This window comes from Paractinoplanes ovalisporus, assembly GCF_016834655.1.
Taxonomy (GTDB): domain Bacteria; phylum Actinomycetota; class Actinomycetes; order Mycobacteriales; family Micromonosporaceae; genus Actinoplanes; species Actinoplanes ovalisporus.
Genome location: NZ_JAENHP010000009.1, coordinates 226354 through 341696, shown reverse-complemented (window position 1 = coordinate 341696; position 115343 = coordinate 226354). Strand labels below are relative to the sequence as shown.

Below are 115343 nucleotides of genomic sequence, written 5' to 3'. Positions count from 1 at the left end.
GGCGTTCCTGACCACGATCGTGCCCGGCAAGGAACCCGTGGCGATGGTCGAGAAGACGCTGCGCGCGGCCCGCAACGTGCGCTACGGCGGCACGTACGACGTGTGGCTGCTCGACGAGGGCGACGACCCCGAGGTGCGGGCCATGTGCGAGCGGCTGGGCGTCCGCCATTTCAGCCGCAAGGGCCGGGCCGAGTTCAACACCGAATCGGGCGCGTTCAAGGCGAAGACCAAGCACGGCAACTACAACTCGTGGGTCGAGGTGAACGGCGACGACTACGACGTGTTCGTGTCGGTCGACCCCGATCACGTGCCGCTGCCCAACTTCTGCGAGCGGCTGCTGGGCTACTTCCGCGATCCCGAGGTCGGGTTCGTGGTCGGGCCGCAGATCTATGGCAACTACGACAACCTGGTGACGCGCTGGGCCGAGTCGCAGCAGTACCTGTTCCACTCGCTGCTGCAGCGGGCCGGCAACCGGCGCGGGATCGCCATGCTGGTCGGGACCAACAACGCCGTACGGATCAAGGCTCTGAGATCGATCGGCGGGTTGCAGGACTCGATCACCGAGGACATGGCAACCAGCCTGGCCCTGCACGCGGCGAAGTGGCGGTCCGTCTACACGCCGGACGTGCTGGCCGTGGGTGAGGGCCCATCGGCCTGGACGGACTACTTCACCCAGCAGCACCGCTGGTCGCGCGGCACCGACGAGGTCGTCATGCGCAAGTTCGCGCGGCTGGCGTTCAAGCTCGGCCCGGGCCGCGCGCTGCACTACACGCTGCTGATGTCGTACTACCCGCTGACCGCGCTGGCCTGGCTGCTCGGCGCCGTCAACGCGTTCTGCTACCTGGCCCTCGGCGCCCAGGGCGTCTACGTCCCGCAGGAGGTGTGGCTGATGCTCTACATCGACGCCGCGCTGTTCCAGGTCGGGCTGTACGTGTTCAACCGCCGGCACAACACCAGCCCGCACGAGGAGGCGGGTTCGTCGGGCCTGACCGGCATGGTCGCGTCCACATTGTCCACACCGATCTACGTGTCGTCGTTCGTCGGCGCGCTGCTGCGCCGCAAGGCCGGGTTCGTGGTCACGCCCAAGGGCGACTCGGCCAGCCCGGACCGGCTCGCCACGTTCGCGCCCGGCCTGCGCTGGGCCGCGTTCTTCGTGGTGCTGCTGATCGTCGCCGAGATCACCGGTCACGTGGACAACGCGATGTTCGTCTGGCCCGCGCTCAACCTGCTCATCTGCCTGACCCCGCCGGCGATCTGGATCGTCCAGCGCCGCCGAAAAACCAAGGAGCCCGCTGTATGAAGCCCCGCCCCCGCCCCAGTCTCGCGCGCCGGATGGCCAGCGGAACAGTCGCGGTGGTGGTGCTCGCCGTGGTCGCGTTCGCGAACCGCCCGGTCCTCGCGGCCGGCACCGAGGCGCTGCACAACTACAACATCAACCGGCAGTCCTACAAGCAGAAGTACGGGCACTGGGCCAAGCTGCCCGTGCCCCAGGGCTTCCGGGTCAACGCGATCCACGCCGCCCTGCTCAGCACCGGCAAGGTGCTGATCGTGGCCGGCAGCGGCAACAACCGTGAGCAGTTCGAGGCGGGCACGTTCCGGACGGTCCTCTACGACCCCCGCACCGACGAGTTCAGCGAGGTCGACACCCCGACCGACGTGTTCTGCGCCGGGCACAGCTTCCTGCCCAACGGCAACCTGCTCATCGCGGGCGGCACCAAGTCGTACGAGGTGCTCGAGAAGGACGTGAAGCGGGCCGGCGGGGTCATGAAGATCAAGAACGAGTCGCCCGACCACGGCGCGCGCAAGTTCGTGAAGGGCACGACGTTCCGCTCGGCGGCCGGGCACGAGTACAAGAGCCGGCAGACGGTCACCGTCCCGGCCGCCCGCAAGGTGGTGCACGGGCCGCACGTCGCGATCACGGCGGGCGAGGTCGAGGTCTTCGTCGACGCCGTCCGCGCGGGAGACGCTTCCGTCGTACGGGACGGCGCGCAGTACCGGATCGAGGGGCTGACCGGCTCGGACGCCACCAACCTGTACGGCGTGTCCGACAAGATCACGCGGGAGAAGCAGGAGTACGGGGGTGACAAGACCTCGTACGAGTTCGACCCGCGCACCGAGCGCTACCAGCGCACCGGCGACATGGTCGAGCACCGCTGGTACCCGACCCTGGTCACGATGACCGACGGCGACGTGCTGGCGGTCTCGGGCCTGGACCAGTTCGGGCGCATCCTGCCCGGGCGCAACGAGGTCTACGACGCGAGCAAGCGCACGTGGTCGGAGTCGAAGAAGCACGAGCGCTACTTCCCGACCTATCCGAGCCTGCACCAGATGGCCGACGGCCGGATCTTCTACTCGGGCGCGAACAGCGGCTACGGTTCCGACCAGGAAGGGCGTACGCCGGGAATCTGGAGTCTGGACGACAACCGCTTCCAGCCCGTGCCCGGCCTGCGACAGCCCGAGCTCAACGAGACCGCCACCTCGGTGCTGCTGCCGCCGGCCCAGGAGCAGCAGGTGATGATCTTCGGTGGGGGCGGGGTCGGTGACTCGCCGATCTCGACCGCCCGTACGGACATCGTCGATCTCAAGGCCAGGAAGCCCGTCTACCGTCCCGGCCCCGACCTGCCCAAGCCGGCGCGCTACCTCTCGACCGTGGTGCTGCCCGACGACACCGTCTTCACCAGCGGCGGCTCGTCCGGTTACCGCGGCGGGCCGTACCGGGGTCAGACGCGCAGCGACCTGTTCAACGCGCAGTTCTACGTGCCTTCGACCAATTCCTTCCGTACGGCCGCCGAGTCGACGGTCGGGCGCAACTACCACTCCGAGGCGATCCTGCTGCCCGACGGCCGGCTCATCACGTTGGGCAGTGACCCGCTCTACGACCGCTCGGGCGAGGCGCCGGGCACGTTCGAGCAGCGGATCGAGGTCTACAGCCCGCCGTATCTGTTCAAGGGCGAGCGCCCGGTCATCGCGGACGCACCCGGCGAGGTCACCCGGGGCGGCGCCTTCACCGTGGCCACGCCGCAGGCGGACCGGATCCGGTCGGCCCGGCTGCTGCGGCCCAGCTCGGTCACCCACGGCACCGACACCGACCAGCGCTCGGTCGCGCTCGGTCTGAAGCGGTCGGCCGGCGGCCGTCTGGAGCTGCGGGTGCCCCGCGAGGCCGGGATCGCGTCGTCCGGCTGGCACATGCTCTTCCTCGTCGACGACCAGGGGCGGCCGTCGGTCGCCCGCTGGCTCAAGGTGCGGTGATGGCCGTCCGGGCCCGTCTGCCCCTGATCCTCGCGGCCTCGCTCGTCGGCCTCGGCACCCTCGCGGTCGCCGCCGGGGCCCGCGAGCGCGACCCCGAGGTAAGAATCCCGCACCCCCCGCACTCGGTGAGCCCGCACCTCTACGTCGACCCGACGGGTGCGGCCGTCTCCGCCGTGCGCTGGCTCGACCAGGCCGGCCGGACGTCGGACGCGGCCGTCGTGCGCCGGATCGCCGACCAGCCGACCTCGGTCTGGTTCACCGACGACTCCCCGGGCTACGTCGAGCGGGCGCGGCGGCTGGTCACCGCGGCCGCCGCCGCCCGGCGCACCCCGGTGCTGACGCTCTACAACATTCCGCACCGGGACTGCTCGGGGCATTCGGGGGGCGGGGCGTCCGACGCCGCGGCCTACCGGAGGTGGGTGACCGCGCTGGCCGGGGCCCTGCGCGGTCACCGCGCCATCGTGGTGCTGGAGCCGGACGCGGTGGCCCAGGCCGTCCGCGGCTGCCTCTCCCCGGCGCGGGTGGCCGAGCGCTACGGGCTGCTGCGGCACGCGGTGGCGGCGCTGCGGGCGAACCTGGCCGTGCACGTCTATGTCGACGCCGGGAACCCGACGTGGATCCCGGCCGGGCAGATCGGGCCCGCCCTGCGCCAGTCGGGGATCGGCACGGCGAGCGGGTTCGCGCTGAACGTGGCGAATTTCGAGACCACGGCGGACAACGTGGCGTACGGGAAAGTGGTCTCGGGTCTGCTCGGCGGCAAGCACTTCGTGGTCGACACCAGCCGCAACGGCAACGGGCCGGCCCAGCGCGGCGCCGGGGACCGCCACTGGTGCAACCCGGCCGGGCGCCGGCTCGGGCCCGCGCCCACGCTGCGGACGGGGCACACGCTGGTCGATGCGTACCTTTGGGTGAAACGTCCTGGGGAGTCCGATGGCGCCTGCGGGCCGGGTCAACCCCCGGCCGGCCAGTGGTTTCCCGCCTACGCGTACGCCCTGGCCCGGTGAATTCATTCCAGGGTCGTTACGTGAGACTTACCTCAATCAGCCCCCACATGGGGTACCGCCGATACGATCGGCGGAGTCGGGACAGCGCTGTCCTGGAGCACCTTTGAGGCGAAGGAGCGCCCCCGATGACTGACCAGCACGGCCACCTCGACCCTGACGGCCCCGACGCCGCCCTGCGCGCGGACATCCGCCGCATCGGCACGCTGCTCGGCCAGACCCTGGCCCGGCAAGAAGGCCGTCCGCTGCTCGACCTGGTCGAGGAGATCCGCGCGCTGGTCCGCCAGGACCCGCAGGCCGCGGCCGACCGGCTCGCCGCCATGGACGTCACGACCGGCACCAAGCTGGCCCGCGCGTTCTCGACCTACTTCCACCTGGCCAACATCACCGAGCAGGTGCACCGCTCGCGTGACCTGCGCCGGCGGCGCGCCCACGACGGCGGCTGGCTCGACCAGGCGGCCAAGCTGATCGCCGAGAAGGGTGTGCCGGCCGACGAGATCGCCGCGGCCGCCCGCCGGCTGGCCGTCCGCCCGGTCTTCACCGCGCACCCGACCGAGGCCGCGCGCCGCTCGATCCTGTCGAAGCTGCGGCAGCTGGCCGACGCGCTGGACGCCGAGGCTGCGGCCGCGGTGCTCTACGGCCAGACCGACACCACGGCCTCGACCCGCAAGTTCGCCGAGCTCATCGACCTGCTGTGGCAGACCGACGAGCTGCGCCTGGACCGGCCCGACCCGACCGACGAGGCCCGCAACGCGGTCTACTACCTCAAGGACCTCTATGCCGAGGCGGCCCCGCAGGTGCTGGCCGACCTGGCCGAGACGCTGCGCCAGCTCGGGGTCGAGACCGCGCCGACGGCCCGGCCGCTGACCTTCGGCTCGTGGATCGGCGGCGACCGCGACGGCAACCCGTTCGTCACGCCGGCCGTCACCCGCGACGTGCTGATGATCCAGCACGAGCACGGCATCCAGGCCACCGAGGCCGCGATGGACCAGCTCATCGACGTGCTCTCGGTGTCGCGGCGGCTGCGCGGGGTCTCGCTCGACCTGTCCGCGTCGCTCGCCAAGGACCTCGACAACCTGCCCGAGGTGGCGCCGCGTTTCCGCCGTACGAACGCCGAGGAGCCCTACCGCCTCAAGGTGCGCGCGATCAAGGCGAAGCTGGCGAACACCCGCACCCGGCTGCGCAACGGCACCGCCCACGTGCCCGGCCGCGACTACCTGGGCAGCGACGAGCTGATCGCCGACCTCGAGCTGATCCGGGCCTCGCTGGCCCGCAACTCCGGCCAGCTCACCGCGGTCGGGGTGGTCGCCACCGCGATCCGTACCGTCTCGGCCTTCGGCCTGCAGCTGGCCACGCTCGACGTCCGCGAGCACGCCGAGAAGCACCACGAGGTGCTGCAGCAGATGTACACGCAGGTCGGCGAGGTCGACGACTACGCCGCCCTCGACCGCAGCGACCGCACCAAGCTGCTCGCGGCCGAGCTGACCGGCCGGCGCCCGCTGTCCAGCGCCGAGACGCCGCTCACCGACTCCGCCCGCAAGACGTTCGACGTGTTCAACACGATCCGCGACGTGCAGGACCGCTTCGGCGCCGACGTCATCGAGACATACATCATCTCGATGACCCTGGGTGTGGACGACGTGCTGGCGGCGGCCGTGCTGGCCCGCGAGGCCGGCCTGGTCGACATCCACACCGGCCGGGCCCGGGTCAACATCGTGCCGCTGCTGGAGACCCCGGCCGAGCTCGACGCCGGTGGCGACCTGCTCGACGAGATGCTGTCGCTGCCGGCCTACCGCGCGATCGTGCGGGCGCGCGGCGACGTGCAGGAGGTCATGCTCGGCTACTCCGACTCGAACAAGGAAGGCGGCATCACCACCAGCCAGTGGGGCATCCACAAGGCGCAGCGCTCGCTGCGTGACGTGGCGGCCCGGCACGGCGTGCGGCTGCGACTGTTCCACGGCCGGGGCGGCACTGTCGGCCGCGGTGGTGGCCCGACCCACGAGGCGATCCTGGCCCAGCCCTACGGCACGCTGGACGGCGCGATCAAGGTGACCGAGCAGGGCGAGGTCATCAGCGACAAGTACACGCTGCCCGCCCTGGCCCGCGAGAACCTGGAACTGACGGTGGCCGCGGTGCTGCAGGCGACGCTGCTGCACACCTCGCCCTCGGTCGACCTCGAACGGCTGGCCCGCTGGGACGCCACGATGGACACCGCGTCGGACGCGGCGTTCGCGCAGTACCGCTCGCTGGTCGAGAACCCGGACCTGCCGGCCTACTTCTGGGCGGCCACGCCGACCGAGTTGCTGGGCGCGCTGAACATCGGCTCCCGTCCGGCCAAGCGGCCCAACACCGACGCCGGCCTGGGCGGTCTGCGGGCGATCCCGTGGGTGTTCGGCTGGACCCAGACGCGGCAGATCGTGCCCGGCTGGTTCGGCGTCGGCACCGGCCTCAAGGCGGCCCGCGAGGCCGGCCACACCGAGGTCCTGCAGGAGATGTACGGCAACTGGCAGTTCTTCAAGACGTTCCTGTCGAACGTCGAGATGATGCTGAACAAGACCGACCTGACGATCGCCCGGCGCTACGTCGAGACCCTGGTGCCCGAACACCTCCGCCCGATCTTCGACAAGATCAAGGAGGAGTACGAGCTGACCGTGCGCGAGGTGCTGGCCATCACCGGCACCACCGAGCTGCTGGAGAACCAGCCCGAGCTCAAGCGCACGCTGGACGTCCGCGACACGTACCTCGAGCCGCTGCACCACCTGCAGGTCGCGCTGCTGCGTCAATACCGCGACGCCGGTGAGGCCGACCGCCAGACCGTGGTGGCGCCGGGCTCACGCCGGGTGCCGTCCGACTCGACGGCCCTGGAGCGGGCGCTGCTGACCTCGGTCAACGGCATCGCCGCCGGCATGCGCAACACCGGCTGACCGCTGCTGCTCGACGCCGGCGCGGCCTTCGGGTCGCGCCGGCGTTCTGTTTTCCGGCCCGCGCCCGTATGCGCTTCACACCGTGCCGGTTTCGCTTCACATTCACGCCGCGCCGGTTTCGCTTCACACCGCTGGTAGGAACACCAGGTGCTGGTCGCGTTCCGGAATGTCGGTGACCTCGCAGGTGTGCGGCTGCGCCCCGATCCGCACCTCGGTGACGTCGAGCATGGTGGCCCGCAGAAAACCGACCGGCTCCTCGGCCCAGACCCGGGCGAACTCGGGGCTGTGCACGCGCAACTCGTCGACCAGATCACGCGTGACCGGGTCGTGCGGATAGCGTGCGCTCGCACTCCGGAGCCGGGCCGCCGCGAAACGGGACAGCGCGTCCAGCCCGGCCGCACCCCACACGTCGCCGGGCACCTCGGGACGGAAGCGGCGACGCGCGAGGTTGCGACGGTCCGGCGTGGTGGCGGCGAAATCCTCCAGCAGATCAGCGGCGGCCCGGTTCTGCCCGATGACGTCGAGGCGGGCGCTGAGGACCAGCACCGGGACCGGGTCGAGGCTCTGGATCAGCCGGCGGGTCCGCTCGCCGAGCCGCATGTCGGGTTCGGCCGGGCGGGGCGGGGCCTGGGCGGCCAGGTCGAACAGGTGCTGCGTCTCGCCGGCGTCCAGGTGCAGGGCGCGGGCGATGGCGGCCAGCACGTCGGCCGAGGGCTGGGTGCCGCGGGCCTGTTCGATGTTGGCGTAGTGGATCTCGGAGATGTGGGCCCGCTCGGCGACCTCGGAGCGTCGCAGCCCCGGCGTACGCCGTCGTCCCGGATCGCTCGGCCGGGTGCGTTCACGACGCGTACGCAGAAATTCTCCGAGGGCCGCGCGGTTCATGTCCCCAGCTTGTCACCCGGCCCCGCCCGGCCCGCCGGTTCCGTCGATCACGCGGGGCGGCGGGCAGAGTGGCGGGGCCGGGCGGCGGTTCAGCTCAGCGGATGCACGATCAGCTCGCGGATGTGGACGTTGCGCGAGCGGGCCGTCGCGTCCGCGATCGCGTCGGCGATGTCGGCGGCGGAGAGCGCGTTCATCTGCGCCTTGTGCTCGGCCAGCATAGTGCGCCATTCGTCGTGCAGAATCCGGTCGCCCAGCTCACTGTCGGTGACTCCCGGCTCGACGTTGGTCACCCGCAGACCGCGGTCGGCGAACTCGGCCCGCAGACTCGCCGCCAGCGCGCTCACCCCGGCCTTGGTCACCGAGTAGACGCCGAATCCGGGCGAGAACTGCCGGGCGCCGAGCGACGAGACGATCACCAGGTCGGCGTTGCCACCCGCGTCGGCGGCGGTCAGCAGCTGCGGCAGAAAGACACGGGCCGTGTCGAGCACGCCCATCACGTTGAGCGAGAGCATGGTCGCCCACTCGTCGCGGCGCCCCTCGGCGAACGGCGCGACGAGCATGACACCCGCATTGGCGACCACGAGGTCGGCCGGCCCGAACTCGGCTTCGACGGTCTTCGCGGCGGCGTCCAACGCGGACGGATCGGTGACGTCGACGGTCAGCGGCAGGGCGGCGTCGCCGATGGTGGCGGCCACCTCGGCGAGGCGGTCGGCCCGGCGGGCCAGCAGGGCGACCCGGGCGCCGTCGGCGGCCAGGCGGACGGCCGTGGCGGCGCCGATCCCGGAGGAGGCGCCGGTGACGACGGCGACGCGGCCGTCCAGAGGTTTCGATGAAGACATGCGACCGATCGTGGCCGCGGTCCGCGGGGGCAACCAGGTACAGGGAGTATGTGGATCGTTTGCGACATCGACGGGGTTGAGGTTATGGTCCGTGGGAGCGCTCCCAGATCCCCCGTCCCCTCCCCGATGGAGCATCGATCCCCCATGCGCAGATGGAGAATCCTCGCCGGCGTCGCCGTCGTGGCCGCCGCCGCAACGGTGGCCACGGTCGTCGCCCTGCCGGCCAGCGCCGAGACCGCCGCCTTCACCGTCACCAACTCGTGGAGCACCGGCTATCAGGCCCAGGTCGAGGTGAAGAACACCAGCTCGTCCCCCATCACCACCTGGCGGGTGCAGCTCACCCTGCCCGCCGGCACCACGGTCGTCAACTCCTGGAACACCACCCAGTCGGCGTCGGGCTCGACGTACACGTTCACGCCGGCCGGCTGGAACGGCACGCTGGCGGCCGGGGCGTCGACCTCGTTCGGGTTCGTCGCCAACGGCACCGGCCGCCCCACGTCGTGCCAGGTCAACGGCGCTTCCTGTGACGGTTCGTCCACACCGACCACTCCCCCGACGACGACGCCCACCACACCTCCCACGACCCCTCCGACCACCACTCCGCCGACCGGCACCACCCCGGTGGCGATCAACGGGCAGCTCCGCGTCTGCGGCACCAAGCTGTGCAACCAGAACGGCAAGGCCATCCAGCTGCGCGGCATGAGCACGCACGGCCTGCAGTGGTTCGGCAAGTGCTACAACAAGAACTCGCTGGACGCGCTGGCCAACGACTGGAAGGCCGACCTGCTGCGCATCTCGATGTACGTGCAGGAGGGTGGCTACGAGACCAACCCGGCCGGCTTCACCTCGCAGGTCAACGGCCTGGTCGACGAGGCCGGGGCGCGCGGGCTGTACGCCCTGGTCGACTTCCACACGCTGACGCCGGGCGACCCGAACTACAACCTGGCCCGGGCCAAGACGTTCTTCAACGAGGTCTCGGCCCGCAACGCGAACAAGAAGAACATCATCTACGAGATCACCAACGAGCCCAACGGCGTGAGCTGGGCCGGCATCAAGAGCTACGCCGAGCAGGTCATCCCCGTGATCCGGGCCAACGACCCGGACGCCGTGATCGTCGTCGGCACCCGCGGCTGGTCGTCGCTGGGCGTCTCGGAGGGCGCCAACTCCGGCGAGATCACCGCGAACCCGGTCAACGCGAGCAACATCATGTATGCGTTCCACTTCTACGCGGCGTCCCACCTGGACAACTACCGCGCCGAGGTGCAGCGCGCGGCCGCGTCGCTCCCGCTGTTCGTCACCGAGTTCGGCACGGTGACCTACACCGGCGGCGGCCAGGTCGACCTGGCCAGCACCGGCACGTGGCTCGACCTGCTCGACCGGCTGCAGATCAGCTACGCCAACTGGACATACTCGGACGCCGACGAGAGCAGTGCCGCTTTCCGCTCCGGCACCTGCAACGGTTCCGACTACGGCAGCGGCGTCCTGAGCCAGTCGGGCACCTACCTGAAGAGCCGCATCAGCACGCCGGACAACTTCTGACCGGCTGAGATCCACGTGTGCCCCCGGGTTCCCACCAGCCCGGGGGCACACGTGTCACTGCTTGACGGTCAGACGTTCGGCGATGATCAGGGACGGGCGCGTCCAGGCCGCGAGCAGCGCGTCGAGGTCGGGGGTCTCGGCCAGGAACCAGCCCGAGTGGAACGTGCCGGTCGGCCAGCGCAGCGTCTGTGAGAGCCGGTTCACCTGGGTCAGACGGGGGTCCAGGGCGAGCCGCTTCGAGACGAAGACGTCGGTGCCGAGCTGGCGGCCGACGGAGAGGGCGGCCGGGGTCGGGGTCGAGCCCTCGGAGTGCAGGACGGCGTAGGCCGGGTCGAGGGCCGTGCAGCACGCCTCCAGATAGCGCAACACCACCGCCTGCCGGGCCTCGGCGGCCGCGCGCTCGTCGTCGTCCCACAGCGGCCGCGGCACGGCGAACGCGCCGGCTTCCACCGTCACCTCGACCGGATGCCGTTCGGCCGGGGAGTCCTCGCCGGGGGTGGCCTCGAACGAGATCGCCGCCGGGCCGGCGCCGGGCAGGTTCATCGCCACCCGGTAGCCGCCGCCGTCGCGCAGGCAGCGCCGCACCTCGCGGGCCGACCGGACACCGGCGTAGTCGATCCCGGCCGCGCCCGGCACCCGCGAGAACTCCAGCCCGGGCGGACCGTGGAACATCGCCCCGCTGTAGGTGGCGCCGTTCTGTTCCAGGACGTCGCCGACCGCGGCCAGCGCGGGCTCGTCCATCGGGCGGTCGAACCAGAGGCCGAACGACAGGAAGACCCCACCCGGCCACATTGACGTGAGTCCCATGTCCTTCAGAACGCTCCGACCCCGTCACAGGTAATTCTGTGAAGGAGCTGAGAGACCCCCTACGGTCTCTCAGGGTTTAACCGGATCCGGGCAGGTGCGGCCAGTTCTTAGGCTGAGCCTGTGACCATCATCGCGACACAGTCGCTCACGAAGACGTACGGGGGCGGGGTCACCGCCCTCAGCGAACTCACCGTCGGCGTCGAGGCGGGCGTGATCGGGCTCGTCGGCGCGAACGGTGCCGGCAAGAGCACCTTTATCAAGATCATGCTCGGTCTCACCGAGCCCACCAGCGGCGACGTACGGGTGTTCGGTCTCGATCCGGTGACCGAGACCGACCAGGTGCGGGCCCGCGTCGGCTACATGCCGGAGAACGACTGCCTGCCTCCCGACGTCTCGGCCGCCGAGTTCGTCACCCATCTGGGCCGGCTCAGCGGGCTGCCGAAGACGGCCGCACGCGAGCGGGCCTCCGAGGCGCTGCGGCACGTCGGCCTCTACGAGGAGCGGTACCGCCAGATCGGCGGCTACTCGACCGGCATGAAGCAGCGGGTCAAGCTGGCCCAGGCCCTGGTCCACGACCCCGACCTGCTGCTGCTCGACGAGCCGACCAACGGCCTCGACCCGGCCGGCCGCGACGCCATGCTCAACCTGGTGCACCGCATCGGCAACGAGTTCGGCATCTCGGTCGTCGTCTGCTCACACCTGCTGGGCGAGGTCGAGCGCATCTGTGACTCGCTGATCGCGATCGAGGGCGGGCGCCTGCTGCGGGCCGACCGCATCTCGGCGATGACGGCCGCCTCCGACATCCTGGCCGTCGAGGTCAGCGAGGGCACCGACGAGCTGGCCGCGGCCCTGACCCGGCTCGAGCTGCAGGTGACGCGCGAGGGGCGGCTGCTGCTCGTGCCGCTCAGCTCGGAGAAGGCGTACGACGAGATCCTGCGCGCCGTGGCCGAGCTCGACCTGCCGCTGCACCGCCTGGACCAGCGACGCCACCGGGTGGCCGAGCTCTTCACCACGAAGGAGACCGCCGATGTCTGATGCGGGCGTCATCCACGACATCGGATACCAGCGGTACGAGGGCCCGCGCCTGGGCCGCTCCGCGGTGTTCGCCTCGATCTACCAGCACGGCCTGCGGGCCTCGTTCGGGTTGGGCCGCTCGGCCAAGGCGAAGATCTTCCCGTGGCTGGTGGCCGGCATCGTGCTGCTGGTCGCGGTGATCAACGCGGCCGTCAAGGCCCAGGCCAACATCATCCTGTTCGACTACTTCTCGTTCGACGACACGATGAGCTGGCTGGTCATCTTCTTCGTCGCGATCGTCGCCCCCGAGCTGGTCTCGCGCGACATGCGTTCGGGCGTGCTACCGCTCTACTTCAGCCGGCCGCTGCGCGCCTTCGACTACATCGGGGCCAAGTTCGCCGCGCTCGCCACGGCGGTGTTCATGCTGCTCGGCGTGCCCCAGCTGATCATGTTCCTGGGCGGGGCGTTCACCACCGACGACGGCGCCAAGGGCGTCTGGAACGAGTTCCTCGACCTGCTCCCGGGCTGGGGTTACAGCCTGCTCTGGGCGCTGCTGTTCGCGTCGATCAGCCTGCTGGTCGCCTCGATCACCGGCAAGCGCGCGTTCGCGGCGGGCGGCATCGTGGCCGTCTTCCTGATGACCGCACCGGTCGTCGGCGTGCTGAGCATCCTGCCGTCGCAGACCGCGCAGCACCTGGCCGGCCTGGCCAGCCCGATGTCGCTGCTCACCGGCGTGCAGTCGTGGCTGCGCGGCAAGAACGACCTCGGCATCGACATCGGCGACTTCGGCGTGATCTATGGCATCGAGCTGTTCTGCCTGGTCACGGCCGCCCTCCTGCTGTTGCTGGCCCGCTACCGGAAGGTGGCCTCGCTGTGAGCACCGTGGAACTGCAGAACGTCTCCCGCTGGTACGGCAACGTGGTCGCCGTCAACGACATCAGCATGACCCTGCAGCCGGGCGTGACCGGCCTGCTGGGCCCGAACGGCGCCGGCAAGACCACGGTGCTGCACATGATGGCCGGCTTCCTCGCCCCGTCGAAGGGCACGGTCACCATCGACGGCTCGCCGACCTGGCGCAACCCGGGCATCTATCGCGAGCTGGGCCTGGTGGCCGAGCGCGAGGCGGTGCACGGCTTCCTCACCGCCTACGAGTTCGTGCTGGCCTGCGCCAAGATGCAGAAGCTGCCCGACCCGGCCGCCGCCACCCGGCGCGCGCTCGAGCTGGTCGAGATGACCCCGGCTCAGGACCGGCGGATCGACACCTTCTCCAAGGGCATGCGGCAGCGCACCCGGGTCGCCGCCTCGCTGGTGCACGAGCCGCGGGTGCTGCTGCTCGACGAGCCGTTCAACGGCATGGACCCGCGCCAGCGCATGCACATGATGGAGCTGCTGCACCGGCTGGGCGACCAGGGCCACACGATCCTGTTCAGCTCGCACATCCTGGAGGAGGTCGAGCAGCTCTCCGGCCTGGTCCAGGTGATCGTGGCCGGCCGGCTCGCGGCCTCGGGCGACTACCGCCGCATCCGCCGCCTGATGACCAACCGGCCGCACGTCTTCGCCGTGCAGAGCTCGGACGACCGCAAACTCGCGGTGGCGCTGATCGGCGAGAAGTCGGTGAGCGGCATCGAGATCGAGGCGACCGGATTGACCGTACGGGCATCCGACTACGGCAGCTTCACCCGCGCCCTCCCGCGCATCGCCCTCGGCGAGGGCATCCGGCTGCGCAAACTGCTGCCGTCCGACGAGTCGCTGGAGAGCGTCTTCTCCTACCTGCTGGAGGCATGATGTCCACGGTCGCCTACATCACCGCACGCGGTCTGTTCGGCCGCCGGCGCGTGCTTCTGCTGCTCCCGCTGCCCCTGTTGCTGGTCGGTCTGGCGCTGATCTGCCGGGCCTACGACGTCGACCCCGACCAGTGGGGTCAGGCGGTTGTCGTCGGGCTCGGCCTGGCCGTGGTCCTGCCGGTCATCTCGCTGATCGTCGGCACCGGCGTGCTCGGCTCCGAGGTCGACGACGGCACGATCGTGCACATCCTGACCAAGCCGCTGGCCCGCCGCGACATCATCCTGGCCAAGCTGATGGTGGCGGCCGGGGTGAGCGCGCTGACCTCGGCGATCCCGCTCTTCGTGGCCGGGGTGCTGGCCGATTCCGTACGGTTCGGTCTCGCGCTCGTGGTGGGCGCGGTGGCCGGCGCGATCGCCTATTCGGCGCTGTTCCTGCTGCTGAGCCTGCTGACCCGGCGGCCCGTGCTGCTGGGCCTGGCCTACATCCTGGTGTGGGAGGGGCTGCTCGGCCGGTTCGTCAGCGGCACCCGGGTGCTCTCGATCGAGCAGTACGTCATCACGATCGCCGACAAGATCGCCCCGACCGGCATGCTCGACGGCAAGGTCTCGGTGCCGGTGGCCATCGTGATGAGCGTCCTCTTCGCCATCGGCGGGACGATCTATGCGGTCAACCGCCTCGGATCGTTCAGCGTGGCCGGCGAGACGAGCTGACCCGCGACGGCGAGGCAGGCCGGCGAGACGAGCTGACCCGCGACGGCGAGGCAGGCCGGCGAGACGAGCTGACCCGCGACGGCGAGGCAGGCCGGCAAGGCAAGCTGGCCCGGACGGAAAGGCGGGCCGGCGAGACGGCCCGGGGTGGAGAGACGAGCCCGGAGGCTGGCGCCAAGTGATCGGCTTGTAACCGATCTTTAAGCGTTTGACGGTAGCGGTGGTGGTTGGATGCACCGCATGACCGAGGCAGCGACCGCGCCGACCGCGGAGAAGCCGACCGCAGCACGGCCCCGCCGGTGGCCGTGGGCGGTCGGCGTCCTCGTTCTCCTGCTGGCCGCGACCGGCGTCTGGTTCTTCGTCCTGCGGGACGACGGCTCGACCGGCGAAACCGTGATCACCAGTGGCGGCGGCCTCGACCGCGCGACCCCGGACGGCTCGCTCATCTTCACCGTCAACACGGTGCGCTGCGGGCTCAAGGAGGTCGGCGACGATCTGACGAGCGTCGCCGCCAAGGGCACGTTCTGCCTCGTCGACCTGATGGTGATGAACGCCGGGAGCGAACCCGCCCTGTTCGCCAGCGCGTCGCAGAAGGCGTACGACGCCGGCGGCGGTGAGTACTCGACCGACGCCCAGGCCGAGGTGATCATGAACCCGGACCTGCCGAACTTTCTCAGCGAGATCAGCCCGAGCGGCCAGACCCACGGAACGCTCGTGTTCGATGTCCCGGACGGGATCGAGCTCTCGTTCCTGCTGCTCCACGGGTCGTACTCGTCGCCTGGGGCCCCGATCGCGCTGCGATAAAGGTCCAGACGCTTCTGACCGATCGGCCCGCTGCGCACCGTGACGGGCCTGGTTTGGATGAGTGGATGACCGACCCCGCGCCCGCCGAGGCCGTGGACGAGGACGAGTTCGACGACGAGAACGCCGGCCCTCCGCGGCCCCTGTGGCCGTGGGTGGCCGGCGTTCTCGTTCTCGCCGTCGTCGCCGCGCTCAGCTGGTTTTTCGTGCTGCGCGACGAGAACGGCGGCCGGGAAGTGCTGAGCACGGCCGGCGGCGAGATCAACAAGCCGGTCCGGGACGGCAAGTTCGTCTTCACCGTCACCGCCGTCCGCTGCGGTGTCGCCAAGGTCGGCGACGAGTTCGTCAACCTCGAGCCCAAGGGCTCCTACTGCCTGATCGACCTGCTGGTGAAGAACGGCGCGAAGACCGCCGAATACCTCGACAGCACCTCACAGAAGGCGTACGACGCGTCCGGGGCCGAGTTCGCCACCGACATGCAGGCCGAGGTGTTCGTCAACGGTCAGCCCAAAGGCCTGCTCGACGAGATCGCCGGGGGCGCCCAGGTCAAGGGCACCCTCGTCTTCGACGTGCCGCCCGAAACGGCCCTCGCCTCGGTGGTGCTGCACGACGCCTTCTCCTCCCCCGGCGCCCGGATCGCCCTGAAATGAGACCCGACAACGTCCGGAACAGCCCGGAGTGAGGCTCACCGGCGCGGCGTGACCGCGACCTGGAACAGCGGCAGTTTGCCCAGCTTGCGGTAGGCGTTGAGCGCGGCCGGCGTGCTGTCCACCGAGGAGTCCTGGCCCTTCTGGTTGCTCGGCGTCTCGAACTGCACCATCGCCTTGATCCGCGGGAACTTGCGGATCTCGCTGCCCAGCCGGCGATAGAAGTCGGCCTTGTACTGCGGGTTCCGCTTCGACGACCAGACGCCCCACTCGGCGATCATGAGCGGTTTGCTGCGGTGCCGGGTGACGGCCCACGTATAGAAGCCGGGCCAGGCCTTCTTGCCCTCGAGCCGCCGGTTGAAGACCTCGGCGAACTGGCCGTGGCCATAGCCGGGGTCGCTGTAGGCGTAGGTGTCGAGGCCGATCCAGTCGACCACGTCGTCGCCCGGGTACATCGAGTTGAACCAGCTCTTCTGCGCGTGCGGCACGTACGCCATGTGCACCAGAACGCTGACGATGTTGTCGGCGCCCTTGGCCCGCAGCCGCTTGATGACGTGCCGGTACATCGCCGCGTAGTCGCGCGCGGTGTAGCCGGAGCCGGCCTTCTCACGCACGTCGTTCTCGCCCTCGTGGTGCACGGCGAAGAAGAACTGTTCGGGGAAGTTCTTCTTGATGTGGACCGCGAGCCGGTCGAGGAACGCGTCGGTCCTCCGGTCCCCCTTGGCGATCTTGGCCCAGGAGGCGGACTCGGGCTTCCAGTTGAGGAACAGGATGCGCCGCTGGCCGGGCTGGTGCGCGATCGCGATCTCCTGCTCGGTCGGGAACAGCTGCCGCGTCCCGCCGTGGTAGGCGTGGTAGATCGCCTGGTGCCGGCCGGTCTTGCGCTCGAAGCGGGCCAGCGCCGAGGCGCCCCGGCTCTCGGTGTGCGCACCCGGCGCCACGCCCCAGAGCACACCGCAGGTGGGCACCAGGTTGTGTCCGGTGTAGCAGTGCCCCCCGCGGCGCTGCTGGTCGCCGGTGACCACGTCGGCCTGGGCCATGCGGCCCTGGGGCGCGAGGGTCGCGGGCAGGGCGGACGTCGAGCTGGCAGCGGCCGCGGCGGAGGACGCGGCCGCCGATGCGGATGCGGACGCCGACGCCGCGGCGGCCGACGAGGGCCGGCGAGCCGGGGCGAGGGCGTCCGGGATTCCCGGCTGCTGCGCCGTGGGCGAGAGCACGGGGACCGAGACGGTGGGATCGCCGAGCGTTCCCACCGGAAGTCCGATCTGGTCGACCCCACCGGTCCAGGCCCACGCGAGCGTGGTGGCGACGGAAAGGACGAAGGCCGTGGGAACGGCGGCTATCTGTACGAGCCGGAAACGGCGCGGGCGACGATTCACGATCAGCCAGTATTGTGACTTAAGTCCGTTTTGTCTATTACCCGACGGGAAAGTAAAGGGAAGAGTGCAAGGGGTATACCCGTCTCGACCGCGATCACCGGGGCTGAGAAACTGTCCCCTAATCGGCCGCAGGGGGATACGGAAGTGAATGGTTCGGTGCTGCCCGAGGACGTGCTGCGCGACGCCCCGTCGTACACCCCGCACCCGCATGAGCTCGCGGATCTGGAGTTGCTGCTCTCCGGCGCCTACGCGCCGCTGACCGGCTTTCTGGGGCGCGACGACCTGGACGCGCTGCGCCGGCGCGGCCGGCTCGCGGACGGGACATCGTGGCCGGTGGCGGTCACATTGGAGATTCCGCCCGAACTGGCCGAGCGGCTGGCGGTCGACGACCCGATGCGCCGCACGATCATCCTCACCGACCCCGAGGGCGCCCCGGTGGCCGCGCTCGAGGTCGACGACGTCTGGGCGACCGGTGAGCGCAGCTACGGCGCCGGCGGCACGGTGCGGCGGATGGGCGACGGCGGGCACGGCCCGTTCCAGCGGCTCAAGCGCACCCCCGAGGAGGTGCGGGCCCTGCTGCCACCCGGGCGGGTGCTCGGCGTGATCGCCGACCGGCCCCTGCACCGGCCCCAGCTGGCCCAGATCGCGCACGCCGCCCGCACCCTGGGCGCCCATCTGCTGATCATGATTCCGGTCAGCGGCCCCGGCCCCGACGGCCTGCCGCCCGAGGCGCTGGTCCGGGCCGTCTTCGCCGCCCGCGACCGGATGCCCCCGGCCACCATCGTCGCCGTCCCGCTGCTCACCCGGGGCGACGAGATGCGCGACGCCCTGCTGCGGGCCCGTGTCCTGGGTTCGTACGGGGTCACCCACGCGCTCTCCACCGGCGAGATGCTCTCGGGCGGCAACCTGCGGGTGCTGGTCCCGCGCGAGCTGGCCTACGACAACCGGGACGGCCAGTGGCGCTGGCGCGACGACATCCCGCTGCGCAACCGGCGCCTCGCGATGACCCCGGCCGAGGTCGACGACCTGCTCGACCGCGGCTTCCCGCTGCCCGAGTGGCACACTCCCCCGGCCGTGGCCAAGGAGCTCGTCCGGGCCCGTCCGCCGCGCCGCCACCGTGGCCTGGTCGTCTTCTTCACCGGCTTCTCGGGCTCGGGCAAGTCGACGATCGCGCGCGGCCTGGCCGACTCGCTGCGCGAGGGCGGCGAACGCACGATCACGCTGCTCGACGGGGACGTGGTGCGCCGCGAGCTCTCGGCCGGGCTGGGCTTCAGCAAGGCCGACCGCGACGCCAACGTGCGACGGATCGGCTGGGTGGCGGCCGAGGTCGGGCGGCACCGGGGCATGGCGGTCGCCTGCCCCATCGCGCCCTACGAGAAGGCCCGGGCCGCCGTCCGCGCGATGGCCGTCGAGGCAGGCGCCGGCTTCGTGCTCGTGCACGTCAACACCCCGCTCGAGGTGTGCGAGCAGCGCGACCGCAAGGGTCTCTACGCCCGCGCCCGGGCCGGCCAGCTGCGCGGTATGACCGGCATCGACGACCCGTACGAGGAACCGGCCGACGCCGAGCTCAGCATCGATACCACAACCATCACGGTCGGTGCGGCGATCGAGCTCGTAGTCGCCTATCTCGTGGAGAACGGCTGGGTGGAGCCGAAAATGCAGTAGAGCCATCACGAAGGCGGGAGTGAGACGTTTACCCCTCCGGGGGCGAATCGCCCGATTGCCAACACTTCTCACTCCACCCCCGAAAGGGCCGCCAACCGATGGAAGCGTCACGCCCGGCCGATGTCTCGCACTATCTCGGAGTGTTCCGCCGGCACTGGTGGATCGCACTGATCGCGACGGGGGCCGGTCTGGGCGCGGGTGCGGCCCTGACCTCGACGATGCCGAAGGTCTACCAGTCCTCCACGGCCGTGCTGGTGCAGGCCGTCGACCAGGACACCAACGCCCAGGGCGGCCGGACCAAGGGCATGGTCAACCTCGACACCGAGGCCCAGCTGGTCGGCTCCGGCGCCGTCGCCGCCAAGGCGGCCGCCCTGCTGCGCAGCCCCCGCTCGCCGATCGAGCTGGCCCGCGACGTCTCGGTCGAGGTGCCGGCGAACACCACCGTCCTGATGGTCACGTTCCAGGCGGGCACGCCGCAGGAGGCGCAGTCCGGCTCGCACGCGTTCGCCGAGGCCTATCTGCGCAACCGCGAGGAGACCGCCCAGAACGGCCTCAACCAGCAGATCAAGACGCTGACCGCGAAGATCAAGCAGCTCACCACCACGCTCGCCGGCATCAACGCCCGGCTGTCGCGGGCCGCCAAGGGCAGCTCGGACGAGAGCAACCTGCTGAGCCTGCGCTCCAACTCGCAGAACCAGCTCAACGGCATGACCGGCAAGCTGAACGAGCTCACCACGACCACGATCGGCGCGGGCAGCATCATCAGCGACGCCCGCCTGCCGGAGACGCCGGTCAGCCCCAACGCGATGATCAACATCGCCACCGGTGGCATGCTCGGCCTGCTGCTCGGCCTGGGTCTCGGGTTCGTGCGGGAGCGCTACGACCGCCGGCTGCGCTCGGCCTCCGACGTGCGGGACCGGGGCCGGATGCACGTGCTGGCCGCCCTCGACGAGCGCACCACCCCGCACTTCGACGACGTGCTGCAGCCGTACGGCGCCGGCGGCCGGGTCTTCAACCGGCTGCGCAACGAGGTGCTGGCCACCATGCCCCAGGGCGACCAGATCATCGTGGTCACCGGGGCCAGCCGCGGCTCGGCCAGCACCCTGGTCGCCGCCAACCTGGCCGCGGCCCTGGCCCGTACGGGCAGTGATGTCGTTCTGATCGGCGCGCACCTGCCGGACAGCGTGGTCGACGCCGCCCCGATCGCCCGCATGCTCGGTGTCTCGTCCGTGCCCGGTCTCTCCGACCTGCTCGCGGGCCGGGTCGGGCTGGCCCGCGCGCTGCAGCGCACCCCGCGCATCCCGTCGCTGCGGGTCATCACCACCGGCGGCGCCGCCACCGCGGCCGGGCTGATGCAGTCGCAGCGGCTCAAGGACACCCTGGAGACGCTGCGCCGCCAGGGCGGCTACATCGTGATCGAGGCTCCCTCGACGGCCAGCAGCGCCGACGCGCAGAGCCTGGCCAGCCTGGCCGACGCCGCGATCCTCGCCGTCGAGCTGCGCCGGGCCCGCCGCCCCGCCCTGCTCGACGCGGCCGAGCAGCTGCGCCGGGTGGGCACGCCGCTGCTGGGCGCCGTCGTGCTGCCTCGGCTGTCGAACCTGCGGGGACCCGAGCCGACCGGTCCGGCCGTCACGCTGACCCCGCCGGTGGCGAACACCGGTGGCCCCCGGCCGGACGAGACCGCCGTACTCGACCGTGACCTGATGCAGCCCCAGCGCTTTCCGACCAACACCGTGTCGGCCGCCGAGAAGGCCGCCGCCCAGCAGCAGGTGCGGCAGCGGGTCGCGGACAGCGCCGAGGAGATCACCGCGGTGATCGACATGTCCGGCACCGACCTCACCGGCGCGGACAGCTCCAAGGCGAAGGACGGCGACCAGAAGTGACGCCGGTGTCCCAGGCCCCGGCGCGTGCTGCCGGCGGCCCGGCACACGGCGCGATCAAGAACCGGACGCTGCCGGCCTGGCCGGTGGCGAGCATCCTGGCGTTCTATCCGATCTGGTGGGCGCTCGGCCTCGGCGTTCTGATCTTCGCGCTGATGGCCGTGCCGATGCTGTTCCTGTTGATCCGCCGGCGCGCGGCCGGGCGTCCGCTGCGGCTGCCGCCGGGCTTCGCGTGGTGGGCCATCTTCCTGATCGCGGTCGTGGTCAGCCTGGGCGCGCTCGGGGCCGACCCGGTGGGCACGGTGGCCGGGCACGCGACGGGCCGGCTGCCCGCGGCGGGTTACAAGGCGCTGATGTACGCCGCCCTGACCGTCCTGCTGGTCTACGCGGGCAACCTGACCGAGGACGAACTGCCCCGCCGGCGCCTGGTGAAGCTGCTCGGCTGGCTGTTCGTCGTGACCGTCCTCGGTGGCCTCCTGGGCATGGTGGCCGGCACCTTCGAGTTCACCTCGCCGGTGGAGTGGCTGCTGCCGTCCGGGGTGCGCAACAAGGGCTTCGTGCAGTCGCTCGTGCACCCGTACGCGGCCCAGATCATGGACATCGTCGGCGAGGGCCAGCCCCGCCCGGCCGCGCCGTGGGGTTACACGAACACCTGGGGGAACAACTTCTGCCTGCTGGCCGGCTGGCTTGTGGTGGCCGCCTGGCAGAGCAGGAGCGGCAAGGCGAAGTTCTGGGCCGTCGTGTGCCTGGTCGTCTCGGTCGTCCCGGCCGTCGTGTCGCTCAACCGTGGCCTGTGGATCGGCGCGGGCGTGCTGGTCCTCTACGTCGCCGTCCGCTACGTGCTGGCCGGCAAGCTGTGGATCATCGGCGCCGTCGCCATAGCGGCCGCCCTGCTCGGGGTCGCGCTGGTCGCCACCCCGCTCGGCACGGTGGTCGGCGCCCGGCTCGACAACGGCAAGTCCAACGGCGTGCGCTCGTTCCTCATCGACCGGGCGATCGACGGCTTCCAGGGCTCGCCGATCGTCGGCTACGGGGGCACCCGCAACACCGTCGGCGGCCGCAACTCGATCACGGTCGGCGAGAGCGCCGGCTGTGAGCGCTGCGGCAACTTCACCGTCGGCGGCAACGGGCAGCTGTGGCAGCTGCTGTTCGCCCACGGCGCGGTCGGCACGGCCGGTTACCTCGGCTTTTTCGCGTACGGCCTGTGGCGGTTCCGCCGCGATCGAAGCGCCATCGGGGTGGCGGGGAGCGCCGCGATCGTGACGTCGTTCTCCGCGATGCTCTGGTACAACTCGCTGGTCACCCCCCTGGCCTTCATGGTTCTGGCGTTCGCGCTGCTCTGGCGCAATTCGATCGAGGGGGAAACGACATGAGTCCGGTGAAGACCGCGCCCGCCGAGCTGACCGCGGGGGACGCGGAGCTGCGCACGCGTTACCTGGCCGAGGTGCTCGACCTCCTCTACCCCCACCCGTGCCGCACCGACGGCTCCCCCGGCACCCCGATCGCCGAATACCTCGTGGTGCCGGACGCGCGCCGCCCCAAGCTGCTGGTGCCCGCGGGCTCGCGCCGGGTGGCCGCGGCGGCCGTGCGCCGTTACGCCGAGCCGCAGTCGCGGTCGGCCAAACTCAAGCGTGAGGCCGTCGTCGCCGCCGTCCGCACCGGCGCCTCCAGCGTGCTGCTGCGTGACCGGATCCGGGTGACCGGGCCGTTCTCGCAGAGCATCGACGGGCACCTGAGCGAGGCGCTGGGCCGCGAACTGGCGGTGAGTGTCCACATCGGCCCGGCCCGGGCCAACCGCAAGCCGGTGCTGCAGCTGATCGGGCCCGACGGCGACACGTTCGGTTTCGGCAAGCTCGGCACCGGGCCGCTCACCACCCAGCTCGTGCGGGCCGAGACCGCCGCCCTGACCTCGCTGTCCAACAGCGGCCTGACCAAGCTGACCGTGCCCCGGGTGCTGCACGCCGGGCAGTGGCGGGGGCTCGAGGTGCTGGTGCAGTCGGCGCTGCCGGTGTGGCTGCCCCGGGCGCCGCTGAGCAAGCGCCGGCTGGTCGCCGCCATGCTCGACATCGCCGGCTGCTGCGGCTACACGACGGGGGCGCTGTTCGGCAGCGCGTACTGGCACGAGCTGCGGGCCCGGCTGGCCGCCGTGAGCGACCGGCCCGAGGGCGTGGGCCTGGCCTCCGCGGCCGAGCTGCTGGTGCAGCGGGCCGGCGACATCGTCTTCCGGTACGGCGCGTGGCACGGCGACTGGGCCCCCTGGAACATGGCCAACATCGACGACGCGCTGCTGGTCTGGGACTGGGAACGGTTCGCGTCGGGGGTCCCGCTGGGCTTCGACGCCGTGCACCACGAGCTGCAGAGCCGCATCCAGTCGACCGGCGACGCCAAGGCCGCCGTCGAGGCGACCGTCCGGCTCGCCACCGAGCTGCTGGCGCCGTTCGGCGTCCCGGTGGCCGGCCGCGAGGTGACCGCCCTGCTCTACCTGGTCGATCTGGCCACCCGATACCTGACCGACCGCCAGGCCGAGGCCGGCGCCCGCCTGGGCGTCCTCGGCACGTGGCTGCTGCCCGTGCTGATCCGCCGGGTCGAGGAGCTCTGAGGGAGCCAACCATGGACGTACGCAAAATTCCGGCGCCGATGAAACGCGTCGTGCACCTCGGTTCCCGCTCCTACGGCCGGCTGACCTCGCCGGGCCGGATGACCCCCACGTTCCTGATCTGCGGCGGGCAGCGCTGCGGCACGACGTCGCTCTACCGGGCGCTGGCCGGGCATCCCGTGGTGCTCAAGGCCGTGCTGCACAAGGGCGTGCACTACTTCGACACCTCGTACGACCGAGGGATGGCCTGGTACAAGGCGCACTTCCCGCTGGTGCGCAGCGGCGAGAAGATCAGTGAGCGGTACGGGGTGCCGGCGCAGACGTTCGAGTCGAGCCCGTACTACATGTACCACCCGCAGGCGGCCGCCCGGATCGCCCGCGACCTGCCCCACACCCGGCTGCTCGTGCTGGTCCGCGACCCGGTCGAGCGGGCCTATTCGCAGCACCACCACGAGGTGGCCCGCGGGTTCGAGCCCGAGCGTGACTTCGGCGCCGCCCTCGCCCTCGAACCGGCCCGGCTCCACAAGCAGGAGGAGCGGCTGGCCGAGGACCCGGAGTTCTACAGCTTCAGCCACCAGCACCACGCCTACCGGGCCCGCGGCGAGTACGCCCGCTACCTGAGCGTGATGGCGCAGCACGTGGGCCGCGAGCGGATCCACGTGATGGAGAGCGAGCGGTTCTTCAGCGCCCCCGAGGACGTCTACGACGAGGTGTGCGAGTTCCTGGGGCTGCCCAGCTATCTGGAGCGGCCACCGTTCGAGCGGCACAACGCCCGGCCCCGCGAGAGCGACATGGACCCGGGCCTGCGCCGCGAGCTCACCGACTACTACCTGCCTCACGACGAGGCGCTCGCGCGCTGGCTGGGGCGCATGCCGGTATGGCGGTCCTAGACAAACCGGCTGCGGGCGCGCGGGGTGCGGCCCGGGGCGGGCTGGCCAACATGGCCGGTTCGGCGCTGGCCGGCGGCACCGGGGTCGTCGTCACCTGGGTGGTGGCCCGCTCGCTGGGCGCCGAGCAGGCGGGCGCGTTCTTCGCCGCCACCGCCGCCTTCGTGCTGGCCGGTGGGCTGGCCAAGCTGGGCACCCAGACCGGGCTGGTCTATTGGCCGGCCCGGTTGCGGGCCACCGGCCGGGCCCACCTGCTGGGCGCGTGCCTGCGCACCGGGTTGACCCCGGTCGCGGTGCTGTCGGTCGTGCTGGCGGTCGCGATGTGGCTGGCCGCCCCGGCGATCGCCCGGGTGACCGCGCACGAGGCCGGGCACGTGGTCGACGCGCACACCGCGGGTCTGCGGATGCTGGCTGTCTTCCTGCCGTTGCAGGCGCTGACCGACGCGCTGCTCACGGCCACCCGCGGTTACCGCGCGATGCGGCCGACCGTGATGCTCGACCGGGTGCTGCGCAGCGGCACCCAGCTGCTGTTCGTCGGCGCGGCCGGCATCGCGGCACTGTGGACGGCCGGTTCGCTGCCCGGTTTCGCGCTGGCCTGGGCCGCGCCCTATCTGCCGGTGACAATCCTTTCCGCGTACGCGCTGAGAAGGCTCTACCGCGAGGGAAAGCCGCCCGGCGTGACCACTCGGCGGGTCGAACGGGCCGGGCTGCGTCGCGAGTTCTGGCGGTTCACCGGGCCGCGCGCCGTGGCCAGCGTGGCCCAGCTGGCCCTGCAACGGGTCGACGTGCTGCTCGTGGCGGCGCTGGGCGGTCTGGTCCCGGCCGCCGTCTACGCCGTGGCCGGGCGGTTCGTCGTGCTGATCCAGTTCGCCAACCAGGGCATCTCGCAGTCCGTGCAGCCGCGGCTGGCCGAGGCCCTCGCGGTCGGCGACCGGCGCACCGCCAACGACCTCTACCAGACCGCGACGGGTTGGCTCGTGCTCGTCACCTGGCCGGTGAACCTGCTGGTCATCTTCTTCGCGCCGGTGTGGCTGCGGCTGTTCGGCGTGCGCTACGCCGACGAGGGGACCACGGTCGTCGCCGTGCTGGCGGCCGCGATGCTGATCGCCACCGGGTGCGGGATGGTCGACATGGTGCTGGCGATGGCCGGGCGTACGTCCTGGAACCTCGTCAACGTGCTGGTCGCGCTGGCCGTCACGGTCGTGCTCGACGTGCTGCTCATCCCCCGGTTCGGCGCCCTCGGCGCGGCGGTCGGGCTGGCCTGCTCGATGGTCGTCAACAACCTGATGCCGCTGATCCAGGTCGGGCGGTCCTCGGGGCTGCACCCGTTCGGCCGCGGCACCCGGGCCGCCGCGCTGCTCTCGGTCACCTGCTTCGGCGGGATCCCGTGGGCCGTCGTCGCCGTGACCGGCACCGGCCCCACCGGCCGCACCCTCGCCATGCTCGCCGCCGTGCCCGCGTTCCTGGCCGGCACCTGGCTCCTGCGCGTTCCTCTCGCACTGGACGCGTTCAAACCCATGAGGAGGACGAGTTGACCACCGACTACACCAAGGTGTTCCAGGACACCGGCGCCGTCGAGAAGTACGAGAACATCACGTACGCGCCGGACAGCTACGCCTCGCAGATCAACGAACGGCAGCAGGACTACCTCCGTACGCTGGTCAAGCGCGAGTTCGGTGATCTCGCACCGGTGCAGCACGACTTCGCCTGCGGCACCGGCCGGGCCATCCGCACCCTGCACGGCCTGGTCCGCGAGGCGCACGGCTACGACACGTCGGCCGAGATGATGGCCAAGGCGGCCGAGGTCGGGTCGCGGGCCAGCTGGCACCAGGTGGCCGAGGACGGGCCGGTGCCGCATCCGGTGCCGGCCGGTTTCCCGGCCATCGTGACGATGTTCCGGCTTCTGCTCAACGTGGACGAAGCCGTACGGGACCGGGCCCTGGCCTTTGCCGCCAAGGCGTTGCCCAGCGCCGACTCGGGCGTCCTGGTCGTCGAGAACCACGGCAACGCCGGCTCAGTGCGGCACCTGCGGGCCCGTCGCCACAAGAACGAGCGCTGGTTCGCCGAGCTATCCCACGAGCAGGTCGCGACGCTGCTCGACAAGCACGGCTTCGTCATCGTGGAGCGCCGCGGCTTCTCGATGATCACGCCTTCGCTGCACGGCAACCCGATGGCCCGCGCGGCGGACGCGGCCGTGCGCCGGCTTCCGGGCAGCGACGCGTACGCGGTCAACGTCCTCTACACCGCCCGGCGCATCCATGCGTAAAGGTCTCGCCCTGGTTCTGCTCCTGACGCTGCTGGTCGGTGGCTGTTCCTTCGGTAAGGACGACAAGCCGCCGGCACCACCCGCACCCGACCTGACCAGCGCGCCGGCCGGGGTCGCGGTGAACAAGGGCCCGTTCGAGTCGGGGCCGGTCAAGGCGCCCGCGCGCGGGGCCCTGTTCGGGGCCTGGATCAAGCCGGACGCGCTGACCCACGTGGGCCGGCTGGCCGCGGTCGACAGCCTCCAGTCCGACCTGGGCCGCCCGCTGCGGATCGTGAACACGTACCGGCGCTTCGAGCAGATGGTGGGCACGCCGTCGGACAAGGAGTTCCTGGCCCGGGGCGCGACGCTGATGGTCAGCTGGGCCACCGGCGACAACCGGTCCATCCTGGACGGTGAGCACGACGACCTGATCCGCAAGCAGGCCCAGGCCGTACGGAAGATCAAGGTTCCGGTGCTGCTGAGGATGCGCTGGGAGATGGACCGCCCGAACCTGCGGGCGACCATGTGGTCGGGCCCCGACTACATCGCGGCCTGGAAGTACGTCCGCGCGATCTTCAAGGAGGAGGGCGCGGACAACGTGTCGTGGGTGTGGTGCCCGACCGCCGAGGGCTTCATGCGCGGCGACGCCCCCGGTTTCTATCCCGGCGACGACCAGGTCGACTGGACGTGCGTGGACGTCTATGCCGGGGAACGGTTCGAGCCGATCGGCGACCTGATGGGCCCGTTCCTGACGTGGGCCGCCCAGCACCCCAAGCCGATCGTGATCGGCGAGTTCGGCGTGGCCAAGGCGTGGGGCTCGGCCGGGCGGGCGGCCTGGCTCAAGGACGCGCGGCGCACCTTCAAGGCGAATCCGCAGATCAAGGCGATCGCCTACTTCGAGTCCGACCCCGAGGGCAACGGGCCCAACAAACAGTTCCAGCTGACCGGCGACCCGGCGGCGTTCCGGGAGTTCCACCAGATGGCGAAGGACCCGTACTTCACGAAGTGATCGCCTCGAGGAACTCCAGGCGGTTGCCGTGGTCGTCGTTCGAGTAGAACCGCCGGTGGCCCGGGAAGTGGGGATCCCACTGCACCGGGCGACCGGCGGTTCGCAATCTCCGCTCGAGGGCGTCGAGGTCGTCAACGAGCACGCCGGGATGGGCCTTCAGTTGCGGCGTGAAGCCGGGCACGGGGCTGACGTGGATCTCCCAGCCGCCGGACCGGAACCAGCACCCGCCGCGGGCGGCCAGCACCGGCGGCTTCGCCAGCTCGGTCATCCCGAGCACGCCGGCGTAGAAGGCGCGGGCGGACTCCTCGCCACCGGGCGGGCAGAGGACCTGGACGTGGTGCAGTCGCTCGAACATGCGGCCAATTAAACCGTACGTACGTCTTGGTTTCCATCCGCCGACGTCCCCGATCGGAGACGCCGGCGGCCGGGGCGCTATCCCCGTACGCGCTGGGCCGGGGCCTGCGCGAGCAGGCGCAACGCGTACGGGGCGTCGTGGCGCAGATAGCGACCGGCCAGGCGGCGGGGCTCGGTACCGAGGCGGTGGGCCCACTCCAGGCCGGTGCGCTGCATCCAGCGGGGCGCGCGCTCGATGTCACCGGCCACGAAGTTGACCGCGGCGCCGCAGCCCAGGAACCAGGTGTGCGGCAGCTCGGTGCGCAGCCGCGAGATGAAACGCTCCTGCTTGGGATAGCCCAGGCCGACGAAGACCAGGTCGGGGCGGGCGTCGACCACCTTGGCGCAGAAGTCGCCGTACGTGAGCGGGTCGTTGTCGAAGCCGAAGGGCGGGCAGGCCGTTCCGGCCACGCGCAGGCCGGGGCAATCGGCGGCAAGCCGGTCGGCGGCCCGGGTGGCGCCGTCGGCGGTCGCGTCGTCGGGGGCGGGCGTGCCGCCGAGCACGAAGATCGAGCGGTTGTCGAGCCCCAGGCCGGCCGAGAGCGACCAGATCAGGCTGCTGCCGGCGACCCGCTCGGGCAGCGGCGAGCCGCTGAGCTTGCTGGCCCAGATCAGCGGCATGCCGTCGGCCACGATCAGGTCGGCGTCGGCCAGGTGGCGCCGGCACTCGTCGTCGCGCTGGGCCCGGCGCAGGATGTCGATGTTCGGGGTGAGGATCCGTCCGCCGCGGCCGTGCGTGAGCGCGTCCCGCACCACGGCCACGACCTCCGCCTCGGTGATCCGATCGATGCCGGTTCCGTCCAGCTCGACCCGGTCGAAAGCCTCGACTGACACGCAACGCCTCCTTCACGGTTGTTGGCTCGTTATAGGAGCGAAACGAGCGAAGGTGGGCCAAAGTGGCACGGGTGCTATTTCTGGGTGGATTAGGGCGAAGTGGGACAACACTCGTCGAACGCCTGCTAGGCGAGCTGCCCGGAGTCTGCGCACTGGGCGAGGTCGTGCACCTCTGGCAGCGCGACATCCGCGACGACGAGCGGTGCGGCTGCGGCGCCCGGTTCTCCGCCTGCTCGTTCTGGAAGCGGGTCGGGCAGCAGGCGTTCGGCGGCTGGCACAACGTCGACGTCGACCGGGTGCACGCGCTGCGCGACGCCGTCGAACGCACCCGGCACATCCCGCGCCTGGCCACCGCCGTCGAGGCGCCGGACGAGGTGCACGAGTACGCCCACTTCTATGCACGGATCTACAAGGCGGCGGCCGAGGTGGGCGGCGCGCGGGTCGTCGTCGACTCCTCGAAGCACTCCGCGCTCGCCCACGTGCTGCGCTGGGCTCCCGAGATCGACCTGCGGGTGGTGCATGTCGTGCGGGACGCGCGCGGGGTCGCGTACTCCTGGACCAAGAAGGTGTCCCGCCCCGAGACCGACGGCGCCGACGAGATGACGCGCTACTCCCCCGGACGCTCGGCGCTGCTGTGGAACGCTCACAACGCCGCCTTCGGACTCCTCGCCCGGCGAGGTGTGTCCACGCACCGGCTGCGCTACGAGGAATTCCTGGCCGACCCCCGCTCCGCCCTGCTGTCGATCGGCGACTTCGCCGGGCTGCGGCTGATGCCCGAGGACCTCGGCTTCCTCGGCGACGGCTACGCCGACCTGCGGGTCGGGCACAGCGCCGCCGGCAACCCGATGCGCTTCACCGTCGGCCGGCTGCCGCTGCGCCACGACGACGCCTGGAAGCAGTCGCTGCCCAGCAACCAGCGACGTCTGGTCGGAACGGTGTGCGCGCCACTGCTGCGGGCGTACGGATATCCGCTGTCCGTCCCGTCCTGAACCCGTCTGTGAAAGAGGAACCGATGAACTGGCCCTCCGTCGGCGTCGTCATCCCCACCCGCAACCGCCCCGAACTGGTGCGCAAGGCGATCGCCTCGGTCCGCGAGCAGCAGTACGCGGGCGAGATCAAGGTGCTGGTGGTCTATGACCAGACCGAGCCCGACTATCTGCTCGCCTCGACCGAGGGCGTCCAGGTGCTGGTGCTCACCAACTGGCGCACGTCGGGCCTGGCCGGGGCCCGCAACACCGGCATCCTGGCGCTCGACACCGAGTTCGTGGCGTTCTGCGACGACGACGACGTGTGGCAGCCGGACAAGCTGCGGCGGCAGGTGGCGGCCGTGCTGGCCGAGCCGGAGGCCGAGTTCGCCACGTGTGCGATCGAGGTCGAGTACGAGGGCAAGTGCACACCGCGCCTGGCCGGGCGCAGCCGGGTGACGGTCGACGAGCTGGCCCGGTCCCGGATGGCGATGCTGCACTCGTCGTCGTTCCTGATCCGCCGCTCGGCCCTCGTGCCGGAGGCGATCGGCCTGGTCGCCGAGGACGCGCCGGGCAGCCAGAACGAGGACTGGGACCTGCTGCTGCGGGCCGCCCGCCGGACTCCCATCGTGCATCTCGACGAGCCGCTCGTCCGGGTCCTGTGGGGTCGCACCTCGCACTACGCCTACGAGTACGCCACCAAGATCAGCTCACTGCGCTGGATGATGCAACGGCACCCGGAGATCAGCGGTTGCCGGCCCGGGGCGGCTCGGGTCTACGGCCAGCTGGCCTGCTGGTCGGCGGCGACCGGCAATCGCAGTCAGGCCTGGCAGTTCAGCAAGGAAGCCGTACGGGCGAACTGGAAGGAACCCCGCACGGCGATCGCCCTTGCGGCGATGACCGGCGCGGTGAAGGTTGAGAACGTTCTCTCCGCGTTGCACAAACGGGGGCGAGGTATCTAGCACACCTGCAGACTCACCCTTTCGCTCACGCCCATACGCCAGGTAGTGTTCGGGCGTGTTCGATTTAGTGCGGTTCCCGGCGGAGGTCCGCTGATGCTTGCCCAGCAGCGACAGGCAGCCATTCTCGACCGGGTCCGGGCCGCCGGCGGCGTCCGGGTCAGCGAGCTCGCCTCGGAATACGGCGTCTCCGACATGACGATCCGCCGTGACCTCGAGTCGCTGGCCGACCGTGGTCTGCTGGCGAAGGTACACGGCGGAGCGACGACGGTCAGCCCGGGCTCGGCCCACGAGCCCGGTTTCGCGGCCAAGAGCGTCCGGCAGCGTACGGAGAAAGCGGCCATGGCCATGCGGGCGGCCGCGCTGGTCTCCCCCGGCGACGCGATCGCGCTCTCCGCGGGCACCACCACCGCCGGCCTCGCCCAGCGCCTGGTCGACGTCCCCTCGCTGACCGTGGTGACGAACTCGATCCCGGTCGCCGACATCTTCTACCGGGCCGGCCGTCCCGACCAGACCGTGGTGCTGACCGGCGGGACCCGTACGCCCTCGGACGCCCTCGTCGGCCCGGTGGCGGTGGCCGCGATCGGCACGCTGCACCTCGACATGCTCTTCCTGGGCGTGCACGGGATGAGCGAGCGGGCCGGCTACACGACGCCGAACCTCATGGAGGCCGACGTCAACCGCGCCCTGGTCGAGGCGGCCGAACGCCTCGTCGTGCTCGCCGACCACACCAAGTGGGGCACGGTGGGCATCTCCTCGATCGTGCCGCTCGAACGCGCCGACGTGCTGATCACCGATGACGGGCTGGACGAAGCCGCCCGCACCCTGCTGTCCGAAACGGTCCCAGACCTCGTGGTTGTGAGCGCCCAGTGACATTCAAGAGCCGTACGGCCATCCGTCTCTCCGACGGACGCGAGCTGATCTATTTCAACGAGGAGGCACAGACCCACCGGGCCGACTACCCCGACACCCGGCAGCTGCCGCCCCCGCCGCCCACTTCGCAGCTGCGGTACGACCCGCTGGTCGACGAATGGGTGGCGGTCGCCGCGCACCGGCAGACCCGCACGTTCCTGCCGCCGAGCGACGCGTGCCCGCTGTGCCCGACCAAGCCGACGTTCGCCAGCGAGATCCCGGCCCCCGACTACGACGTGGTCGTCTTCGAGAACCAGTTCCCGTCGTTCAGCGACCGCGTTCCGGAGAACGAGATCACCGAGGTCACCGGCATGGTTCCGGTGCGTCCCGGCATCGGGCGGTGCGAGGTGGTGTGCTTCACCAGCGACCACAACAGCTCGTTCGGCGCGCTGACCCCGTCCCGCGTACGCACGGTGGTCGACGCCCTGGCCGACCGGACCGCCGAGATGTCCACGTTGGACGGGGTGGCCCAGGTCTTCCCGTTCGAGAACCGGGGCGTCGAGATCGGCGTGACGCTGCACCACCCGCACGGCCAGATCTACGCCTACCCGACCGTCCCGCCGCGTACCAAGGCCATGCTGGCCGCCGCGCGCGCATACCTGGACCGTACGGGAAATGACCTCTACACCGACGTGCTGGCGGCCGAACGAGCCGATGGCACCCGCGTGGTGGCCTCGAACGAGCACTGGACGGCGTACGTGCCGGCGGCCGCGCGCTGGCCGTTCGAGGTGCAGCTGGCCCCGCACCGCAAGGTTCCCGACATCCCCGCACTGTCCGATGCGGAGCGTGACGCGTTCGGGCCGCTCTACCTCGACGTGCTGCGCCGCTTCGACGGCCTGTTCGGCAAGCCGATGCCCTACATCTCGGCCTGGCACCAGGCGGTGGTTGGCGAGGGGCGCGAACTGGGCTACCTGCACCTGCAGCTGTTCAGCATCCGCCGGGCCGCCGACAAGCTGAAGTATCTGGCCGGGTCGGAGTCGGCGATGGGCTTCTTCGTCAACGACATCGTCCCCGAGAAGGCCGCCCAGCTCCTGCGCGACGCCTAGCCCCGGTCGGAACGGGCCGGTCCGGCGGCCCGTTCCGCATCTAGGGCCTGTCCTGCCGATCACGCGGGAGTGAGACGAGGTCCAGGTGGTGGCTGGCGTCGGCCGCGAAGCGGCCGCATACCGGTGTTGTATGTGGTCGTTTCGCGGACGCCGTCAGGCGCCGCCTGGGCCACGTCGCAGCCCCTCGTGATCGGCAGGACAGGCCCTAGGCTGGATGAACCATGGAAAGTCACCGCGCTGCCCTCGAACGCCTGCGCGCTCAGGCCGAGGGCGAGATCGCCGCGCTGGAGGGTGACCTGCACGCCCTGTTCGAGGCCTCCCGCGACGACAACGCCGACGACGAGCACGACCCCGAGGGCGCCACCATCGCCTACGAGCGGGCCCAGCTCACCGCCGTGCTGACCGCCGCCCGCAACCAGCGCGCCGCGGTCGAGGCCGCCCTGAACCGACTGGATGCCGGCACCTACGGCCGCTGCGATGCGTGCGGCAAGCCGATCGCAGCTGAGCGACTGGAAATTCGCCCCTTCGCCACCACCTGCGTGAGCTGCGCCGGCTAGCGCTGCCCGCAGCAGGCGGCGATGCGGAGGCTCACGCCGCGGTCGAGGAACCCGGGCCGGCGAGCGGGTGCTCCTCGAGAAGCCCGGCGTCGGCCTGCGCGATGCTGTTGAGCAGGCGACGAGCCTTCTCCGGCGTACCCAGCAGGTACGGGGAGGACGTGCTCACGAGTTATCCACAGGGCTGTGGATAGAGGGGCGGGGGGCCCGGGACAGGACCCCCCGCAGGGAAGGGACGGCAGGCGCGTGCGGCACCTACGCCGGACGCGGGGTGTCGAGGGAACCGGTCGGCGCCCGGGACAAGGCGGCCGGACCAGTGGGCGACCCCTCGGCATCGCGTCCGTCATCCGTTCTGCATGAAGAACGAGGCGTATAACCACCGGTTACGGAATCAAACATGCGTTTTCCCGCATGACGTCAGCCGGCCATCACCATCGCCCGGTTGGCCTCGAGGAACGCCACGGCGGCGGCCGGCGCGGTGCCGGGCGAGCCCGCGGCGAACGGCGGCTGCGGATCGTATTCGAGCGCCAGCTGGACGGTCTGCGCGAACTCGGCCCCGGCCAGCCGCTCGGTCAGGGTGAGCGCCAGGTCGATGCCCGCGGAGACGCCGGCGGCCGTGGCGTACTTGCCGTCGATCACGACCCGGGACGGGGTGGGGACGGCGCCGCTCGGGGCCAGCCGGTCCATCGCCAGCCAGTGTGTCGTGGCGCGGCGGCCCTCCAGCAACCCGGCCGCGGCCAGCACGAGAGAGCCGGTGCAGACGCTGGTGGTCCAGGTCGAGCGGGTGTCGGCGGCCCGCACCCAGTCCAGCACGCGCCTATCGATGAGGGGCGGGGCGTAACCGCCGGGAACGAGCACGATGTCGGCCGGCGGGGCGTCCTCCAGGGAGGCGTCCGCCATCAGGGCGAGGCTTCCCGTGTCGGCGCGCACGGGGCCCGGCTCAGCGGCCACGAACAGGACCGAGGCGCCCGGGAGGCGGCTGAGAACCTCGTACGGGCCGACCACGTCGAGGGCGGTCATCCGGTCGTACAGGAGGAAATTGATCTGCATCGGGACTCCTCAGAAGCGACGTCGGTAGTCGGCGGGGGCCACGCCCAAGGTCTGCAGGAAGGCGCGGCGCATGGTCTCGGGGTTGCCGTAGCCGGCGGCCCGGGCCACCTCGGCCACGCCGTCGGTGGTGTCTTCGAGCAGGCGTCGCGCGGTCTCCAGCCGTACGCGGTCGACGTAGCGCCCGGGCGAGGTGCCGGTCTCCTCGGCGAACGCGCGCGTGAACTGCCGCGGCGACAGGTTGGCGCGGGCCGCGAGCGCCGGAACAGACAGGTCTGTCTCGGGATGGTCGACGATGTGCCGCTGCACCTCCCGCAACGGCTCGCGGTGCGCCAGCTGGGCCGACAGCGGCGCGCTGAACTGGGCCTGCCCGCCCGGCCGGCGCAGGAACATCACCAGGGCCCGGGCGATGGCCAGCGCGGCGTCCCGCCCGTGATCCTCCTCGACCAGCGCCAGCGCGAGGTCGATCCCGGCGGTCACTCCGGCCGAGGTGTAGACGGACTCGTCCCGTACGAAAATGGGGTCGGGCTCGACCGCGACCTGGGGATGGCGCCGGGCCAGGGTCGCGCAGAACTGCCAGTGGGTGGTCGCCCGACGACCGTCGAGCAGACCGGCCGACGCCAGCAGGAACGCCCCGGTGCAGACCGACATGATCCGACCGGCCGCCGGAGCGTGATCACGCAGCCACGACACCACGGCGGGCGGCGGCTCGCGCGTTCCGGCGCCACCGGGAACGACGAGGGTGTCCGGCGCGGCGTCACCCAGAGCCTCATCCGGTACGAGGGTCAGGCCGCTCGACGTACGGACCGGCGCCCCCGACGGCGAGGCGGTGGTGACGCGGTAGCTCCCGGCGGTGGCGAAGACTTCGAGCGGGCCGGTGACGTCGAGGCTGTGGACACCGTCGAAGAGCACGATCAGCACGTGATGCACTCGTCGATCGTCGCGGTGGCCGGGTGGGGGCGGCAACGCCGAATGTCCCACCTTTTACGCCACAGGGCCGCCGGCAAGACTGCACCGGCGGCCCTGTGGACTCAGAATCAGGCGCCGAGCTTGCGGGCCAGGTTCTCGTCGAGCGCGTTCATGAACTCGTCGGTCGACAGCCACGGGGCGTCCCGCGCGATGAGCAGCGCGAGGTCCTTGGTCATCTGACCGCCCTCGACGGTCTCGACGCAGACCTTCTCGAGCGTCTCGGCGAACTCGGTCACCGCGGGGGTGCCGTCGAGCACGCCGCGGTGCTTGAGACCGCCGGTCCAGGCGAAGATCGACGCGATCGGGTTGGTCGACGTCTTCTCGCCCTTCTGCCACTGGCGGTAGTGGCGGGTGACCGTGCCGTGCGCGGCCTCGGCCTCGACGGTCTTGCCGTCGGGCGTCATCAGCACGGAGGTCATCAGGCCGAGCGAGCCGAAGCCCTGGGCCACGGTGTCGGACTGCACGTCACCGTCGTAGTTCTTGCAGGCCCAGACGTAGCCGCCCTCCCACTTCATCGCGGCCGCGACCATGTCGTCGATCAGCCGGTGCTCGTAGGTGAGGCCGGCCGCCTTGAACTCCTCGGCGAACTCGCTCTCGAAGACCTCGGCGAACAGATCCTTGAAGCGTCCGTCGTACGCCTTGAGGATCGTGTTCTTGGTCGAAAGGTAGACCGGGTAGTTGCGGGCCAGGCCGTACCGGAACGAGGCGCGCGCGAAGTCGCGGATCGACTCGTCGTAGTTGTACATCGCCATCGCGACGCCGCCGCCCGGGTAGTCGGCGACGTGGAACTCCATCGGCGCCGAGCCGTCCTCGGGGGTGAACGTGACGGTCAGCTTGCCCGCGCTGGGCACCACGAAGTCGGTGGCCTTGTACTGGTCGCCGTGGGCGTGACGGCCGATGATGATCGGCTTGGTCCAGCCCGGCACCAGCCGCGGCACGTTCTGCATGATGATCGGCTCGCGGAAGACGACGCCGCCGAGGATGTTGCGGATGGTGCCGTTGGGCGACCGCCACATCTTCTTGAGGCCGAACTCCTCGACGCGGGCCTCGTCGGGGGTGATGGTCGCGCACTTGACGCCGACGCCGTGCTGCTTGATGGCGTTGGCCGCGTCGATCGTCACCTGGTCGTCGGTCTCGTCGCGGTACTGGATCGACAGGTCGTAGTACTCGAGCGGGACGTCCAGGTAGGGCAGGATCAGCTGCTCCCGGATCTGCTTCCAGATGATCCGGGTCATCTCGTCGCCGTCGAGCTCCACGACCGGGTTTGTGACCTTGATTTTCGCCATGCGGCCGGCGCTCCTCTCCCGAAAACCGTGCTTAGCAGTACGAGCGTACTGCAGGACTCCTCGTGTTCGCCGGGCGACCCCGGGCCCGCACTTCTTGCCTGGAAAGCTCTTTTTGTAGCCAACCGTCGCATTCGTTGGCCGGATCGCCAGTCCCAGTTTGGCCGCTCGTCGGCGCGCTGTGACCGAAACGCGGTCGCATCGAAGAATGTCATTGCTTGGACGAGAGGGACTCAGCCGGCGGACACTCCTGGCCGGAGATGCCGCCGCCGTCGGCGCCCCCATGCTGCTCGCGGGACCCCAACCTGCAGACGCCTTCGGCTTTTCGCGCTCGGCGCATCGCGGCGTTCCAGGCGTACTACGAGCACATGCCGCTGCGCCGCTCGTCGCTGCCGCGCGGCCTCGACATGCAGCTCTACCGCCGGTTCCGGTTCGGGTCGCCGGCCAGCGTGCACGTGCTCGACACCCGGCAGTACCGCAGCGACCAGCCGGCCACCCTGACCGACGCGCAGAACCCGGCCCTGACCATGACCGGCCCCGCGCAGGAAAAATGGCTGGTCGACGGCCTGCGGCGCTCCGGGTCGAGTTGGAACCTGCTGGCCAACCAGGTGATGTGGGCGCAGAACGACCGTACGGCGGGCCCGGCGCAGACGTTCGACTTCGACAACTGGGACGGCTACCGGGTGCAGCGCAGACGGCTGCTCGAACACTTCGGCAGCGGCCGCGTCGACAACCCGGTGGTGCTCACGGGCGACCGCCACTGCACGTGGGTGAGCGACCTGCGCCCCGACTTCGACGACCCGTCCACCCCGATCGTCGGCGCCGAGATCACCGGCACGTCGATCACGTCGGGCGGCAACCCGAACACGGCGTCGTTCCATGCCACGTACGACCCGATCATGGCGGAGAGCCCACACTGGCGGTACATCGACAACCAGCGGGGTTATGTGGTCTGCGACGTGACCCGTTCCGAGATGACCGGTGCGCGCGTTTGCCGGTCCTGTCGCGTTTCCGGCCTGCCCCGTTTGTGGTCCCGGCCGTTTGCGGTCTGCGCTTTGTAGACAGTTCTCCCCCACAGGCCCGCCCTTCCGGGGGCCACCACCCTAACCCCATTGTTTCGTGGAATGGCGATCTCTGCGGGGCGCTCTGTGGATAACCCTCGACTGTGGATAACCCGCCGGCCGGCCCGCGGCTTGGCAGAATGGCGGCATGTCGATTCACGAGGTCGGAACCATCTCGGTGATCGCCGTCGAGGACGCGGCCGGGCCGTTCTTCGCGCCACGGTCCGAGGCGTTTCCGACGGCCACGGCCGAGCAATGGGCCGCCGCCGACGCGCTCGATCCCGCCGCCCGCACGGCCGACGGTGAGTGGCTGCTGAGGTTCCGGAGCTATGCCGTACGCGTCGGGCCGGCCCGGTCATCCTGGTCGACGCGGGCATCGGGCCGGCCGGGTCGCTCGCGGCCGACTGGGCACCGGTTCCGGGGCGGCTGCCCGAGGCGCTGGCCGAGGCGGGCATCGCGCCCACCGACGTGTCGGCCATCGTGCTGACCCATCTGCACAACGACCACATGGGGTGGGCGGTGCCGCGCGACTCGCCGTTCACCGAGGCCCGCGTGGTGATGCAACAGGCCGACATCGACGCGTACGCCGCCAACCGTGAGCACGCGGGGCAGTACGACCTGCTCGTCGAGCCGTTGCGGGCGGCCGGGCGGTTGGAGGCGCTCGACGGGGAGCGGCAGCTGGCGCCGGGCGTACGGGTGGTGCCGACCCCGGGTCACACCCCGGGCCACCAGTCGGTGTGGGTCGAGTCGGGCCGCGACAGCCTGCTCGTCACCGGCGACCTGCTCGTGCACGCCATCCAACTGCTCGACCCCGACCTCCCGTACGCCGGCGACACGGACCCGGAGCTCGCACGAAAGAGCCGAGGAGCGGCGCTCAGCGAGGCCCGCGGCCGGGGAGCCACGCTCGCCGTCTCCCACTTGGGCAACGCGTTCAGCGCCCCGGCGACCTAATAAGGGCCGCCCGCCGGAAGCCGGGACGCGCTTCGGGCTCTTGCGATCTCATGAGCGTGAGGGAAAGGGACGAGTCGCCGGGAACGGCCCCGGCTGCGTCTGTCCGGCGGCCACGCTGCGTACGAGAAAAGGCCGGAACCAAAAGTCCCGGCCTTCCCAAGTTTCGCGCGGCACACCACGCGGCATCGATCAGAGGTTGGCGACGTCCGCCTGCTTGGCGCGGACGGCCTCGGCGGCCTCCTTGAGACCGGCCAGCTCGGTGTCGGTGAGCTTGTCCTCGACGACCTTCTTGATGCCCTCGGCGCCGATCTGGGCCTCGACGCCCAGGTAGACGCCGGAGATGCCGTACTCGCCGTCGACCCACGCGCAGACCGGCAGGACGGCGCCCGAGTCCTCGACGACGGCCTTGGCCATGCGGGCGGCCGCGGCCGACGGGGCGTAGTAGGCCGAACCGGTCTTGAGCAGGGCCACGACCTCGGCCCCGCCGTTGCGGGTGCGGACGACCAGCTCCTCGATCTTGTCGGCGGGCAGCAGGTCGGACAGCGGCTTGCCGTCGACGGTGCAGCGCGACGGGACCGGCACCATGGTGTCGCCGTGCGAGCCCAGCGTGAGGGCCTTGACACTCTTCACCGGCACCGCGAGGGTCTCGGCGATCGAGTTCGTGAAGCGGGCCGTGTCGAGCACGCCGGCCTGGCCGAACACCCGGTTCTTGGGGAACTGGGTGGCGAGCTGGGCGAGGGCGGTCATCTCGTCGACCGGGTTCGACACGACGATGACGACGGCGTTGGGGGCGTACTTGGCGATGTTCTCGGCGACCTGGCGCACGATCTTCGCGTTGACCTCGAGCAGGTCCATGCGGCTCATGCCGGGCTTGCGGGGCAGGCCGGCGGTGACGACCACGACGTCGGAGCCCTCGATGGCCTCGTAGCCCTCGCCGTTGGGGCCGGTGGTGGCGCCGACGATCTTGGTCTCGAAGCCCTCGATCGGCCGGGACTGGTTCATGTCGAGCGCGAGACCGGCCGGCTTGCCGTCGATGATGTCGGTGAGCACAACGGTTTCGAAGATGTCGTACTCGGCCAGGCGCTGCGCGGTCGTCGAGCCGTAGAAACCGGCACCTACGACGGTTACCTTCTTACCCATTGCTCATCCACTCCCAGTCTAGGGACGATTTTTCCGGACCGTATCAGTCGGTTAACGCCGTATTACCGGCCGGTCGCCTCAACGCGAGTTAAGCCACTGTCGCACCGTGAGCGGTGGCGAACTGCACCGCCTGTTCCAGGTCGATCGTGGCTCCGGTGAGGTCGACACCGCGCAACTCGACCCCGTCGAGGTCGGCACCGCGCAGGTCGGCCCCCTTGAGGACGACGTCGGTGAGCCGCGCGGAGGACAGGTCGGCATCGCGCAGGTCGGCCCGCGAGAGGTCGGCGCCCATCAGGTCGGCCTCCCGCAACCGTAGTCCGCCCAGCCCGACGCCGGTCAGGTTCTGCCCGCGCAGCGACACGAAACCCCAGTCGCCGCCCGCGATCTTGAGGGGCCGCAGCCCGCAGTCGACGAACTGGGTGCCGGTCAGTTTGCAGTCGGTCAGCGTGGCGTCGAAGAACGAGCAGCGCTGCAGCGTCGACTGCATGATGGCCACCCGTTCCAGGACGGCCGCGTTGAACCGTACGTTGCCGAAGGTGCAGTTGGTGAAGACGCACCCGACCAGGTGCGCCTCCGACCAGTCGACGTCGTGGAACGCGCAGTCCTCGTACCGGACACCGGCGACCTCCTCCAGCGCCCAGTCACGGCCGCGGAAGGTGGTGTCCTGCACGAGGTCTTCCATGGCGGGTCAGCCGTGGAAGAAGTGACGGGTGCCGGTGAGATAGACGGTGACGCCGGCCTGGGCCGCGGCCGCGATCACCTGGTCGTCACGGATCGAGCCGCCCGGCTGCACGATCGCCTTGATGCCGGCCGCGACCAGCACCTCGAGCCCGTCGGGGAACGGGAAGAACGCGTCGGAGGCGGCCACGCTGCCCTTGGCCCGGTCGGCGCCGGCCCGGTTGACCGCGAGGTGCGCGGCGTCGACCCGGTTGACCTGGCCCATGCCGACACCGACGGTCGCGCCGTCGTGGGCCAGCAGGATCGCGTTGCTCTTCACGCTGCGGATGGCCCGCCACGCGAACGCCAGGTCGGCCAGGTCGTCGGCCGAGGCGGCCTCGCCGGTCGCCAGCGTCCAGTTGGCCGGGTCGTCGCCGGGCGCGTCGATGCGGTCGGACAGCTGCACCAGCGCGCCCCCGCCGACCTGCTTGACCTCGGCCCGCGGCGGATTCCACTCGGGCGCGATGAGCACCCGCAGCTTCTTCTTGGCGCGGAAGACGTCCAGGGCGGCTTCCTCGTACGCGGGAGCGACGATCACCTCGGTGAAGATGCCGTCGAGCTGCTTGGCCATGGCCTCGGTGACCACGCGGTTGGCCGCGATGACGCCGCCGAACGCCGAGACCGGGTCGCAGTCGTTGGCCTTGCGGTGCGCGTCGGCGATGTCGGCGCCGACCGCGATGCCGCAGGGGTTGGCGTGCTTGATGATGGCCACGCAGGGCTCGTCGAAGTCGTTGGCGCTGCGCCAGGCCGCGTCGGCGTCGACGTAGTTGTTGAACGACAGCTCACCGCCGTGCACCAGCTCGGCCTGGGCCAGACCGGCGGGCGCGCCCGGGTCGGCGTAGAGCGCGGCCTGCTGGTGCGGGTTCTCGCCGTAACGCAGGGTGTTCTGCTTGACCAGGGCCAGGCCGGCGAACGCGGGGAAGCCGGCCTCCTCGACCAGGGTGCTCGCCGTCCAGTTGGCCACGGCCACGTCGTACTCGGCGATGTCGGCGAAGGCCCGGGCCGCGAGCGCCTTGCGCTGAGGAAGCGTGAAGCCACCGTTTTCCAGAGCGTCCGAGATCAGCCCGTACGCCTCGGGGGTCGTCACCACGGCGACCGAGGGGTGGTTCTTCGCGGCCGCGCGCACCATGGCCGGACCGCCGATGTCGATCTGTTCGACGCACTCGTCGACGCCCGCGCCCGACGCCACGGTCTGGGTGAACGGGTAGAGGTTGCTGACCAGCAGCTCGAACGGGGCGATCTCGAGCTCGGCCAGCTGGGCCGCGTGGCTCTCCAGCCGCAGGTCGGCCAGCAGGCCGGCGTGCACGCGGGGGTGCAGCGTCTTGACCCGGCCGTCGAGGGTCTCGGGGAAGCCGGTGAGCTGTTCGACCCGGGTGACGGGGACACCGGCCGCCTCGACGGTGGAGGCGGTCGAACCGGTGGAGACGATCTCGACACCGGCCGCGGAGAGCGCCTGGGCGAGCTCGACGAGGCCGGTCTTGTCGTAAACGCTCAGCAGTGCCCGCTTGATCGGGCGGCGGCCCTCGTCGGAGCTGCTCATGGAATGCGTACCTTCCTGTTCTGAATGGTCCAGCCCTCGCGCACCAGGCGGCCGACGTGCTCGACCAGCTGGGCCCGCTCGGCCACCTTGATCCGCTCGGTCAGCGTGTCTTCCGTGTCGTCGTCGAGCACGGGGACCGCGACCTGGGCGATGATCGGGCCGGTGTCGACGCCGGCGTCGACGAAGAAGAGGGTCGCCCCGGCGATCTTGACGCCGTAGGCGAGGGCGTCGCGCGGGCCGTGGATGCCGGGGAACGACGGCAGCAGCGCGTTGTGGGTGTTGATGTAACGGTCGCCGAACGCGGCCAGGAACTGCGGCCCGACCAGCTTGAGGAAGCCGGCCGAGACGATCAGGTCGGGCTTGAACTCGGCGACGTGGGCGGCGAGGGCGGCGTCCCAGTCGTCTCGCGTCTCGTAGGCCTTCACCGGGTCGACGAAGGTGGGCACACCCGCGGCGGCGGCCCGGTCGAGACCGGCGATGCCGTCGCGGTCGGCGCCCACGGCCACGACCTGCGCGCCGTAGGCGGGGTCGGCCGAGGCGTCGAGCAGAGCCTGAAGGTTGCTGCCCGAACCGGAGACGAGGACGACCAGGCGGGCGGGCGCGGGGTCGGTCACCCGAGCACCCTATCTCCGCACAGCGGGACGACCGACAACGGGTATGGGCTCAGGGCAGGCGAAACAGCTGATCTTCAGATACGCTGCCGGTCCTCAGAGATTCGGATTTCTCACTGCTCACGAGCCATATGCACTCACTGCTCGAGGGCTATATGCACAGGAGGAACTGCGCGTGACTACCCCACCCCCGTACTACGGTCCCCCGGGCGGCGAGCCGGGCGGTGTGCCGGCGGCTCCGGAGAACACCCAGGGTCTTGTCGGCATGATCCTCGGAATCGTGTCGATTCCGCTGGTCTGCTGCTTCTACCTGGGCATTCCGCTGGGCATCGCGGCCGCGGTCGTCAGCTACCTCGGCCTGCAGAAGGCCAACGCGGGCCGGGCCACCAACCGCAGCCAGGCCATGGCCGGCCTGATCACCGGCGCGGTCGGTGCGGTGCTCGGCATCGCCCTGCTGATCTGGGCGATCACCGCGGGCAGCAGCATCAACTGGGAAGACTTCACGAACAACAGCAGCAACTGACGTTCGCGGGAAAAAGGGGGCGCCGGTCGGCGCCCCCTTTTTTCATGCCTTGGGGGCCGGGCGGAGAATCTTGGCCGCGGCCGCGCCAAGGGCCGCCGAGACGCCGAGCACGGCGGTGGCGACCAGACCGACCGTCCACGGGTCGGGGCCGATCGTCGCCAGCCGGCCGTCGCCCAGCGGGCCGCCGGAGAACTCCGCCAGCAGGCCGAGCACCACCCCCGCGACCGGACCGGCGAGTAGACCGCTGCCGAGCACGGCCGGCCACGACGTCTCACGCGGCAGGCGCAGCATGAGCAGCCAGCCCACGGCCAGGCCGGCCGCCACGGGCAGGGCCAGCAACAGGGTTCCGGCCGCGCCCATCGGGCCGTTCGGCAGACCGGCCAGCAGGGGCAGGGTGGGCAGCGGGCCGACGGTCACCTCGGTGAGGCGGATCACCGAGCCGGTGCCGAGCGCGAAGCCGGGGCCGAGCAGGTAGGCCGCCGCCCAGATCACGCCGTTGACGCCGTACGCGAGGCTGACCAGGGTGATGCCCGCCTGGCCGGCCACGCCGGTGCGGTAGGCCGAGATCATGTCGGCCGCCTGGCCGCCGCCGATCGCGATCGAGAGACCGGTGACCCCGGCGCCGGCCGCGAGGACAAAAAGTGCGGCCATGACTCCCGTACGCATCCCGTGGCGCACCGGGCCGGGCAGGCGCTCGGCCCAGACGCGCAGGGCGTCGGTGCCGCGCAAGGAACCGACCAGCGCCGCCCCGCCGCCGATCACGAAGAAGTTGAGCGCGGCCCGGCCCGCGGTGATCTCGGTGCCGCGGCCGTCGACGAGCAGCGCACAGACCGAGCCGAGCAGCGAATAGGTCAGGGCGATGGCGAACGCCACCGACACCGCGCGCAGGGTGGAGCCCGAGCGGCGGGCGCCGACGGCCCGGGTGACGTGCAGGCCGGCCCGGCTCAGCCGCCAGACCACCAGCATGCTGAGCAGCAGCGGGGTGAGGCCGAGAGAACCGATCGAGGTGCCGATAGGAACGCCGTGGCCGAGCAGCCACCCGGCCAGACCGGCGTGGGCGGCGCCCAGCAGGCCCCCGCTGCCCTCGAGGGTGCGGGCAAGGCCGATGACCGCGGCGACCGGCAGATAGGAGAGCAGGGCCGCCCAGAGCGTGGCGAAGGCGGCCGCCACCGGCAGCGGGGCCCGCTTCGCCGGGCGCTGCGGCGGGCGGCGCTGGGTGGGCAGCTTGACCGTCTCGCGGTTGGCCTGGACCTTGTCGTCGACCAGGACCGTGCGCTGCTCCCGGGCGACATCGACGGCTTCGGTCGACCGTTGGACGGCTTCGGTGTCGCGCTGGATCGCCTCGGTGTCGCGCTGGATGTCGACCGGCACGGTCTCGTGGGCGACCTCCGCTGCCTCGGCGACCGCGAAGGGGTCGTCCGAGTCTTCGGTCCGGTCGGGTGTGGTCGGCATCGCGGCCTACTTTTCCACGCCGTGGCCGGGCAGGCGATGCAGAAACGACGGCGCGCCGCCGATCGGATCGCCCGGACCCGTTCGGCGGCGCGCCGGCCGCATGGAGTGCGTGGTCAGCTCATGACCTCGCGCATGAGCCGGGCGGTCTCGCTCGGCGTCTTGCCGACCTTGACGCCCGCGGCCTCGAGGGCCTCCTTCTTGGCGTCCGCGGTGCCCGCGGAGCCCGAGATGATCGCGCCGGCGTGACCCATGGTCTTGCCGGGCGGGGCGGTGAAGCCGGCGATGTAGCCGACGACCGGCTTGGTGACGTTGGCCTTGATGAACTCGGCCGCCCGCTCCTCGGCGTCGCCGCCGATCTCACCGATCATGACGATCGCGTCGGTGTCGGGGTCGTCCTGGAACGCCTTGAGCGCGTCGATGTGCGTGGTGCCGATGACCGGGTCGCCACCGATGCCGACGGCGGTCGAGAAACCGAAGTCGCGCAGCTCGTACATGAGCTGGTAGGTCAGCGTGCCGCTCTTGCTGACCAGGCCGATGCGGCCACCCGGGGTGATGTCGGCCGGGATGATGCCGGCGTTGCTGGCGCCCGGCGAGGCGATGCCCGGGCAGTTCGGGCCGATGATCCGGGTCTTCTGACCGCGGTCCACGTTGTAGGCCCAGGCGGCCGCGCTGTCCTGCACCGGCACGCCCTCGGTGATCACGACGGCGAGCGGGATCTCGGCGTCGATCGCCTCGACGATCGCGGCCTTGGTGAACGCCGGCGGCACGAAGATGACCGACACGTCGGCGCCGGTCTCCTTCATCGCCTCGGCGACGCTCGCGAACACCGGAAGCTCGGTGCCGTCGAAGTCCACCGTCGTGCCGGCCTTGCGCGGGTTCACGCCGCCGACCACGTTGGTGCCCGCGGCCAGCATGCGCCGCGTGTGCTTCGAGCCTTCGGAGCCGGTCATGCCCTGGACGATGACCTTGGATTCCTTGGTGAGCCAGATTGCCATGTCGTCACTTCCCCGCAGCCGCGAGCTCGGCGGCCCGTGCGGCCGCTCCATCCATCGTGTCCACTCGCTCGACCAGCGGGTTGTTCGCGCCGTCGAGGATCGCCCGGCCGGCCTCGGCGTTGTTGCCGTCGAGACGCACGACCAGCGGCTTGGTGACCTGCTCGCCGCGCTCACCGAGCAGGGCGAGAGCCTGGATGATGCCGTTGGCGACCTCGTCGCAGGCGGTGATGCCGCCGAAGACGTTGACGAAGACCGACTTCACGGCCGGGTCGCCGAGGACGATCTCGAGGCCGTTCGCCATCACCTGGGCGCTGGCGCCACCACCGATGTCGAGGAAGTTGGCCGGCTTGACGTTGCCGTGCTGCTCGCCGGCGTAGGCCACCACGTCGAGGGTGGACATGACCAGGCCGGCGCCGTTGCCGATGATGCCGACCTCGCCGTCCAGCTTGACGTAGTTGAGGTTCTTGGCCTTGGCCGCCTGCTCCAGCGGGTCGACCGCGGACTGGTCGACCAGCGCCTCGTGGTCGGGGTGCCGGAACGACGCGTTCTCGTCCAGGGTGACCTTGGCGTCGAGCGCGAGCACGCGGCCGTCGCCGACCTTGGCCAGCGGGTTGACCTCGACCAGGGTGGCGTCCTCGGCGACGAACGCCTGCCACAGCTTGACCGCGATGTCGACGACCTGGTCGGCGACCTCGGCCGGGAACTGGGCCTGGGTGACGATCTCGCGGGCCTTGGCCTCGTCGACGCCCTTGCTGGCGTCGATGGCGACCTTGGCGACGCGGTCGGGGTCCTCCTCGGCGACCTGCTCGATCTCCATGCCGCCGGCGACGCTGGCGATGCAGAGGAAGGTACGGTTGGCGCGGTCGAGCAGGTAGGAGAAGTAGTACTCCTCCTTGATGTCGGCCGTCTCGGCCAGCATCACCTTGTGAACCGTGTGGCCCTTGATGTCCATGCCCAGGATGTCGGTCGCGCGGGCCTCGGCCTCGTCCGGGCCGTCGGCCAGCTTGACGCCGCCCGCCTTGCCACGGCCACCGACCTTGACCTGCGCCTTGACGACAACCTTGCCGCCGAGCCGCTCGGCGATCGCCCGGGCCTCCTGCGGGGTCTCGGCGACGCCACCGCCCAGCACGGGCAGGCCGTGCCGTTCGAAGAGGTCGCGCCCCTGATACTCGAACAGGTCCACGTGTCTCCTTTCGCTCGCGACGGCAAGCAAGCGCCGGCAAGCCACACCGCCCGCGTCCCGACCTGATGTGCGCGGCGGCCTGGGAACAGCGTCGCCGGCGTGAAGAATGTCCGGCCCGTCGGGCCTTCATTCGCAGACTAGCGACCTGAGTACCCGGTCCGTAGGCGCGGGTGCGCGGTGTGCAAGACCACACACCAGAGGTACGTGGGACGGCTGTGCCCGGTGTTCCGGAACTTCCCCGCCGGACGTGCGTAACCACCCACTCCGGGCGTCGTTGAGTGTGGTGTCGGACCGCTACGGCGCGCCCGGCGCGAAGGCGGCCGATGCCCTGTCGGTCGAGGGGTGGCGGCGGGGCATCGTGCATAGAGAGGCCGGACGTGTGAGGGGTGCGTCCGGCCTCTCCCCTTGCCTCCGGCCCATCCGCTTCTCCCTCGGGCTTTCACCGCGGGGTTGAGGCTGGTCGGGCCACCGGCTTTCACGACGGGGTTGAGGCTGGTCGGGTCACCGGCTTTCACCGCGGGGTTGAGGCTGGTCAAGCCACCGGCGAACGGACATTGGCGCGTACCCATTCGATGATGGACGCGGTAGTGGCGCCGGGAGTGAATATGTGGGCGACGCCGAGCTTTTCCAATTCGGCGATGTCGTCGGCCGGAATGATGCCTCCGCCGAATACGACGATGTCGCCGGCGTCACGCTCCGCCAATAGCTCGATCACACGGCGGAACAATGTCATGTGCGCCCCGGACAGAACGGACAAACCGATCGCGTCGGCGTCCTCCTGAATCGAGGTCTCGACGATCTGCTCCGGCGTCTGGTGCAGGCCGGTGTAGACGACCTCCATACCGGCGTCGCGCAGCGCCCTGGCCACGACTTTCGCGCCGCGATCGTGCCCGTCCAGCCCCGGCTTCGCGACGACCACCCTGATCCGTGCCTGCATCCCGACCCTCCGAGCCCGCTGACCGCGTTGTCACCTGAACGAACGGTAACCTGCGGGGCGGGTCCGGGGTAGCCATCGGCGCCAACACGTGATCACCTGCGGTGACGAAAAATGTATTCTGCGTCACCTCACTATCTGTTTTTCATGCCATTACTCCGCGTGCGCGAACAACTGCACGAGGAAAGGTGACCAATTCGGACATTCGCTGCGCAATGCGGACCAGGAAGTGTCAGCGATTTGGCGCTGCGACTTGTGGCCCCGGGGCCATTTCGTTACCGTGGCTCCCGGCTGTCAACCAGTTAACGCTGATCTGACAGCTCGGAACGGTCTCGGATCCCCGGAATTTCGCCCCGTGACCACCGCCGATTTGCCACCGACGGAGGGTTGTTCGTGCGCCAGCGCTTGTCGTCTGAGCCCGATCGTTATCGCGGCCGCCGCCGCGTACCCACCCCTCCGCGCAGCCGTTACGCCGTCGCCGTCACCGCGGCCTTCGCCGGAGCCGGCGTTGTCGCCCTCGGCGCCGCGAACCTTCCGGACCAGAAGCAGATCGACCCACAGGCGCTCACCGCCCAGGGTTCGGTCCAGTCCGTCGACGAGGCCATCGCCGAGCGCGACGCGGGCACCGACGCCGCCTCGCGAAGCAACAACCGCGGCGCCGCCCAGACCCAGGTCAGCGCCGAACAGGCCGAGGCCGACGCCTGGCTCCTCCCCCTGGAGGACTACGACTTCACGTCGGCCTTCGGCGTCCGCTGGAACAAGCTGCACGCCGGCATCGACCTGGCCGCTCCCGAGGGCGTCCCGTTCAAGGCGGTGCACGGCGGCGAGGTCACCCAGGCGGGCTACTACGGCGCCTACGGCTACTCGGTCACGATCAAGGACGACGAGGGCCGCGAGTTCATCTACGCGCACGCCCGGCGGGTTCTGGTCAAGAAGGGCGACGTCGTCAAGGCGGGCCAGGTGCTCGGCCAGGTCGGCAACACCGGCGCCTCCTACGGCACCCACCTGCACCTCGAGGTGCACGTCGACGGCAGCCCGACCGACCCGATCCCGCTGCTGCGTCAGCACGGCGTCGACATCAAGCTCCAGGTCGAGTCGGTGTACGCCAACATGGCCGCCGCGTCCTGACCTCTCTCATACCCGTCAGCGCGCGGGTAAACCTGTGGCGCCGCACACGGCCACGGTTGCAACTCGGGTGAACCGGCCCCGATCTTTCTCATAAAGCCTTCAGGCAGGCCGACAGGCAGATGTCGGTGATCCGTTCTGCCTGGGAGGTCGTTCCGCGTGGCGCTTCGAGCCGAGACCAGTTCCGTCGGGCGGCACCGCCGGGGCCAGGTCCGTCGTCACCGCGCGCCGGGCGTTCTGACCAGTGACCGGGCCCGCACCGTGCTGCTGACCGCCGCCCTGAGCACCGCGCTCGTCACCGGCGTGGCCGGTGGCACGGCCGCGGCCGCCTCCGAGGAGCAGGCCACCCCGGTCGCCGATTTCGCCCCGGTCGAGGCCTTCTCGGCGCCCGAGCCGGGTGCGGCCACGGTCGACGTGGGCCCGTGGAGCCCTCCCTCCGAGGGACAGGCCACCGTCGCGCGCCGCAAGTTCAAGCCGCGCGTGGTCGTCGAGGCCGCGCCGAAGGCCACCACCGCCTGGGTGAACCCGAACCCCTCGGGCAGTGTCACGTCGTGCTTCGGACCGCGCTGGGGACGGCTGCACGCGGGCGTGGACATCGCCGGGCCGGACGGTTCCCCGATCCTCGCCGCGGGCGCCGGTGTCGTCGTGCGGGCGGGCGCGGCCCAGGGCTACGGCAACGCGGTGCTGATCGACCACGGCAACGGCTACCTCACCCACTACGGCCACATGTCGGCGATCGCCGTGCACGAGGGTCAGCGGGTCGAGGCCGGCGAGCAGATCGGCGACGAGGGGTCGACCGGCCACTCCACCGGGCCGCACCTGCACTTCGAGGTGCACGAGGGCTTCTACAAGAACCCGATCGAGCCGGTGCGCTGGCTGCACGAGCACGGCGTCACGCTGAACGGCTGCGCGACCGCCTAGATCTTCTCGATCGGGGCGTGGCGCAGGATCAGCCACATCACCTGGTCGCCGAAGTCGATCTGGGCGCGCGCGCCGGGGCCCTGGCCCTCGACGGTGACCACGCGGCCCAGGCCGTAACGCTGGTGGTTGACCCGGTCGCCGGCCGACACCTTGGGCGTCTGGGGCAGCTCGCTGGCCGTCGACAACCGGCTGGCGTCGATGCCGAGGCGGCTCGCCAGCTGCTGGGCCTTGGGGGTGCCGCCCGCGAAACCCCCGCCGCGGAAACGGTCTCCCCCGCCGCGACCACCCACGCCGCCGCCCGTGCCCGACCATGAGGTGTAGTTGCCGGCCGTGCGCTCCCAGCGGATCAGCTCGGGCGGCAGCTCGTCGGTGAAGCGGGACGGCGGGTTGTATTGCGGCTGGCCCCACGCGCCCCGGGTGACCGCGCGGGAAAGATAGAGCCGCTGCCGCGCGCGGGTGATGCCCACGTAGGCCAGCCGGCGTTCCTCTTCGAGCTCGTTGTTGTCGCCGAGCGCGCGGGTGTGCGGGAAGACGCCGTCTTCGAGGCCGGTCAGGAAGACGACCGGGAACTCCAGGCCCTTGGCCGTGTGCAGCGTCATCAGCGTGACCACGCCCTGGTGGTCGGGGTCGTCGTCGGGCAGCTGGTCGGCGTCGGCCACGAGCGCGACCTGCTCGAGGAAACCGGCCAGGGTGGCGGCGGGCGCCTCGTCGTCCTCGTCGGCCTGGGCCTCGACCCGTTCGGTGTATTCGCGGGCGACGCTCACCAGTTCCTGCAGGTTCTCGACGCGGCCCTGGTCTTGCGGGTCGAGGCTCTCTTCCAGCTCGGAGAGCAGGCCGGAACGCTGCAACGCCAGCTCCAGCACCTCTTCGGGCGGTGAGCTCTGCGCGGCCTCGCGCAGGTCGTCGAGCAGCTGCACGAAGTCGGCGATGCTGTTGGCCGAGCGGGCGGCGATGCCGGGGGCGTCCTTCGCGTGGCGCAGGGCCTGGCCGAACGAGATGCGGTCGCGCGAGCTCAGCGCCTCGACGCAGGCCTCGGCCCGGTCGCCGATGCCGCGCTTGGGCGTGTTGAGCACACGACGGATGCTCACCGTGTCGTCGTCGTTCACGACGGCCCGCAGGTAGGCCAGCGCGTCGCGGACCTCTTTGCGCTCGTAGAACCGGACGCCGCCGACCACCTTGTAGGGCAGGCCGACCCGGATGAACACCTCTTCGAAGACACGGGACTGCGCGTTGGTGCGGTAGAACACGGCCACGTCACCGGGGCGCACGCCCTCGCGGTCACCCAGGCGGTCGATCTCGCGGGCGACCCAGTCGGCCTCGGCGTGTTCGGTGTCGGCGACATAACCCACGATCTGCTCGCCGGCGCCCTGGTCGCTCCAGAGCCGCTTGGGCTTGCGCGACGTGTTGCGGTCGATCACCGCGTTGGCCGCCGACAGGATGGTCTGGGTGGAGCGGTAGTTCTGCTCGAGCAGGATCGTGCGGGCGTCGGGGTAGTCGCGCTCGAACTCGAGGATGTTGCGGATCGTGGCGCCGCGGAACGCGTAGATCGACTGGTCGGCGTCACCCACCACGCACAGCTCAGCGGGTTCGACCTCCCCACCCTTCTCACCCACCAGCTCTTTCACCAGCATGTACTGCGCGTGGTTGGTGTCCTGGTATTCGTCGACCATCACGTGGCGGAAGCGGCGACGATAGGTCTCGGCGACGTGGGGATGCGACTGGAACAGGTGGACCGTGGTCATGATGATGTCGTCGAAGTCGAGCGCGTGCGCCTCCCGGAGGCGGCGCTGATAGAGCTCGTAGGCCTCGGCGACCGCCCGCTCGGCCGGCCCCTTGGCCTTCTCCTTGAACTCCTCGGGCTCGACCAGCTCGTTCTTCAGGTTGGACACCTGGGCCGTCAGGCCGCGCGCCGAGTAGCGCTTGGGGTCGAGGTCGAGCTCGCGGATCACCAGCGTCATGAGACGGCGCGAGTCGTCGGCGTCGTAGATCGAGAACGAGCTCTTGAGGCCGGCGTGCTCGTGTTCGGCGCGCAGGATGCGCACGCACGCCGAGTGGAACGTCGACACCCACATGAGCCGGGCGCGCGGGCCGACGAGCTGGGCCACCCGCTCCTTCATCTCACCGGCGGCCTTGTTGGTGAACGTGATCGCGATGATCTGGCCGGGGTGGACGTCGCGCTCGGCGAGCAGATAGGCGATGCGATGGGTCAGCACCCGGGTCTTGCCGGAGCCGGCGCCGGCCACGATGAGCAGCGGCGAACCGGCGTGGGTGACGGCGTCACGCTGGGGCCCGTTGAGCCCCGTGAGCAGGGACTCCGGGTCGAGCCCGCGTTTGGGCCGGGCCTGCTCGGGAGCGCGGGTGGCGGGCATGGCGAACAGGGCGCCGTCGGGGGTTTCAGAAGAAGGTCGCATCGCGGGGTGAAGTCTATGCCGACCCCCCGACAAGAATTCGCCCTCGCCGTGTGCCATCGATGCGACTTGTTTATCCACAGGTAGTAGCGCTCACCAGCTTCGATACACGAGGCTGTCGGAGTTGCCTGACCATCGTCGATCCTTCGTCCGACTGGGAGACCGAACAAAATGGACCGTCCCCGTCTTCGCGGCCGGGCCGGGCTGCGCCACCTCGCGGCCCCGGCCCTGGCCCTGGCCGTCGTCGCGGCGCTGCCCCTGGCCCCCGCCGCCGACACGCCCGCGGCCGCCGCGCCACCGCCCGAGTTCCAGCCCGTCAGCGTGAACGCCGGGCTGCCCCAGGGCGCCACCGTCAAGGGCCAGTTCCTGAGCTACAACGACTTCCACGGCGCGATCGACCCGCCGAGCGGGAGCGGCGCGGTGGTCAACGCCTCCGGCACCTCGACGCCCGCGGGCGGGGTGGAATACCTCGCCACATACCTCAAGAAGCTGCGCGCCGAGGCCAAGGCCGAGGGCCGCCAGACCGTCACGGTGGGCGCCGGCGACCTCGTCGGGGCGACCCCGCTGGTCAGCGCCGCGTTCCACGACGAGCCGACCATCGAGCTGATGAACCAGATCGGGCTGCAGGTGAGCTCGGTCGGCAACCACGAGTTCGACGAGGGTGTCGACGAGCTGATCCGCCTGCAGCGCGGCGGCTGCCACCCGACCGACGGCTGCCAGGACGGCGACGGCTTCAAGGGCGCCAAGTTCACCTATCTGGCCGCCAACACGATCGACAACCGCACCAAGCTGCCGATCCTGCCGCCCATCGACATCAAGCTGATCAACGGTGTCCCGGTCGGCTTCGTCGGCATGACGCTCGAGGGCACCCCCGGCATCGTCAACCCCGCCGGCATCAAGAACGTGCACTTCACCGACGAGGTCGAGACCGCCAACAAGTGGGGCAACCTGCTCAAGCTGTTCGGTGTGAAGGCCCAGGTGCTGCTCGTGCACGAGGGCGGCTCGCAGGCCACGGCCACGCCGACCCCGGGCGTATCGGACTGCACCGGCTTCAGCGGCCCGATCGTGCCGATCGTGGCCGGCCTCAACCCCGAGTTCGGTCTGGTCGTCTCGGGTCACACCCACCGGTTCTACACGTGCAAGCTGCCCACCAAGGGCGGCACCGCGGTGGTCACCAGCGCCGGCACCAACGGCCAGCTGATCACCGACATCGACTGGTCGGTCGACTGCCGCACGGGCCGGTTCGCCCAGGTCACCGCGAAGAACGTGATCGTCGAGAACGGCGTGCCGGACGGCAACGGCGGCTGGCAGCGCGACGCCAACGGGGTCTACCTCAAGAACCCGGCCACGGTCGACGCGGGGGCCAAGAAGATCGCCGACAAATACCGTACGGCGGTGGCCCCGATCGCCAACCGGGTGGTGGGCCGCATCACCGCCGACATCACCCGCACCGCGACGCCGGCCGGGGAGACGCCGCTCGGTGACGTGATCGCCGACGCCCAGCTGGCCCGCACGACCGGCGACGGCGCCCAGATCGCGCTGATGAACCCGGGCGGCATCCGGGCCGACTTCGACGCCGAGGCCTCCTCCGGCGGGGAAGCGAACGGCGAGGTGACGTACGGGGAAGCCTTCACGGTTCAGCCCTTCAACAACCTCGTGGTCACCCAGACCTTCACCGGCGCGCAGATCAAGGCGGTGCTGGAGCAGCAGTTCGCCGGCTTCAACGGCCAGACCACGACCAAGATCCTGCAGGTGTCGAACGGCTTCACGTACACGTGGAGCGCCTCGGCCGCCCTCGGCTCCAAGATCTCGAACCTGGCCCTGAACGGGACGCCGATCGACCCGGCCGCCTCCTACAAGGTGACGACGAACGACTTCCTGGCCAACGGCGGCGACGGCTTCACGTCTCTGACCGCGGGCACCGGCCGTACGACGGCTCCGGGCTTCGACGTCGACGCGCTGGTGGCCTACCTGGGCGCCGGCGAGCCGGTCGCGCCCGGCCCGGCCAACCGCATCACCACCGTCGCCTGACGTCGGTGCTGTCGTCCCACGGATCGGGCGGTTTCCTTGCGGAGCCGCTCGTGACGGGGGCATACTCGGCTCCGTGATCCAGCAGACGCGATTTTTTTATGGCACCGGGAGTCCGGCTGCCGTAGGCGTCTGAACGACAGACCTACATCGAGCCCCGGGCTTCACCGCCCGGGGCTTGATGCTGCCCGGGCCGGGTCGACCGGGGCGCAAGCACCCGAGGAGCACGACATGACCGCCGATCTGATGGACCAGAACACCGGCGCGGGCGAGCCGCTGGCCGCCGACGAGATCCGCGCCATGCGCGAACGGATCGACGAGATCGATCAGCAGATCATCGACCTCTGGCAGGAGCGGGCCCGCCTCTCCCAGACGGTCGGCAAGACCCGCATGGCCAGCGGCGGCACCCGCCTGGTCCTCTCCCGCGAGCGCGAGATCGTCGAGCGTTTCCGCCAGGCCATGGGTCCCGACGGAGCCCAGGTCGCCCTGATGATCCTCCGAGCCGGCCGCGGTCCTCTCTGAGGCGTCGCGTCACGGCCCTCCAGGGCGTCAGAAGCGGCGCATGACGTCGCGGATCTCGGCGAAGTGGCAGGCGCTCGGGTGCGGTGAGCGCTCGCGGATCTGCAGCAGAGGCTCGTGTTCGGCGCAGCCGGGCTGGGCCTTCCAGCAGCGCGTGCGGAAGCGGCACCCCGACGGCGGATCGGCCGGTGACGGCACGTCGCCGGAGAGCATGATGTGGTCGCGGCGGCCGCGCAGGCGCGGGTCGGGGACGGGTACGGCCGAGAGCAGCGCCTGCGTGTAGGGGTGGGTGGGCTGGTCATAGATCGCCACCTGGTTGCCGTACTCGACGATCTTTCCGAGATACATCACGGCGACCCGGTCGGAGATGTGGCGCACCACCGACAGGTCGTGGGCGATGAAGACGTAGGAGAGGCCGAGCCGGCGCTGCAGGCCCTCCAGCAGGTTGATCACCTGAGCCTGGATCGACACGTCGAGGGCCGACACCGGCTCGTCGCAGACGATGATCTCGGGGCGCAGGGCGAGGGCGCGGGCGATGCCGATGCGCTGGCGCTGGCCGCCGGAGAACTGGTGCGGGTAGCGGTTGATGTGGTCGGGGTTGAGCCCGACCAGGTCGAGCAGTTCCTGCACGGCCCGCTGCTTGCCGTGCTGCGGCACGGCGTCGGGGTGGATGTCGTACGGCTCACCGATGATGTCGCCGACCGTCATGCGCGGGTTGAGCGACGTGTACGGGTCCTGCATGACCATCTGGATGTTGCGGCGCGCCCGGCGCAGGCTGCTGCCTCGCAGCCGGGCCATGTTGTCGCCGCGCACCCGGATCTCGCCGCCGGACGGCTTCTCCAGCCCGACGAGCAGCTTGGCCAGCGTCGACTTGCCGCAACCGGACTCCCCGACGACGCCGAGGGTCTCGCCCCGGCGCAGTTGCAGGTCGACCCCGTCGACCGCCCGCACGGCCCCGGCCCGGGTCTTGAAGTGTTTGACCAGCCCGCGGGTCTCGAGCACGACGTCAGACACCGAGGACCTCCCGGACGAAGTGGCAGCTGGCGATCCGCTGCGGCGCGATCTGATAGGCCGGTGGCGGTTCGATGCCGCAGATCTCCCGGGCGTACGCGCATCGGGGGTGGAAGGCGCAGCCGCGCGGGATGTCGGTGAGGGCCGGTGGCAGCCCCCGGATCACGTTCAGCTGCCGCCCCTTGAGGTCGAGGCGCGGGATCGATTCGAGCAGGGCCTTGGTGTAGGCGTGGGCCGGGCGCGCGTAGATGTCGTAGACCGGCGCCTCCTCGACGACCTGGCCGGCGTACATGACGGCGATCCGGTCGGCGACGTCGGCCACCACGCCCATGTCGTGCGTGATCAGCATCAGGCCCATGTTGCGCTCGCGCTGCAGCTCGGCCAGCAGCCCCATGATCTGGGCCTGCACGGTCACGTCGAGGGCGGTGGTGGGCTCGTCGGCGATCAGCACCTCGGGGTCGAGCGCGAGCGCCATCGCGATCATGACGCGCTGCCGCATGCCGCCGGAGAACTCGTGCGGGTAGTCGTTGACCCGCCGTTTCGCGTCGGGGATGCGGACCTGGTCGAGCAGTTCGACCGCGCGGCGTTTGGCATCGCCCCGGGACATGCCGCGGTGCACCCGGAACAGCTCGCCGAGCTGGAACCCGACGGTGTAGACCGGGTTCAGGGCGCTCAGGGCGTCCTGGAAGATCATCGCGATGCGGTTGGCGCGCACCTTGCGCCGGTCGTTCTCGGGCAAGCGCAGCAGGTCGACGCCCCGGTAGAGCACCTGGCCGCCGGTCACGTGCGCGGGCGGGGTGTCGAGAATGCCCATGATCGCCTGGGCCGTCACCGATTTGCCGCAGCCCGACTCGCCGAGCACGGCGAGTGTCTCGCCCGGGTGCAGCCGCAGGGTGACGCCGTTGACCGCGCGGGCCACCCCTTCCCTCGTACGGAATTCCACCCGGAGGTCGCGGACGTCGAGCAACGGCGCCCGTGGGTCGATGCCGGGAACAGCGTCCATCTGAGCCGTGATGTCGGTCATCGGCGCCTCACCGCAGTTTCGGGTCGAAGGCGTCGCGGACGGCGTCGCCGAGCATGATGAAGGCGAGCACGGTGGCCGCCAGGAACACGGACGGCCACACCAGCGGGGCGGCCGCGGTACGCGCGTAAGGGCCGGTCTCGGCGATGGCCAGACCCCAGCTCACGGCGTCGCCCTTGAGCCCGACACCGAGGTAGGACAGCGTGGCCTCGCCGGCGATGTTGACGCCGAGCAGGATCGTCAGCACCACGATGAACGGGCTGATCGAGTTGGGCAGGATGTGCCGGAACATCAGCCGGCCCGGGCCCGCGCCGAGCATCCGGGCCGCGGCGACGTAGTCCTGGTTCTTCGCCGAGATCACGGCCGACCGCATCACGCGGGCGGCCGCCGTCCAGCCCAGCACCCCGAGCGTGAGGATGACGGCGACCACCCCGTTGCTCTCCGGGTCGGACGACAGGCGCTTGGCCAGCACGATCGCGCCGAGCAGGAACGGCACGCCGAGCATCACGTCGATGAAGCGGGACAGCAGGGCGTCGATCCAGCCTCCGGCATAGCCGGCCGCGAGCCCGACGAACAGGCCGATCACGCCGGCGATCAGGGTGGCCGCGATGGCGACGACGACGGAGTCGCGGGCCCCGTACACGGTCTTGGCATAGACGTCGCAGCCCTGGAAGTCGTACCCGAAGATCGCCCCGCCGGAGGCTCCGGCGTTCTTGCGCGCCAGCAGGCAGTCGCCCGGGTCGGCCGAGGTGAACAGCGACGGCCAGGCCGCCATCAGCAGGACGACCACGACCAGCGCGGCGGCGATCCAGAAGACCTTGCGGGAGCGCAGATCGAGCCAGGCGTCGCCGGCCAGGCCGCGCGGCTTGCCGGCATCGGTCGCGGGGGCCTCGGCCGTCGTCACGGCGTTGAGGTCACTCATAGCGGATCCTCGGATCGAGGGCGGCGTACAGCAGGTCGACGATCAGGTTGACCACCAGGAAGACGATCACCAGGATGCTGACGAAGCCGACGACGACCGGGCCGTCCTCGGTGCGTACGCCGCGGAAGAGGTTGAAGCCGACACCGGGGATGTTGAACACGCCCTCGGTCACGATCGCGCCCGACATCAGCACGCCGATGTCCACCCCGATCAGGGTGATCACCGGGATCAGCGAGTTGCGCAGCACGTGCACGCCGATCACGCGCCGGGGCGCCAGACCCTTGGCCCGGGCCGTACGCACGTAGTCCGCTCGCAGGTTCTCCGCGACCGACGTGCGGGTCACCCGCAACTCGGTCGCGATCACCAGGCTGCCCAGCACCAGGGCGGGCAGCAGCAGCTGGTAGAGGTTGGCGTCGCGGCCGGCGGTGGGCGGGAACCAGCCCAGCTGAATGCCGAAGATGAGCTGGGCCAGCGGGGCCAGCACCACGATCGGCATGGAGAGCACGATGAGCGTCAGCACCAGGGTGACGGTGTCGAACGCGCCGCCCCGCCGGATGCCGGAGAGCACCCCGGCCCCGATGGCGATCACGGCCGCGATGACGATCGCCAGCAGCGCCAGCCGGATGGTCACCGGCCAGGCCTGGGCCAGCATGTCGCCGATCGGGCGGCCGGTCAGCGACTGGCCGAAATCGCCGGTGAGCAGGCCCTTGAGGTAGTGCCAGTACTGGGCGAAGAAACCTTCGTCGAGGTGGTAGCGGGCGTTGAGCGCCGTCCGCTGGCTGTCGGTGAGGGGGCGGTCACCGACCAGCGCCTGAAAGGGGTCGTCGACGTACGCGAACATCAGCGCGTGGACGACGAACGTCGCTCCGAAGAAGGTGAGGACCATCTGGAGCAGGCGCCGCACGATATAGCGGAACATGTGGTGAAGCCTTTTGGGCGAGGGGCACGAGGACGATCAGAAAGCGGTGGCGCCACGGTTTCACCTCAACCGTGGCGCCACCACTGTTCGAGCGGTCAAAAATTCAACTAGCCGGCGATGTCGACCGAGTAGATGTCGACCTTCTGGTAGAGGTCCATCGTCACGTCGGTGACCCGCTCGGAGTAGCCGAAGACGTTCTGGCCGAACCGCAGCGGCAGCACGGGCATGTCCCGTACGAGCTGGGCCTCCGCCTCGATCCAGAGCTTCTCGGACTCCGCCTTGGTCAGGGCCGCCGAGCCCTGCCGCACCAGGCTGTCGAACGTGCTGTTCTTGTAGCCGTAGTAGTTCGAGGAGCCGTCGCTCGTGTAGAGCGGGCCGAGGTAGCTCTCCATCAGCGGGTAGTCCATCGTCCAGCCCAGACGGATCAGACCGACGTCCTCGCCCGCCTTCACCCGGTCGAGCACGTCCTTGAGCTTGGGCAGCCCCACGCCGGTGCAGTTGATCGCCAGCGACGCCTTGATCTGGTTGCACATCGCGTCGACCCAGGCCTTGTGCCCGCCGTCGATGTTGTACGAGATCTTGATGTCCTTCGGCCCGTTCGCCGCGGAGTACAGCTGCTTGGCCCGGGTCGGGTTGTATTCGCACCACTGGCCGCAGCTGGTCGACTTGGCGCCCTGCAGAACCGGCGAGACGAACGAGGTGGCCGGCGTCTCGGAGCCGAGGAAGACCTGGTCGGTCATCTCCTGCCGGTTGATCGCCATGGAGAGGGCGCGGCGCACGTTCGGGTTCTTGTACTTGTCGAGGTACATCGGGAAGCCGACGAACGAGAACGCGGAGCTGGGCGTGCGACCGAGGCGGGCACCCAGGTCACCGGAGGCGGAGGCGAGGTTCTCGATCGGGATCTTCGTCTCGATGTCGAGGTTGCCGCCGACCAGATCCGCGTACTGGGCGCCGAGGTCCTGATAGATCTTCCAGGTGATGCCGTTGACCTTGGGGACCGTGCCCTTGAAGTCGGCCACCTTCTCGACGGTGATCTTCTCGTCGTGCGACCAGGTGCCCTTCATCTTGAACGGCCCGTTGCCGATCGGCGCCTGCTCGAAGTCCTTGTTGAGCACCCCGTCGCCGGAGAACGCGGCCTTGGGCAGCGGGTAGAAGGAGTCGTACCCCATCACGGAGTCCCAGTTCACGAAGCCCTCGGTGAGCGTCACCGTGAAGGTCAGGTTGTTGACCTTCTTGAGCCCGCGCAGCTTGGTGGCCTTGGGATCGGAGGCCTTCTCGGGGCCGTCGCCGTCCGGGTCCTTCGACTGGAGATCGGCGTAGCCGTCGATGCGGCTGTAGAAGTACGACGCGAGCTGACCGTTCGGGCCGTAGGCGCCGTAGTTCCAGGCGTCGATGTAGTTGTCCGCGACGACCGGTTCGCCGTTGCTGAAGGTGAAGCCCGGCTTGAGCCGTACGGTCCAGATCCGGTTCGTCTTGTCCTTCGTGATCGACTGAGCCGCGACCGGATAGGGCGCGTTGTTCGCGTCGAAGCGCACGAGCGGGTAGAACAGCGACGCGAGCACCTGAGAACCACTCGACTCGATCGAGTTGGACGGGATCAGGCTCGAGGGCTCGGCGATGCCGATGCTGATGCTGTTCGGCAGAACCTCGGTGTCTTCCGAGCTACTGCCGCTGCAACCGGCCGCCAGCAGGACGATGGTGGTCGCTGCGGCCGCCACCTTCCACGGGCTTTTCCCAGGCATGTGGGGGGTGCCTCCTTCAGGGGCGCTCACGGGGGTCGTGTGAGACGCCAGCAACTGTGACACAGAGCCAACGACTGCCAGAGCCCCGTTATCAAGCCGATACTAGTCAGCCCTTACCGAAGGGCTTTTTCCTCGGCTCGTTTTATGACCCTGAACTGGGAGAACGCCGGTGGGTGCACAATCGGCGACCCACCGCAGCGACGTGATTCCGGCCGATCAGACGAGGCGTCGATCAGCCGCCCATCGTGACAATTCGTAACGGTTGCTCATTTGGAGCTTGCGAAGGACGTTCGAGACATGTGTCTCGACTGTCTTGATCGAGATGAACAGTTCCTTCGCGATCTCTTTGTACGCATATCCGCGCGCGAGCAGCCGCAGCACCTCGCGCTCGCGGTTGGTGAGCTGGTCGAGCTCGGGGTCGGCCACCGGCACGTCGGGGCGTGAGGCGAACGCGTCGAGCACAAATCCGGCCAGCCGCGGGCTGAACACCGCGTCCCCGTCGGCCACCCGGCGGATCGCGGCCGCCAGCTCGTCGGGCGAGATGGTCTTGGTCACGTAGCCCCGGGCGCCGGCCCGGATCAGGCCGATGACGTCTTCGGCGGCGTCGGAGACCGAGAGCGCGAGGAAGCGTACGTGGGGGTGGCTGCGCCGCATGGCGTCGAGCACCGCACGGCCGCCGCCGTCGGGCATGTGCACGTCGAGCAGCACGACGTCGGGCTCGATGGCGGTGATCTTGCTGACCGCCTCGGCCACCGAGCTGGCCTCACCCACCACCTCGACGTGCGCGCCCAGCTCGGCCCGGACGCCGGCCCGGAACATGGCGTGGTCGTCGACCAGGAAGACGGTGAGCCGCCGGTCGGTCGTGGTGTCCTCGGTGTCGGTCATCGTGCCGCCTCCTTTCCGGCCGCCACGCTCTCCCGCGACGGGGACATGGTCAGCCGGACCTCTGTCCCGTCGCCGGGGGCGCTGCGGATCTCCGCCTTGCCACCGTGGCGCTGCATGCGCCCGATGATGGAGCCTCGCACGCCGTGCCGCGACTCCTGTACCCCGGCCAGGTCGAAGCCGGCGCCCCGGTCGCGCACGAAGACGCTCAACTCGTTCTCCTCGACCTCGGCATAGAGCGACACCGTCTGCACTCCCGCGTGGCGGGCTGCGTTGACCAGCGCCTCGCGGGCGGCCGCGACCAGGGCCGCGACCCGCTCGTCGCACTCGGTGTCGCCCACCACGACCGTCTCGACGCTGATCGCGTACGTGTCCTCGACCTCGGCCGCGGCCTGCTCGAGCGCGGCCGCGAAGCGTTCGGTCGGCGAGGCCGACGGCTTGTAGAGCCAGTTGCGCAGGCTGCGTTCCTGACCCCGGGCCAGCCGCTGCACCTCTTTGATGTCGGCCGAGTTGCGCTGGATCAGGGCCAGCGTGTGCAGCACCTGGTCGTGGATCATGGCGGCGAGCTCGGCCCTCTCCTGCTCGCGGATGCGGCCCTCACGCTCGGCCCGCAGCTGGTTGAACATGCGCCACAGCAGGGGCGCGGCCACCACGCCGACACCGAGCAGGCCGACCAGCGCGAAGATGACGCCGTTGACCACCGCGGTCAGGCTGCCGGCCGGGGCGTAGACCGCGACGACGCCGATGATGCCGGTGGCGACCAGCACCCCGCCGCCGATGAACCGGAACAGGAAGAAGCGGCGGTCACTCTCGGCCACCACGGCGGCCAGCCACGGCTGCTGGGGCACCGCCCCGCCCAGGTGGCGGCGGCTGGGGTCGGACTGGTGCCAGATGATGCCGGCGCCGACCGCGACCACCGCGATCAGCCAGCCGGCGGTTCCGGCGACGTTGTCCTGGAAGACCAGCGCCTGCAGCAGCACGACGCCGAGGCCGATCGCCCCGAACGGGAGCAGCATGGCCAGGTCGCGGCGCTGGGGCGGGTCGGCCGTGACGACCTGCTGCGGGAGCACCGCCCAGAACGCGGCATAGAGCAGGAGACCGAGGCCGTTGAAGCCGAGCAGCACCACCAGCGCGATGCGCACGACCAGCACGGGAACGCCCAGATGCTGCGCCAGGCCGGTCGCGACGCCCGCGATGATGCGGTGGTCGCGCGGCCGGTAAAGGCGTCGCGTGGGCGGGTTGGCGGCGGCGGTGATGGCTCCTCCTCGGTTGTGTACCCCGATCGTCACACGTTCCGGCGGCCCGGACCACGGGGAACAACCCCCGGTATCCGTACCTCAGGATCTCAGGGTGGCCTCAGGGTCGGTGCCGGAAGCGGCTCGGGTGCCCGGCGGACGAGGATCGTTGTCATGACCGACGAAGCTGCCGAATCGCGGGGCCCCTCCCGTCCGCCGCAGGACGTGCCGGCGTCCACCGCCGCCGACGAGCCTGTGACCGCGGACCTGCGGGCCGGCGCCGTCCCCGACGACCTTCCTCCGACCGAGCCCGGCCCGTCCACGGAGCCCGGCCCGTCCACGGAGCCCGGCCCGGCCACCGAACCCGGCCCGGCCACCGAACCCGGCCCGGCCACCGAACCCGGCCCGGCCACCGAACCCGGCCCGGCCACCGAACCCGGCCCGGCCACCGAGCCGGGTGGTGCGGGCAACCCGCCGCCGTGGTTCCCGCCCACCGGCGGGTTCGGCGAGGGCCAGGGTCCCACCTTCTCGCGTGACTCCTTCTCCCGCGACAAGCTGGTGCGCCCCCGCCAGGGCCGCTATCTGGCCGGTGTCTGCGGCGCCGTTGCCCGGGCCACGAACACCGACCCGGTGCTGTGGCGCGTGCTGTTCGCCGTGCTCGGTGTGCTCAGCGGTGTCGGTGTGCTGCTCTATCTCATCGGCTGGCTGGTCATGCCGGCCGAGGGCGACACCGCATCGCCGATCGAGTCGCTGCTCGGCAAGGGCCGTTCCGGCATGGCGCCGGCCTCGGTGATCCTGCTCGGCGGCGCAGCCGTCCTCTCGTTCGCCTTCATCGTGCAGGACGGCATGCGCGCCAGCCTGCTGGCCTGCGCGGTCATCCTGGGCGCGGTGCTGCTCATCAAGCGCAGCGGTTCCCAGCAGCACCAGCCGTCCGCGCCATTTCCTCCGGGCCAGCCGGCGCCGCCGCCTCCCGGCCCGTTCGAGCCGAGCGCCTTCGAGAAGACGGCACAGTTCGCCTCGACCGGTCCGGCGCCCGCGGCCGCACCGCCCACCCAGCCGGTAGTCCCGCCGGCCACGACGGCTCCGCAGGCTCCTCCTCCCCCGCCGCCGTACGCGCCGCCTGCCAGCGGTTACCGGCCGCCGTTCGCCCCGCACGGCCCGTACGCCCGGCCGACCCCGGTCACCTACCCGCCCGCGCCGCCGGCGCCCCCGGTCGCGCCGCGGCCGCCCAAGCCGCCGAAGCAGAAGCGGGAGCGTTCCAAGCTGGGCCGGCTCACCTTCTTCGCGGTGATCATGGTGATCGGCGTGCTGGCCGCGATCGACATGGCCGGGGCGAGCGTCGCCGTCTCCGTCTACTTCGCGGCCGCCCTGATCACCGTCGCGCTCGGTCTCGTCGTCGGCGCCTGGTTCGGCCGGGCCCGCGGGCTGATCGCGCTCGGCATCCTGCTCTCGTTCGGCCTGCTGGTCTCGACCGGCACCGAGCGCTGGGGCGGCGAGGTGGGCAACAGCACCTACCGTCCGGCCTCGGTGGCCGCGGTCGCCGACCGCTACGACTTCACCGCCGGCAACGCCACCCTCGACCTGCGCCAGGTCGACTTCGCCGGGCAGACGCAGAACATCGTGGTGACCATGAAGTTCGGCCAGATCCGGGTGCTGCTGCCAGAGAACGTCGACACCACCGCGCTGCTGCACGTCGACAACGGCCGGGCCGTGGTCTTCGGCAAGGAGTTCCAGGACCGTGAGGTCGACGGGCAGAGCCTGACCGACCTCGGGCGGGACGGCACCACCGGTGGTGGCACCCTCAAGCTGGACCTGCAGATGGACACGGGCAACGTGGAGGTCATCCGATGAAGCCGCACCGCATGGACGGCGTCTCGCTCAGCTTCGGCGTGCTCTTCCTGCTCGTCGCGATCTGGTGGGCGGTCTCCCGGGTCGTCACCATCCACCTGCCCGCCGTGGGCTGGCTGGTCGCCGGCGGCCTGATCCTCTTCGGTGTGATCGGCCTGCTCGGCGCGCTGCGCTCGGCCCGGTCGGCCGCGGTGACCGAGCAGAAGCCCGCGCCGGCCGTGGCCCCGCAGCCCGAGGGGCCGGAGCTGCCCGGTGATCTGACCCCCGAGGTGCACGCCTCGATCGTCCGGGAACTGATGGACGAGACGGTCGATCGGATCACCAAGGAGAACCCTGAGCTCAAACCGGAGCAGCCGCGCAGGGAGTGATCAGGTCCGCGCAATATGCTCGGGGTCATGACTGCGTTCCCCGTCGTGTCCCGTGCGCCGATCGTCGGAGTCGGCGCCACGGCCGCCCGCGCCCTCACCGCCGAGTTCGCCCGCCACAACGCGGCCACCACCGCGATCGTGGCGGGCGCCGACCATGCCTCGCCCGTGGTGGCGAGCGCGGTCGAGGCCCTGCTGCCGGGCGACCGCCTCACCCTGGTCGCCGGCGAGCGCAGCACCGCCGATCTGCTGCGCGACCACATCGACGGCCTGGGCAGCTGGATCGCCGACCGGGTGCACGTGGTCGACACGCTCGACGAGGCCGGCCAGGCCGACGTGCTGATCGTCGGCGAGCCGCTCGCCGGCACCGCGGGCGAGGTCCGTGACCTGCTCGACCGGCTCGGCAAGCACCTCAGCGACGGCGGCGTCGTCACGCTCGCCGTCCCGGCCACGCCGGGCCGCACGGGTGGCGCCGCGGCCGAGTTGTTCCGCCAGAGCGCGCTCTTCGGCGTCGGCTCCGACCTCGTGGTGCGCAACCAGCCGCCGCTGCGTGTGCACAAGCTCCGGTTCACCCCGGCCGACCCGCAGGTCGCGGCCACCCTGGCCCCGGCCTATCGGCCCTCCAGCGTCCCGGTCACCCAGGGCATGCACATCGACTCCAACGGTGTGGCCGCCGCCGGCATCGCGCTCGGCCTGGCCGCCGCGGCCCGCATCGCCCGGCCCAAGTCGAAGCTGTGGCTGCTGCCCGCGCTGGCCGCGGCGCCGGTCGCGGCGTTCTTCCGCGACCCCGAGCGGGTCGGGCCCGACGACCCGTCCGCGGTGGTCGCCGCCTCCGACGGGCGGGTGCTGTCGGTCGAGCGGATGACCGACGAGCGCTTCGGCCCGGGCGAGTTCCTGCGCATCGCGGTGTTCCTGTCGGTGCTCGACGTGCACGTCAACCGGGTGCCGGTGGCCGGGCGCGTCTCCGACTACTTCGTCGAGGAGGGCGGCTACGCGAACGCGATGACCGCCGCCGCCGAGCACAACGTGGCGGCCTACACGGTGCTCGACACCGACCACGGCACGGTGGGCGTGGTCCAGCGCACGGGTCTGATCGCCCGGCGCATCGTGCAGCGCGTCCCGGTCGGCACGCTGGTGGCCCGCGGCGAGCGCATGGGCCTGATCCGCTTCGGCTCCCGCACCGACGTCTACCTGCCCGCCGACAAGGCCGAGGCGCTGGTCAGCGTCAACGACAAGGTGGCCGGCGGCTCGTCCGTCATCGCCCGCTGGCTCTAGGTCCGTCCGCCGGCTCCGGGCGGCGACCAGCTCAGATCGGCAGAGCGCCGGCCGGGAACCCACCGTGGTCCCGGCCGGCTCTCGTCAGGGCGAGAACACCATTTCCCCGTACGCGCGTCCCGGGCCCCAGATCCGCCGGTGAGATCGACATCGCGGCCGCCACGGTCAGCGCCGAGCAGATGTCGTCGTCCTCCGGCCACTCCTCGGGCGGCAGCTCGTCCAGATCGGCGAACGTGAGCCGGGTCCGCTCGACCGGCAGCCGTTCGCCGACCGGTTCCTCGCCCTCGTCCGAGTAGTGCCGGACCACCCGGCCGCCCTCGGCGACGGTCCAGCCCGACGAGCCGGTCTGGTCGTCGTACCAGTACGCCTGGGCCCGGCCGAACCGCCCGCTGAGCTCGCCGGCCGCCTCCTGCTCGTGGCCGTCGTCGCCCCACTTCCCCGCCCAGAACCCGAACACCAGGGTCCAGCCGTCGAGCTCCGGGCTGACGAAGACCACCGCGCCACGGCGTTCCTCGGGGCCCGGGCCGTGGCCCGCCGATTCGACCGCGGCCCGCCCGAGCCGCATCGTGGCCGGCCGGGGTTCGCTGAGGCCGAGCGCTTCGAGCACGGCGGCCTGGTCGCCGGTCGGCAGCGCCAGCCAGCGCCCGCACGGCTCCTCGCCCTCGATCCGCTCGTTCGTCAGCTTCACCCGGATGAGCCGCTCGATCGCCGCACGGTCGGCCTCGGTCAACGCCTCGAACCCGCCGACGTGGGCGAGCGCCCGCAGCGCGGCCGCCCGGCGGCGGCCCGGCCCGTCCGCGCGCACCTGCCGGAGAGCGGGGACGGCGGCGGTCGCACCGATCTCGCCGAGCGCCCGGACCACCCGCTGACGCACCTCCTCGTCGGGATCGTCGAGCAGGCCGACCAGGGCCGGTACGGCGGAAGCGCCCCGCTCGCGGCAGTACTGGATGCCCAGCGCCGCGTTGTCCCGCACCACCGGGTCGGGATGGGCGAGGGCCCCGATGTAGTCGTCGAGCAGGTCGGCGCCGAAGCCCATGAACGCCCAGCCACAGCGCCGCGCGGTCTCGCGCGTGGGCGCCACGACAAGCGCTTCCGTCAGTGGCCCGAACGCCGGCCGCCCGATCGACCGCAGCACGACCCCGATGTCACCCCACCCAACCGGCGACTGTTCATCGGTCAGCTCGGCGATCAGCGGCCCGACCGCCTCGGCCCCCAGCGCCACCAGCTCAGCCCGCGCAGCCTCCCGGTCGACCGAAAGCCGCATCATCAACTCGCGCACGGCCCCACAGCCTAGCGCCCATCTGGTGGATCACGAGGGGCTGCGGCGTGGCCCAGGCGGCGCCTGACGGCGTCCGGCAAGCGGCCACTTCCCGGCCGACGCCCACTTCCCGGCCGACGCCAGCCACCACCTGGACCTCGCCTCACTCCCGCGCGATCCACCAGATAGGCCCTAGCGCCAACCGCAATCCGAAGGTGGTCTGACCGCGACCAGAGTCGGATTTCGCCCGTCGATGACTTGGGCGCCGAAAACGGCTAGCGAAGCGAGGCCGTTTTCGGTGTCCAAGTCATCGACCTCCAGGGGCGAAATCCCCGCCGAGCGGGCAGCGAAGGCCAGCAAGCACAGCCAGCAAACACAGAACAGGCCGCCCCTGGCGGGACGGCCTGTCGAGCGAAACGGGAGCTACACGCGCTTGGCCCGGACCCACATGATCGGGCCGCTGACCAGGTAGGCCGCGACCAGCATGACGAACGTCAGGCGGGCGTCGACCAGGGCGCCCACGACCGGCAGCAGCCAGAACCAGGCCGGCAGCTTGACCAGGCGAGCAAGTTTCGCGTAGGGGAAGCTCGACACCATCGCGAAGGCGAGCAACGCCACCCCGCCCAGGATGACCACGCCGGGCAGTGGCAGGTCGATCAGCACGGTGAGGGCGAGCACGGCCGCGACCAGTGTCGTCGGCACGCCGGAGAAGAACTTGCCGTCCTTGGGCGAGACGTTGAAGCGGGCCAGCCGGATCGCGGCGCAGGCGGCGACCAGCATGCAGGCCACCGCGGCGGCCGGGGTCGGCACCGTGTGGGCCAGCGACGCGTAGACCACCACGGGCGCGGCCAGGCCGAACGAGCACATGTCGGCCAGCGAGTCCATCTGGGCGCCGAACGGGCTCGACACGCCCAGCTTGCGGGCGAGCGCGCCGTCGAGGCCGTCGAAGACCACGCAGGCGACCAGGAAGGCGGCGGCGAGGCGGACCTCGTCGTGCATCGCCAGCAGGATCGCGAACATGCCCAGGGCCAGGCTGGCCAGGGTGCACGCGTTGACAATGGCGAAGCGGAGGCGGCGGGCCGGGGTCTGCTCCCCCGGAAGAAGCGCGACCTCTTCGGCGACCTGCTCGGCGGGCGCCGGGATCGCCAGGTGGGGAGCGACGGGGCCGATCAGACGGCCGTGCTCGGCGCCGGTGTAGATGACCTCGGCTCGCGTGGCGGTGGCGGCGCGACCGGAGTTCCGGCCACCCACCCGCACCAGCAGAGCCTGCCGCGCGAGGGTTCCGCTGCGGCGCAACCGGCCTGCCCAACGACGACCGGCGGGACGGGGACTATCCGTCGTACGACGCCGGCGCCAAGGGGTTCTCGGCACGTGCTTCCTCCATGGGATCGGTGGACCACCGGCGATCGCGGTGGGTCGTGGCCCGGTAGCCCGCCGCACATACGGACCCGGGTGAATTGCGGGTTACACCTTCGCACAGCTAAACGATGTTGGCGAGGAGCCAATTCCATCCCGCGGGACAGGCCCTGTCCGCCTCTCCCTGAGCAGATTTTAGCGCCTCGGTTCCGCTTCGATCCGGGCTACCGCGGTGGCGGCCGGCTCGGTGAGGTCCAGTCTGCGTGCCTCGTCAAGCGTGAACCATCGTGCTTCGGCGGTGGATCCGCCCGCTTCCTCGGCCACCACAGGTTCCGTCGGCCGATCGACCCGGACCCTGAACAGGACACGGATGACGTGCCAGTCGATCGGCACCCCTTCGGGCCCGAACGCTGCGGGATCGTGGCGGTGCGACACGCCGACGAGACCGGTCACGCGGCCATTCTGCGAGGTCTCCTCGGCCAGTTCGCGAACGAGTGCCGCCTCGGGTGTCTCGCCGTGGTCGGTGCCGCCGCCGGGCAGGTGCCAGCGGCCGGCGCCCGGATAACCCTCGGCGATCCGGGTGAGAAGAATCCGCCCGTTCGGGTCGGTCGTGACGCCGTACGCGCCGAAACGCTGCACCCGCGCCGGACGCGACAGCTCCTCACCTTCGTCCGGTTTGTCGGACTCGCTGCCCGGAAGCCCGAGCATGACCGCGGTGAACGGCATCAGACCCAGTTGGGTGATCTGCGCCTCGGTGACCCATTCGACAGTCTCGGTGGTGCCGTCGGCCTCGGGGCGCAACGACCCGCCGGTCACCGACACGTCGTAGACGATCCGGTCGGTGTGTTCGAGCTCCCCGCCGGGCAGCCGGAAGACGTCCGCCGTGACGGCGTGGAGGGCGTCGACGCGTACGCGGAAGCCGGTCTCCTCACCGAACTCGCGAACCACCGCGTCGTCCGGGTGCTCGCCCTGCTCGACGCCGCCGCCGGGCAGGGTCCACAGGCCGGGGAACGAGCTCAGCGCCGAGTTCCGGGCGAGCAGCACCCGCCCGGATCCGTCGCGGCATATCCCGTACGCCCCGACCCTTCTGATCTTCACCGGGACTAGATTAGTCCCGCCTTGCGCAGCGCCTCGGCCGTCACCTCGGTGAGATCGTCTTCCGGCAGGTCGGCGACCTGCTTGACCGGCACCCAGCGGGCCTCGGAAGTGGAACCGCCGACATCGTGGATCTCGACCTCGGTCGGCCGGTCGACGATCACCCGGTAGAAGGCTCGTACGCCGTGCCAGTCGATCGGGTAACCCTCCGGCCCCAGCGACGCCGCGTCACGGTGACTGGCCACGCCGAGCAGTTCGACGAGCCGGCCCTCCTGACCGGTCTCCTCGACCAGCTCGCGGATCAGCGCGGTGCCGGGCTGCTCGCCGTAGTCGGTGCCGCCGCCGGGCAGGTGCCAGCGACCCTCTCCGGGATAACCCGGAGCGATCCGGGTCAGCAGCAGGCTCGTGTCGTGCGGGTCGGTGGCGATCGCGTACGCCGCGAACCGCTGCGCCCGGTGCAGCCCGTCGGGCCCGGGGTGGGCATAGAACGACGGGAACGTGGGCGCCGTCTCGGGGCGCAGGTCGGCCGAGGCGCTGCCCAGTCCGAGCGCGTCGGCCGTGAACTGCCGGAGTTTGAGGCGCTCGGCCTCTTCGAGGGTGTGCCACCGGGCCAGGTCGGTGGGGTGGCCGACCCGGTCCACGATCGTGCCGCCCCGGATCGACACCGAGTAGATGAGGCGGTCGGTGTGGATGGTGACGCCACGGTGCGGTAGCGAGCGCATGTCGGCCAGCACGTCGCGTAGTCCGGTGACGGCGACGGACAGACCGGTCTCGGCCGCGGTCTCGCGGACGACGGTGTGGTTCGGGTCTTCGCCGTGGTCCACGGCGCCGCCGGGCAGCGACCAGACGCCCGGCGTGCCGGAACGGCTGGAGGCGCGCACGAGCAGCACGCGGCCGTCGTCATCGGTGGCGACGGCGTAGGCGGCGATCCGGCGGAGCGGTTCGAGTGCGGGGGTCACGGGCGGCATTCTGCCCGGAATATGTTAACTCCAGAAAACGTCTGTCGGATTCCTGACAGGTGGTTCGCGCTGCGTAATCGCTGATCAGAGCACCATTAGGCACAATCGGCCCTCGATCGACTACAAACCGTAACCCCTTATTTCAGGGTCCGTATCCGGGTGCTCACCGAGGTTGTCGGGGCCTTGACGGAGCCACCATGGGGACATGACACAGCTTCCTGACGGCGGCATCCAGACCCCGTACAAGCAACTCCGCCGGCCTCTCGACGACCGTCTCGCGGCGGGCGTCTGCAGCGGTGTCGGACGCTACTTCGGCGTCGACCCGGTGCTCGTGCGGGTGGCCTTCGTGCTGCTCGCCGTGATCACCGCGGGCGCGGCCCTGCTCGCCTACCCGATCATGTGGTTCCTGATGCCGGAAGAGCCCGGACCGTCGTGGCCGGGCTCTCCGATGCAGCCGAACGCGGAGCAGATGCAGCCGAACGCAGATCAGCAGCAGTAGTGGTAGGGAGGCGTCACTCCCACTCGATGGTGCCCGGCGGCTTGCTCGTGACGTCGAGCACCACCCGGTTGACCTCGCGCACCTCGTTGGTGATGCGGGTGGAGATCTTGGCGATCACGTCGTAGGGCAGGCGCGACCAGTCGGCGGTCATCGCGTCTTCGCTCGAGACCGGCCGCAGCACGACCGGATGGCCGTACGTGCGTCCGTCGCCCTGCACGCCGACGCTGCGCACGTCGGCCAGCAGCACCACCGGGAACTGCCAGACGTCGCGGTCGAGGCCGGCGGCGGTCAGCTCCTCGCGGGCGATCAGGTCGGCCGCCCGCAGCAGGTCGAGCCGCTCGCGGTCGACCGCGCCGATGATGCGGATGGCCAGGCCGGGGCCGGGGAACGGGTGCCGCTGCACCATCTCTTCCGGCAGGCCCAGCTCGGCCCCGAGAGCCCGCACCTCGTCCTTGAACAGGGTGCGCAGCGGCTCGATCAGCGCGAACTGCAGGTCGTCGGGGAGGCCGCCCACGTTGTGGTGGGACTTGATGTTGGCCGTGCCCGTGCCGCCACCCGACTCGACCACGTCGGGATAGAGCGTGCCCTGCACCAGGAACTCGATGTGGCGCTCGGCGTCGAGCTCGCGGGCCGCACCCTCGAACGCGCGGATGAACTCGCGGCCGATGATCTTGCGCTTCTGCTCGGGGTCGGTGACCCCGGCCAGGTGGCCCAGGAACACCTCGGCCGCGTCGACCACCTTGAGCCGGGCGCCGGTGGCGGCCACGAAGTCTTTCTCGACCTGCTCGGCCTCGCCCGCGCGGAGCAGGCCGTGGTCGACGAAGACGCAGGTCAGCTGGTCGCCGATGGCCTTCTGCACGAGCGCCGCGGCGACCGCCGAGTCGACCCCGCCGGACAGCCCGCAGATCACCTGCTTGTCGCCGACCTGCTCGCGGATCGCGGCCACCTGGTCGTCGATGATGTTGCCGGGCGTCCAGGTCGGCTCGAGGCCGGCGATGTCGTAGAGGAAACGCTTGAGCATCTCCTGGCCCTGCTCGGTGTGCGCGACCTCGGGGTGGAACTGCACGCCGGCCCGGCGGGTGTTGAGGTCTTCGAACGCGGCCACCGGGGCGCCCGGGGTCGACGCGGTGACCGCGAAGCCCTGCGGCGCCACGGCCACGCTGTCGCCGTGGCTCATCCAGACCGGCAGGTCTTCCGGCAGCTCGCGCAGCAGCGTGCCGCCCTGGGCGGTCAGGTGGGTGCGGCCGTATTCACGGGAGCCGGTGTGCGCGACCGTGCCGCCGAGCGCCTGGGCCATCGCCTGGAAGCCGTAACAGATGCCGAAGACCGGCACCTCGTTGTCGAACAGCTTCGCGTCGAGCACGGGCGCGCCGGGCTCGTAGACGCTGGACGGGCCGCCGGACAGGATGATGGCGGCGGGATCCTTGGCCAGCATCTCGGCGACGGGCATCGAGTGCGGGACGATCTCGGAATAGACCCGCGCCTCACGGACACGGCGGGCGATCAGCTGGGCGTACTGGGCGCCGAAGTCGACGACGAGAACCGGTCGGGGAAGACTCACCCGCCGAGTTTACCGTTGACGACCCGCACGTTCCCGGCCCGGTCAACCGCCCGGACGACCACGGTCCGGGCCCGGGCGGGCAGGGTGAAACGGCGCGTGGCGGCCACCGAACGCGCTGTCACCTTGCCGTTGACGACCAGTTCCAGACGCGCGATGCCGGACGGGTCGGCGGCCCGGGCGGTCACGGTGCGGCCGGACTTCACCAGCCGCAGGGCCGGAGCGGTGTTGTCGGCGCGGACGGTGCGGCGCACCACGGTGAGGTTGCCGCGCCGGTCGTACACCCGCAGCTCCAGCGGGACGAGGCCGGTGCGCGGGGCGGACTGCCAGGCGAAGGAGTACGGCGCGGTGGTGTCGGTGGCGATCAGCCGGCCACCGGCGTACAGCTGCACCCGCGAGACGCCATGCTGGTCGGCGGCGGAAGCCGTGACGGTCACCCGGCCGCGCACGACAGAACGGAGGGCACCGAAGGCGGCGAACGGCCGGACGACGTCACCGTCGAGGGGCAGGGCCCGTAGCGCGGCTCCGGCGTCGACCAGCCTGGACGTACGGGACCGGGTGGCGACCAGCGCCGAGCGGATCTGCCCGGCCGTGGGCGCCGGGTCGGTCGAGGCCAGCAGACCCGCCACGCCCGCCACGAACGGCGTCGCCGAGGAGGTTCCGCAGTAGGGCCCGACCGCGCCGGACGGGCCCTGCGCCGGGTTGCAACCGGGCGCGGTCACGGCGACCCAGGAGCCGAAGTTGGACCACTCGTAGCGGGCGCCGGTCGGCGTGACCCCGCCGACGGCGAGCACGCCCGGGAGGGCGGCCGGGTAGTGCGGCGCCGAGACGCCCCGGTTGCCGGCCGCCGCGACGACCAGCGCGCCCTTGCTCCCGGCGTAGGCGACCGCGTCGCGCAGCAGCGGGCTGTCGTCCGACCCGCCCAGCGACAGGCTGATCACGGCGGCGCCCCGGTCGGCCGCGTAGCGGATGCCCAGGGCGATGTCGGTGTAGGAGCCGCCGCCCTTCGCGTTGAGCACCTTGACCGGCAGGATCCGGCACGACCAGCAGACACCGGCGATTCCCGTACGGTTTCCGCCCGCCGCCGCGATCACGGTGGCGGCCATCGTGCCGTGCCCGTTGTCGTCGGACGCGTCGTTGTCGTGGTTCACGAAGTCGCGGCCGGGCAGCAGGCGACCGGCCAGATCGGGCAGCGCGCTCACCCCGGTGTCGATCACCGCGACGATCACCCGGGACGAGCCGCGGGTCATCGCCCAGGCGTCGGTGACGCGGGCCTGGGTCAGCCCGGGCTGCGCGACGGCGGCCTGGGCGGGCGTCGCGACCAGCATCGAACCGGCGGCGACCAGACCAGCGAGCAGCTTGCGCATGCCTGCGACCTCACAAACGGAAGGAGCCGGCCACGGTGGCCGGCTCCTTCACATTCGGTCGCTCGCTTGATCGCCCGGTTGGTTCCCCGGTGCGATCAGGGTGTCTAGCGGGTGTAGCTGTACTTGGTCGACAGGCCCGGGTTGCCGGCCTTGTCGACGGCCCGCACCTGGACCGTGAAGCTCTTCGGCACGGCGGTCGAGCCGAAGACGAAGGCCGAGGTCGAGGTGTGCGTCTGGGCCACCTTGCCGTTGAGCAGAAGCTCGTAGCGGGCGACACCGTACGTGTCGGAGCCGGTGTAGCCGATCGTCACCTTGCTGCCGACCTTGGACCCGCTCTTGGGGGCCGAGGTGATCCGCACGGACGGCGCCTTGTTGTCGACCGTAATGGTGTTCGACACGATCTTGTTGTTGCCGGCCCGGTCGAAGAACCGCAGCTCGATCTTGGTCGGACCGTTGTACGAGCTGAAGTTGAAGCTGATGCCGAACGGCGCGTTACGGCTGTAGCCCTTGAAGACCCCGTTCACCCAGAGCGTCGAGTTCCGGATGCCCGACTTGATCGTGCCGCTGTTGTCGTTCAGGCCGACCGGGCTGACCGCGAACGTGCCCCGCTTGATCGAGCCGGCGGCCGGGACGATGCCCGAGGCGTTCGGCGGGGTGGTGTCGGTCGCGACGCCGAACGACTTCGGGATGTCGAGCAGGCCGTAGTTGACACCGCCGTTGGCCAGCGGCCGGGACGCGGCGCCGACGTAGAGCGAACGCGCGATGGACCAGCCGCTGTAGGTCGGGTTCTGCGACTTCACCAGCGCGGCGGCGCCGGCCACGATCGGGCTCGAGAACGACGTGCCCTGGATGCCGGTGCTGTAGCTGCCACCGCGGTCCATGCTCGTCACCGTGCCGGGCGCGGCGATGTCGACCCAGGAGTCGCCGGCCTTGTTGTACGACGACCAGCGCGACCGGGTGGTGGTGCCGGCGGTGCAGTCCGGGTCGCCCTCGTAGGCGGCGCAACGCTCGGTGGCGGCCACCGTGACCACGTCGCCGTAGGCGCCGGGGTACTGCTTGACGGTGTTGCCCTCGTTGCCCGCCGCGGCAACCACGACGGCGCCGTTCATGTTGGCGTAGGCCACCGCGTCGGCCAGCACCTTGGTCGAGGTGGGACCGCCGAGCGAGAGGTTCAGGATGCGGGCGCCCTTCTGGACGGCCCAGATAATGCCCTGCGCGATGTCGCTGTCGTAGCCGCTGCCCTCGCTGTCGAGCACCTTGATCGGCATGATCTTGCAGGTCCAGCAGACGCCGGCCATGCCCTGGCCGTTGTTGCCGCGGGCGGCGATCAGCGCGGCGACGGCGGTGCCGTGGCCCTCGTCATCGGCCGGGTTGGAGTCGTTGTTGGCGAAGTCGTAACCGGCCACGGTCGCGCCGGCCAGGTCCTTGACCGCGTTGACGCCGGTGTCGATCACGGCGACGGTCACCGCGGGGGAACCGCCGGTGGTGGTCTCCCAGGCCGCCGGGGCCTTGATCGTGTACATCTCGTTCTGGTACTTGAAGGTCGGGTCGTTCGGGATGACGTCGAACTTCTTGACCCGCGGGTCGACCTGCACGGACGTCACATTGGGGTCGTTGCGCAGCTCGCTGATCATCGCGGAGCTGCGGGCCGAGGACACCGTCACGCGGGTCGCGTTGACCGCGGCCAGCGCCGACGCTCCGGCTCCGGTGGCGTTGATGCTGCGCGCACCGGCCGCGGACATCGTCCGGTTGGCGGCCGTGCGGTCGGCACCGTCCTTGTAGCTGATCACCAGGCGGACGGCTGCGGCCGAGCTCGCGGCCTTCTCGTTGTCGGCAGCCAGCGCCCAGGTGGTCACGCTCGTCATCGACACGACGACGGCGGTGGAGATGAGACCGACGGTGATCCGCCGCTTGGTGAGCTTCATAGAAGCACTTGCCTCCCCCGTTGATTAGCGGCGGTCAGCGTACGGGCGAATCAGCGGAAAGCAATGACCGGTTTCACATTCCGAGATCACCAGGCATTGAGCTGCCGATCCCGCTCGCTTACTGTTCCGCCATGCGGAACAACAGGGTGGGTCTGTGGATCGCCGGGGCCGTGGTCGTGGTGCTGCTGGCCGGCGGGGGCATCGCGCTGGCGGTCCGGTCCAAGTCGGACAAGCCTACGGCAACCCCCACCATCTCGGCCCCGGTCGTTCCCTCGGCCGAGCCGACCACCCCGGCCCCGTCGCCCGGCGCCGACATCACCGGCCCGCTCGACCTGGTGCTCGTCGGTGTCGACACCCGGGTCTCGATCCCGGGCTGGGAACCGCACGCCGATGCCATCATGCTGCTGCACGTCGACAAAGGCCTCGAGTCGGCCTATCTCTACTCGATTCCGCGCGACACCCGGGTGGCGATCCCCGGACACGGCACCCACAAGATCACCGAGGCCATGAGCCGCGGGTCCCGGGTCCCGGGCAGCAAGCAGCCGAGCACCGAGAAGGGCTACGAGCTGCTGGTCAGGACGCTCCGCGCCTACACCGGCATCAAGGAGTTCCAGGCCGGCGCGATCCTCAACTTCGGCGGCCTGGCCCGGCTCACCGACCAGCTCGGCGGGGTCGACCTGGTGATCGACCAGAAGGTGAAGTCGCGCCACCGCAAACCGGACGGCTCGCTGCGCCCGCTCTCCGGCGGCGACTACGTCGGGCCGCAGGCCGTCTATGAGCCCGGCCGGCGGCACCTGGTCGGCTGGCAGGCGATCGACTACGCGCGACAGCGGTACGGACTGCCCGACGGCGACTACGACCGGCAGCGCCACCAGCGGCAGCTCGTCGCGGCCCTGCTCGACAAGGCGCTCGCCCAGGGAGTGCCCACCGAAAGCGGCAAAGTGGACCAACTGGTCAGTGCGCTCGGGGACACCTTCGTCTACCTGGGCGGGCGGCAACCGGTGGAATACGCGTACGCGCTCCGCAATCTCGCCCCCGAGAAGATCACCCGGGTCAGCCTGCCCGGCCAGGGGGTCGGCCGGGGCAGCGGCTACCTCGGCGAGCAGCTCACCGCCGAGGGCCGCGGGTTCATCAAGGCCCTCGCCGCGGGCAAGGCCGAGGCCTACCTGGCGAGCCACCCCAAGCTGGTCGACAAATAGGTCAGGGCTTGGCGGGCTTCTCCGTCGAGAACAGCCAGGCCTGGAACAGGTCGTCGAGCTGCTTGCCGGAGATCTCCTCGGCCATCGCGATCAGGTCGTCGGTGTCGGCGTTGCCGTCCTTGTGCTCGCTGGTCCACCGCTTGAGCAGCTGGTCGAAGGCCGGATCGCCGATCGCCTTGCGCAGCGCGAAGACGGTCATGCCGCCGCGCTGATAGACCGCCTGGCCGAAGATGCGGCTGGCTCCGGGGTCGCCGGCCTCGCCGGGCTGGTTCCACGGGTACGAGTTGTAGACGTTGTCGAAGTTGGCCTGCACGCTGTCGCCGCCGGACTGCTCGTCCCACAGCCATTCCGCGTACGTGGCGAAGCCCTCGTTGAGCCAGATGTCCTGCCACTTCTCCAGGGCCACGCTGTCGCCGAACCACTGGTGGGCCAGCTCGTGCGCGATCACCCCCTCGTTGGGGCCGCGGGTGAAGAACGCGGGACCGTAGACCGGGCGGCTCTGCGTCTCGAGCGCGTAGCCGATGCGCTGGTCGTCGACCGCGACCCCGCCGTTGGCGTCGAACGGGTAGGGCCCGAACTTGGTGGCCAGGAAGTCGGTGATCTCGGCGGTCCTGGCCAGCGACTGCGCGGCCGGCCCGTTGGCGGGCAGCTGCTCGGAGACCGCGATCACCATCGGCTTGCCGCTGTGCGTGGTGGTGGTGATGCGGTACTGACCGATCACGACCATCGCGAGATAGCTGGCCATCGGCGCGCTCTCCGACCAGCTCCAGGTGGTCCAGCCGCCGGCGGTGCGCTGCGGGCCGGGCACGCCGTTGCTGATCGCCTCGACCCCCTCGGGCACGGTGATCTCGAGTTTGAAGGTGGCCTTGTCGCGCGGGTGGTCGTTGACCGGGAACCAGGTGCTGGCCGACTCGGGCTGCCCCAGCGCGACGGCGCCCTGCGGGTTCTGCAGCCAGCCGCCCTCGCCGAGCACCGCGGTGCCGAGCTGGCCGGGTGTGCCGCCATACTCGATCACCGTGGTGAACGGGCGGCCGTTCGGGATGCCGGCGGCCGGGGTGATGGTCAGCTCGGCACCGGTGGCCGACGAACTGGCCCGTACGCCGTCGACCGTCACGTTCTTCGCGGTCAGCTTGGACAGATCGAGGTTGAACCGGGACAGGTCCTGAGTGGCCGTGGCGGTGATCGTGGCCGTGCCGGTGAGCTGTTTGCGGCTCGGGTCGTACCGGACCTTCAGGTCGTAGCCGGCCACGTCGTACCCGCCGTTGCCGTACTTCGGGAAGTACGGGTCGCCGATGCCCTCCGCACCGGGGGCGAACGCCGGCGCGGAGGACGTGGTCGGCGTGGGGGCCGGTTCGTCGTCCCCGGAACAGCCGGCCACCGCCAGCGCGACACAGAGGACTCCGGCAACACCCGTACGTTTCATAGGCGCGAGGTTAGCGCCGTGCCGCGAAAGGCCCGGGAAAGGCCTACTTGTCGAGGACGAGCGCGACCTTCTGGAACTCCTTGACGTCGCGGTAACCGCACTTGGCCATCGCGCGTCGCAGCCCGCCGAAGAGGTTGAGCTGGCCGTCGGGCCGGTTGGCCGGGCCGTAGAGCAGCTCTTCGAGGGTGCCATCGGGCTCACCGGCGATGCAGAACCCGCCCCGCGGAAGCTGCGGGTGGCTCGCCGACGAGTGCCACCAGGCACCGCCGGCCGGGGCGCCCTCGGCCAGCGACAGCGGCTCGCCGAGCATCACCGCGTCGGCGCCGCAGCCGATCGCCTTGGCGATGTCGCCCGAGGTGGAGATGCCGCCGTCGGCGATCAGGTGGACGTAGCGCCCGCCGGTCTCGTCGAGGTAGTCGCGGCGGGCGGCCGCGGCGTCGGCGATCGCGGTGGCCATCGGCACCCGGATGCCGAGCACGGTGTCGGTGGTCGACCACTCGTCGGCGCCGACCCCGACGATCACGCCGGCCGCGCCCGTGCGCATGAGGTGCAGCGCCGTCTTGTAGTCGGTGCAGCCGCCGACGATGACCGGCAGGTCGAGGTCGGCGATGAACTCCTTGAGGTTCAGCGGCTCGTCGGTGACCGACACGTGCTCGGCGCTGACCAGCGTGCCCTGGATGACCAGCAGGTCGATGCCGGCGTCGAGCACGACCGGGGCCAGCGCGAGGGTGTGCTGCGGCGACACCCGCACGGCGACGGTGATGCCGCCCTCGCGCATGGTGCGCACCCGCTCGGCGATCAGCTCGGGCTTGATCGGCTCGGAGTAGACCTCCTGGAGGCGCCGGGTCGCGTCGGCGTCCTCGTCGAGCGAGGCCAGCTCCTCCAGGATCTTGGTCGGGTCTTCGTAACGCGTCCACAGGCCCTCGGCGTTGAGCACCCCCAGGCCGCCGAGGCGGCCCAGGGCGATCGCGGACTCCGGGCTCATGGTCGCGTCGGACGGGTGCGCAACGCAGGGGATCTTGAAGGGGTAGGCGTCGACGCGCCACTCGGTGGACACGTCGTCCACGTCGCGGGTGCGGCGGCTCGGGACGATGGCGATGTCGTCCAGGTGGTATCCGCGCTGAGCGGTCTTGCCGAGACCGATCTCCACGACGTCACGCATTTCAGATCCTCTACAACGAACTAGCGGGAGTGGTAGTTGGGAGCCTCGACGGTCATCTGGATGTCGTGCGGGTGGCTTTCCTTGAGGCCCGCCGCGGTAATCCTGATGAGCTGGCCACGCTGCTGCAAGTCGGGAATGGTCTCGGCCCCGGCGTAACCCATCGCGAGCCGGACACCGCCGACCAGCTGGGCCACCACGCGGGAGAGCGGACCACGGTAGGGAACCTGGCCCTCGACGCCCTCGGGCACGAGCTTCTCCTCCGGCACATCATGCTGGAAGTAGCGGTCCTTCGAGTACGACTTGGCCTGACCGCGCGACTGCATGGCGCCGAGCGAACCCATTCCCCGGTAGGACTTGTACTGCTTGCCGTTGACGAAGATGAGGTCGCCGGGGCTCTCTTCCGAGCCGGCCAGCAGGCCGCCCAGCATGACGGTCTCGGCGCCGGCCACGATCGCCTTGGCGATGTCGCCGCTGTATTGGATGCCACCGTCGGCGATCACCGGGACGCCGAACGGCGCGCACGCCCGCTGGGCCTCCATCACGGCGGTGATCTGCGGGACGCCGACCCCGGCCACGATGCGGGTGGTGCAGATGGCGCCCGGGCCCACGCCGACCTTGACCGCGTCGGCGCCGGCCTCGGCCATCGCCTTGGCGCCGGCGTAGGTCGCGACGTTGCCGCCCACGATGTCGGTGGCGGTGTCGCGCTTGAGCCGGGCGATCATGTCGAGCACCTGGCGCTGGTGGCCGTGCGAGGTGTCCACGATGATCACGTCGACGCCGGCGTCGATGAGGCCGCGGGCGCGCTTGTAGGAGTCGTCGCCGACGCCCACCGCGGCGGCGACCCGCAGACGGCCCTGCGCGTCCTTCGTGGCGTTGGGGAACTGCTCGCTCTTGGTGAAGTCCTTCACCGTGATGAGGCCGCGCAGCTTGCCGCTGTCGTCGATCAGCGGAAGCTTCTCGATCTTGTGCTGCTGCAGCAGGCCCAGCGCCTCGTCCTTGCTCACGCCGACCTTGGCCGTGATCAGCGGCATCTTGGTCATGACGTCGCGGACCTTGGCCTCGGAGTCGGTGACGAAGCGCATGTCACGGTTGGTGACGATGCCGACCAGGGTGCCGTCGCCGTCGGTGACCGGGACGCCGGAGATGCGGTAGCGGCCGCAGAGCTGGTCGACCTGGCGCAGGGTGTCGTCGGGGCTGCAGGTCACCGGGTTGGTGATCATGCCGGACTCAGAACGCTTCACGAGGTCGACCTGGGCCGCCTGGTCCTCGGCGGACAGATTGCGGTGCAGCACGCCGATGCCGCCCTCACGGGCCATGGCGATCGCCATGCGGGCCTCGGTGACGGTGTCCATCGCCGCCGACAGCAGCGGGATCGTCAGGTTGATGTTGCGGGTGAGCCGTGTGTTCGTGTTGACCCGGCTCGGCACGATGTCCGATTCGCCGGGCTGGAGGAGCACGTCGTCGAAGGTCAGACCGAGCGGAACCGTGCGGGCCGAGTCAGTTTCCACGGAGCATCCCTAAAAGCCGGAAGACGGAAAGTTCATCCTACCCATCCGTCATCGGCCGCCCCGCACGACGGACAGCACGTGCGGGCCAGCACACATCCGCGGAGGGTGAGTACGGTAAGGGGGTGCAAGAAGAGCCGATCGACCCGTTCAACGGCGACCCCACCGACCCGGCCGCCGGCCTCGACGACCTCAGCGACGACGCCGAGGCCGAACCGCTGTCCGACGCCGAACGGCAGGATGTCCTCGAGGACCTCTCCGACCTGGAGATCTATCAGGCGCTTCTGAGCCCGACCGGCATCCGCGGCCTCGTCATCGAGTGCGAAGACTGCCACGAGCCGCACTATTTCGACTGGGATCTGCTGCGGGGCAACCTGCGGCATCTGCTCAGCAGTGGGCGGCCCCGGGTGCACGAGCCGGCCTACGATCCCGACCCCGACCACTACGTCACGTGGGAATACGCCCGCGGCTACGCCGACGGTGTCCACGACACGTTGACCGAGGGCAACGAGGAAGAAAAGGAATAAGAAAAAGGGGGCCCGAAGGCCCCCTTTTTGTTAAGCGACCAACCCGGCCCGGAAGCCGGCTGCGACCGCATGAGCACGGTCCCGGGCGCCGAGCTTCCGGAAGAGCCGCCGGGCGTGAGTCTTGACGGTGTCCTCCGAGACGAACAACTCCCGGCCGATCTCCGCGTTGCTCTTGCCGTCGGCCATCCCCCGCAGCACCTGCAGCTCGCGCTCGGTGAGCGTGAGCCGCCGTCCGGCGGGCGCCGGGTCGGCCACGCCGACCTGGGTCTCGTTGCCCGGCCAGGCCACCATCGGCCGGCCGGTCGCCGGATCGATCGGGGCATCACCACGCTGCGCCGGAACCATCGGCGCGTTGGGACCGAGCACGGCCGGCACGGCGGCGGCGTTCGGCGCCCCCATGGCCAGGCCGTTCTGATAGGCGGCGCGGGCCGCGGTCGAGTTGTTGTTGCGGGCCCCGCCGGCGACCGTGGCCGGCTGGGCGTTGGCCCCGTTGATCGGCATGCCCTGCGGGCGCACCGGGAGCAGCAGCAGGAGCAGCGCCTTGGCGACGACACTGACCAGGTCGTGCTCGACGCCACGGATGACACCGCGGGCGCCGGCGGCGACGGCCGCCGCGGCGACCCGGGGGTCCTCGGCACCGAAGAGCACAACCTGCGCCTGCGGCGCGCGGGCAAGTACTCGCCGGGTGAAGCCGACGCTGTCGGGACGAGTTACGGCGGTGTCAGCCAGGACCACTTCAGCCGGCCGTTCAGCCAGGCGGATCATGGCCTCGGTCTCGCTGACCGCGGTCCGGACGACGCCGGTCATGCCGAGCCGGGCCGCGGTGGACGCGACGGTCTGGGCCGCCAGCGGGGTACGGACGCACACGAGGACGGTACGCACAGTGATCCTCCTTCTCTCTCAGAGGAGATCACGCGAGGGCCGCAGCATTACGCGCTTTAGATGGAAAAAATGGGAAAGATCGGTATGAGTTGCTAGCCCGATGTCATGCGGCTTCAGAAGACATCGACATGTTGCGTGTGAGCCGGGGATCACCGGGGTAACACCGCGGCAGGCCTGAGCAAGGGCCCTCGTGACGACACTCCGCGGTGCCGCGCGGGAGGAGGGTGTTACATGTCGAACGTTCGCAGACTGCCCGGGCCCATCGCCGACCTGTGGGACTGGCAACGACTTGGACTGTGCCGGGGCCGGGACAGTGCTCAGTTCTTCCACCCCGACGGTGAACGCGGTTCGTCCCGCAACCGCCGGGAATCCAAAGCCAAGAGCATGTGCGGCGCCTGCCCGGTCCGGGCCGAATGCGCCGCCCACGCCCTCGCGGTGCGGGAGCCGTACGGGGTCTGGGGAGGCTTCAGCGAAGCGGAGCGGCTGCGGCTGCTCGCCGTCGGCTGGGAGGACCTCGCCGACCGTCATCACGGACGTGTCGACCTTGCTCGACTCGAGGCCCGGCTGGGCCGGCCCCACAAGTCCGCCGTTCCCGCACAGCGGCAGGCGCCGGCGGCCTGACGCCGGTTACCCGGCATCACCATGACGATCCGGTCCCCTATCGGGGGCCGGGTCGCGTTGTTCGACGGCTTTTCATCAACCGCATTGGTGGACATGCAAGCCACCGTATGAGCGACTTGCGCACCAACGACGGACGCCTGGTGCGGCCTTCAAGTAACCGGCACGTCACTCGATGCCGAGACCGGTCCGATGCCGCCTCCGCCGGAACGTCACTCGATGCCGACGCTGATCTGATGCCACCCCGCCGCCCCGTCGGGAGCGGGCGGAGCCGGAGTGCTCGTCTGCGTGACACCCTGCCCGTCGGTGGCGCGTACCCGGAGTGAGTGCTCCCCCGGGGTCGCCGGCCACGACCAGCTCCACTCGCGCCAGGTGTCGCTCGACACCGTCGCGGCCAGGGTCGCCTCGGCCCACGGCCCGTCGTCGACCTGGACCTCGACCTTCTTGATCCCCCGGTGCTGGGCCCAGGCGACACCGCCGACCACGACGGTCCCGGCGTCGCGCCGGCCACCGTCGCGGGGCGTGTCGATCCGCGACCCGGTCTTGATCGGGGCCTGCTGCGACCAGCCGCGCGGCACCCAGTAGGCGTCGAAGTCGGAGAAGCGGCTGAGCTCGATCTCGGTGATCCACTTGCAGGCGCTCACATAGCCGTACAGGCCCGGCACCACCATCCGTACGGGAAAGCCGTGGTCGATCGGAAGAGGCTGTCCGTTCATGCCGACCGCGAGCAGCGCGTCCCGCCCGTCCATCAGAGCCGACGTCGGGCTGCCACAGGTCCACCCGTCCACCGCCCGCTGCACCACCTGGTCGGCGCCCGGCAACGGACCCGCCTCCTCGAGCAGCTCCCGCACCGGTGTGCCCAGCCAGAGCGCGTTGCCGATCAGATCCCCGCCCACCTCGTTGGACACGCAGGCCAGCGTCACGTAGCGCTCGACCATCGGGCGCTGCAGCAGCTGCTCCCACGTGAGCGTGATCGGGTTGCGCACCATGCCGTGGATCCGCAGCTGCCAGGTGGCCGGGTCGATCTGGGGCGGGATGAGGGCGGTGTCGATCCGATAGAAGTTCTTGTTGGGCGACACGTACGGCGTCACGCCCGGCACCTGCACTCCGGCCGGCAGCGGGGCCACGGTCTGCCGGGCCGCCGGAAGAACGACGTCGTTGCGGGCCGCCGTCACCGCCTGCCGCGAGGTCAGCCATCGTCCGCCGAAGCCCGCGACCGCCGCCGCGCCCACCGTGATGCCGAGCGCCTTGAGAAAACCGCGACGATCTTTCCCGTACGCATCGTCGCGCGCTTTTCCGTGCGCCTCGTCCCGCGCTTTCCCGTGAGCCTCGTCGCGCGCTTTCCCGTACGTCGTGTCGCCTGCGACCTCCGCCCGTTCGAGCAGGAGCCGCAGCACCCAAGCGGCCAGCGCCGCCCCCACCACACTGGGCAGCCACGCGAAGATCCCCGCGTCGTGCCGGGTCAGGGCGGCCGCCACCCCGACGGCCGCGAACAGCCCGATGCCGGACAGGGCCACCGCCCACGAGCGCCGGGCGACCACACCGATCCCGTACGCATAGAGCGCGAGCAGGATCGCCGTCCCCACGATCAGCGCCGTCTTGTCGTGCACCCCGAACACCTGGACGCCGAAATCCTTGACCGCGGCCGGGACGTTGTCGACCACCACACCGCCGACAGCGATCAGAGGCGCCGACAACGGCCCGGTCAGAACCGCCACGACCTCGGCCACCCCGACCGCAACGGCGGCAGCAGCCACGCCGGACAGCCCGGCGCGTACCGATTGCTTCACCCCTCAATCATGCTCGCCGCGTCACCCCGGAGTTGTTACGGAACGCTGACGGATCTTGCGGATCAGGTCAGTAGCGGGTCCTCGAGGAGATGTTCGAAGGCGAGCTCGGCCGCGCCGATCAGGGCCGCGTCGTTGCCCAGCTCGGGGGTGCGCAGGCGGATGTGCTCGCGGCAGGCGGGCAGGGCGATGGCGTTGAGACGGCTTCGGATCTGGGCCGCGGCCACCAGGTAGATGTCGCGCAGGGTGCCGCCGAAGATCACGGCCTCGGGGTTGAAGATGTTGACCAGGTTGCCGACGCCGAAGCCGAGCCACTCGCCGACCTGACGCACGGCGAACTGGGCCTGGCTGTCGCCGCGCATGGCCGCGTCGACGACGCCGAGCACCGCCTCGCGGCCGGAGCGGTCGCCTCGTCCGGCGTGCTTGAGCAGCGCGTACTCGCCGATCTCGGTCTCCCAGCAGCCGCGCGAACCGCAACTGCACTCCCGGCCGTACGGGTTGACGACCATGTGGCCGACCTCGCCGCCGTACCCGCCGTGCCCGGCCACCCGGCGGCCGTCGGCGATGATGCCGGCGCCCACCCCGACGTCGCCGAAGAGGTAGATGACGTTGTCGCAGCCGGCGGCCGCGCCCCGGCTGTGCTCGACCAGGGCGGAGACGTCGGCGTGGTTGCCCAGGGTCAGCCGGCCCACGTCGCCCAGTTCCGCGCGCAGCGCCGCCCCGACCGGCTCCTCGACCCAGCCGATGGTGGGGGCCAGGCGCACCATGCCGTCGGCGCGGCGCACCATTCCCGCCACCGCCACGCCGGTGCCGACGTGGCGGGTGTCGTCGTCGGGCACGCCGGCACGCAACTCGCGGACGAACTCGGCCAGCGGCTGCACCGCGTCGAGCACCTGCATGCCGCGCGGCCGGTCGGTCTCGCGGCGGTCCAGGATGCGCCCGCCCAGCCCGACGCGGGCCGCCCGCAGGCGGTCCACCTCGATGCTCAGGGCGTACGCGTACACCCGGGACGACTCGGGCCGGACGACCAGCGACGGTCGCCCGGCCCGGCCGGTCTCTCGTGGTGCCGCCTCGCTGACCAACCCGGCGGTGGTCAGGTCGGCGGTCAGGGCCCCGATGGTGCTTCGGTTCAGACCGAGCCGGTTGGTGAGTTCCGCCCGGGACGTTGCCCCGTGTACGTGTACGTACCGGAGCAGCGTCCCGAGATTGTGCCGGCGCACCTCCTCCTGGCTGGGGCCGGCTCGCATCAGCGTGCCGTCCCCGGTTCCAGGCGGCTGTCGTTCATCGGTTGCCGGTAGCGGCCGCTCTGCGCCGGGCCAAGGCGTCGACGCTCGCGGCGACCAGCAGGATCAGGCCGGTGACGATGAACTTGGTGCCCGAGTTGAAGCCCATGAGCGTCATGCCGTTGTCGATGACGGCGATCACCGCACCACCGATGACGGCGTTGATCACCTTGCCCTTGCCACCGAAGAGGCTGGTGCCACCGATGACGGCCGCGCCCACCGAGTACAGCAGGATGTTGCTGCCACCGGTGTTCGGGTCGACCGAGCTGGCCCGGCTGACGGCCATGATGCCGCCGATCGCGGCCATGAACGAGCCGATGACGAAGACCGAGATGCGGATGCGGTCGACCGGGATACCGGCGCGGCGGGCGGCCTCGGTGTTGCCACCGACGGCGTAGACGTGCCGGCCGTAGCTGGTGCGACCCAGGACGAAGGTCCACAGCACCAGGAAGAAGCCGATGATCGGGACGACGATCGGCACACCCTTGAGCGAGTTGATCGCCGGGTTGATCGCGCGCTCCTGGGTGAGGATCGCGGTCGCCACCAGCAGCAGCACCGCCAGACCGCCGATGCGCATCAGCACAATGCCCAGGGGGTCGGTGACCAGGTTCCGCTTGGCCCGGCTGCGCATCTGGTTGAACTGCACCCCGGCGTAACCGACGACGGCGAGGATGGCGAGGATCCAGCTCCACGTCACCGACAGGTTGTTGTTGTTGAGCGCGTTGAAGAACTCGTTGCGGGTCGAGATGTTGGTGCCGCCGCCGAGCAGGACCAGCAGGACGCCCTGGAAGGCCAGGAATGCGGCCAGGGTGACGACGAACGACGGGATCCCGAGCTTGGCCACCAGGAAGCCCAGCACGAAGCCGATGATGATGCCGGTGATCAGCGCGACCGGGATGGCGGTGTACCAGTCCCAGCCGTGGTTGGTCAGCAGGATCGCGACGACCGCGCCGCACACACCGGAGGCGAAACCGGCGGAGAGGTCGATCTCGCCCAGCAGCAGGACGAAGATCAGGCCCATCGCGATGAAGACAACCTGCGCGCTCTGGTTGAACAGGTTCGCGAAGTTGAGGCCGCTGAAGAAGGTGTCCCGGGCGATGCCGAAGATCAGGCTCAGGACGATCAGGCCGAGGATGGCGGGCAGGGTGCCGAGGTCGCCGCCGCGCACGCGGCCCCAGTAGTCGTTGATGTAACTGGCGACGGTCGGCTTGACGACCTTGACGCCGCCGGCCGTGGTGGTTGTGGTGGTGGTCACTTGTCGCCTCCCGGCGTGATGTCGACGACGTCCCCGCCGAAGTCAGCCGGCTTCTCGGGAGGCAGGCCGATGTTGCCGCTGCGGCCGCCGGTGATGAGCTCGACCACCTGGGAGTGGGTCACATCGGTGGTCTTGACCTGGGCCGCCATCCGGCCGAGGTAGAGCGCCGCGATCCGGTCGGAGACCGCGAACACGTCGTTCATGTTGTGCGAGATCAGCACGACGCCGAGACCGTTGTCGGCCAGGCGGCGGACCAGTTCGAGCACCTGGGCGGTCTGCGCCACGCCGAGGGCGGCGGTCGGCTCGTCCAGGATCACGATCTTCGAGTTCCACAGCACGGCCTTGGCGATCGCCACGGTCTGTCGCTGCCCACCGGAAAGGCTGGCGACCAGCTGCCGCAGCGACTTCAAGGTGCGCACCGAGAGGCTGGCGAGGGCGTCGCCGGCCATTTGTTCCATGGTCGGCTCATCGAGCACGATGCCGCGCTTCTTCTCGCGTCCGAGGAACATGTTCTGGACGACGTCCAGGTTGTCGCACAGAGCGAGGTCCTGGTAGACGACCTCGATGCCCAGCCCGGAGGCGTCGCTGGGGCTGTGGATCGCTACCTGGTTGCCCTCGAAGGTCACCGTGCCGGAGTCGATCTGATAAATGCCACTGATGCACTTGACCAGCGTCGACTTGCCGGCGCCGTTGTCGCCGACGAGTGCGGTGACCTCGCCGGGGTAGACGCTCAAGCCGACGTCGTGCAGGACCTGAACGGGACCGAATCCTTTGTTGATCCCGCTGAGCTCCAAGAGGGGTGTCGCGGCCACGGTGGTTCTCCTTCGCTGAGTGACCGGTTTGCCGCCCGCGACGATGGCCGGGGCGGCGAGGGGGGTGAAACCCAATTCCGGCGCCGCCCATACCCCCGGGGAGCGGGGGATGAGCGGCGCCGTCGTCAGTTCGGGTCTAACCCGACATCAGTTGAGGGTTTTTCAGCTGATGCCCGCTTCGGTGCACGCCTTCGCGAAGTCGGCGGTGCAGACCGCGTCCTTGGTCACGAAGCCGTCAGCGATGACGTCCTTGACGTTCTCCTTGGTGATCGACTGCGGCTCGAGCAGCACGGAGGGAACGTCGGTACCCGACTCCGGGTCCTTGGTGGTGCCCGTGGCGGTGGTGGGCTTCTCGCCCTTGGCCAGCGCGATCGCCAGCTCGGAAGCCGCGTCGGCCTCCTTCTTGATCGCCTTGTAGACCGTCATGCACTGGTCGCCGGCGAGGATGTTCTGCAGACCCTGCACGGTGGCGTCCTGGCCGGTGACCGGGACCTGGCCGTTCAGCTTGTTCTTCTTCAGCACCGAGATGGCCGCGTTGCCGAGGCCGTCGTTCGCCGCGAGGACGCCCTTGATCTGCTTGTTCGAGGTCAGCATCTGCTCGAAGATGGTGCCGGCCTGCGCGTTGTCCCAGTCCGGAACGTCCTGGTTCGGGCCCTTGGTGAAGGTGCCGTCGGCGTACTTCGGGTCAAGGACGCCGTCGTAGCCCTGGGCGAACAGGGTGGCGTTGTTGTCGGTCGGGGAGCCGTTGAGCTCGGCGACGACCGGCTTGGTGTACTTCTTCTCCTCGAGGCACTTGACCAGGCCCTCGCCCTGGAGCTTGCCGACCGCGACGTTGTCGAACGACACGTAGTAGTCAGCGCCGCCGCTCAGGGTCAGGCGGTCGTAGTCGATCGTCGCGATACCGGCCTTCTTGGCCTTCTCGAGGACGGCCTTACCGGTACCCGAGTCCAGGTTGACGATCATGAGGACCTTGACGCCGCTCGAGATCATGCCGTCGGCGATGGTCTGGAACTGGGTCTTGTCACCCTGCGCGTTCTGGATCTCAGCCTGAACGCCGGCCGCGTCGAACGCCGCCTTCAGGAACTTCGGGTCATCGGTGCCCCACCGCTGCGAGCTCTTGGTGTCGGGCAGGATGATGCCGACCTTGCCCGCGGAGGAGTTGCTGCCGGTGTCGCTGCCGGAGTCGGTGCCGCTGTCGTCGCCGCAAGCGGCCATGCTGCCGGTGGCCAGCAGGCCGACCGCGGCAAGGGCGAACAGTCCCTTACGCATTCCTAGGTTTCCTTTCAGGTAAATCCGGGCCTTCATCGGATTCGATGGTGTGCGCTGCGGGAGTGTCGCTCCCCGAGACGCCGAGAGATCAAAATTGATCAGGAGCTAGTTTGTTGTGTCCGGCAACGTATTCCCGTTGCGGCCGGTTACACAAGCGGTGTCGCCAGCCGATCTCGTAACCCGGCATAACAATCCGGCAACACGGCAGTGATAGAGGGAGAACGCTCCTCCGATCGATCGCTGACGTGACTCACGATGTGACGCTAAGTCAGGTCGGCGCCCGCTCTGCACCATTCTCGGGAGAAAGATCCCCCCGGCGCGTAACGTTGTCGTAACGGCTCGCTATCGGACGGTGGAATTCGACCTTATGTCCGGATTGTCGCCGTAACCGCTTCCGTGAGCCGGATGAGATCGGCCGGAGCCAGTGCTACCTGAAGCCCGCGCCGCCCCGCCGAGACATACATCCGATCAAGATCAAGTGCCGAGTCGTCGATGACCGTCGGCAACTTCTTACGCTGTCCGAGCGGGCTGATGCCGCCCCGGACATATCCACTGCTCCGCTCGGCGGCGGCGCGATCGGCAAGGTTTGCCCGTTTGCCCCCGGCGGCGTGCGCGAGCGCCTTCAGATCCAGGTCGCCGGTCACCGGCACCACGCCGACGACCAGGCTGCCGTCGACGTCCGCGATCAGCGTCTTGAAGACCCGCCCGGGCCCGATCCCCAACGCCTCGGCGACGAGCGCGCCATAGTTGGGCGCGTCCGGCGAGACGTCGTACGGATGGAGGGTGTGCTCGACCTTCTGCCCGGTGAGCAGCGCGGTGGCCGGCGTCCCGGCGGCGGCCTTCTTAGCCATGCCGCGCACGCTACTCCCGCCGCCCGCTTCCGCCCGCCGCCTCACCCCGCGCGTCGCGCTTCCCACGCCCCACGAGCGCCAGCCTCCAACGCGCCACGCCTTGCGCGCGCCCGCGCCTCTTCGCTCGCTTCACAACCTGCGCGCGCCGCGCCTCCTCGCTCGCTTCACAACCCGCGCGCGCCGCGCCTCCCCGCTCGCTTCACAACCTGCGCGCGCCGCGCCTCCCCGCTCGCTTCACAACCTGCGCGCGCCGCGCCTCCCTTCCGCGCCTCTCACTCCTTGCAGAGGATCACGGTGGGCGCGCCCGCCACCCGGGTCAGCACGATCGAGGCCCCGTTCGGCCCCGACAGCTTGAGATCACGGCGCAGCTGTTCCGGCTCCAGGGCCGAGCCGCGCTTGCGGATCTCGAGCCGCCCCACCCCGCGCTCCCGCAGCAGAGCGCGCAGCCGCTTCAGCGAGAACGCCAGCACGTCGGTGATCTCCAACCGTCTCCCGTACGGCGTCACGTGCGCCTCGTCCGTGTAGACGTACGCGATGTCGGGGTCGGCGAGCCGGCCGTTGACGGTCTCGGCGAACTCGGCCACCAGATGCGACCGCACCACGGCCGGGTCGGGGTCGTAGAGGTAGGCCCCCACCCCGCCGACCGGCGCCGACCGGGTCCCGCTCCCGGTCAGTTCCACCTCCGGGTTCGCCCCACTCGACGCACCCGCACCCGGCGCGCCGGGGCTCGGGGTGACGGGTGCTCCGGTGGCGGACTTCGCGGCGGCGGGCAGCAACGTCGCGCGGCGGGGAGCCTCGGCGAGCGGGCCGCACCAGAACGCGGCCTCGACCAGGTCGCCGCCCACGCTCACCCACTCCCCCTCGGCGCCCGGCGGCAGCAGATCGTGGTCGATTCCCGGGGCCAGCTTGAGCACCGTGCGCGGGACCCGATCGGCCAGACCCGCGATGAAGTCCCACGGAGGCGAATAGGCGCGGGGGTCGAACACGCGGCCGCGGCCGGCCTTGCGGCGCGCCGGGTCGGCGAAGACCGCGTCGAAGTCCTCCACCCGTACGGTCGTCGCGTCCGCGCACTCGACACGCACCCGGTCGTCCAGGCCGAGCGCGGCGACGTTGGCCGCCGTGAGCTCGGCCGTGGCGGGGTCGGCCTCCACCGCGTACACGGAAATGCCCTGTCTGGCCGCGGCGATCGCGTCGGACCCGAGACCGCAGCCGAGATCGGCCAGGGTCCGCACCCCCGACGCGGCGAGCCGGGCCGCGCGGCGGTCGGCGACGACGGACCGGGTCGCCTGCTCCAGACCGGCCCGCGTGAAGAACATCAGCTCGGCGTCCGGGCCGAACTTCGAGGTCGCGCGGCGTCGCAGATCGACCTGGGTCAGCGCGGCGGCGGCCAGGGCCGGCGGCACTCCGGCCGAGCGCAGCGCCGAGGCGGCGGCGAGCGGGTCGCCGGTGGCCGCCTCGCGAGCCAGAGCCAGGGCGTTCACCCCTTCGGGCGTACGCAATGAGGTGGTCGACTCGGCATTCACGCTGCCATTCTCCGGGCACCGGGGCGATGACCGGACACCAGCTCGGCCCGGCGCCACGTACGTTGGCACTCTGGTTGACGGAGTGCTAGTTCCGGCCTAATCTCCGATTAGCACTCTCAACATGAGGGTGCCAGCCGCGGGCCCATCCGGGACTGCGGCTTGGCACCAGGCGGACCGGCACCCGCGACGACGGCCCCGCCCGGTGGCATGAGGCATAAGCCCGGCCAGTCTCTGGTCGGCAAACCTGTACCCAGGAGGGTATGCCCGTGACTACCGCGACCAAGGTTGCGATCAAGCCGCTCGAGGACCGCATCGTGGTCCAGGCGAACGAGGCTGAGACGACCACGGCGTCGGGCATCGTGATCCCCGACACCGCCAAGGAGAAGCCGCAGGAGGGCACCGTCCTCGCTGTGGGCCCCGGCCGCATCGACGACAAGGGCAACCGCATCCCGGTTGACGTGAAGGTCGGCGAGACGGTCCTCTACTCGAAGTACGGCGGCACCGAGGTCAAGTACGCCGGCGAGGAGTACCTGGTGCTCTCCGCCCGCGACGTCCTCGCGGTCATCGAGAAGTGACCTACTGACAGTGCTGATCGCCCTGGTCCGTTCCTGACGGGCCAGGGCGTTGGTGCGTGAAGGGACCCCATATGGCGAAGATTCTCAGCTTCTCTGACGACGCCCGCCACCTGCTCGAGCACGGCGTCAACTCGCTCGCCGACACGGTCAAGGTCACCCTCGGCCCGCGCGGCCGCAACGTCGTCCTGGACAAGAAGTTCGGCGCTCCCACGATCACCAACGACGGCGTCACCATCGCCAAGGAGATCGAGCTCACCGACCCGTACGAGAACCTCGGCGCGCAGCTGGTCAAGGAGGTGGCGACCAAGACCAACGACGTCGCCGGCGACGGGACCACCACCGCGACGGTGCTCGCCCAGGCGCTGGTGCGCGAGGGCCTGCGCAACGTGACCGCGGGTGCCAACCCGATCGGTCTCAAGCGCGGCATGGACCTGGCCGCCGAGACGATCTCCAAGGCTCTGCTGGCCAAGGCCGTCGAGGTCGCCGACCACAAGGCGATCGCGAACGTGGCCACCATCTCGGCCCAGGACGCCACCATCGGCGAGCTGATCGCCGAGGCGATGGACCGGGTCGGCCGCGACGGTGTCATCACCGTCGAGGAGGGCTCGGCCATGCTGACCGAGCTCGAGGTCACCGAGGGTCTGCAGTTCGACAAGGGCTTCATCTCGCCGAACTTCGTGACCGACGCCGAGTCGCAGGAGGCCGTCCTCGAAGACGCGCACATCCTGATCACGACCCAGAAGATCTCCAGCATCGAAGAGATGCTCCCGCTGCTGGAGAAGGTTCTGCAGTCCGGCAAGCCGCTGCTGATCATCGCGGAGGACGTCGAGGGCCAGGCCCTGTCCACGCTGGTGGTCAACGCGCTGCGCAAGACGCTGAAGGTGGCCGCCGTCAAGGCGCCCGGCTTCGGTGACCGGCGCAAGGCGATGCTGCAGGACATGGCGATCGCCACCGGTGGCGAGCTGGTCGCCCCCGAGCTCGGTTACAAGCTCGACCAGGTCACCCTCGACATGCTGGGCACCGCCCGGCGCGTCGTGGTCGACAAGGAGAACACCACGATCGTCGACGGCGGGGGCAAGTCCTCCGAGGTCACCGACCGGGTCGCGCAGATCCGCAAGGAGATCGAGGCCTCCGACTCCGACTGGGACCGCGAGAAGCTCCAGGAGCGCCTCGCGAAGCTCTCCGGCGGCATCGCGGTGATTAAGGTCGGCGCGGCCACCGAGGTCGAGATGAAGGAGCGCAAGCACCGCATCGAGGACGCCATCGCGGCGACCAAGGCCGCGGTCGAGGAGGGCACCGTCCCCGGCGGCGGCGCCGCCCTGGCCCAGGTGGCCACGGAGCTCGACAGCGGTCTCGGCCTCACCGGCGAAGAGGCGATCGGCGTCACCATCGTCCGCAAGGCGCTGGTGGAGCCGCTGCGCTGGATCGCGCAGAACGCCGGCCACGACGGCTACGTCGTGGTGGGCAAGGTCGCCGAGCTGGGTTGGGGCCACGGCCTCAACGCGGCCACCGACGAATACGTCGACCTGGCGGCCTCCGGCATCATCGACCCGGTCAAGGTGACCCGCAACGCGGTCTCCAACGCCGTCTCGATCGCCGGGCTGCTGCTGACCACGGAAAGCCTCGTGGTCGACAAGCCGGCCGAGCCCGAGGCTGCCGCAGGCGGCCACGGTCACGGCCACAGCCACGGTGGCCACGGCCACCAGCACGGCCCGGGTTTCTGACCCGACCGCAACACCGAAGGGCGCGTCCCCACTGGGGGCGCGCCCTTTCCGTTTGCCAGCCGCCGCCTGTCCCGTGCGCTCCTTTCCCGGAGGCACCCTCCCCGCGCGCCCCTCCCGACGTGCGCCTCCTATGCGTTCCCTCCCATGCGTTCCCCTCCTGACGCGTGCCCCTCTCGTATCCACCGCTCTCTCGCGCATGTCCCTCTCGCACCCACCGCTCTCTCGCGCGTGCCCCTCTCTCGCGCGTGCCCCTCTCGCACGGCCTCGCTTCGTTGTCTGCCGTGGGTCGCGTGGCGGGAGTAGAGTGCGGCCGTGGAAATCCGCGCTTCCGACGAGGACCGCGAACGCACGGTCGCCGCGCTAGAAGAGCACGCCGGCGCCGGCCGCCTGACGCTGGACGAGTTCGCCGAGCGCGCCGAGGTCGCCCACAGCGCCCGCACCCTCGACGAGCTGGCCGCCGTCACCAACGACCTGCCGGCCTCGGTTCAGGCCGGCGCCGCCGCGGCCGAGAAACCCAGCCGCGACCTGCTCATGCTCTTCGCCATCGCCGCCGCCACCCTGGTGCTGCTCGGCTTCTTCATCGCCCTCAGCCGCGGCTGACCCGTCCGCAAGCACGCCCCCGGCCTGAGCCGCCAACGAACCCTCCGCCTGGCTCAGCCGCCGCGCGCCACCGCAGGCACCGCCCGTCCCGAGCCGTCGCGAGCCCACCGCACGCACCGCCCGTCCCGAGCCGTCGCGAGCCCACCGCACGCACCGCCCGTCCCGAGCCGCCGCGAGCCCACCCGCACACACCGCCCGTCCCGAGCCGCCGCGAGCCCACCCGCACACACCGCCCGTTGATAGTCGGCACGAGCCATATACCCCGCGCGCGGAAACGCCCGGCAGAGCTCCGTCACAACCCAGCCGCGGCCACGCCCACTCGCATGGCCCGCGCCGACCGCCGGGCGCACCCAGTACGCCTGCTCGCATAGCCCACGCCACACCGCCGGGCAGGCCCAGCACGCCTGATCAGCGGGCCGGGGCGGGCTCGCCCGGGTCGGGGGCGCGCTCGCCGTGCCAGGAGCGCCACAGAGCGGCATACGGCCCGTCGGCGGCCACCAGCTCGTCGTGGGAACCCAGCTCGGTGATGCGCCCGTCTTCCACCACGGCCACCCGGTCGGCGTCGTGGGCCGAGAACAACCGGTGCGCGATCGCCACCACCGTGCGCCCGTGCAGCACGGCCGCCAGCGACCGTTCCAGGTCGCGCGCCGCCCGCGGATCGATCAGCGAGGTCGCCTCGTCGAGCACGAGCGTGTGCGGGTCGGCCAGCACCAACCGGGCCAGCGCCAGCTGCTGCGCCTGGGCCGCCGTCAGGGCGTGACCACCCGCCCCGACCACCGTCGAGAGCCCCTCCGGCAACGCCGACGCCCACTCCAGCGCGTGCACCGCGGCCAGCGCTGCCCGCACCTCGTCGTCACCCGCGCCGGGACGCACCATCGCGATGTTCTCGCGGACCGTGCCGATGAACACGTGATGCTCCTGCGTCACCAGCGCCACCTCGGTGCGCAGCCGGTCGAGCGGAAGATCGTGCAGCGGCACCCCGCCCACCGTGATCGTCCCGGCGGTCGGCTCGTGCACGCCGGCCAGCAACCGGCCCAGCGTCGACTTGCCCGCCCCCGACGGCCCGACCACGGCCAGCCTCTCCCCCGGTTCGAGGGTCAGGTCGAGACCGTGCAGCACCTCCCGGCCGGCCACATAGGAGAAGTGCACGTCACGCACCTCGATGCGCGAGCCGGTCGGTTCCTCGTACGAGGAAATCGGCTCCTCCCGCGACGCCACCCCCAGCAGCCGGGCCAGCGAGGCAGCGCCGATCTGCACCTCGTCGAGCCAGCTGAGCAGGCGGTCGAGCGGGTCGATCAGCAGCTGCGCATAGATCACCGCGGCCGTCAGCTGGCCCAGCGACACCGAACCGCGCAGGTAGAGCCAGCCGCCGACGAGCAGCGTCGCGACCACCGGCAGCACATAGCTGACCTCGATCACGGGGAACCACACCGTACGAAGGAAGAGGGTGTATTTCTCGGCCAGCCACGACTGGTGCAGGTCGGCGTCGGAACGGTCGATGCGCTGCCGCTCCCGGCGCAACGCGTCGACCGTGCGGGCGCCCTCGACCGTCTCGGCCAGGCCGTCGGTGACCGTCGAATAGACCGCGTTTTGACGCAGGTAACCCGCGGGGGCACGGCGGAGGTACCACCGGGTGCCCACCACGATGATCGGCACGGCCACGAGCAGCGGCAACGCGAGCAACGGTCCGGTGATGACCAGCGCCCCCACCACCAGCGCCACCGTGATCAGCGCGATCATCGTCTCAGGCACTGCGAACCGCACACATCGCGAGAGCGCGTCGACGTCGCGGGTCGTACGGGTCAGGAGGTCACCCGACCCGGCCCGCTCCACCGTGGACAGCGGCAGCGCGAGGACCCGCTCGACGAACTCTTCGCGGAGGGTCGCCAGCACCCGCTCGCCCAGCCGCGCCGAGGCCAGATAGGCGAAACGGACCAGGATCGCCTGCAGCACAACGAATCCGGCGATCGTCGCCGCCAGCCGGTCGACCACGCCGACGCCCTGGCCGTGCCGGATCGCCTCGACCAGATCGCCCAGCAGCCGCGGACCGACCAGCCCGGCGACGGCCGCCAGCACGTGCAGCGCGACGGTGACGCCCAGGGTTCGCGGGTAGCGCCGGAACAGGTCACGGGCATAGCGGCGGACCTGGACGCTGTCGGCGACCGGCAGCAGGTTGCTCACTCCGCCTCCTCGCGCAGCACGGTGCGGGCGTAGGCCGGCTCGCTCGCCAGCAGCTCGTGGTGGGTGCCGTCGGCGGTCACGCGGCCCCGCTCCACGAACAGCACGCGGTCGGTGCGGTCGAGCACCAGCGGGCTCGACGTGCAGATGACCGTCGTGCGGCCGGCCCGGGCGTCGGTCAGGCGGTCGGCGATGCGGGCCTCGGTGTGCGCGTCGACGGCGCTGGTCGGCTCGACCAGGATCAGCGTCGCGGGGTCGGCGACCAGCGCGCGCACCAGGCGCAACCGCTGTTGCTGGCCGCCCGAGAACGTGCGCCCGCGCTCGGCGACCTCGCTGTCGAGGCCGTCGGGCAGCGCCTCGACGATGTCGGTGGCGGCGGCCGTGTGCAGCGCCGCCGGCAGACGGCCGCTGCCGCCCGGGTCGAGGTCGGCGCGCATGGGGCCGGTGAACAGGCGGGCGTCGTTGTCGGCCACGAGGACCCGCTCGCGGACCGTGGCCAGCTCGAACGAGCCCAGCGGGACGCCGTCGACGGTGGCGCCGTCGGCATAACGCCCGAGCCGGTCGGCGATCTCGGCGGCCTCGGCCGGCACGGCGGCGACGAGCGCGGTGATCTCGCCGGGCCGGATGGCCACGCCCGAGACCGGGTCGGCCAGCTCGCCCCGGAAACGCTCGGCGGCGACCGGGGCGGCGGGGTCGGGCAGGTCGGTGGTCACGCGCAGCATGGTCACGACCCGGCGGGCCGCCACGTGGCCGCGGGTCAGCTTGTCGATCGCCTCGGTGAGCTGTCGCAACGGCGTGACCAGGAAGGCCGCGTAGGCATAGAAGGAGACCAGCTGCCCCACGGTGATCCGCCCGTCGAGCGCGAAGCGGGCGCCGAGCCAGGTGACCAGCACCAGGAAGATGCCCGGCAGCAGCACCTGGGCCGCTTCGAGCAGCGACTCGACCCGCGCCGTACGCACCCCGGCCGCGCGCAGCACCTGCGACTCCTCGCGGTAACGCGCGCCCATGACCGCCTCGCCGCCGACACCGCGCAGCACCCGCAGGCCGCCCACGAGATCGGCCGCGCGACCGGTGAGCAGGCCCTGTTGCTCGCGGGAGGCCTGCTGACGGTGGTGCAACGGGCGGATCAGCAGCCCGACGACGGCCATCAGCAGCGGCACGCCGAGCACGACCACGAGCCCGAGCGGCACCGAGGTGGTGAGCAGGATGATCGTCACGGTGACCACCGCGAGCAGCGAACCCGTGCCGCGGGCGGTGATGTCGACCGCGGCGCCGATCTGGCGGATGTCGGCCGTGCCGATCGCCACGACCTCGCCGGCGTCGAGGCGGCGGGACAGCGCCGAGCCGAGCCGCCCGGCCTTGCGGACCGTGACCTGGATCGTGGTGAACATGGCGCCCAGGAAGTTGGTGAGGGCGAAGCGGTGGCGGACGACCCCGAACACGGCCTGCCCGATGCCGGTGACGAGCAGCACCAGGCTCCACATCAGCAGGGCCCGGCGGTCGCGGCCGGTGGCAGCGTCGATCGCCTTGCCGACGATCGCCGGGACGAACGCCTGGCAGAGCATCCACAGGACGGCGAACGCGATGGCCGCGGACACCGATCTCCACGACCGCCGGACCAGCCATCGCAGGTAGGCGACCGGGGACCGGTGGTCGGGTGGGCCGGGATCGGCGTCGGGCAGCTTCTTCATCAGGGCCCCGACGTTACGGCCGGGGTACGACAGTTTGCGACGCGTTTTCCGGCGGCCCGCAGGTTAGCGGTCGACGGGTGTGAAGTCCCACACGTGCGGCGCGCGGGCGATCAGGTACGGCGGGGGCGCGGGCAGATTTTCCGGGCTGTTCCGCCACTTCGAGATGACCACGATCCGGTTGTCCGTGGACGAGTAGACGTCGCTGGACACGTGTTGCGGCAGCACCTCGATGCGGGGCACCGCCACGTCGCACACCCAGGACAACAGCTCGTCCAAGCCGTTGACCGAGGCGCGTATCTCCCACATCCGCGCGATCATGTTGGCTTCCTACCCCGCCACGCTGACCGTGGTCAATGGCATCGCCGAATCGGCAGGCAGATCGAGACGACTCGGCGCCACCCCGGCCGCCACGAGCCGCGATCCGAGCGCGGCCACCATGGCGCCGTTGTCGGTGCAGAGCGACGGTCGGGGCACGCGGACCTCGATGCCGTGCTTGGCCGCCCGTTCCTCGGCCAGCACCCGCAGCCGCGAGTTGGCGGCGACGCCACCCCCGATGACCAGTGTCGACACGCCGTTGGTGCGGCACGCCTCGATCGCCTTGGCGGTGAGCACGTCGCACACCGCTTCCTGGAAGCTGGCCGAGACGTCGGCGAGGGGCACCGGCTCGCCGTCGCGTTCACGCGCCTCGACCCAGCGGGCCACGGCCGTCTTGAGCCCCGAGAAGGAGAAGTCGAACCGGTGGGCGGCGAGATCCTTCGGTGCGGTGAGCCCGCGCGGGAACGCGATCGACCGCGGGTTCCCTTCTTTCGCCGTACGGTCGATGACCGGTCCACCGGGGAACCCGAGACCCAGCAGGCGCGCCACCTTGTCGAAGGCCTCGCCGGCGGCGTCGTCGATCGTCGCGCCGAGTGGCGTCACCCCGTTGGTCAGGTCGTCGACCAGCAGCAGCGAGGAGTGTCCACCCGAGACCAGCATCGCCACCGCGGGTTCGGGCAGCGGCCCGTGTTCGAGCGTGTCGACCGCCACGTGGGCCGCGAGGTGGTTGACGCCGTAGATCGGCTTGTCGGCAGCCAGCGCGTAGCCCTTGGCCGCGGCGACACCGACGAGAAGCGCCCCGGCCAGTCCGGGGCCGCTGGTCACGGCGATCGCGTCGATGTCGGCCAGGGTGACCTTGGCGTCGTCGAGCGCACGCTGCATGGTCGGCACGATCGCCTCGAGGTGGGCGCGGCTGGCCACCTCGGGCACCACGCCGCCGAACCGGGCGTGCTGGTCCACACTGGACGCCAGCGCGTCGGCGAGCAGGGTGTGCCCCCGGACGATGCCGATGCCGGTCTCGTCGCAGGAGGTCTCGATCCCGAGGACCAGGGGCTCGTCAGCCATCGCGCATCATCACCAGGGCATCCGTGTTGCTGGGTTGGTAGTAACCCCGCCGTACGCCGACGGGCTCGAAATCGTACGTGGCATAGAGACGCTGGGCCGGTTCGTTGTCGACCGCGACCTCGAGCAGTGTCTGCTTGATGCCGAGCCGGTGGGCCTCGTCGAGCAACGCTTCGAGCAGCCGGCGCCCGGTGCCACGGCGCTGAACCGACCGCCGTACGGCGATGTTCTGCACCCACGCCTCGTCCAAGGTGGCCGAAAGCCCGGCGTAACCGAGGACCTCGTCGTCGTCACCGTCGAGCGCGACGACGTAGAAGTTGCGCTGGGCCAGCTCGTTCCAGAACATCGCGCCCGTCCACTTCTCGTCGCCGAACAGGTCCTGCTCCATCGGGACCACGTCGGCGATGTGCCACCAGCGGAAACGTTCGATCCGCATCAGGTCAGCACCGGTTTGCGGCCGGCCGGTTCGACGGCGTCCGGCCGGCGCAGATAGAGCGGGGTCAGGGCCTCGGACGGAGCTTTCGTACGGATGCGGTCGGCCGCCAGCGCCACGAGGGCGGCGCCGGGCGGATAGAGCAGGTGCTCCTCGACCGGCACGCCGAACTGGTCGCCGTATTTGAGCGCGCCTTCGCCCACCGCGCGGTCGACGAGGTCGTGCACGCCGGCGGCCGGCCGGGCGGATTCGCGGCCGGTCAGGTCGACTCCGTCGTCGCGGGCGGTGGCCTGGCCGATCAGGTCGGCCGCCTCGGCGCGGGCCAGCGCGGCGGCGACCCGGGCCGCGTCCACGCCGACCAGCGACGTCGCCGCTTCGAGGGTCTCGGACTCGGCCAGGGCGGCGGCGTCGGTGGCGGCGCTGTTGCGGGCGCGGCTGCGGGCCGGGGTGCCGGCCCGCACGATCGCGGCCGCCACATCACCCGGTCGGGCGACGTCGGGCCCCACGACGCGTACACCGTCGAGGTAGGTCGCGAAGTAGACCTCGCGCCGGCGGGCGTCGGTCGCGACCAGCACCCGCCCCGGGCCGGCGGCCCGGCCGAGACCATCGAGCGAGCAGACCCCGTACGTCGGAATGCCCAGCGCCTGCCCCATGCCGGCCGCCGTGACGAGACCGACCCGCAGGCCCGTGAACGGCCCGGGACCGAGCCCGGCGACGATCGCCCCCAGGTCGCCCGGCCGCACGCCCGCCTCGGCCAGGGTGGCCTCGATCTCGGGGGCCAGTTTCTCCCCGTGGGCGCGCGGGTCGACGGTGCGCCGCTCGGCGACCCCGTGCAGGGCGTCGGAGGTCACTTCCACCAGGGCGGCCGTCGACGCGGGGGTCGCGGTGTCCAGAGCCAGTACGAGCACGTCCCCGACCCTAGCCTTCCGAGCGCGGGTCCCAGTCGACTACCGGGCGACCGCCGTCGGCCAGGGCCTTGTTGGCCGCGCTGAACGGGCGGGAGCCGAGGAAACCGACCCGGTTGAGCGGGCTCGGGTGGCCGGCCTCGAGCACCACGTGGGCCGGGTTGGTGATCAGCGCCGCCTTCTTGCGCGCGTAACCGCCCCAGAGCAGGAACACGATCCGGTCGTCGCGGGCGTTCAGGGCCCGGATCGTCGCGTCGGTGAAGTCTTCCCAGCCCTTGCCGCCGTGCGACGCGGCCGCGCCCGCCCGCACCGTGAGCACCGCGTTGAGCAGCAGCACGCCCTGCCTCGCCCACCCCGTCAGGTCACCGGTGGCCGGGGGCGCGACTCCGGCGTCGGCGGCCAGTTCCTTGAACACGTTGCGCAGCGAAGGCGGGATCTTCACGCCCTCCCGGACGCTGAAGCTGAGCCCGTGGGCCTGGCCCGGGCCGTGATAGGGGTCCTGCCCCAGGATCAGCACCCGGGTCTGTCCGGGCAGGCAGAGACGGTACGCCGAGAAGAGGTCCTCGATCGGCGGATAGATCGTGTGTGCCGCGTATTCCGCGGTCACAAACTCGCTCAGCGCGGCTGTGGCCTTCTCGTCGAGAAAACCGGCAAGCTCGGCTCGCCACTCGGCCGGCAGCAACTCCGCCAGGTTCAAGGTCTCTCCTCAGTCGTCTCGCCGCTGATCATTTCTGCGTTGCTTGTCTCTGCGTTGCTCGTCTTTGCGTTGCTCGGGTCGGCGTTGCTCGACTCTGCGTTGCTCGGCTCTGCGTTGCTCGGGTCGGCGTTGCTCGACTCTGCGTTGCTCGGCTCGGCGTTGCTCGACTCTGCGTTGCTCGACTCTGCGTTGCTCGGCTCTGCGTTGCTCGGGTCGGCGTTGCTCGGCTCTGCGTTGCTCGGGTCGGCGTTGCTCGGCTCTGTGTTGAGAGGCGCGATGCGTGCGGCCCAGTCTCCGCCGTGCGGAACGAGCTCGACGACCCGGGTGTCGTCGTCCAGCCGGTCGAGACGGACCATCAGATATTCGTCGTTGAGCTGCTCGACCAGCCCCGCTCCCCATTCGACGACGGTGACCGCGTCGTCGGCTGAGGCGTCCAGGTCGAGGTCGTCGATCTCGGCTCGCGGGTCGGCGCTGTCGCCCAGCCGGTAGGCGTCGGCGTGCACCAGCGCAATCCGTCCACGGTGGACCCGCGCGATGACGAACGTCGGCGAGGTGATCGGGTCGGTCACGTCCAGGCCGGCGCCGATGCCCTGGGTCAGCGCGGTCTTGCCCGCACCGAGCGGACCCGCGAGCAGCACCAGATCACCCGGGCGCAGGATCGACGCGAGCCGCCGCCCGAACTCGCGGGTGTCGTCCACAGTGGGCAGCTTCACGAGATCTTCTCCAGGAACGGCAGCAACGCGGCGTTGACCTCGTCGGCCTTCTCGAGCATGACGACGTGCCCGCTGTTGTCGACCTTCACGAGCTCGGCGTCGGGCAGGTGCCGCAGGATCTCCTCGGAGTGGGTCACCGGGGTCAGATAGTCGCGCGTGCCCACGATGACCAGCACCGGGGTGCCGCGCAGGGCCGACAGGGCCGGGAACCGGTTGTGGGTGTAGAGCGTGTGCAGATATTTGGTCAGCGTCTCGACCGAGGTCTTGGAGTTCATGTTCTCCACGAACGTGACCAACGACGGACTGGGCTTGGGCTCACCGAAGCCATACCGGCGGGTGAGCAGCCAGGCGAGGTCGGAGGAGACGACCCGGGCCCGGTCGATCGTGCCGCCGCCCAGGTGGGCCGCCTTGCCCCAGAGCGGGAAGAAGGGTGCGCTGGCCCGCGCCACCAGCGACGGGAGGCCCAGCTTGGTCTTGTCGATCAGGCCGGCCGAGGTGGACATGAGCACGACGCCGGTGACCCGCTTGCCGAACCATTCCGGATACTGCTCGGCGAACGCCATGATCGTCATGCCGCCCATCGAGTGACCGACCAGGATGATGTGGCCGTCGGGCACGGTGGCGTCGAGCACCGCGGCCAGCGACTTGCCCAGCGCCGCGATGTCGTAGTCGCCGGACTGGAGGCGGCTCGACCGCCCGTGGCCGGGCTGGTCGTAGAAGACCAGGCGGTGCTCGCCCTGCTCGGTGAGCGCCTTGCGCTGGAAGTAGAAGGTGCCCATGTCGAGCGCGAATCCGTGCACGAAGACGATCGTGGGCTTCGGCTTGCTCCCACCCTTCGGCCCGCTCCCGACCCGGGGCTCGACGATCTCAACGTGCAGTTCGGTGCCGTCGGCGGCGGTGACCGTCATCTCGCTGTCGTACGGCTGATCACCGAACGGCTCGTCCACGTGCGGGTCGCCGGGCGCGCTGATCGACCGCCGCACCAGCACCCGCTCGACCGCGAACGCCGTCGCCAGCCCCGCCGCCACCACACCGACGGCCGCGCCGGCGATACCGACCTGCTTCCCGCGCCGAGACATCGGACTCACACCGCACCACCCTCGTCCACCCCGGCCGCCAGCTCTCCGCGCCGCCACGGGGAACCTATGCCGCACCACCCCGCTCGACCCGTACGGGCTCCGGCCGTCGCACTCTCGAGCGACGACCGCGCGTGCAGGCAACTCATGCCGCACCACCCGCTTGACCCGCGCGGGCTCCAGCCGTCGCACTCTCGAGCGACGACCGCGCGTTCCGCGTACGGGATCCGGCGGTTGCGCTCTCGAGCGACGACCGCGCGTTCCGCGTACGGGATCCGAAAGCTCGGGTGACGACGAACGGACTCATGCGGCACCGCCGTCGTAGACGCGGGGGACGCGGGTGCTGCCGAAGCGGGTGACGATCTCGTAGTTGATCGTGCCGACGACCTCGGCCCAGTCGTCGGCGGTCGGGCCGCCGTCGTCGCCCGGGCCGAACAGCGTGGCCACATCGCCGGCCACCACCGGATCGTCGCCGACGTCGAGGACGATCTGGTCCATGCACACCCGGCCGGCCACCGTGCGCCGCTTGCCGCCCAGCTGGACCGGCCCCGCGTTGGAGGCCGCGCGCGGCACCCCGTCGGCGTAGCCCAGCGGCACCAGGGCCAGCGTCGTCTCGCGCTCGGTGAAATAGGTGTGGCCGTAGGAGACGCCCTGCCCCGGCGGCACCCGCTTGGTGAGCGCCACCCGCGCCCGCGCGGTCATGGCCGGTCGCAGCCCGAACGTCTCGCCCTCGACCGGCGACAGCCCGTAGACCGCGATGCCGGGGCGGACCAGGTCGTAGTGGGAGTCGGGACGGGTCAGCGTGGCCGCCGAGTTCGCGATGTGGCGGTAGCGCGGCGTGATGCCGAACCGCTCGGCCTCCGCCAGCCCATCGGCGAAGACGCCCAGCTGGTGGTCGATGGTCTCGTGGCCGGGCGCGTCGGCGTAGACGAAGTGGCTCCAGATGCCGACCACGTCGATCTCGCCGTCGGCCTGGGCTTTGGCGGCCGCCTCGAGCAGCGCCGGCCACTCGGCGGGAGTCGCGCCACCCCGGGACAGACCGGTGTCGAGCTTCAGGTGTACGCGGGCCGTCCGCTCGGCCCGGCGTGCGGCCGTGACCAGCTCGCCGAGCAGTTGGAGGCTGCCCGCGTTGAGGTCGAGGCCGGCCTCGACCCCGTCGTGCAGGGGCAGCCCCGGCGAATGCAACCAGGCCAGCACCGGCACGTCGATCCCCGCGCGGCGCAACGCCAGGCCCTCGTCGAGCGTCGCCACGCCGAGCCAGGTCGCCCCGCCCGCGAGCGCGGCCCGCGCCGAGGGCAGCATGCCGTGCCCGTAGCCGTCACCCTTGACCACGGCCATGACCTCGGCCGTCGTTCGGGCGCGCAGCAGCGCGACATTGTCCCGGATTGCGTCCAGATCGATCCGGACCTCGGCCTGCCACATGATTCCCAGCCTACTGACCGGTCAGGTCGAAGACGGTGTGACGAAGTGCGGCCGCGATGTCGGGAGCGGTCACCGGGCCCTCCTCGGCGGCCCGGCGGCCGGCCAGCCCGTGCGCGTACGCCGCGGCGACCGCGGCCCGCTCGGCCGGCAGCCCGCCTGCCAGCAACGACCCGAGCAGCCCGGCCAGCACGTCACCGCTGCCCGCCGTGGCCAGCGCGGACGTGCCGGTCGGATTGACCCAGACCTCGCCGGCCGGGGTGGCGACGATCGTCCGGTCGCCCTTGAGCAGCACGATCGCGTTCATCCAGGAGGCCAGTTTGAGCGCGGCCCCGACGCGGTCGGGCCCGGGCGCCTCACCGGCCAGGCGTTTGAACTCGCCGTCGTGCGGCGTGACCACCACCGGGGCGTCGCGACGCAGGTCTTTCGCGTGCTTGCCGTCGATCAGCAGGGTCAGCGCGTCGGCGTCGAGCACCACCGGCAGGGCGGTCGCGAGCACGCTGCGCAGCGTGGTGCGGGCGTCGTCGTCGGTGCCCAGCCCGGAGCCGCACACCCAGGCCTGCGCCCGGCCGGCGTCGGGGAACCGCGGCACCGCGACGACCGACGGGTGGGCTCGCACCACCTCGGCGTGGGCGCTGCCCGCATAGCGAACCATGCCGGTCGGGCCCGCGAGCGCACCACTCACACCGAGCAGCGCGGCCCCCGGATAGGTGGCCGAGCCGGTCGCGATGCCGACCACGCCGCGGGTGTATTTGTCGGAGGCGTGATCGGGCCGCGGCCACCATTCCGCGATGTCGGCCGCGTCGGGCACCGAGACCGCCGGATCGGCGCGCAGCACCGGGCCGAGGCCGATGTCGACCAGCTCGACCTGGCCGCACCGGACCGCCGCCGGGCCGACCACGTGGGCCGGCTTCAGGCAGCCGAAGGTGACGGTGACATCGGCGCTCACGGCCGCGCCGGGCACGTCGCCGGTGTCGACCGCCACACCGCTCGGCACGTCGACGGCCACCACCGGAGCCCGCCGCCCGGAGCGGCCACGCAGCTCGCCCAGCCCCTCGACCAGGGCCGCGGCCGGTTTGCGGAGGCCACCGCTGGCGCCGATGCCGACGATGCCGTCGACCACCAGGTCGGCCTGCCCGGGCAGCTCGCGGACGGTGAAGCCGCCGGCCGCACGCAACGCCCGCAGACCGGCCAGGTGAACCCGGTCGGGCCGGATCAGCAGGGCCCGCACCTGGGCGCCGCGCCGAGCCAGGGCCGCACCCGCGTAAAGGGCGTCGCCGCCGTTGTCACCGCTGCCGACCAGCAGCACCACGCGCGCGCCGTAGACGCCGCCCGCGTCTTCGAGCAGCAGGGCGCAACGCCTCGCCAGCCCCGCCGCGGCCCGCTGCATGAGCGTGCCCTCGGGCAGGGTCGCCATCAGGGACTGCTCCGCCGCTCGCACATCCGCGACCCGCCATGCCTGCCGCATCGGTCCTTCAGCCTCCTCGTGTTGCCGACGATTCTGGCCCAGGCCTCTGACACTTTCGCGCCGGCACTGGTCAGGACCGCGTGATCGCCTCGTCAGGATTCCGCGATCACCATCGCCGAGGCGATGCCGCCGTCGTGCGACAGGGAGAGGTGCCACCGGTTGACCCCGCGCTCGGCGGCGACCGCCGCGACCGTGCCCGAGACGGTCAGCCAGGGACGGCCGTCGGGGTCGGCGACGATCTCGCAGTCGTGCCAGAGCATGCCGGCCGGGGCGCCCAGCGCCTTGGCCACCGCCTCTTTGGCGGCGAAGCGGGCGGCCAGCGACTCGGCCGAACGCGCGTTGCCCGAGGCGGTCACCCGCTCACCCTCGGTGAAGAGCCGGACCGCCAGCAGAGGAGTCCGGTCGAGGGCGCGGGCGAAGCGCTCCACCAGAACCACATCGATGCCGACTGCCACGATCACCGCCCAACCCTATCGGTAGTCCCGCCTCGTCATCCGGCCCTGTGGACAACCGCCGAGGTTGTCCACAGGGTGTCCCGCGGCCCCTCCGCGGGCCTTAACGTCGGCGCGTCCCCTTCGCTCCCCCAGGAGGCTGCCGATGAATCCCGATCTCGAGGTCGACACCGACGCGCTGCGCCGCTCAGGTTCCGATGTGGCGACCACCGCGGGCCGGGTGAGCGCCGCGGCCGCCGACGAGCCGCCGGTGCCCGCCGTCCCGCGCTGGGCCGCCACCGACGCGGCCCTGCTGGCCGGTGAGGCCGCCCGCCAGCAGCTGACCGCGCTCGGCGCCGAGATCGAAGAGACGGCCCGGCGCATCACCGAGGTCGCGGCCGACTACGAGCTGGCCGACGCCCGCGCCCGCACCCGCCTGCGGCTCACCCGATGACCACCACGCTTCCTCCCCGGTCCACGGGCGCGATCGGCCTCCAGCGGGGTCGCTATGACCGCGGCCGGCCCGCCACGGGTGGCGCTGTGACCACGGCTGGCCCGCCACGGGTGGCGCTGTGACCACGGCTGTCCTCGACCGCCTGCGCGCGACCGACCCGGCGCGGTGGCACGCGCTCGCCCTCTCCTGGCGGCGGTGGGCCGAGCTCGCGGGTCGCCTTGTCGCCGAGTTCGGCCCCCGGCTGGCCGCGCTGCGGGCGGCCTGGCAGGGCGCCGCCGCCACGGCCGCCACCCGTCGGCTCGAGGCCCTGCGCCGCCGGCTTGTGCTGTTCCGCCTGCATTGCTGGCGCGCCGACCAGGTGGCCAGCGAGTTCGCCGCGTCCCTGACCCGGGCGCGCTCGCTGCTCTCCCGCGCCTTGGCGGCCGGAGTGCCGGGCCTGAACTCATCGGCCGCAGAGATGTCGAGTTCGGCCCTCCACGCCACAGTCGGCACGGCCGGACGCGCCGACCGGGGCGAGGGGCCGTCACTCTCGCGTGTCGCGGCGGCCCCGGCGCAGGGCGGCGGTGCCGCTGAGCTCGACGCGGCGCTCGCGTTGGCGGCGCGGGCGGACGCTGAGGCCTCCGCGCGGCTGGCGAGCCTGGCCGAGGCCGTACGCGCTCCGGCCGAGCCGCCCGGTCCCGACCGGCCGGGTTGCACCGCCTCCCCGGCCGGGGTGCGGCGGTGGTGGGAGGGCCTGCCGGTCGAGCAGCGCAACTGGCTCCTGGCCACCGAGGCCTCCTGGCTGGCCCGGCTCGACGGGCTGCCCGCGGCCGACCGCGACATCGCGAACCGGCTGCTGCTCGACGACCGGCGGGCCGAGGTCGACCGGGCGATCGCCGCCGCCACCGGCCGCGAGCGTGAGCGGCTGCGCGAGGTGCGCGACGGGCTGGCCGCGCTCAGCGACCGGCTCGCCGTCACCGGCGATCGGCGGGCCTATCTGCTGCGGCTCGACGTCGGCGAGGAGGGCCGCGTGGTGGTGGCGTTGGGCGATCCCGACCGGGCCACCAGCGTGCTCACCCACGTGCCGGGGATGACGGCCGGCCTGGCCTCGTCCGGCGGGGAGCTGGCCCGCGCCGAGCGGGTCGCGACGCGGGCGGCCGAGCTGAGCCCGGCCTCATCGACCAGCGCGGTGATGTGGCTCGACTACGACGCGCCCGACTTCGTCGACGAGGCGGCGGGCGCGGGCCGGGCCGAGGCCGGGGCGCCGGCGTTGCAGCGCTTCCAGGAGGGTTTGCGGGCCGCGCACGAGGGTCCGGCCGCGCGGCAGGTCGTGCTTGGGCACAGCTACGGGTCGCTGGTCGTGGGAAGGGCGGCGGCCGGGGGCATCGACGCCGACAGCGTGGTGTTCGTGGGTTCGCCCGGCGTCGGGGTCGACTCCGCCCGTGAGCTGCGGGTGCCGAGGGGTGAGGTCTGGTCGTCGACCTCGCTCAGCGACGTCATCCAATATGCGGCGGTCTCCCCCGCGAGCCTGGTGCGCGACCTCGGCACGGCCGTCAGCGTGCCGGTCGCCGGGCCCCTGCTCGCCTTCGGCACACCCGAGCGCGACCTGTGGTTCGGCCACAACCCGAGCGACCCCGCGTTCGGCGCGCGGGTCTTCGCCGGGCCGCCGGGCGGGGGTCACGTGGGCTACTGGGAGCCCGGCTCCCGCTCGCTCGACACCCTGGCCACTATCACTGTGGGCACCGTCTGGTGAAACCCCGCACCCCGGCCGGGACCAGGACCACGGCCTGGTGAAACCTCGCACCCCGGCCACAGCCACGGCCTGGTGAAACCCCGCACCCCGGCCACCGTGGGCACCGTCTGGTGAAACCCCCACAAGAGCGTCCGGCCGCCATCTCGCCGAAGACAGCGGGGTGACGGCCGGGAGAGCTGACTCGGCCCGCCGCAAAGGGCAGAACCGAGCGCGCGGGACTACTCGACGGTGACGGACTTGGCCAGGTTGCGGGGCTGGTCGACGTCGTGGCCACGGGCGGCCGCGATCTCGCAGGCGAGAATCTGCAACGGCACCGTGGTCATCAGCGGGGCCAGCAGGGTCGGGGTCGCGGGCACCGGGATCAGGTGGTCGGCGTAGGCACGGACGTCCTCGTCGCCCTCCTCGGCGATCACGATGGTGCGGGCGCCGCGCGCGCGGACCTCCTGGATGTTCGAGACGACCTTGTCGCGCATGACGCCGCGGCCGGCCGGCGACGGGACCACGCAGACCACCGGCGTGCCCTCGTCGATCAGCGCGATCGGCCCGTGCTTGAGCTCGCCGGCGGCGAACCCCTCGGCGTGCATGTAGGCGAGTTCCTTGAGCTTGAGCGCGCCCTCCAGCGCCACCGGGTAGCCGACGTGGCGTCCGATGAAGAGCACCGTCGAGGCGGTCTTGAGGTCGCGGGCGAGTTCGCGCACGTCCTCCATCTGCCCGAGCAGGGTGCGCAGGCTGTCGGGGGTGCGCTGCAGCTTCTCGACGACCGCGGCGACCTCATCCGCGTACATGACGCCGCGGATCTGGGCCAGGTGCAGGCCGATCAGGTAGCAGGCGACCAGCTGGGTCAGGAACGCCTTGGTCGACGCCACCGCGATCTCGGGGCCCCCGTGCGTGTAGAGCACCGCGTCCGACTCGCGCGGGATCGTCGAGCCGTTGGTGTTGCAGATCGCCAGCACGCGGGCCTTCTGCTCCTTGGCGTGGCGCAGCGCCATCAGCGTGTCCATCGACTCGCCGGACTGGCTGATCGCCACCACCAGCGTCGACCGGTCGAGGATCGGGTCGCGGTAGCGGAACTCGCTGGCCAGCTCCACCTCGCACGGGATGCGCACCCAGTGCTCGATCGCATACTTGGCGACCATGCCCGCGTGGTACGAGGTGCCGCAGGCCACGATGAAGATCTTGTCGACGTCGCGCAGGTCCTGATCGGTGAGGCGGACCTCGTCGAGCACGATCTCGCCGCGGTCGGACAGGCGGCCCAGCAGGGTGTCAGCGATCGCCTGGGGCTGCTCGGCGATCTCCTTGAGCATGAAGTAGTCGTGACCGCCCTTCTCGGCGGCCGAGGCGTCCCAGCTGACGTGGTATTCCTTGCCCTCCTGGGCCGAGCCGTCGAAGCCGGTGATCTCGATGCCGGCCGGCGTGATCAGGACGACCTGGTCCTGGCCGAGCTCGATCGCCTGGCGGGTGTGCTCGATGAACGCCGACACGTCGCTGGCCAGAAAGTTCTCCCCGTCGCCGCGGCCCACGACCAGCGGCGAGTTGCGCCGGGCGGCGACCACCGCGTCGGGCACCTCGACGTCGATGGCGAGCAGCGTGAACGCGCCTTCGAGCCGGCGGACCGTGCGGCGCATGCCCTCGGCGAGCAGCTGCGGGCCCTCGGCCGCACCCGACTCGCGCAGCGCCCGCACCTCGGCCGCCAGCAGGTGGGCGGCGCACTCGGTGTCGGTGTCGCTGGTGAACTCGACGCCGGTCGCCTCGAGCTCGGCGCGCAGACGGGCGAAGTTCTCGATGATGCCGTTGTGGATGACCGCGACGCGGCCGTCCCGCGAGACGTGCGGGTGCGCGTTGCGGTCGGTCGGGCCGCCGTGCGTCGCCCAGCGGGTGTGCCCGATGCCGGTGAGACCGGCGGCGATGCCCGGCTCGGCGCCCTCGGCGAGCGCCTTCTCCAGGTTGGCCAGCTTCCCGGCCTTCTTCTCGGTCAGAACGCTGCCGTTGTCCACGACAGCCACACCGGCGGAGTCGTATCCGCGGTATTCCAGCCTGCGCAGTCCGTCAAGAACGATGCTGAGCGCCGGACGACCGCCGACGTACCCCACGATGCCACACATGGCCGTGACTCTAGCCGACTAACGCTCAACCGTCATGCGCGAGAAGCACCCTTTCGAGCACACGGTCTGCTCAAAACAGGCCGAACGGCCGACGGTCGCATCCGACGGCTGGCGCCGTTGGCGTACCGTCGGCTACCGCGCCACAACAGCGCGCTCGCATCGGGAGAAACGTTGAGCAATCAGCCGGAAAATCGGCAGCCGGACGGCACTTCTGAGCCCACGACGCCGATCGGTGGCCACGGCGCCGCCCCCGTGTCAGGTCAGCCCTGGTCGACACCCTCGGGCGACTCGATGTCCCAGCGGCCGTACCCACCGTCGTACACGCCGGGCTATGCGTCTCTGCCGCAGCCGCCGAACCCCGACTACCCGCCGACGTCGGAATTCCCGGCCACCCCGACAGATCAGATTCCCGGCGCGTACGCTCCCCCGCCCGGCTACGGCCCGCCGAGCTACCCGCCGCCCGGCTATCAGCAGCCCGGTTACCCGCCGCCGCCCGGTTACGGCCAGCCGGCCTACCCGCAGGGCCCGCCGCCGCCTCCGCCACGCAAGAGCAAGCTGCCCATCGTCGCCGCGCTCGTGGCCATCACGCTGCTGCTCTGCGGTGGCCTCGCGACCGCCGGCGTGATGCTGGTGCGCAACGTCACCGACAAGGCGAAGGAGGCGCTGCCCGAGCTGCCCACGGCCGCCCCCGAGATCCCCGATCTGCCCACCGACCTGCCGAGCATCCCGGCCGCCCCCGGCGTCACAGGTCGCAAGATCTCGGTGACGTACGAGGTGAGCGGCGAGGGCCAGGCCTCCCAGATCCTCTATGTGGAGAAGCTGGGCGACGCCCCGAAGCGCCTGCAGGACGTCAGCCTGCCCTGGAAGTTCACGACCGAGATGGAGACGCCCGCCCTGGTGTCCGTGGTCGCCATGCGCGTGGGCACGTCCGAGGGCACGATCAAGTGCCGGGCCCTGGTCGACGGCGCCGAGGTGAAACAGCGCACCTCGAGCTCGTCCACGGTGGCCACGGCGAGCTGCACGCACTTCGCCATCGAATAACAAGCCACCGAGCAACAACCGTCGAGCAACAAGCCATCGAACAACCACAGCGAGATCGGCTAGAAAGTAAGGGTGACGACCGACCCGCTGGTCGAACGGATGCGCCCGTTCGGCACCACGATTTTCACGGAGATGTCGGCCCTCGCGGTCCGCACCGGCTCGATCAACCTGGGCCAGGGTTTCCCCGACACCGACGGTCCGGCCGAGATGCTGGAGGCCGCGGCGCGGGCCGTACGCGAGGGCGCCGGCCTGGCCAACCAGTACCCTCCGCTGCCCGGCATCCCGGCCCTGCGCGCCGCCATCGCCGACCATGAGCGGCGCTTCTGGTCGCTCCCCCGCGACCCGGACACCGAAGTGGTCGTGACCGCGGGCGCGACCGAGGCGATCGCCGCCGCGATCCTGGCCCTGTGCGAGCGCGACGACGAGGTGGTCACGTTCGAGCCCTACTACGACTCGTACGCCGCCTCGATCACGCTGGCCGGCGCGGTGCGACGCCCGGTCACGTTGCGGCCGGGACCGGACGGCCGCTACGGGTTCGACGAGGGTGAGCTGCGGGCCGCGTTCGGGCCGCGCACCCGCCTGGTGCTGCTGAACTCGCCGCACAACCCGACCGGCAAGGTCTTCACCGCCGCCGAGCTGGCGCTGATCGCCGAGCTCAGCCAGGAGCACAACACGTACGCCGTGACCGACGAGGTCTACGAGCACCTGGTCTTCACCGACGCCGCCGAGCCGCACGTCCCGCTCGCGAGCCTGCCCGGGATGCGGGAGCGCACGCTGCGGATCTCGTCCGCGGGCAAGACGTTCTCGTGCACCGGCTGGAAGGTCGGCTGGGCGACCGGGCCGGCGCCGCTGGTCTCGGCGCTGATGCGGGTCAAGCAGTTCCTGACCTTTGTGAACGCCGGACCGTTGCAGCCCGCGGTGGCGGTCGCGCTCGGCCTGCCCGACACCTACTTCACCGGCTTCCGCGACCAGTTACAGGCCCGCCGCGACCATCTGACCGCCGGGCTGACCGAGGCCGGATTCACCGTGCAGCCGTCCGAGGGCACCTACTTCGTCACGGCCGACATCACCCCGCTCGGCGGTACGGACGGCATCACGTTCTGCCGTGAGCTGCCCGAGCGGTGCGGGGTCGTGGCGGTACCGACCCAGGTCTTCTACGACCACCAGGAGGCGGGCCGGCACCTGATCCGGTTCGCCTTCTGCAAGCGCGAGTCCGTGATCGACGAGGCCGCCCAGCGGCTGACGAAGCTGGGGAGCTGAGCAAAACGGCGGCCCAGCTTCGTGAAGCTGGGCCGCCGGAAGATCCGGGAGAACTACGCGGGCGAGGCCGAACGCACCTCGTCGGCGATCCGCTCGGCCACCGAGCGGGCCTGCTCCTCGGTGGCGGCCTCGACCATGACCCGTACGAGGGGCTCGGTGCCCGACGGACGCAGCAGCACCCGCCCGGTCTCGCCCAGCTCGTTCTCGGCCAGCGCCACGGCGGCCTGCACGGCCGGGGCCGCCGCGCCCGCCTCACGGTCGCCGACGCGCACGTTGATCAGCACCTGGGGCAGCGGGTGGACGACCGAGGCCAGGTCGGCCAGCGACTTGCCGGTCGAGGCCAGCTGGGCCATCAGGTGCAGGCCGGTCAGCACGCCGTCGCCGGTGGTCGCATAGGCCGGCATCACGATGTGCCCGCTCTGCTCGCCGCCCAGCGCCAGCCCGCCCGCGCTCAGCTCCTCGAGCACGTACCGGTCGCCGACCTTGGTCTCCAGCAGCTTGATGCCGGACTGCTTCATGGCGATCCGCAGGCCCAGGTTGCTCATCACGGTCGCGACCAGGGTGTCGTCGGTCAGCGTGCCCGCGTCGCGCATGGCCAGGGCCAGGATCGCCATGATCTGGTCGCCGTCGACGACCTCACCCGAGGCGGTCACGGCCAGGCAGCGGTCGGCGTCACCGTCGTGGGCCAGGCCCAGGTCGGCGCCCTCGGCCAGCACGGCGTCGCGCACCTTGTCGAGGTGGGTCGAGCCGCACTCGTCGTTGATGTTCAGGCCGTCGGGCTCGGCGTGGATCGCGATGACCTCGGCGCCGGCCTCCTCGTAGGCCACCGGGGCGACCTCGCTGGCCGCGCCGTTCGCGCAGTCGACCACGACCTTGATGCCGGCGAGCGGGTGCGGGGTCGAGCCGACCAGGTGCTTCACGTAGTGCTCGGCGCCGTCCAGCAGGTCGTGCACCCGGCCGATGCCGGCGCCGGTCGGGCGGCCGATCAGACCGTGCCCGTCCTCGATGGCCTGCTCGATCTTCGCCTCGAGCTCGTCCGGCAGCTTGGTGCCGCCGGCGGCGAACAGCTTGATGCCGTTGTCGGGCATCGGGTTGTGCGAGGCCGACAGCATCACACCGAGGTCGGCGTTGGTCTGGCCGACAAGGAACGCCACGGCCGGGGTGGGCAGCACGCCGACGCGGACGACGTTGGCTCCGGCGCTGGTCAG

Annotated in this window: 102 protein-coding genes and 1 pseudogene (2 of these 103 only partly in view); 45 read left to right on the top strand and 58 right to left on the bottom strand. The window is 70.9% G+C overall.

The window, feature by feature from the left end:
* From JIG36_RS27530 to ppc, 4 genes are all read left to right on the top strand, one after another.
* A protein-coding gene (locus JIG36_RS27530) for a glycosyltransferase family 2 protein (RefSeq protein ID WP_236048293.1) crosses the window boundary here: on the top strand, nucleotides 1–1300 show its 3' portion. 455 nt of this gene lie to the left of the window's left edge; only the last 1300 of its 1755 coding nucleotides appear in the window; its start codon lies off the left edge, out of view; it ends in the stop codon at nucleotides 1298–1300.
* The gene (gene glxA, locus JIG36_RS27525) at nucleotides 1297–3249 is read left to right on the top strand and encodes a radical copper oxidase GlxA (RefSeq protein ID WP_203379278.1); all 1953 of its coding nucleotides are present in this window, start codon (nucleotides 1297–1299) and stop codon (nucleotides 3247–3249) included. Before JIG36_RS27530 ends, glxA begins: the two co-directional genes overlap by 4 nt.
* Nucleotides 3249–4253 (top strand): glycoside hydrolase family 6 protein, encoded by a 1005-nt coding sequence (locus JIG36_RS27520; protein ID WP_203379277.1) that lies wholly within the window; start codon nucleotides 3249–3251, stop codon nucleotides 4251–4253. Before glxA ends, JIG36_RS27520 begins: the two co-directional genes overlap by 1 nt.
* A gap of 125 nt (nucleotides 4254–4378) precedes the next feature.
* On the top strand, nucleotides 4379–7174 hold the full coding sequence (gene ppc, locus JIG36_RS27515) for a phosphoenolpyruvate carboxylase (RefSeq protein ID WP_203379276.1): 2796 nt from the start codon (nucleotides 4379–4381) through the stop codon (nucleotides 7172–7174).
* A gap of 123 nt (nucleotides 7175–7297) precedes the next feature.
* On the opposite strand, the gene JIG36_RS27510 is transcribed toward ppc, so the two are convergent.
* Nucleotides 7298–8056: a helix-turn-helix domain-containing protein gene (locus tag JIG36_RS27510; RefSeq protein WP_203379275.1), complete on the bottom strand. Its 759-nt coding sequence runs from the start codon at nucleotides 8054–8056 to the stop codon at nucleotides 7298–7300.
* An 89-nt stretch (nucleotides 8057–8145) separates the two neighbouring features.
* Nucleotides 8146–8895: an SDR family oxidoreductase gene (locus tag JIG36_RS27505; protein WP_203379274.1), complete on the bottom strand. Its 750-nt coding sequence runs from the start codon at nucleotides 8893–8895 to the stop codon at nucleotides 8146–8148.
* Between the two features lie 144 nt (nucleotides 8896–9039).
* Between JIG36_RS27505 and JIG36_RS27500 the strand changes: the two genes are divergently transcribed.
* Nucleotides 9040–10434, top strand: a complete 1395-nt coding sequence (locus tag JIG36_RS27500; protein WP_203379273.1) for a cellulase family glycosylhydrolase — start codon at nucleotides 9040–9042, stop codon at nucleotides 10432–10434.
* 54 nt (nucleotides 10435–10488) lie between these two features.
* Here JIG36_RS27500 and JIG36_RS27495 read toward each other — a convergent pair whose 3' ends face one another.
* On the bottom strand, nucleotides 10489–11241 hold the full coding sequence (locus JIG36_RS27495; protein WP_203379272.1) for a hypothetical protein: 753 nt from the start codon (nucleotides 11239–11241) through the stop codon (nucleotides 10489–10491).
* A gap of 120 nt (nucleotides 11242–11361) precedes the next feature.
* On the opposite strand from JIG36_RS27495, the gene JIG36_RS27490 reads away from it, so the two are divergent.
* The 6 genes from JIG36_RS27490 to JIG36_RS27465 all read left to right on the top strand — a co-directional run bounded on the left by JIG36_RS27490 (nucleotide 11362) and on the right by JIG36_RS27465 (nucleotide 16198).
* Nucleotides 11362–12276 (top strand): ABC transporter ATP-binding protein, encoded by a 915-nt coding sequence (locus tag JIG36_RS27490; RefSeq protein ID WP_203379271.1) that lies wholly within the window; start codon nucleotides 11362–11364, stop codon nucleotides 12274–12276.
* Nucleotides 12269–13132 carry an ABC transporter permease gene (locus JIG36_RS27485; RefSeq protein ID WP_203379270.1) on the top strand — a complete coding sequence of 288 codons (864 nt, stop codon included), beginning with the start codon at nucleotides 12269–12271 and terminating at the stop codon, nucleotides 13130–13132. Before JIG36_RS27490 ends, JIG36_RS27485 begins: the two co-directional genes overlap by 8 nt.
* Nucleotides 13129–14040 (top strand): ABC transporter ATP-binding protein, encoded by a 912-nt coding sequence (locus tag JIG36_RS27480; protein ID WP_307872932.1) that lies wholly within the window; start codon nucleotides 13129–13131, stop codon nucleotides 14038–14040. The genes JIG36_RS27485 and JIG36_RS27480 overlap by 4 nt, the downstream gene beginning before the upstream one ends.
* Entirely contained in the window at nucleotides 14040–14750 is a 711-nt protein-coding gene (locus JIG36_RS27475; RefSeq protein ID WP_203379306.1) for an ABC transporter permease, read from the top strand. The genes JIG36_RS27480 and JIG36_RS27475 overlap by 1 nt, the downstream gene beginning before the upstream one ends.
* Nucleotides 14751–14987: 237 nt before the next feature.
* Entirely contained in the window at nucleotides 14988–15551 is a 564-nt protein-coding gene (locus JIG36_RS27470; RefSeq protein WP_203379269.1) for a DUF4352 domain-containing protein, read from the top strand.
* Nucleotides 15552–15616: 65 nt separating this feature from the next.
* The gene (locus JIG36_RS27465) at nucleotides 15617–16198 is read left to right on the top strand and encodes a DUF4352 domain-containing protein (protein ID WP_203379268.1); all 582 of its coding nucleotides are present in this window, start codon (nucleotides 15617–15619) and stop codon (nucleotides 16196–16198) included.
* Between the two features lie 35 nt (nucleotides 16199–16233).
* Here the strand turns inward: JIG36_RS27465 and JIG36_RS53420 are convergent, their stop codons facing one another.
* Nucleotides 16234–17574 (bottom strand): glycosyl hydrolase, encoded by a 1341-nt coding sequence (locus JIG36_RS53420; protein WP_203379267.1) that lies wholly within the window; start codon nucleotides 17572–17574, stop codon nucleotides 16234–16236.
* Nucleotides 17575–17718: 144 nt separating this feature from the next.
* Here JIG36_RS53420 and cysC point away from each other — a divergent pair, with 144 nt between their 5' ends.
* From cysC to JIG36_RS27420, 8 genes are all read left to right on the top strand, one after another.
* Entirely contained in the window at nucleotides 17719–19239 is a 1521-nt protein-coding gene (gene cysC / locus JIG36_RS27455) for an adenylyl-sulfate kinase (protein ID WP_203379266.1), read from the top strand.
* Between the two features lie 98 nt (nucleotides 19240–19337).
* The gene (locus JIG36_RS27450) at nucleotides 19338–21122 is read left to right on the top strand and encodes a Wzz/FepE/Etk N-terminal domain-containing protein (RefSeq protein WP_203379265.1); all 1785 of its coding nucleotides are present in this window, start codon (nucleotides 19338–19340) and stop codon (nucleotides 21120–21122) included.
* A 5-nt stretch (nucleotides 21123–21127) separates the two neighbouring features.
* Nucleotides 21128–22492, top strand: a complete 1365-nt coding sequence (locus JIG36_RS27445) for a hypothetical protein (protein ID WP_203379264.1) — start codon at nucleotides 21128–21130, stop codon at nucleotides 22490–22492.
* Nucleotides 22489–23718, top strand: coding sequence for a hypothetical protein (locus JIG36_RS27440; protein ID WP_203379263.1), 1230 nt, complete (start codon nucleotides 22489–22491; stop codon nucleotides 23716–23718). Before JIG36_RS27445 ends, JIG36_RS27440 begins: the two co-directional genes overlap by 4 nt.
* Before the next feature lie 11 nt (nucleotides 23719–23729).
* Nucleotides 23730–24605, top strand: coding sequence for a sulfotransferase domain-containing protein (locus JIG36_RS27435; RefSeq protein WP_203379262.1), 876 nt, complete (start codon nucleotides 23730–23732; stop codon nucleotides 24603–24605).
* Nucleotides 24593–26137, top strand: coding sequence for an MATE family efflux transporter (locus tag JIG36_RS27430; protein ID WP_203379261.1), 1545 nt, complete (start codon nucleotides 24593–24595; stop codon nucleotides 26135–26137). The genes JIG36_RS27435 and JIG36_RS27430 overlap by 13 nt, the downstream gene beginning before the upstream one ends.
* Entirely contained in the window at nucleotides 26134–26868 is a 735-nt protein-coding gene (locus tag JIG36_RS27425; RefSeq protein WP_203379260.1) for a class I SAM-dependent methyltransferase, read from the top strand. The genes JIG36_RS27430 and JIG36_RS27425 overlap by 4 nt, the downstream gene beginning before the upstream one ends.
* Complete coding sequence (locus JIG36_RS27420; protein ID WP_203379259.1) at nucleotides 26861–27856, top strand: glycosyl hydrolase; 996 nt, start codon at nucleotides 26861–26863, stop codon at nucleotides 27854–27856. Before JIG36_RS27425 ends, JIG36_RS27420 begins: the two co-directional genes overlap by 8 nt.
* Here JIG36_RS27420 and JIG36_RS27415 read toward each other — a convergent pair.
* Nucleotides 27846–28211, bottom strand: coding sequence for a VOC family protein (locus JIG36_RS27415; RefSeq protein ID WP_203379258.1), 366 nt, complete (start codon nucleotides 28209–28211; stop codon nucleotides 27846–27848). The two genes, JIG36_RS27420 and JIG36_RS27415, sit on opposite strands and share 11 nt — an antisense overlap.
* Nucleotides 28212–28288: 77 nt before the next feature.
* Nucleotides 28289–29083 (bottom strand): WecB/TagA/CpsF family glycosyltransferase, encoded by a 795-nt coding sequence (locus JIG36_RS27410; RefSeq protein ID WP_203379257.1) that lies wholly within the window; start codon nucleotides 29081–29083, stop codon nucleotides 28289–28291.
* Nucleotides 29084–29145: 62 nt separating this feature from the next.
* Between JIG36_RS27410 and JIG36_RS27405 the strand changes: the two genes are divergently transcribed.
* The 5 genes from JIG36_RS27405 (at nucleotide 29146) to JIG36_RS27385 (ending at nucleotide 33522) form a co-directional block, all read left to right on the top strand.
* Nucleotides 29146–30072 carry a sulfotransferase gene (locus tag JIG36_RS27405; RefSeq protein WP_203379256.1) on the top strand — a complete coding sequence of 309 codons (927 nt, stop codon included), beginning with the start codon at nucleotides 29146–29148 and terminating at the stop codon, nucleotides 30070–30072.
* A 23-nt stretch (nucleotides 30073–30095) separates the two neighbouring features.
* Nucleotides 30096–31010: a glycosyltransferase family A protein gene (locus JIG36_RS27400; RefSeq protein WP_203379255.1), complete on the top strand. Its 915-nt coding sequence runs from the start codon at nucleotides 30096–30098 to the stop codon at nucleotides 31008–31010.
* Nucleotides 31011–31103: 93 nt separating this feature from the next.
* Entirely contained in the window at nucleotides 31104–31880 is a 777-nt protein-coding gene (locus JIG36_RS27395) for a DeoR/GlpR family DNA-binding transcription regulator (protein WP_203379254.1), read from the top strand.
* Nucleotides 31877–32965: a galactose-1-phosphate uridylyltransferase gene (galT, locus tag JIG36_RS27390; protein WP_203379253.1), complete on the top strand. Its 1089-nt coding sequence runs from the start codon at nucleotides 31877–31879 to the stop codon at nucleotides 32963–32965. The genes JIG36_RS27395 and galT overlap by 4 nt, the downstream gene beginning before the upstream one ends.
* A 221-nt stretch (nucleotides 32966–33186) precedes the next feature.
* The gene (locus tag JIG36_RS27385; RefSeq protein WP_203379252.1) at nucleotides 33187–33522 is read left to right on the top strand and encodes a TraR/DksA family transcriptional regulator; all 336 of its coding nucleotides are present in this window, start codon (nucleotides 33187–33189) and stop codon (nucleotides 33520–33522) included.
* 31 nt (nucleotides 33523–33553) lie between these two features.
* Here JIG36_RS27385 and JIG36_RS53415 read toward each other — a convergent pair whose 3' ends face one another.
* From JIG36_RS53415 to JIG36_RS27370, 4 genes are all read right to left on the bottom strand, one after another.
* Nucleotides 33554–33688, bottom strand: coding sequence for a hypothetical protein (locus JIG36_RS53415; RefSeq protein ID WP_268919708.1), 135 nt, complete (start codon nucleotides 33686–33688; stop codon nucleotides 33554–33556).
* 248 nt (nucleotides 33689–33936) lie between these two features.
* Nucleotides 33937–34569, bottom strand: coding sequence for a DJ-1/PfpI family protein (locus JIG36_RS27380; protein WP_203379251.1), 633 nt, complete (start codon nucleotides 34567–34569; stop codon nucleotides 33937–33939).
* Between the two features lie 9 nt (nucleotides 34570–34578).
* Nucleotides 34579–35496 carry a GlxA family transcriptional regulator gene (locus JIG36_RS53410; protein WP_307872931.1) on the bottom strand — a complete coding sequence of 306 codons (918 nt, stop codon included), beginning with the start codon at nucleotides 35494–35496 and terminating at the stop codon, nucleotides 34579–34581.
* A 107-nt stretch (nucleotides 35497–35603) separates the two neighbouring features.
* Nucleotides 35604–36821 carry an NADP-dependent isocitrate dehydrogenase gene (locus JIG36_RS27370; protein ID WP_203379250.1) on the bottom strand — a complete coding sequence of 406 codons (1218 nt, stop codon included), beginning with the start codon at nucleotides 36819–36821 and terminating at the stop codon, nucleotides 35604–35606.
* A 215-nt stretch (nucleotides 36822–37036) separates the two neighbouring features.
* Between JIG36_RS27370 and JIG36_RS27365 the strand changes: the two genes are divergently transcribed.
* Complete coding sequence (locus JIG36_RS27365) at nucleotides 37037–37879, top strand: alkaline phosphatase D family protein (RefSeq protein WP_203379249.1); 843 nt, start codon at nucleotides 37037–37039, stop codon at nucleotides 37877–37879.
* Between the two features lie 306 nt (nucleotides 37880–38185).
* On the top strand, nucleotides 38186–38830 hold the full coding sequence (locus JIG36_RS27360; RefSeq protein WP_307872930.1) for an MBL fold metallo-hydrolase: 645 nt from the start codon (nucleotides 38186–38188) through the stop codon (nucleotides 38828–38830).
* Between the two features lie 189 nt (nucleotides 38831–39019).
* On the opposite strand, the gene mdh is transcribed toward JIG36_RS27360, so the two are convergent.
* From mdh to purN, 4 genes are all read right to left on the bottom strand, one after another.
* Entirely contained in the window at nucleotides 39020–39970 is a 951-nt protein-coding gene (gene mdh / locus JIG36_RS27355) for a malate dehydrogenase (protein ID WP_203379248.1), read from the bottom strand.
* A gap of 88 nt (nucleotides 39971–40058) precedes the next feature.
* Nucleotides 40059–40652 carry a pentapeptide repeat-containing protein gene (locus JIG36_RS27350; RefSeq protein WP_203379247.1) on the bottom strand — a complete coding sequence of 198 codons (594 nt, stop codon included), beginning with the start codon at nucleotides 40650–40652 and terminating at the stop codon, nucleotides 40059–40061.
* 6 nt (nucleotides 40653–40658) lie between these two features.
* The gene (gene purH / locus JIG36_RS27345) at nucleotides 40659–42227 is read right to left on the bottom strand and encodes a bifunctional phosphoribosylaminoimidazolecarboxamide formyltransferase/IMP cyclohydrolase (RefSeq protein ID WP_203379246.1); all 1569 of its coding nucleotides are present in this window, start codon (nucleotides 42225–42227) and stop codon (nucleotides 40659–40661) included.
* Nucleotides 42224–42841, bottom strand: a complete 618-nt coding sequence (gene purN / locus JIG36_RS27340; protein WP_203379245.1) for a phosphoribosylglycinamide formyltransferase — start codon at nucleotides 42839–42841, stop codon at nucleotides 42224–42226. The genes purH and purN overlap by 4 nt, the downstream gene beginning before the upstream one ends.
* Before the next feature lie 172 nt (nucleotides 42842–43013).
* Between purN and JIG36_RS27335 the strand changes: the two genes are divergently transcribed.
* Nucleotides 43014–43361, top strand: a complete 348-nt coding sequence (locus tag JIG36_RS27335; RefSeq protein ID WP_203379244.1) for a DUF4190 domain-containing protein — start codon at nucleotides 43014–43016, stop codon at nucleotides 43359–43361.
* Between the two features lie 42 nt (nucleotides 43362–43403).
* Here the strand turns inward: JIG36_RS27335 and JIG36_RS27330 are convergent, their stop codons facing one another.
* From JIG36_RS27330 to icmB, 4 genes are all read right to left on the bottom strand, one after another.
* The gene (locus JIG36_RS27330; protein WP_236048292.1) at nucleotides 43404–44813 is read right to left on the bottom strand and encodes a cell division protein PerM; all 1410 of its coding nucleotides are present in this window, start codon (nucleotides 44811–44813) and stop codon (nucleotides 43404–43406) included.
* 113 nt (nucleotides 44814–44926) lie between these two features.
* Complete coding sequence (sucD, locus tag JIG36_RS27325) at nucleotides 44927–45808, bottom strand: succinate--CoA ligase subunit alpha (protein WP_203379243.1); 882 nt, start codon at nucleotides 45806–45808, stop codon at nucleotides 44927–44929.
* 4 nt (nucleotides 45809–45812) lie between these two features.
* Entirely contained in the window at nucleotides 45813–46991 is a 1179-nt protein-coding gene (gene sucC / locus JIG36_RS27320; RefSeq protein WP_203379242.1) for an ADP-forming succinate--CoA ligase subunit beta, read from the bottom strand.
* Between the two features lie 532 nt (nucleotides 46992–47523).
* Nucleotides 47524–47928, bottom strand: a complete 405-nt coding sequence (icmB, locus tag JIG36_RS27315) for a coenzyme B12-dependent isobutyryl CoA mutase small subunit (RefSeq protein ID WP_203379241.1) — start codon at nucleotides 47926–47928, stop codon at nucleotides 47524–47526.
* Nucleotides 47929–48318: 390 nt separating this feature from the next.
* On the opposite strand from icmB, the gene JIG36_RS27310 reads away from it, so the two are divergent.
* Entirely contained in the window at nucleotides 48319–49053 is a 735-nt protein-coding gene (locus JIG36_RS27310) for a M23 family metallopeptidase (RefSeq protein ID WP_203379240.1), read from the top strand.
* A gap of 156 nt (nucleotides 49054–49209) precedes the next feature.
* The gene (locus JIG36_RS27305; protein WP_307872929.1) at nucleotides 49210–49971 is read left to right on the top strand and encodes a M23 family metallopeptidase; all 762 of its coding nucleotides are present in this window, start codon (nucleotides 49210–49212) and stop codon (nucleotides 49969–49971) included.
* On the opposite strand, the gene pcrA is transcribed toward JIG36_RS27305, so the two are convergent.
* On the bottom strand, nucleotides 49968–52382 hold the full coding sequence (pcrA, locus tag JIG36_RS27300; RefSeq protein ID WP_203379239.1) for a DNA helicase PcrA: 2415 nt from the start codon (nucleotides 52380–52382) through the stop codon (nucleotides 49968–49970). The two genes, JIG36_RS27305 and pcrA, sit on opposite strands and share 4 nt — an antisense overlap.
* Before the next feature lie 168 nt (nucleotides 52383–52550).
* Here pcrA and JIG36_RS27295 point away from each other — a divergent pair, with 168 nt between their 5' ends.
* Both JIG36_RS27295 and JIG36_RS27290 read left to right on the top strand, forming a co-directional pair.
* Complete coding sequence (locus JIG36_RS27295) at nucleotides 52551–54410, top strand: bifunctional metallophosphatase/5'-nucleotidase (RefSeq protein ID WP_203379238.1); 1860 nt, start codon at nucleotides 52551–52553, stop codon at nucleotides 54408–54410.
* Between the two features lie 228 nt (nucleotides 54411–54638).
* Entirely contained in the window at nucleotides 54639–54929 is a 291-nt protein-coding gene (locus JIG36_RS27290) for a chorismate mutase (protein WP_203379237.1), read from the top strand.
* A gap of 27 nt (nucleotides 54930–54956) precedes the next feature.
* On the opposite strand, the gene JIG36_RS27285 is transcribed toward JIG36_RS27290, so the two are convergent.
* The 7 genes from JIG36_RS27285 to JIG36_RS27255 form a co-directional block, all read right to left on the bottom strand.
* Complete coding sequence (locus tag JIG36_RS27285) at nucleotides 54957–55940, bottom strand: ABC transporter ATP-binding protein (RefSeq protein WP_203379236.1); 984 nt, start codon at nucleotides 55938–55940, stop codon at nucleotides 54957–54959.
* Nucleotides 55933–56961: an ABC transporter ATP-binding protein gene (locus JIG36_RS27280; protein ID WP_203379235.1), complete on the bottom strand. Its 1029-nt coding sequence runs from the start codon at nucleotides 56959–56961 to the stop codon at nucleotides 55933–55935. Before JIG36_RS27280 ends, JIG36_RS27285 begins: the two co-directional genes overlap by 8 nt.
* Nucleotides 56962–56968: 7 nt before the next feature.
* Nucleotides 56969–57880, bottom strand: a complete 912-nt coding sequence (locus JIG36_RS27275; protein WP_203379234.1) for an ABC transporter permease — start codon at nucleotides 57878–57880, stop codon at nucleotides 56969–56971.
* Complete coding sequence (locus JIG36_RS27270) at nucleotides 57873–58799, bottom strand: ABC transporter permease (protein ID WP_203379233.1); 927 nt, start codon at nucleotides 58797–58799, stop codon at nucleotides 57873–57875. Before JIG36_RS27270 ends, JIG36_RS27275 begins: the two co-directional genes overlap by 8 nt.
* A 107-nt stretch (nucleotides 58800–58906) precedes the next feature.
* Nucleotides 58907–60541, bottom strand: coding sequence for a peptide ABC transporter substrate-binding protein (locus JIG36_RS27265; RefSeq protein WP_203379232.1), 1635 nt, complete (start codon nucleotides 60539–60541; stop codon nucleotides 58907–58909).
* Nucleotides 60542–60757: 216 nt separating this feature from the next.
* A complete protein-coding gene (locus JIG36_RS27260; protein ID WP_203379231.1) occupies nucleotides 60758–61426 on the bottom strand; it encodes a response regulator in 669 nt (222 codons plus the stop codon).
* Complete coding sequence (locus JIG36_RS27255) at nucleotides 61423–62679, bottom strand: PspC domain-containing protein (protein WP_438870765.1); 1257 nt, start codon at nucleotides 62677–62679, stop codon at nucleotides 61423–61425. Before JIG36_RS27255 ends, JIG36_RS27260 begins: the two co-directional genes overlap by 4 nt.
* Before the next feature lie 153 nt (nucleotides 62680–62832).
* Between JIG36_RS27255 and JIG36_RS27250 the strand changes: the two genes are divergently transcribed.
* From JIG36_RS27250 to JIG36_RS27240, 3 genes are read left to right on the top strand one after another with little or no spacing between them, the layout of a single operon-like run.
* A complete protein-coding gene (locus JIG36_RS27250) occupies nucleotides 62833–64509 on the top strand; it encodes a PspC domain-containing protein (RefSeq protein WP_203379229.1) in 1677 nt (558 codons plus the stop codon).
* Complete coding sequence (locus tag JIG36_RS27245) at nucleotides 64506–64874, top strand: hypothetical protein (RefSeq protein WP_203379228.1); 369 nt, start codon at nucleotides 64506–64508, stop codon at nucleotides 64872–64874. Before JIG36_RS27250 ends, JIG36_RS27245 begins: the two co-directional genes overlap by 4 nt.
* Nucleotides 64875–64901: 27 nt before the next feature.
* Nucleotides 64902–66146: a phosphatidylserine decarboxylase gene (locus tag JIG36_RS27240; protein WP_203379227.1), complete on the top strand. Its 1245-nt coding sequence runs from the start codon at nucleotides 64902–64904 to the stop codon at nucleotides 66144–66146.
* Nucleotides 66147–66177: 31 nt separating this feature from the next.
* Here JIG36_RS27240 and JIG36_RS27235 read toward each other — a convergent pair whose 3' ends face one another.
* From JIG36_RS27235 to JIG36_RS27220, 4 genes are all read right to left on the bottom strand, one after another.
* Nucleotides 66178–67425, bottom strand: a complete 1248-nt coding sequence (locus JIG36_RS27235) for a HEAT repeat domain-containing protein (RefSeq protein WP_307872928.1) — start codon at nucleotides 67423–67425, stop codon at nucleotides 66178–66180.
* A 402-nt stretch (nucleotides 67426–67827) separates the two neighbouring features.
* Nucleotides 67828–68700: a CDP-alcohol phosphatidyltransferase family protein gene (locus tag JIG36_RS27230; RefSeq protein WP_203379226.1), complete on the bottom strand. Its 873-nt coding sequence runs from the start codon at nucleotides 68698–68700 to the stop codon at nucleotides 67828–67830.
* A gap of 255 nt (nucleotides 68701–68955) precedes the next feature.
* On the bottom strand, nucleotides 68956–69858 hold the full coding sequence (locus JIG36_RS53405) for an NUDIX hydrolase (protein ID WP_203379225.1): 903 nt from the start codon (nucleotides 69856–69858) through the stop codon (nucleotides 68956–68958).
* A 5-nt stretch (nucleotides 69859–69863) separates the two neighbouring features.
* Nucleotides 69864–70814, bottom strand: a complete 951-nt coding sequence (locus tag JIG36_RS27220; RefSeq protein WP_203379224.1) for an NUDIX domain-containing protein — start codon at nucleotides 70812–70814, stop codon at nucleotides 69864–69866.
* Between the two features lie 205 nt (nucleotides 70815–71019).
* On the opposite strand from JIG36_RS27220, the gene JIG36_RS27215 reads away from it, so the two are divergent.
* Nucleotides 71020–71313, top strand: coding sequence for a PspC domain-containing protein (locus JIG36_RS27215; protein ID WP_203379223.1), 294 nt, complete (start codon nucleotides 71020–71022; stop codon nucleotides 71311–71313).
* 13 nt (nucleotides 71314–71326) lie between these two features.
* On the opposite strand, the gene guaA is transcribed toward JIG36_RS27215, so the two are convergent.
* From guaA to JIG36_RS27200, 3 genes are all read right to left on the bottom strand, one after another.
* Nucleotides 71327–72874, bottom strand: a complete 1548-nt coding sequence (gene guaA, locus JIG36_RS27210) for a glutamine-hydrolyzing GMP synthase (protein ID WP_203379222.1) — start codon at nucleotides 72872–72874, stop codon at nucleotides 71327–71329.
* Nucleotides 72871–74238 (bottom strand): S8 family serine peptidase, encoded by a 1368-nt coding sequence (locus JIG36_RS27205; RefSeq protein ID WP_203379221.1) that lies wholly within the window; start codon nucleotides 74236–74238, stop codon nucleotides 72871–72873. Before JIG36_RS27205 ends, guaA begins: the two co-directional genes overlap by 4 nt.
* A gap of 104 nt (nucleotides 74239–74342) precedes the next feature.
* Nucleotides 74343–76163 (bottom strand): S8 family serine peptidase, encoded by a 1821-nt coding sequence (locus tag JIG36_RS27200; protein WP_203379220.1) that lies wholly within the window; start codon nucleotides 76161–76163, stop codon nucleotides 74343–74345.
* A gap of 131 nt (nucleotides 76164–76294) precedes the next feature.
* Between JIG36_RS27200 and JIG36_RS27195 the strand changes: the two genes are divergently transcribed.
* Nucleotides 76295–77362 carry an LCP family protein gene (locus JIG36_RS27195; protein WP_203379219.1) on the top strand — a complete coding sequence of 356 codons (1068 nt, stop codon included), beginning with the start codon at nucleotides 76295–76297 and terminating at the stop codon, nucleotides 77360–77362.
* Between the two features lies 1 nt (nucleotide 77363).
* Here the strand turns inward: JIG36_RS27195 and JIG36_RS27190 are convergent, their stop codons facing one another.
* Genes JIG36_RS27190 through guaB form a run of 3 tightly spaced genes read right to left on the bottom strand, consistent with a single transcriptional unit; the run spans nucleotide 77364 to nucleotide 81455 of the window.
* Nucleotides 77364–78785 (bottom strand): M1 family metallopeptidase, encoded by a 1422-nt coding sequence (locus JIG36_RS27190; RefSeq protein ID WP_203379218.1) that lies wholly within the window; start codon nucleotides 78783–78785, stop codon nucleotides 77364–77366.
* Nucleotides 78786–78828: 43 nt separating this feature from the next.
* Complete coding sequence (locus tag JIG36_RS27185) at nucleotides 78829–79947, bottom strand: GuaB3 family IMP dehydrogenase-related protein (RefSeq protein WP_203379217.1); 1119 nt, start codon at nucleotides 79945–79947, stop codon at nucleotides 78829–78831.
* A 20-nt stretch (nucleotides 79948–79967) separates the two neighbouring features.
* Entirely contained in the window at nucleotides 79968–81455 is a 1488-nt protein-coding gene (gene guaB, locus JIG36_RS27180) for an IMP dehydrogenase (RefSeq protein WP_203379216.1), read from the bottom strand.
* Nucleotides 81456–81577: 122 nt separating this feature from the next.
* On the opposite strand from guaB, the gene JIG36_RS27175 reads away from it, so the two are divergent.
* Nucleotides 81578–81979, top strand: coding sequence for a DUF5319 domain-containing protein (locus tag JIG36_RS27175; RefSeq protein WP_203379215.1), 402 nt, complete (start codon nucleotides 81578–81580; stop codon nucleotides 81977–81979).
* A 30-nt stretch (nucleotides 81980–82009) separates the two neighbouring features.
* On the opposite strand, the gene JIG36_RS27170 is transcribed toward JIG36_RS27175, so the two are convergent.
* The gene (locus JIG36_RS27170; protein ID WP_203379214.1) at nucleotides 82010–82861 is read right to left on the bottom strand and encodes a response regulator transcription factor; all 852 of its coding nucleotides are present in this window, start codon (nucleotides 82859–82861) and stop codon (nucleotides 82010–82012) included.
* 231 nt (nucleotides 82862–83092) lie between these two features.
* On the opposite strand from JIG36_RS27170, the gene JIG36_RS27165 reads away from it, so the two are divergent.
* The gene (locus JIG36_RS27165; RefSeq protein WP_203379213.1) at nucleotides 83093–83482 is read left to right on the top strand and encodes a WhiB family transcriptional regulator; all 390 of its coding nucleotides are present in this window, start codon (nucleotides 83093–83095) and stop codon (nucleotides 83480–83482) included.
* 209 nt (nucleotides 83483–83691) lie between these two features.
* Here the strand turns inward: JIG36_RS27165 and JIG36_RS27160 are convergent, their stop codons facing one another.
* The 7 genes from JIG36_RS27160 to JIG36_RS27130 all read right to left on the bottom strand — a co-directional run bounded on the left by JIG36_RS27160 (nucleotide 83692) and on the right by JIG36_RS27130 (nucleotide 92259).
* On the bottom strand, nucleotides 83692–85269 hold the full coding sequence (locus JIG36_RS27160; RefSeq protein ID WP_203379212.1) for a molybdopterin-dependent oxidoreductase: 1578 nt from the start codon (nucleotides 85267–85269) through the stop codon (nucleotides 83692–83694).
* 62 nt (nucleotides 85270–85331) lie between these two features.
* Nucleotides 85332–86513, bottom strand: a complete 1182-nt coding sequence (locus tag JIG36_RS27155) for an ROK family transcriptional regulator (RefSeq protein WP_203379211.1) — start codon at nucleotides 86511–86513, stop codon at nucleotides 85332–85334.
* 34 nt (nucleotides 86514–86547) lie between these two features.
* Nucleotides 86548–87804 carry a sugar ABC transporter permease gene (locus JIG36_RS27150; RefSeq protein WP_203379210.1) on the bottom strand — a complete coding sequence of 419 codons (1257 nt, stop codon included), beginning with the start codon at nucleotides 87802–87804 and terminating at the stop codon, nucleotides 86548–86550.
* Nucleotides 87801–88616: an ATP-binding cassette domain-containing protein gene (locus JIG36_RS27145; protein ID WP_203379209.1), complete on the bottom strand. Its 816-nt coding sequence runs from the start codon at nucleotides 88614–88616 to the stop codon at nucleotides 87801–87803. Before JIG36_RS27145 ends, JIG36_RS27150 begins: the two co-directional genes overlap by 4 nt.
* A gap of 162 nt (nucleotides 88617–88778) precedes the next feature.
* Nucleotides 88779–89885: a sugar ABC transporter substrate-binding protein gene (locus tag JIG36_RS27140; RefSeq protein WP_203379208.1), complete on the bottom strand. Its 1107-nt coding sequence runs from the start codon at nucleotides 89883–89885 to the stop codon at nucleotides 88779–88781.
* A 365-nt stretch (nucleotides 89886–90250) separates the two neighbouring features.
* Entirely contained in the window at nucleotides 90251–90736 is a 486-nt protein-coding gene (ybaK, locus tag JIG36_RS27135; RefSeq protein WP_203379207.1) for a Cys-tRNA(Pro) deacylase, read from the bottom strand.
* Between the two features lie 272 nt (nucleotides 90737–91008).
* Entirely contained in the window at nucleotides 91009–92259 is a 1251-nt protein-coding gene (locus tag JIG36_RS27130; RefSeq protein ID WP_307872927.1) for a class I SAM-dependent methyltransferase, read from the bottom strand.
* Nucleotides 92260–92525: 266 nt separating this feature from the next.
* Here JIG36_RS27130 and groES point away from each other — a divergent pair, with 266 nt between their 5' ends.
* The 3 genes from groES (at nucleotide 92526) to JIG36_RS27115 (ending at nucleotide 95158) form a co-directional block, all read left to right on the top strand.
* Complete coding sequence (groES, locus tag JIG36_RS27125; protein ID WP_015619077.1) at nucleotides 92526–92834, top strand: co-chaperone GroES; 309 nt, start codon at nucleotides 92526–92528, stop codon at nucleotides 92832–92834.
* A gap of 71 nt (nucleotides 92835–92905) precedes the next feature.
* Entirely contained in the window at nucleotides 92906–94558 is a 1653-nt protein-coding gene (gene groL / locus JIG36_RS27120) for a chaperonin GroEL (protein WP_203379206.1), read from the top strand.
* Between the two features lie 312 nt (nucleotides 94559–94870).
* Complete coding sequence (locus JIG36_RS27115; protein ID WP_203379205.1) at nucleotides 94871–95158, top strand: DUF1707 SHOCT-like domain-containing protein; 288 nt, start codon at nucleotides 94871–94873, stop codon at nucleotides 95156–95158.
* Nucleotides 95159–95566: 408 nt separating this feature from the next.
* Here JIG36_RS27115 and JIG36_RS27110 read toward each other — a convergent pair whose 3' ends face one another.
* The 12 genes and pseudogenes from JIG36_RS27110 to JIG36_RS27055 form a co-directional block, all read right to left on the bottom strand.
* Nucleotides 95567–97339, bottom strand: coding sequence for an ABC transporter ATP-binding protein (locus JIG36_RS27110; RefSeq protein ID WP_203379204.1), 1773 nt, complete (start codon nucleotides 97337–97339; stop codon nucleotides 95567–95569).
* Nucleotides 97336–99027 carry an ABC transporter ATP-binding protein gene (locus tag JIG36_RS27105; RefSeq protein WP_203379203.1) on the bottom strand — a complete coding sequence of 564 codons (1692 nt, stop codon included), beginning with the start codon at nucleotides 99025–99027 and terminating at the stop codon, nucleotides 97336–97338. The genes JIG36_RS27110 and JIG36_RS27105 overlap by 4 nt, the downstream gene beginning before the upstream one ends.
* Nucleotides 99028–99090: 63 nt before the next feature.
* Nucleotides 99091–99345, bottom strand: a complete 255-nt coding sequence (locus JIG36_RS27100; RefSeq protein WP_203379202.1) for a hypothetical protein — start codon at nucleotides 99343–99345, stop codon at nucleotides 99091–99093.
* 9 nt (nucleotides 99346–99354) lie between these two features.
* Complete coding sequence (gene tsaD, locus JIG36_RS27095; protein ID WP_203379201.1) at nucleotides 99355–100407, bottom strand: tRNA (adenosine(37)-N6)-threonylcarbamoyltransferase complex transferase subunit TsaD; 1053 nt, start codon at nucleotides 100405–100407, stop codon at nucleotides 99355–99357.
* Nucleotides 100400–100840, bottom strand: coding sequence for a ribosomal protein S18-alanine N-acetyltransferase (rimI, locus tag JIG36_RS27090; protein WP_203379200.1), 441 nt, complete (start codon nucleotides 100838–100840; stop codon nucleotides 100400–100402). The genes tsaD and rimI overlap by 8 nt, the downstream gene beginning before the upstream one ends.
* Complete coding sequence (gene tsaB, locus JIG36_RS27085) at nucleotides 100840–101745, bottom strand: tRNA (adenosine(37)-N6)-threonylcarbamoyltransferase complex dimerization subunit type 1 TsaB (RefSeq protein WP_203379199.1); 906 nt, start codon at nucleotides 101743–101745, stop codon at nucleotides 100840–100842. Before tsaB ends, rimI begins: the two co-directional genes overlap by 1 nt.
* Nucleotides 101746–101755: 10 nt before the next feature.
* Nucleotides 101756–102439: a uracil-DNA glycosylase gene (gene ung, locus JIG36_RS27080; RefSeq protein ID WP_203379198.1), complete on the bottom strand. Its 684-nt coding sequence runs from the start codon at nucleotides 102437–102439 to the stop codon at nucleotides 101756–101758.
* A gap of 263 nt (nucleotides 102440–102702) precedes the next feature.
* Nucleotides 102703–103152, bottom strand: a pseudogene (gene tsaE, locus JIG36_RS27075) (tRNA (adenosine(37)-N6)-threonylcarbamoyltransferase complex ATPase subunit type 1 TsaE); the annotation flags it as partial.
* A complete protein-coding gene (locus JIG36_RS27070) occupies nucleotides 103149–104231 on the bottom strand; it encodes an alpha/beta fold hydrolase (protein WP_203379197.1) in 1083 nt (360 codons plus the stop codon). The pseudogene tsaE and the gene JIG36_RS27070, both read right to left, overlap by 4 nt.
* A 300-nt stretch (nucleotides 104232–104531) precedes the next feature.
* The gene (gene alr / locus JIG36_RS27065) at nucleotides 104532–105650 is read right to left on the bottom strand and encodes an alanine racemase (RefSeq protein WP_203379196.1); all 1119 of its coding nucleotides are present in this window, start codon (nucleotides 105648–105650) and stop codon (nucleotides 104532–104534) included.
* Between the two features lie 10 nt (nucleotides 105651–105660).
* The gene (locus JIG36_RS27060; RefSeq protein WP_203379195.1) at nucleotides 105661–107115 is read right to left on the bottom strand and encodes an NAD(P)H-hydrate dehydratase; all 1455 of its coding nucleotides are present in this window, start codon (nucleotides 107113–107115) and stop codon (nucleotides 105661–105663) included.
* A gap of 92 nt (nucleotides 107116–107207) precedes the next feature.
* Entirely contained in the window at nucleotides 107208–107576 is a 369-nt protein-coding gene (locus tag JIG36_RS27055; protein ID WP_203379194.1) for a holo-ACP synthase, read from the bottom strand.
* A gap of 136 nt (nucleotides 107577–107712) precedes the next feature.
* On the opposite strand from JIG36_RS27055, the gene JIG36_RS27050 reads away from it, so the two are divergent.
* Nucleotides 107713–108000, top strand: coding sequence for a hypothetical protein (locus JIG36_RS27050; protein WP_203379193.1), 288 nt, complete (start codon nucleotides 107713–107715; stop codon nucleotides 107998–108000).
* 118 nt (nucleotides 108001–108118) lie between these two features.
* Nucleotides 108119–109732, top strand: coding sequence for an alpha/beta hydrolase (locus JIG36_RS27045; protein ID WP_203379192.1), 1614 nt, complete (start codon nucleotides 108119–108121; stop codon nucleotides 109730–109732).
* Between the two features lie 218 nt (nucleotides 109733–109950).
* On the opposite strand, the gene glmS is transcribed toward JIG36_RS27045, so the two are convergent.
* On the bottom strand, nucleotides 109951–111834 hold the full coding sequence (gene glmS / locus JIG36_RS27040) for a glutamine--fructose-6-phosphate transaminase (isomerizing) (protein WP_203379191.1): 1884 nt from the start codon (nucleotides 111832–111834) through the stop codon (nucleotides 109951–109953).
* A gap of 171 nt (nucleotides 111835–112005) precedes the next feature.
* Here glmS and JIG36_RS27035 point away from each other — a divergent pair, with 171 nt between their 5' ends.
* Nucleotides 112006–112875, top strand: coding sequence for an MmpS family transport accessory protein (locus JIG36_RS27035; RefSeq protein WP_203379190.1), 870 nt, complete (start codon nucleotides 112006–112008; stop codon nucleotides 112873–112875).
* Between the two features lie 72 nt (nucleotides 112876–112947).
* The gene (locus tag JIG36_RS27030; RefSeq protein WP_203379189.1) at nucleotides 112948–114135 is read left to right on the top strand and encodes a pyridoxal phosphate-dependent aminotransferase; all 1188 of its coding nucleotides are present in this window, start codon (nucleotides 112948–112950) and stop codon (nucleotides 114133–114135) included.
* Nucleotides 114136–114188: 53 nt separating this feature from the next.
* Here the strand turns inward: JIG36_RS27030 and glmM are convergent, their stop codons facing one another.
* Nucleotides 114189–115343, bottom strand: the 3' portion of a protein-coding gene (gene glmM, locus JIG36_RS27025; protein WP_203379188.1) for a phosphoglucosamine mutase. It continues 198 nt past the right edge of the window; the window shows 1155 of its 1353 coding nt (coding positions 199–1353); its start codon lies beyond the right edge, outside the window — the gene reads right to left on this strand; it ends in the stop codon at nucleotides 114189–114191.

What these genes read in the sequence shown, in the direction of transcription:
- glxA (WP_203379278.1), top strand. Translation starts at nt 1,297, where the DNA reads ATGAAGCCCCGCCCCCGCCCCAGTCTCGCGCGCCGGATGGCCAGCGGA.
- JIG36_RS27520 (WP_203379277.1), top strand. Translation starts at nt 3,249, where the DNA reads ATGGCCGTCCGGGCCCGTCTGCCCCTGATCCTCGCGGCCTCGCTCGTC.
- ppc (WP_203379276.1), top strand. Translation starts at nt 4,379, where the DNA reads ATGACTGACCAGCACGGCCACCTCGACCCTGACGGCCCCGACGCCGCC.
- JIG36_RS27510 (WP_203379275.1), bottom strand. Translation starts at nt 8,056, where the DNA reads ATGAACCGCGCGGCCCTCGGAGAATTTCTGCGTACGCGTCGTGAACGC.
- JIG36_RS27505 (WP_203379274.1), bottom strand. Translation starts at nt 8,895, where the DNA reads ATGTCTTCATCGAAACCTCTGGACGGCCGCGTCGCCGTCGTCACCGGC.
- JIG36_RS27500 (WP_203379273.1), top strand. Translation starts at nt 9,040, where the DNA reads ATGCGCAGATGGAGAATCCTCGCCGGCGTCGCCGTCGTGGCCGCCGCC.
- JIG36_RS27495 (WP_203379272.1), bottom strand. Translation starts at nt 11,241, where the DNA reads ATGGGACTCACGTCAATGTGGCCGGGTGGGGTCTTCCTGTCGTTCGGC.
- JIG36_RS27485 (WP_203379270.1), top strand. Translation starts at nt 12,269, where the DNA reads ATGTCTGATGCGGGCGTCATCCACGACATCGGATACCAGCGGTACGAG.
- JIG36_RS27475 (WP_203379306.1), top strand. Translation starts at nt 14,040, where the DNA reads ATGTCCACGGTCGCCTACATCACCGCACGCGGTCTGTTCGGCCGCCGG.
- JIG36_RS27470 (WP_203379269.1), top strand. Translation starts at nt 14,988, where the DNA reads ATGACCGAGGCAGCGACCGCGCCGACCGCGGAGAAGCCGACCGCAGCA.
- JIG36_RS27465 (WP_203379268.1), top strand. Translation starts at nt 15,617, where the DNA reads ATGACCGACCCCGCGCCCGCCGAGGCCGTGGACGAGGACGAGTTCGAC.
- JIG36_RS27450 (WP_203379265.1), top strand. Translation starts at nt 19,338, where the DNA reads ATGGAAGCGTCACGCCCGGCCGATGTCTCGCACTATCTCGGAGTGTTC.
- JIG36_RS27440 (WP_203379263.1), top strand. Translation starts at nt 22,489, where the DNA reads ATGAGTCCGGTGAAGACCGCGCCCGCCGAGCTGACCGCGGGGGACGCG.
- JIG36_RS27435 (WP_203379262.1), top strand. Translation starts at nt 23,730, where the DNA reads ATGGACGTACGCAAAATTCCGGCGCCGATGAAACGCGTCGTGCACCTC.
- JIG36_RS27430 (WP_203379261.1), top strand. Translation starts at nt 24,593, where the DNA reads ATGGCGGTCCTAGACAAACCGGCTGCGGGCGCGCGGGGTGCGGCCCGG.
- JIG36_RS27420 (WP_203379259.1), top strand. Translation starts at nt 26,861, where the DNA reads ATGCGTAAAGGTCTCGCCCTGGTTCTGCTCCTGACGCTGCTGGTCGGT.
- JIG36_RS27415 (WP_203379258.1), bottom strand. Translation starts at nt 28,211, where the DNA reads ATGTTCGAGCGACTGCACCACGTCCAGGTCCTCTGCCCGCCCGGTGGC.
- JIG36_RS27400 (WP_203379255.1), top strand. Translation starts at nt 30,096, where the DNA reads ATGAACTGGCCCTCCGTCGGCGTCGTCATCCCCACCCGCAACCGCCCC.
- JIG36_RS27395 (WP_203379254.1), top strand. Translation starts at nt 31,104, where the DNA reads ATGCTTGCCCAGCAGCGACAGGCAGCCATTCTCGACCGGGTCCGGGCC.
- JIG36_RS27385 (WP_203379252.1), top strand. Translation starts at nt 33,187, where the DNA reads ATGGAAAGTCACCGCGCTGCCCTCGAACGCCTGCGCGCTCAGGCCGAG.
- JIG36_RS27380 (WP_203379251.1), bottom strand. Translation starts at nt 34,569, where the DNA reads ATGCAGATCAATTTCCTCCTGTACGACCGGATGACCGCCCTCGACGTG.
- JIG36_RS27370 (WP_203379250.1), bottom strand. Translation starts at nt 36,821, where the DNA reads ATGGCGAAAATCAAGGTCACAAACCCGGTCGTGGAGCTCGACGGCGAC.
- mdh (WP_203379248.1), bottom strand. Translation starts at nt 39,970, where the DNA reads ATGGGTAAGAAGGTAACCGTCGTAGGTGCCGGTTTCTACGGCTCGACG.
- JIG36_RS27350 (WP_203379247.1), bottom strand. Translation starts at nt 40,652, where the DNA reads ATGGAAGACCTCGTGCAGGACACCACCTTCCGCGGCCGTGACTGGGCG.
- purH (WP_203379246.1), bottom strand. Translation starts at nt 42,227, where the DNA reads ATGAGCAGCTCCGACGAGGGCCGCCGCCCGATCAAGCGGGCACTGCTG.
- JIG36_RS27330 (WP_236048292.1), bottom strand. Translation starts at nt 44,813, where the DNA reads ATGCCGACCACACCCGACCGGACCGAAGACTCGGACGACCCCTTCGCG.
- sucD (WP_203379243.1), bottom strand. Translation starts at nt 45,808, where the DNA reads ATGGCAATCTGGCTCACCAAGGAATCCAAGGTCATCGTCCAGGGCATG.
- icmB (WP_203379241.1), bottom strand. Translation starts at nt 47,928, where the DNA reads ATGCAGGCACGGATCAGGGTGGTCGTCGCGAAGCCGGGGCTGGACGGG.
- pcrA (WP_203379239.1), bottom strand. Translation starts at nt 52,382, where the DNA reads ATGCGACCTTCTTCTGAAACCCCCGACGGCGCCCTGTTCGCCATGCCC.
- JIG36_RS27295 (WP_203379238.1), top strand. Translation starts at nt 52,551, where the DNA reads ATGGACCGTCCCCGTCTTCGCGGCCGGGCCGGGCTGCGCCACCTCGCG.
- JIG36_RS27290 (WP_203379237.1), top strand. Translation starts at nt 54,639, where the DNA reads ATGACCGCCGATCTGATGGACCAGAACACCGGCGCGGGCGAGCCGCTG.
- JIG36_RS27280 (WP_203379235.1), bottom strand. Translation starts at nt 56,961, where the DNA reads ATGACCGACATCACGGCTCAGATGGACGCTGTTCCCGGCATCGACCCA.
- JIG36_RS27275 (WP_203379234.1), bottom strand. Translation starts at nt 57,880, where the DNA reads ATGAGTGACCTCAACGCCGTGACGACGGCCGAGGCCCCCGCGACCGAT.
- JIG36_RS27270 (WP_203379233.1), bottom strand. Translation starts at nt 58,799, where the DNA reads ATGTTCCGCTATATCGTGCGGCGCCTGCTCCAGATGGTCCTCACCTTC.
- JIG36_RS27265 (WP_203379232.1), bottom strand. Translation starts at nt 60,541, where the DNA reads ATGCCTGGGAAAAGCCCGTGGAAGGTGGCGGCCGCAGCGACCACCATC.
- JIG36_RS27260 (WP_203379231.1), bottom strand. Translation starts at nt 61,426, where the DNA reads ATGACCGACACCGAGGACACCACGACCGACCGGCGGCTCACCGTCTTC.
- JIG36_RS27250 (WP_203379229.1), top strand. Translation starts at nt 62,833, where the DNA reads ATGACCGACGAAGCTGCCGAATCGCGGGGCCCCTCCCGTCCGCCGCAG.
- JIG36_RS27245 (WP_203379228.1), top strand. Translation starts at nt 64,506, where the DNA reads ATGAAGCCGCACCGCATGGACGGCGTCTCGCTCAGCTTCGGCGTGCTC.
- JIG36_RS27240 (WP_203379227.1), top strand. Translation starts at nt 64,902, where the DNA reads ATGACTGCGTTCCCCGTCGTGTCCCGTGCGCCGATCGTCGGAGTCGGC.
- JIG36_RS27215 (WP_203379223.1), top strand. Translation starts at nt 71,020, where the DNA reads ATGACACAGCTTCCTGACGGCGGCATCCAGACCCCGTACAAGCAACTC.
- JIG36_RS27205 (WP_203379221.1), bottom strand. Translation starts at nt 74,238, where the DNA reads ATGCGCAAGCTGCTCGCTGGTCTGGTCGCCGCCGGTTCGATGCTGGTC.
- JIG36_RS27200 (WP_203379220.1), bottom strand. Translation starts at nt 76,163, where the DNA reads ATGAAGCTCACCAAGCGGCGGATCACCGTCGGTCTCATCTCCACCGCC.
- JIG36_RS27195 (WP_203379219.1), top strand. Translation starts at nt 76,295, where the DNA reads ATGCGGAACAACAGGGTGGGTCTGTGGATCGCCGGGGCCGTGGTCGTG.
- JIG36_RS27190 (WP_203379218.1), bottom strand. Translation starts at nt 78,785, where the DNA reads ATGAAACGTACGGGTGTTGCCGGAGTCCTCTGTGTCGCGCTGGCGGTG.
- JIG36_RS27185 (WP_203379217.1), bottom strand. Translation starts at nt 79,947, where the DNA reads ATGCGTGACGTCGTGGAGATCGGTCTCGGCAAGACCGCTCAGCGCGGA.
- JIG36_RS27165 (WP_203379213.1), top strand. Translation starts at nt 83,093, where the DNA reads ATGTCGAACGTTCGCAGACTGCCCGGGCCCATCGCCGACCTGTGGGAC.
- JIG36_RS27155 (WP_203379211.1), bottom strand. Translation starts at nt 86,513, where the DNA reads ATGCGAGCCGGCCCCAGCCAGGAGGAGGTGCGCCGGCACAATCTCGGG.
- JIG36_RS27140 (WP_203379208.1), bottom strand. Translation starts at nt 89,885, where the DNA reads ATGCGTAAGGGACTGTTCGCCCTTGCCGCGGTCGGCCTGCTGGCCACC.
- ybaK (WP_203379207.1), bottom strand. Translation starts at nt 90,736, where the DNA reads ATGGCTAAGAAGGCCGCCGCCGGGACGCCGGCCACCGCGCTGCTCACC.
- groL (WP_203379206.1), top strand. Translation starts at nt 92,906, where the DNA reads ATGGCGAAGATTCTCAGCTTCTCTGACGACGCCCGCCACCTGCTCGAG.
- JIG36_RS27105 (WP_203379203.1), bottom strand. Translation starts at nt 99,027, where the DNA reads ATGAAGAAGCTGCCCGACGCCGATCCCGGCCCACCCGACCACCGGTCC.
- JIG36_RS27100 (WP_203379202.1), bottom strand. Translation starts at nt 99,345, where the DNA reads ATGATCGCGCGGATGTGGGAGATACGCGCCTCGGTCAACGGCTTGGAC.
- tsaD (WP_203379201.1), bottom strand. Translation starts at nt 100,407, where the DNA reads ATGGCTGACGAGCCCCTGGTCCTCGGGATCGAGACCTCCTGCGACGAG.
- rimI (WP_203379200.1), bottom strand. Translation starts at nt 100,840, where the DNA reads ATGCGGATCGAACGTTTCCGCTGGTGGCACATCGCCGACGTGGTCCCG.
- JIG36_RS27070 (WP_203379197.1), bottom strand. Translation starts at nt 104,231, where the DNA reads ATGTCTCGGCGCGGGAAGCAGGTCGGTATCGCCGGCGCGGCCGTCGGT.
- alr (WP_203379196.1), bottom strand. Translation starts at nt 105,650, where the DNA reads ATGTGGCAGGCCGAGGTCCGGATCGATCTGGACGCAATCCGGGACAAT.
- JIG36_RS27060 (WP_203379195.1), bottom strand. Translation starts at nt 107,115, where the DNA reads ATGCGGCAGGCATGGCGGGTCGCGGATGTGCGAGCGGCGGAGCAGTCC.
- JIG36_RS27050 (WP_203379193.1), top strand. Translation starts at nt 107,713, where the DNA reads ATGAATCCCGATCTCGAGGTCGACACCGACGCGCTGCGCCGCTCAGGT.
- glmS (WP_203379191.1), bottom strand. Translation starts at nt 111,834, where the DNA reads ATGTGTGGCATCGTGGGGTACGTCGGCGGTCGTCCGGCGCTCAGCATC.